The sequence below is a fragment of the Kribbella sp. NPDC004875 genome (genome assembly GCF_042873375.1).
Classification (GTDB): Bacteria; Actinomycetota; Actinomycetes; order Propionibacteriales; family Kribbellaceae; genus Kribbella.
In genome coordinates this window covers 57,672-169,417 of the sequence record NZ_JBIALI010000006.1, presented here as the reverse complement: position 1 = coordinate 169,417, position 111,746 = coordinate 57,672, and the positions used below count along the sequence as shown (strand labels likewise).

110 protein-coding genes (2 of these 110 cut by a window edge) are annotated in these 111,746 nt (G+C 69.0%); 47 read left to right on the top strand and 63 right to left on the bottom strand.

Features of this window, described 5'->3' with window-relative positions; translation table 11 throughout:
- A protein-coding gene (locus tag ACFYRH_RS31295) for a CpaE family protein (protein WP_387782852.1) crosses the window boundary here: on the bottom strand, positions 1-812 show its 5' portion. Its footprint begins 463 nt before the window's first position; the window shows 812 of its 1,275 coding nt (coding positions 1-812); its start codon is at positions 810-812; its stop codon lies beyond the left edge, outside the window.
- Complete coding sequence (locus tag ACFYRH_RS31290) at positions 812-1,471, bottom strand: hypothetical protein (protein WP_387782850.1); 660 nt, start codon at positions 1,469-1,471, stop codon at positions 812-814. Before ACFYRH_RS31290 ends, ACFYRH_RS31295 begins: the two co-directional genes overlap by 1 nt.
- Positions 1,472-1,639: 168 nt before the next feature.
- On the opposite strand from ACFYRH_RS31290, the gene ACFYRH_RS31285 reads away from it, so the two are divergent.
- Entirely contained in the window at positions 1,640-1,888 is a 249-nt protein-coding gene (locus ACFYRH_RS31285; protein WP_387782848.1) for a helix-turn-helix domain-containing protein, read from the top strand.
- A gap of 612 nt (positions 1,889-2,500) precedes the next feature.
- Here the strand turns inward: ACFYRH_RS31285 and ACFYRH_RS31280 are convergent.
- On the bottom strand, positions 2,501-3,049 hold the full coding sequence (locus ACFYRH_RS31280) for a hypothetical protein (protein ID WP_387782847.1): 549 nt from the start codon (positions 3,047-3,049) through the stop codon (positions 2,501-2,503).
- Positions 3,050-3,218: 169 nt separating this feature from the next.
- Between ACFYRH_RS31280 and ACFYRH_RS31275 the strand changes: the two genes are divergently transcribed.
- From ACFYRH_RS31275 to ACFYRH_RS31220, 12 genes are all read left to right on the top strand, one after another.
- Positions 3,219-4,721, top strand: a complete 1,503-nt coding sequence (locus ACFYRH_RS31275) for a LysM peptidoglycan-binding domain-containing protein (protein WP_387782845.1) — start codon at positions 3,219-3,221, stop codon at positions 4,719-4,721.
- A 1-nt stretch (position 4,722) separates the two neighbouring features.
- On the top strand, positions 4,723-6,033 hold the full coding sequence (locus ACFYRH_RS31270; protein ID WP_387782843.1) for an Rv3235 family protein: 1,311 nt from the start codon (positions 4,723-4,725) through the stop codon (positions 6,031-6,033).
- A 215-nt stretch (positions 6,034-6,248) separates the two neighbouring features.
- Positions 6,249-7,226 (top strand): VanW family protein, encoded by a 978-nt coding sequence (locus ACFYRH_RS31265; RefSeq protein ID WP_387782841.1) that lies wholly within the window; start codon positions 6,249-6,251, stop codon positions 7,224-7,226.
- Positions 7,227-7,351: 125 nt separating this feature from the next.
- A complete protein-coding gene (locus ACFYRH_RS31260) occupies positions 7,352-8,359 on the top strand; it encodes a hypothetical protein (RefSeq protein ID WP_387782839.1) in 1,008 nt (335 codons plus the stop codon).
- A gap of 64 nt (positions 8,360-8,423) precedes the next feature.
- The gene (locus ACFYRH_RS31255) at positions 8,424-9,131 is read left to right on the top strand and encodes a helix-turn-helix domain-containing protein (RefSeq protein WP_387782837.1); all 708 of its coding nucleotides are present in this window, start codon (positions 8,424-8,426) and stop codon (positions 9,129-9,131) included.
- Positions 9,132-9,161: 30 nt separating this feature from the next.
- Positions 9,162-10,196: an aminoglycoside phosphotransferase gene (locus tag ACFYRH_RS31250; RefSeq protein ID WP_387782835.1), complete on the top strand. Its 1,035-nt coding sequence runs from the start codon at positions 9,162-9,164 to the stop codon at positions 10,194-10,196.
- A gap of 250 nt (positions 10,197-10,446) precedes the next feature.
- Positions 10,447-11,292: an endo alpha-1,4 polygalactosaminidase gene (locus tag ACFYRH_RS31245; RefSeq protein ID WP_387782833.1), complete on the top strand. Its 846-nt coding sequence runs from the start codon at positions 10,447-10,449 to the stop codon at positions 11,290-11,292.
- A gap of 32 nt (positions 11,293-11,324) precedes the next feature.
- Positions 11,325-12,623 (top strand): ABC transporter substrate-binding protein, encoded by a 1,299-nt coding sequence (locus ACFYRH_RS31240; protein WP_387782831.1) that lies wholly within the window; start codon positions 11,325-11,327, stop codon positions 12,621-12,623.
- Positions 12,593-13,546: a carbohydrate ABC transporter permease gene (locus tag ACFYRH_RS31235; RefSeq protein WP_387782829.1), complete on the top strand. Its 954-nt coding sequence runs from the start codon at positions 12,593-12,595 to the stop codon at positions 13,544-13,546. Before ACFYRH_RS31240 ends, ACFYRH_RS31235 begins: the two co-directional genes overlap by 31 nt.
- Positions 13,543-14,361 (top strand): carbohydrate ABC transporter permease, encoded by an 819-nt coding sequence (locus ACFYRH_RS31230; protein ID WP_387782827.1) that lies wholly within the window; start codon positions 13,543-13,545, stop codon positions 14,359-14,361. Before ACFYRH_RS31235 ends, ACFYRH_RS31230 begins: the two co-directional genes overlap by 4 nt.
- A gap of 2 nt (positions 14,362-14,363) precedes the next feature.
- The gene (locus tag ACFYRH_RS31225; RefSeq protein ID WP_387782825.1) at positions 14,364-15,290 is read left to right on the top strand and encodes a carbohydrate kinase family protein; all 927 of its coding nucleotides are present in this window, start codon (positions 14,364-14,366) and stop codon (positions 15,288-15,290) included.
- Positions 15,287-16,582 (top strand): alpha-glucosidase/alpha-galactosidase, encoded by a 1,296-nt coding sequence (locus ACFYRH_RS31220; protein WP_387782821.1) that lies wholly within the window; start codon positions 15,287-15,289, stop codon positions 16,580-16,582. Before ACFYRH_RS31225 ends, ACFYRH_RS31220 begins: the two co-directional genes overlap by 4 nt.
- On the opposite strand, the gene ACFYRH_RS31215 is transcribed toward ACFYRH_RS31220, so the two are convergent.
- The 3 genes from ACFYRH_RS31215 to ACFYRH_RS31205 all read right to left on the bottom strand — a co-directional run bounded on the left by ACFYRH_RS31215 (position 16,546) and on the right by ACFYRH_RS31205 (position 22,959).
- Complete coding sequence (locus ACFYRH_RS31215; RefSeq protein WP_387782819.1) at positions 16,546-17,502, bottom strand: NAD(P)H-dependent flavin oxidoreductase; 957 nt, start codon at positions 17,500-17,502, stop codon at positions 16,546-16,548. The genes ACFYRH_RS31220 and ACFYRH_RS31215 overlap by 37 nt on opposite strands.
- Positions 17,503-18,638: 1,136 nt before the next feature.
- Positions 18,639-21,626, bottom strand: coding sequence for a preprotein translocase subunit SecA (gene secA / locus ACFYRH_RS31210; protein WP_387782817.1), 2,988 nt, complete (start codon positions 21,624-21,626; stop codon positions 18,639-18,641).
- Positions 21,627-21,810: 184 nt separating this feature from the next.
- Positions 21,811-22,959 carry a winged helix-turn-helix domain-containing protein gene (locus ACFYRH_RS31205; RefSeq protein ID WP_387783950.1) on the bottom strand — a complete coding sequence of 383 codons (1,149 nt, stop codon included), beginning with the start codon at positions 22,957-22,959 and terminating at the stop codon, positions 21,811-21,813.
- Between the two features lie 288 nt (positions 22,960-23,247).
- Here ACFYRH_RS31205 and ACFYRH_RS31200 point away from each other — a divergent pair, with 288 nt between their 5' ends.
- The gene (locus ACFYRH_RS31200) at positions 23,248-24,060 is read left to right on the top strand and encodes a S1 family peptidase (RefSeq protein ID WP_387782815.1); all 813 of its coding nucleotides are present in this window, start codon (positions 23,248-23,250) and stop codon (positions 24,058-24,060) included.
- A gap of 64 nt (positions 24,061-24,124) precedes the next feature.
- Here ACFYRH_RS31200 and hpf read toward each other — a convergent pair whose 3' ends face one another.
- The 5 genes from hpf to mtrA all read right to left on the bottom strand — a co-directional run bounded on the left by hpf (position 24,125) and on the right by mtrA (position 29,989).
- Complete coding sequence (hpf, locus tag ACFYRH_RS31195; RefSeq protein WP_387782813.1) at positions 24,125-24,751, bottom strand: ribosome hibernation-promoting factor, HPF/YfiA family; 627 nt, start codon at positions 24,749-24,751, stop codon at positions 24,125-24,127.
- Between the two features lie 238 nt (positions 24,752-24,989).
- Entirely contained in the window at positions 24,990-25,571 is a 582-nt protein-coding gene (locus ACFYRH_RS31190) for a ComF family protein (RefSeq protein WP_387782811.1), read from the bottom strand.
- A 157-nt stretch (positions 25,572-25,728) separates the two neighbouring features.
- Positions 25,729-27,507 (bottom strand): LpqB family beta-propeller domain-containing protein, encoded by a 1,779-nt coding sequence (locus ACFYRH_RS31185; RefSeq protein ID WP_387782809.1) that lies wholly within the window; start codon positions 27,505-27,507, stop codon positions 25,729-25,731.
- On the bottom strand, positions 27,507-29,141 hold the full coding sequence (gene mtrB, locus ACFYRH_RS31180; RefSeq protein ID WP_387782807.1) for an MtrAB system histidine kinase MtrB: 1,635 nt from the start codon (positions 29,139-29,141) through the stop codon (positions 27,507-27,509). The genes ACFYRH_RS31185 and mtrB overlap by 1 nt, the downstream gene beginning before the upstream one ends.
- A gap of 170 nt (positions 29,142-29,311) precedes the next feature.
- Entirely contained in the window at positions 29,312-29,989 is a 678-nt protein-coding gene (gene mtrA, locus ACFYRH_RS31175; RefSeq protein ID WP_141859693.1) for an MtrAB system response regulator MtrA, read from the bottom strand.
- Positions 29,990-30,235: 246 nt separating this feature from the next.
- Between mtrA and ACFYRH_RS31170 the strand changes: the two genes are divergently transcribed.
- From ACFYRH_RS31170 to ACFYRH_RS31150, 5 genes are read left to right on the top strand one after another with little or no spacing between them, the layout of a single operon-like run.
- Complete coding sequence (locus tag ACFYRH_RS31170) at positions 30,236-31,255, top strand: hypothetical protein (protein ID WP_387782805.1); 1,020 nt, start codon at positions 30,236-30,238, stop codon at positions 31,253-31,255.
- A complete protein-coding gene (locus ACFYRH_RS31165) occupies positions 31,252-31,884 on the top strand; it encodes a DUF4129 domain-containing protein (protein WP_387782803.1) in 633 nt (210 codons plus the stop codon). Before ACFYRH_RS31170 ends, ACFYRH_RS31165 begins: the two co-directional genes overlap by 4 nt.
- On the top strand, positions 31,881-33,023 hold the full coding sequence (locus tag ACFYRH_RS31160; protein WP_387782801.1) for a DUF4350 domain-containing protein: 1,143 nt from the start codon (positions 31,881-31,883) through the stop codon (positions 33,021-33,023). Before ACFYRH_RS31165 ends, ACFYRH_RS31160 begins: the two co-directional genes overlap by 4 nt.
- Positions 33,020-33,991, top strand: coding sequence for an AAA family ATPase (locus ACFYRH_RS31155; RefSeq protein WP_387782799.1), 972 nt, complete (start codon positions 33,020-33,022; stop codon positions 33,989-33,991). Before ACFYRH_RS31160 ends, ACFYRH_RS31155 begins: the two co-directional genes overlap by 4 nt.
- On the top strand, positions 33,991-35,283 hold the full coding sequence (locus tag ACFYRH_RS31150; RefSeq protein WP_387782797.1) for a DUF58 domain-containing protein: 1,293 nt from the start codon (positions 33,991-33,993) through the stop codon (positions 35,281-35,283). The genes ACFYRH_RS31155 and ACFYRH_RS31150 overlap by 1 nt, the downstream gene beginning before the upstream one ends.
- A 185-nt stretch (positions 35,284-35,468) precedes the next feature.
- Here ACFYRH_RS31150 and ACFYRH_RS31145 read toward each other — a convergent pair whose 3' ends face one another.
- From ACFYRH_RS31145 to ACFYRH_RS31110, 8 genes are read right to left on the bottom strand one after another with little or no spacing between them, the layout of a single operon-like run.
- Positions 35,469-36,152, bottom strand: a complete 684-nt coding sequence (locus ACFYRH_RS31145; RefSeq protein ID WP_387782795.1) for a phosphotransferase — start codon at positions 36,150-36,152, stop codon at positions 35,469-35,471.
- Positions 36,149-36,946, bottom strand: coding sequence for a VOC family protein (locus tag ACFYRH_RS31140; RefSeq protein ID WP_387782793.1), 798 nt, complete (start codon positions 36,944-36,946; stop codon positions 36,149-36,151). The genes ACFYRH_RS31145 and ACFYRH_RS31140 overlap by 4 nt, the downstream gene beginning before the upstream one ends.
- On the bottom strand, positions 36,943-37,290 hold the full coding sequence (locus ACFYRH_RS31135) for an ArsR/SmtB family transcription factor (RefSeq protein WP_387782791.1): 348 nt from the start codon (positions 37,288-37,290) through the stop codon (positions 36,943-36,945). The genes ACFYRH_RS31140 and ACFYRH_RS31135 overlap by 4 nt, the downstream gene beginning before the upstream one ends.
- 22 nt (positions 37,291-37,312) lie before the next feature.
- Positions 37,313-38,278 (bottom strand): ABC transporter ATP-binding protein, encoded by a 966-nt coding sequence (locus tag ACFYRH_RS31130; RefSeq protein ID WP_387782789.1) that lies wholly within the window; start codon positions 38,276-38,278, stop codon positions 37,313-37,315.
- 2 nt (positions 38,279-38,280) lie between these two features.
- Entirely contained in the window at positions 38,281-39,204 is a 924-nt protein-coding gene (locus ACFYRH_RS31125) for an ABC transporter ATP-binding protein (protein WP_387782787.1), read from the bottom strand.
- A gap of 23 nt (positions 39,205-39,227) precedes the next feature.
- Positions 39,228-40,112 (bottom strand): ABC transporter permease, encoded by an 885-nt coding sequence (locus tag ACFYRH_RS31120; protein WP_387782785.1) that lies wholly within the window; start codon positions 40,110-40,112, stop codon positions 39,228-39,230.
- Positions 40,109-41,131, bottom strand: coding sequence for an ABC transporter permease (locus ACFYRH_RS31115; RefSeq protein WP_387782783.1), 1,023 nt, complete (start codon positions 41,129-41,131; stop codon positions 40,109-40,111). Before ACFYRH_RS31115 ends, ACFYRH_RS31120 begins: the two co-directional genes overlap by 4 nt.
- On the bottom strand, positions 41,128-42,924 hold the full coding sequence (locus ACFYRH_RS31110) for an ABC transporter substrate-binding protein (RefSeq protein WP_387782781.1): 1,797 nt from the start codon (positions 42,922-42,924) through the stop codon (positions 41,128-41,130). Before ACFYRH_RS31110 ends, ACFYRH_RS31115 begins: the two co-directional genes overlap by 4 nt.
- A 351-nt stretch (positions 42,925-43,275) precedes the next feature.
- Between ACFYRH_RS31110 and ACFYRH_RS31105 the strand changes: the two genes are divergently transcribed.
- The 3 genes from ACFYRH_RS31105 to ACFYRH_RS31095 are packed head-to-tail and all read left to right on the top strand — an operon-like array spanning position 43,276 to position 46,366.
- Positions 43,276-43,884 carry a TetR/AcrR family transcriptional regulator gene (locus ACFYRH_RS31105; protein WP_387782779.1) on the top strand — a complete coding sequence of 203 codons (609 nt, stop codon included), beginning with the start codon at positions 43,276-43,278 and terminating at the stop codon, positions 43,882-43,884.
- 2 nt (positions 43,885-43,886) lie between these two features.
- On the top strand, positions 43,887-44,783 hold the full coding sequence (locus tag ACFYRH_RS31100; protein ID WP_387782777.1) for an ATP-binding cassette domain-containing protein: 897 nt from the start codon (positions 43,887-43,889) through the stop codon (positions 44,781-44,783).
- A complete protein-coding gene (locus ACFYRH_RS31095) occupies positions 44,780-46,366 on the top strand; it encodes an ABC transporter permease (RefSeq protein WP_387782775.1) in 1,587 nt (528 codons plus the stop codon). Before ACFYRH_RS31100 ends, ACFYRH_RS31095 begins: the two co-directional genes overlap by 4 nt.
- A 5-nt stretch (positions 46,367-46,371) precedes the next feature.
- Here the strand turns inward: ACFYRH_RS31095 and ACFYRH_RS31090 are convergent, their stop codons facing one another.
- Together ACFYRH_RS31090 and ACFYRH_RS31085 are read right to left on the bottom strand one after the other, a co-directional pair.
- Positions 46,372-47,139, bottom strand: a complete 768-nt coding sequence (locus ACFYRH_RS31090) for a DUF1206 domain-containing protein (RefSeq protein ID WP_387782773.1) — start codon at positions 47,137-47,139, stop codon at positions 46,372-46,374.
- A gap of 29 nt (positions 47,140-47,168) precedes the next feature.
- On the bottom strand, positions 47,169-48,164 hold the full coding sequence (locus ACFYRH_RS31085; RefSeq protein ID WP_387782771.1) for a stage II sporulation protein M: 996 nt from the start codon (positions 48,162-48,164) through the stop codon (positions 47,169-47,171).
- 82 nt (positions 48,165-48,246) lie between these two features.
- On the opposite strand from ACFYRH_RS31085, the gene ACFYRH_RS31080 reads away from it, so the two are divergent.
- The gene (locus ACFYRH_RS31080) at positions 48,247-49,239 is read left to right on the top strand and encodes an RDD family protein (protein ID WP_387782769.1); all 993 of its coding nucleotides are present in this window, start codon (positions 48,247-48,249) and stop codon (positions 49,237-49,239) included.
- A gap of 92 nt (positions 49,240-49,331) precedes the next feature.
- On the opposite strand, the gene ahcY is transcribed toward ACFYRH_RS31080, so the two are convergent.
- Positions 49,332-50,765, bottom strand: a complete 1,434-nt coding sequence (gene ahcY, locus ACFYRH_RS31075) for an adenosylhomocysteinase (RefSeq protein WP_387782767.1) — start codon at positions 50,763-50,765, stop codon at positions 49,332-49,334.
- Between the two features lie 113 nt (positions 50,766-50,878).
- Here ahcY and ACFYRH_RS31070 point away from each other — a divergent pair, with 113 nt between their 5' ends.
- A complete protein-coding gene (locus tag ACFYRH_RS31070; protein WP_350848619.1) occupies positions 50,879-51,238 on the top strand; it encodes a MerR family transcriptional regulator in 360 nt (119 codons plus the stop codon).
- Positions 51,239-51,378: 140 nt separating this feature from the next.
- Here ACFYRH_RS31070 and ACFYRH_RS31065 read toward each other — a convergent pair whose 3' ends face one another.
- From ACFYRH_RS31065 to ACFYRH_RS31030, 8 genes are all read right to left on the bottom strand, one after another.
- A complete protein-coding gene (locus ACFYRH_RS31065; RefSeq protein WP_387782765.1) occupies positions 51,379-52,338 on the bottom strand; it encodes a cation diffusion facilitator family transporter in 960 nt (319 codons plus the stop codon).
- 38 nt (positions 52,339-52,376) lie between these two features.
- Positions 52,377-53,555, bottom strand: a complete 1,179-nt coding sequence (manA, locus tag ACFYRH_RS31060; RefSeq protein WP_387782763.1) for a mannose-6-phosphate isomerase, class I — start codon at positions 53,553-53,555, stop codon at positions 52,377-52,379.
- Positions 53,549-54,625, bottom strand: coding sequence for an SIS domain-containing protein (locus ACFYRH_RS31055; RefSeq protein ID WP_387782761.1), 1,077 nt, complete (start codon positions 54,623-54,625; stop codon positions 53,549-53,551). The genes manA and ACFYRH_RS31055 overlap by 7 nt, the downstream gene beginning before the upstream one ends.
- The gene (locus ACFYRH_RS31050; protein WP_387782759.1) at positions 54,625-54,828 is read right to left on the bottom strand and encodes a Trm112 family protein; all 204 of its coding nucleotides are present in this window, start codon (positions 54,826-54,828) and stop codon (positions 54,625-54,627) included. Before ACFYRH_RS31050 ends, ACFYRH_RS31055 begins: the two co-directional genes overlap by 1 nt.
- Positions 54,829-56,223, bottom strand: a complete 1,395-nt coding sequence (locus ACFYRH_RS31045) for a phosphomannomutase/phosphoglucomutase (RefSeq protein WP_387782757.1) — start codon at positions 56,221-56,223, stop codon at positions 54,829-54,831.
- A gap of 73 nt (positions 56,224-56,296) precedes the next feature.
- A complete protein-coding gene (locus ACFYRH_RS31040; protein ID WP_387782755.1) occupies positions 56,297-57,049 on the bottom strand; it encodes a ThuA domain-containing protein in 753 nt (250 codons plus the stop codon).
- Entirely contained in the window at positions 57,042-58,130 is a 1,089-nt protein-coding gene (locus ACFYRH_RS31035; RefSeq protein ID WP_387782753.1) for a Gfo/Idh/MocA family protein, read from the bottom strand. The genes ACFYRH_RS31040 and ACFYRH_RS31035 overlap by 8 nt, the downstream gene beginning before the upstream one ends.
- Positions 58,131-58,233: 103 nt before the next feature.
- On the bottom strand, positions 58,234-58,680 hold the full coding sequence (locus tag ACFYRH_RS31030; protein WP_387782751.1) for a metallopeptidase family protein: 447 nt from the start codon (positions 58,678-58,680) through the stop codon (positions 58,234-58,236).
- Positions 58,681-58,711: 31 nt separating this feature from the next.
- Here ACFYRH_RS31030 and ACFYRH_RS31025 point away from each other — a divergent pair, with 31 nt between their 5' ends.
- A complete protein-coding gene (locus ACFYRH_RS31025) occupies positions 58,712-59,095 on the top strand; it encodes a DUF3499 domain-containing protein (protein ID WP_387782749.1) in 384 nt (127 codons plus the stop codon).
- Position 59,096: 1 nt separating this feature from the next.
- On the opposite strand, the gene ACFYRH_RS31020 is transcribed toward ACFYRH_RS31025, so the two are convergent.
- The 4 genes from ACFYRH_RS31020 to ACFYRH_RS31005 form a co-directional block, all read right to left on the bottom strand.
- Complete coding sequence (locus ACFYRH_RS31020) at positions 59,097-60,575, bottom strand: DUF5719 family protein (protein WP_387782747.1); 1,479 nt, start codon at positions 60,573-60,575, stop codon at positions 59,097-59,099.
- The gene (locus tag ACFYRH_RS31015; protein WP_387782745.1) at positions 60,572-63,487 is read right to left on the bottom strand and encodes a glycosyltransferase; all 2,916 of its coding nucleotides are present in this window, start codon (positions 63,485-63,487) and stop codon (positions 60,572-60,574) included. Before ACFYRH_RS31015 ends, ACFYRH_RS31020 begins: the two co-directional genes overlap by 4 nt.
- Before the next feature lie 169 nt (positions 63,488-63,656).
- A complete protein-coding gene (locus tag ACFYRH_RS31010; RefSeq protein WP_020389877.1) occupies positions 63,657-63,908 on the bottom strand; it encodes a WhiB family transcriptional regulator in 252 nt (83 codons plus the stop codon).
- 322 nt (positions 63,909-64,230) lie between these two features.
- A complete protein-coding gene (locus ACFYRH_RS31005; protein ID WP_387782743.1) occupies positions 64,231-65,523 on the bottom strand; it encodes a hypothetical protein in 1,293 nt (430 codons plus the stop codon).
- Between the two features lie 115 nt (positions 65,524-65,638).
- Between ACFYRH_RS31005 and cofD the strand changes: the two genes are divergently transcribed.
- From cofD to ACFYRH_RS30990, 3 genes are all read left to right on the top strand, one after another.
- Positions 65,639-66,616, top strand: coding sequence for a 2-phospho-L-lactate transferase (cofD, locus tag ACFYRH_RS31000; RefSeq protein WP_387782741.1), 978 nt, complete (start codon positions 65,639-65,641; stop codon positions 66,614-66,616).
- A complete protein-coding gene (locus ACFYRH_RS30995) occupies positions 66,613-67,587 on the top strand; it encodes a coenzyme F420-0:L-glutamate ligase (protein WP_387782739.1) in 975 nt (324 codons plus the stop codon). The genes cofD and ACFYRH_RS30995 overlap by 4 nt, the downstream gene beginning before the upstream one ends.
- Positions 67,588-67,685: 98 nt before the next feature.
- The gene (locus tag ACFYRH_RS30990) at positions 67,686-68,402 is read left to right on the top strand and encodes a DUF3105 domain-containing protein (RefSeq protein WP_387782737.1); all 717 of its coding nucleotides are present in this window, start codon (positions 67,686-67,688) and stop codon (positions 68,400-68,402) included.
- Between the two features lie 207 nt (positions 68,403-68,609).
- Here ACFYRH_RS30990 and ACFYRH_RS30985 read toward each other — a convergent pair whose 3' ends face one another.
- The 6 genes from ACFYRH_RS30985 to ACFYRH_RS30960 all read right to left on the bottom strand — a co-directional run bounded on the left by ACFYRH_RS30985 (position 68,610) and on the right by ACFYRH_RS30960 (position 75,075).
- Positions 68,610-69,704, bottom strand: a complete 1,095-nt coding sequence (locus ACFYRH_RS30985) for a mannose-1-phosphate guanylyltransferase (RefSeq protein WP_387782735.1) — start codon at positions 69,702-69,704, stop codon at positions 68,610-68,612.
- 11 nt (positions 69,705-69,715) lie between these two features.
- Positions 69,716-70,786 (bottom strand): NAD(+)/NADH kinase, encoded by a 1,071-nt coding sequence (locus ACFYRH_RS30980; protein WP_387782733.1) that lies wholly within the window; start codon positions 70,784-70,786, stop codon positions 69,716-69,718.
- 99 nt (positions 70,787-70,885) lie between these two features.
- Positions 70,886-71,953, bottom strand: coding sequence for a hemolysin family protein (locus tag ACFYRH_RS30975; RefSeq protein ID WP_387782731.1), 1,068 nt, complete (start codon positions 71,951-71,953; stop codon positions 70,886-70,888).
- On the bottom strand, positions 71,950-73,287 hold the full coding sequence (locus tag ACFYRH_RS30970; RefSeq protein WP_387782729.1) for a hemolysin family protein: 1,338 nt from the start codon (positions 73,285-73,287) through the stop codon (positions 71,950-71,952). Before ACFYRH_RS30970 ends, ACFYRH_RS30975 begins: the two co-directional genes overlap by 4 nt.
- A gap of 9 nt (positions 73,288-73,296) precedes the next feature.
- Positions 73,297-74,106: a siderophore-interacting protein gene (locus ACFYRH_RS30965; RefSeq protein ID WP_387783948.1), complete on the bottom strand. Its 810-nt coding sequence runs from the start codon at positions 74,104-74,106 to the stop codon at positions 73,297-73,299.
- 120 nt (positions 74,107-74,226) lie between these two features.
- Complete coding sequence (locus ACFYRH_RS30960) at positions 74,227-75,075, bottom strand: SDR family NAD(P)-dependent oxidoreductase (protein WP_387782727.1); 849 nt, start codon at positions 75,073-75,075, stop codon at positions 74,227-74,229.
- 70 nt (positions 75,076-75,145) lie between these two features.
- On the opposite strand from ACFYRH_RS30960, the gene ACFYRH_RS30955 reads away from it, so the two are divergent.
- Positions 75,146-76,057: a LysR family transcriptional regulator gene (locus tag ACFYRH_RS30955; RefSeq protein ID WP_387782725.1), complete on the top strand. Its 912-nt coding sequence runs from the start codon at positions 75,146-75,148 to the stop codon at positions 76,055-76,057.
- Here the strand turns inward: ACFYRH_RS30955 and ACFYRH_RS30950 are convergent.
- A complete protein-coding gene (locus ACFYRH_RS30950; protein WP_387782723.1) occupies positions 76,016-76,348 on the bottom strand; it encodes a twin-arginine translocase TatA/TatE family subunit in 333 nt (110 codons plus the stop codon). The two genes, ACFYRH_RS30955 and ACFYRH_RS30950, sit on opposite strands and share 42 nt — an antisense overlap.
- 66 nt (positions 76,349-76,414) lie before the next feature.
- Here ACFYRH_RS30950 and ACFYRH_RS30945 point away from each other — a divergent pair, with 66 nt between their 5' ends.
- Together ACFYRH_RS30945 and ACFYRH_RS30940 are read left to right on the top strand one after the other, a co-directional pair.
- Complete coding sequence (locus tag ACFYRH_RS30945; protein ID WP_387782721.1) at positions 76,415-77,095, top strand: TIGR03089 family protein; 681 nt, start codon at positions 76,415-76,417, stop codon at positions 77,093-77,095.
- A gap of 1 nt (position 77,096) precedes the next feature.
- The gene (locus ACFYRH_RS30940) at positions 77,097-77,876 is read left to right on the top strand and encodes an SDR family NAD(P)-dependent oxidoreductase (protein WP_387782719.1); all 780 of its coding nucleotides are present in this window, start codon (positions 77,097-77,099) and stop codon (positions 77,874-77,876) included.
- Here the strand turns inward: ACFYRH_RS30940 and galE are convergent.
- The 4 genes from galE to ACFYRH_RS30920 all read right to left on the bottom strand — a co-directional run bounded on the left by galE (position 77,873) and on the right by ACFYRH_RS30920 (position 82,596).
- Positions 77,873-78,826 carry a UDP-glucose 4-epimerase GalE gene (galE, locus tag ACFYRH_RS30935; RefSeq protein ID WP_387782717.1) on the bottom strand — a complete coding sequence of 318 codons (954 nt, stop codon included), beginning with the start codon at positions 78,824-78,826 and terminating at the stop codon, positions 77,873-77,875. The genes ACFYRH_RS30940 and galE overlap by 4 nt on opposite strands.
- Positions 78,827-78,887: 61 nt before the next feature.
- The gene (locus ACFYRH_RS30930) at positions 78,888-79,520 is read right to left on the bottom strand and encodes a class I SAM-dependent methyltransferase (protein WP_387782715.1); all 633 of its coding nucleotides are present in this window, start codon (positions 79,518-79,520) and stop codon (positions 78,888-78,890) included.
- Complete coding sequence (locus tag ACFYRH_RS30925; protein WP_387782713.1) at positions 79,517-81,604, bottom strand: spermidine synthase; 2,088 nt, start codon at positions 81,602-81,604, stop codon at positions 79,517-79,519. The genes ACFYRH_RS30930 and ACFYRH_RS30925 overlap by 4 nt, the downstream gene beginning before the upstream one ends.
- A gap of 161 nt (positions 81,605-81,765) precedes the next feature.
- Complete coding sequence (locus tag ACFYRH_RS30920; RefSeq protein WP_387782712.1) at positions 81,766-82,596, bottom strand: serine protease; 831 nt, start codon at positions 82,594-82,596, stop codon at positions 81,766-81,768.
- A 122-nt stretch (positions 82,597-82,718) separates the two neighbouring features.
- Here ACFYRH_RS30920 and ACFYRH_RS30915 point away from each other — a divergent pair, with 122 nt between their 5' ends.
- Entirely contained in the window at positions 82,719-84,350 is a 1,632-nt protein-coding gene (locus ACFYRH_RS30915) for an LCP family protein (protein ID WP_387782710.1), read from the top strand.
- Positions 84,351-84,356: 6 nt separating this feature from the next.
- On the top strand, positions 84,357-85,361 hold the full coding sequence (locus tag ACFYRH_RS30910) for a glycosyltransferase family 2 protein (RefSeq protein WP_387782708.1): 1,005 nt from the start codon (positions 84,357-84,359) through the stop codon (positions 85,359-85,361).
- A gap of 12 nt (positions 85,362-85,373) precedes the next feature.
- On the opposite strand, the gene ACFYRH_RS30905 is transcribed toward ACFYRH_RS30910, so the two are convergent.
- From ACFYRH_RS30905 to ACFYRH_RS30880, 6 genes are all read right to left on the bottom strand, one after another.
- Entirely contained in the window at positions 85,374-86,138 is a 765-nt protein-coding gene (locus ACFYRH_RS30905) for an ABC transporter ATP-binding protein (protein WP_387782706.1), read from the bottom strand.
- Positions 86,131-87,030, bottom strand: coding sequence for an ABC transporter permease (locus ACFYRH_RS30900; RefSeq protein WP_387782704.1), 900 nt, complete (start codon positions 87,028-87,030; stop codon positions 86,131-86,133). Before ACFYRH_RS30900 ends, ACFYRH_RS30905 begins: the two co-directional genes overlap by 8 nt.
- Before the next feature lie 42 nt (positions 87,031-87,072).
- Positions 87,073-87,774 (bottom strand): tyrosine-protein phosphatase, encoded by a 702-nt coding sequence (locus ACFYRH_RS30895; RefSeq protein ID WP_387782703.1) that lies wholly within the window; start codon positions 87,772-87,774, stop codon positions 87,073-87,075.
- Positions 87,775-87,779: 5 nt separating this feature from the next.
- Entirely contained in the window at positions 87,780-88,448 is a 669-nt protein-coding gene (locus ACFYRH_RS30890) for a hypothetical protein (RefSeq protein ID WP_387782701.1), read from the bottom strand.
- A gap of 102 nt (positions 88,449-88,550) precedes the next feature.
- Positions 88,551-88,874, bottom strand: coding sequence for an AzlD domain-containing protein (locus ACFYRH_RS30885; RefSeq protein ID WP_387782699.1), 324 nt, complete (start codon positions 88,872-88,874; stop codon positions 88,551-88,553).
- Positions 88,871-89,560, bottom strand: a complete 690-nt coding sequence (locus ACFYRH_RS30880; RefSeq protein WP_387782697.1) for an AzlC family ABC transporter permease — start codon at positions 89,558-89,560, stop codon at positions 88,871-88,873. The genes ACFYRH_RS30885 and ACFYRH_RS30880 overlap by 4 nt, the downstream gene beginning before the upstream one ends.
- Before the next feature lie 70 nt (positions 89,561-89,630).
- Here ACFYRH_RS30880 and ACFYRH_RS30875 point away from each other — a divergent pair, with 70 nt between their 5' ends.
- Together ACFYRH_RS30875 and ACFYRH_RS30870 are read left to right on the top strand one after the other, a co-directional pair.
- Positions 89,631-90,188 carry a helix-turn-helix domain-containing protein gene (locus tag ACFYRH_RS30875; protein WP_387782695.1) on the top strand — a complete coding sequence of 186 codons (558 nt, stop codon included), beginning with the start codon at positions 89,631-89,633 and terminating at the stop codon, positions 90,186-90,188.
- A 107-nt stretch (positions 90,189-90,295) separates the two neighbouring features.
- Entirely contained in the window at positions 90,296-91,372 is a 1,077-nt protein-coding gene (locus ACFYRH_RS30870; RefSeq protein WP_387782693.1) for a ricin-type beta-trefoil lectin domain protein, read from the top strand.
- A gap of 72 nt (positions 91,373-91,444) precedes the next feature.
- Here the strand turns inward: ACFYRH_RS30870 and ACFYRH_RS30865 are convergent, their stop codons facing one another.
- Positions 91,445-92,275, bottom strand: coding sequence for an SAM-dependent methyltransferase (locus ACFYRH_RS30865; protein ID WP_387782691.1), 831 nt, complete (start codon positions 92,273-92,275; stop codon positions 91,445-91,447).
- 166 nt (positions 92,276-92,441) lie between these two features.
- Between ACFYRH_RS30865 and ACFYRH_RS30860 the strand changes: the two genes are divergently transcribed.
- Positions 92,442-93,320, top strand: a complete 879-nt coding sequence (locus ACFYRH_RS30860) for a helix-turn-helix domain-containing protein (RefSeq protein WP_387782689.1) — start codon at positions 92,442-92,444, stop codon at positions 93,318-93,320.
- A 3-nt stretch (positions 93,321-93,323) separates the two neighbouring features.
- Here ACFYRH_RS30860 and ACFYRH_RS30855 read toward each other — a convergent pair whose 3' ends face one another.
- The 8 genes from ACFYRH_RS30855 to ACFYRH_RS30820 form a co-directional block, all read right to left on the bottom strand.
- Positions 93,324-93,815 carry a winged helix-turn-helix transcriptional regulator gene (locus ACFYRH_RS30855; RefSeq protein WP_387782687.1) on the bottom strand — a complete coding sequence of 164 codons (492 nt, stop codon included), beginning with the start codon at positions 93,813-93,815 and terminating at the stop codon, positions 93,324-93,326.
- Between the two features lie 528 nt (positions 93,816-94,343).
- Positions 94,344-95,468 (bottom strand): epoxide hydrolase family protein, encoded by a 1,125-nt coding sequence (locus tag ACFYRH_RS30850; protein ID WP_387782685.1) that lies wholly within the window; start codon positions 95,466-95,468, stop codon positions 94,344-94,346.
- Positions 95,458-95,805: a VOC family protein gene (locus ACFYRH_RS30845; protein ID WP_387782684.1), complete on the bottom strand. Its 348-nt coding sequence runs from the start codon at positions 95,803-95,805 to the stop codon at positions 95,458-95,460. The genes ACFYRH_RS30850 and ACFYRH_RS30845 overlap by 11 nt, the downstream gene beginning before the upstream one ends.
- Positions 95,806-95,844: 39 nt before the next feature.
- Positions 95,845-96,039 (bottom strand): ferredoxin, encoded by a 195-nt coding sequence (locus ACFYRH_RS30840; RefSeq protein ID WP_387782682.1) that lies wholly within the window; start codon positions 96,037-96,039, stop codon positions 95,845-95,847.
- A gap of 11 nt (positions 96,040-96,050) precedes the next feature.
- Positions 96,051-97,250, bottom strand: a complete 1,200-nt coding sequence (locus tag ACFYRH_RS30835) for a cytochrome P450 (protein ID WP_387782680.1) — start codon at positions 97,248-97,250, stop codon at positions 96,051-96,053.
- A 30-nt stretch (positions 97,251-97,280) separates the two neighbouring features.
- On the bottom strand, positions 97,281-98,423 hold the full coding sequence (locus ACFYRH_RS30830) for an NAD(P)/FAD-dependent oxidoreductase (protein ID WP_387782678.1): 1,143 nt from the start codon (positions 98,421-98,423) through the stop codon (positions 97,281-97,283).
- Positions 98,420-99,073, bottom strand: coding sequence for a TetR/AcrR family transcriptional regulator (locus tag ACFYRH_RS30825; protein WP_387782677.1), 654 nt, complete (start codon positions 99,071-99,073; stop codon positions 98,420-98,422). Before ACFYRH_RS30825 ends, ACFYRH_RS30830 begins: the two co-directional genes overlap by 4 nt.
- Positions 99,073-100,275 (bottom strand): cytochrome P450, encoded by a 1,203-nt coding sequence (locus ACFYRH_RS30820; protein WP_387782675.1) that lies wholly within the window; start codon positions 100,273-100,275, stop codon positions 99,073-99,075. The genes ACFYRH_RS30825 and ACFYRH_RS30820 overlap by 1 nt, the downstream gene beginning before the upstream one ends.
- A gap of 143 nt (positions 100,276-100,418) precedes the next feature.
- On the opposite strand from ACFYRH_RS30820, the gene ACFYRH_RS30815 reads away from it, so the two are divergent.
- Positions 100,419-101,849, top strand: coding sequence for an MFS transporter (locus ACFYRH_RS30815; RefSeq protein WP_387782674.1), 1,431 nt, complete (start codon positions 100,419-100,421; stop codon positions 101,847-101,849).
- A gap of 63 nt (positions 101,850-101,912) precedes the next feature.
- Here ACFYRH_RS30815 and ACFYRH_RS30810 read toward each other — a convergent pair whose 3' ends face one another.
- Positions 101,913-102,482 carry a dienelactone hydrolase family protein gene (locus tag ACFYRH_RS30810; protein WP_387782672.1) on the bottom strand — a complete coding sequence of 190 codons (570 nt, stop codon included), beginning with the start codon at positions 102,480-102,482 and terminating at the stop codon, positions 101,913-101,915.
- A 59-nt stretch (positions 102,483-102,541) separates the two neighbouring features.
- On the opposite strand from ACFYRH_RS30810, the gene ACFYRH_RS30805 reads away from it, so the two are divergent.
- Positions 102,542-103,123: an ArsR/SmtB family transcription factor gene (locus ACFYRH_RS30805; protein WP_387782670.1), complete on the top strand. Its 582-nt coding sequence runs from the start codon at positions 102,542-102,544 to the stop codon at positions 103,121-103,123.
- Here the strand turns inward: ACFYRH_RS30805 and ACFYRH_RS30800 are convergent.
- Positions 103,087-103,956 (bottom strand): AraC family transcriptional regulator, encoded by an 870-nt coding sequence (locus ACFYRH_RS30800; RefSeq protein WP_387782668.1) that lies wholly within the window; start codon positions 103,954-103,956, stop codon positions 103,087-103,089. The two genes, ACFYRH_RS30805 and ACFYRH_RS30800, sit on opposite strands and share 37 nt — an antisense overlap.
- Before the next feature lie 70 nt (positions 103,957-104,026).
- On the opposite strand from ACFYRH_RS30800, the gene ACFYRH_RS30795 reads away from it, so the two are divergent.
- The gene (locus ACFYRH_RS30795) at positions 104,027-104,827 is read left to right on the top strand and encodes a phytanoyl-CoA dioxygenase family protein (RefSeq protein WP_387782666.1); all 801 of its coding nucleotides are present in this window, start codon (positions 104,027-104,029) and stop codon (positions 104,825-104,827) included.
- 121 nt (positions 104,828-104,948) lie between these two features.
- Positions 104,949-105,668: a hypothetical protein gene (locus tag ACFYRH_RS30790; RefSeq protein ID WP_387782664.1), complete on the top strand. Its 720-nt coding sequence runs from the start codon at positions 104,949-104,951 to the stop codon at positions 105,666-105,668.
- Here the strand turns inward: ACFYRH_RS30790 and ACFYRH_RS30785 are convergent.
- Entirely contained in the window at positions 105,654-106,274 is a 621-nt protein-coding gene (locus tag ACFYRH_RS30785; RefSeq protein WP_387782662.1) for a TetR/AcrR family transcriptional regulator C-terminal domain-containing protein, read from the bottom strand. The two genes, ACFYRH_RS30790 and ACFYRH_RS30785, sit on opposite strands and share 15 nt — an antisense overlap.
- Positions 106,275-106,368: 94 nt before the next feature.
- On the opposite strand from ACFYRH_RS30785, the gene ACFYRH_RS30780 reads away from it, so the two are divergent.
- From ACFYRH_RS30780 to ACFYRH_RS30750, 7 genes are all read left to right on the top strand, one after another.
- Positions 106,369-106,572, top strand: a complete 204-nt coding sequence (locus tag ACFYRH_RS30780) for a hypothetical protein (protein ID WP_387782660.1) — start codon at positions 106,369-106,371, stop codon at positions 106,570-106,572.
- Between the two features lie 82 nt (positions 106,573-106,654).
- Positions 106,655-107,278: a hypothetical protein gene (locus ACFYRH_RS30775; protein WP_387782658.1), complete on the top strand. Its 624-nt coding sequence runs from the start codon at positions 106,655-106,657 to the stop codon at positions 107,276-107,278.
- Between the two features lie 35 nt (positions 107,279-107,313).
- Positions 107,314-107,931 (top strand): chemotaxis protein CheB, encoded by a 618-nt coding sequence (locus ACFYRH_RS30770; protein ID WP_387782656.1) that lies wholly within the window; start codon positions 107,314-107,316, stop codon positions 107,929-107,931.
- Positions 107,931-109,802, top strand: coding sequence for a CheR family methyltransferase (locus tag ACFYRH_RS30765; RefSeq protein ID WP_387782655.1), 1,872 nt, complete (start codon positions 107,931-107,933; stop codon positions 109,800-109,802). The genes ACFYRH_RS30770 and ACFYRH_RS30765 overlap by 1 nt, the downstream gene beginning before the upstream one ends.
- A 10-nt stretch (positions 109,803-109,812) precedes the next feature.
- Positions 109,813-110,727, top strand: a complete 915-nt coding sequence (locus tag ACFYRH_RS30760) for a GAF domain-containing protein (protein ID WP_387782653.1) — start codon at positions 109,813-109,815, stop codon at positions 110,725-110,727.
- Between the two features lie 12 nt (positions 110,728-110,739).
- Positions 110,740-111,453, top strand: coding sequence for an ANTAR domain-containing protein (locus ACFYRH_RS30755; RefSeq protein ID WP_387782651.1), 714 nt, complete (start codon positions 110,740-110,742; stop codon positions 111,451-111,453).
- A 139-nt stretch (positions 111,454-111,592) separates the two neighbouring features.
- A protein-coding gene (locus ACFYRH_RS30750; RefSeq protein WP_387782650.1) for a hypothetical protein crosses the window boundary here: on the top strand, positions 111,593-111,746 show its 5' portion. 794 nt of this gene lie beyond the right edge of the window; the window shows 154 of its 948 coding nt (coding positions 1-154); the start codon lies at positions 111,593-111,595; its stop codon lies beyond the right edge, outside the window.

Below are 111,746 nucleotides of genomic sequence, written 5' to 3'. Positions count from 1 at the left end.
AGCGTGCGCGCGGTCGACCAGATCGACTCGATCGCGGCCGGTCGCAGCTCCGTCCAGCGGTCGGCGCGGCTGAGGCCGGTCAGCACGAGGAGATGCGGATCCACCTGGCGGGCGTGCTTGGCGAGCATCACCATGTCCAGCGAACCGTTCGACGCCGAGCGCGCCGCGGCGGCCAGCCCGGACGTCTCGTCGAGCATCCCGAGCATCTGCGCGACGGTCCCGCCGTACACATCGGCGTCGGCGAGCAGCGTCGGGATCTTCTTCAGCGCCAGCTCGTACGCGAGGTTGACGGCGACCGTCGTCCGCCCGGGCGCCCCGGTCGGCCCCCAGACCGCGATCAGCCGGCCGGTCCCCTGCGGGTACGGCGGCGGCTCCTGGTCGACTGTCTCCGGGGTGAGCGGCACGAACCCGCCCGCGAAGTGCGCCGTGGAGATCGGCGGGCCGGAATCGACCGCGTCGGTCACCGCGCGCCCGAGATCGCCTGGGCTCACGTCGGCCGGGAGGATCCGCTCGATCCCCATCCGGGCGAGCCGGTCCTCGGCGCCGAAGGGCGCGCCGTTCTCGGTCGGGTCGACCAGCGCGAGGACGGCGATGCCCCGGGCGTGCAGCGCGGCGACGGCGTCCGACGAGAGCCGGGGCAGGGCGTCGGCGAGCAGGACCGCACGGGCCTGGCCACTACCTGCCGCGGCCATCACGTCGGCGATGTCGACGCAGCGCCGTACCACTCTGATCCCAGGGGCGCGCTCGGTCCGGCGTACCACTTCTGCCTCCCAGGGCGCGCCGGTCACGGCCAGGAGGACGGGGATCGCCATCAGCTGCCCTTCCGGACCAGGGTCGGCTCGCCGGAGCTGATCGCGGTCAGCGCGGCCGGGATGCGGGGCAGGTCGGTGGAGGCGAGAGCGATCACGACCTGTCGCCGGGCGGTGCTGCCCGAGACGCCTTTCACCGAGTCGATCTGCAGAACGCGCACGCTGCTCCACAACGGCTTGGCCGACTGCCCCTCGTCCTTCGGCGTCACCCAGACGTCCACGATGTCGCCGATCGCGGTGTCGGACGGGAGGTGACCGGTCGCGACCGACAGCGGCATCTCGGTGCGATCCTGGTCGGACTTCGGGACGGCGGCGTCCTTCGGCAGGAACTCGCCCTCGCCGACCGTGCGGCCGACCACGAGGCCCTTCACATTGGCGTCCGCCGACAGGTACCGCCCGGAGTCGTTGCCGTTGGTGAAGCGGACCCGGACCGTGGTCAGGTCGTCCCCGGTGAGCGGGGCACCGACCCGGAGCTCGTGTTTGGCGGCCAGGATCGTGGTCGTGTCGTCGGCGGAGGACAGCAGCTTGGCGCCGGCCAGCGCGGTCACGGCGACCAGCAGCACGCCCAGGACCAGACGCCCGTCCTTCCAGCGGGCCTTCCGGTTCCGCTGGGCCGGGGCGGACGGCGCACCGAATCCACTGCGTACTGCTGTCTCGACCACGTCGTCTCCCCAGTCAATCGATCGTTCTCCGCGGACATTCTGCCCGTTCCCGGTTCCGGACGTGAACGGTCATCCACAGGCTGTCACGGCCTGGGGACAAACGCGGTCATCCATTCGCCAACCGTGGCAAACTGAAGGAACCAGCCACTATCCGAAGGAGTACGGACGATGCCGAGTCCCCGGTTCCTCCAGCTCGCCGACGTCGCCGAGGTGCTGAACATCTCCGCCAACCAGGTGTACGCCCTGGTCCGCCGCGGCGACATCCGAGCCGTCAAGATCGGCGGCCGCGGCCAGTGGCGGGTCGAGGCCACCGAACTCGAGAAGTACATCGAGCGCCTCTACACCGAGACCCAGCAGTTCATCGACAACCACCCCATGGGCGAAGAAGCCGAAACCACGGAGGACGCCCGCTTCTAACCCGTCCCCCGGCGAGCTGGCGCCGACCGGACCATCCCAAGAAGCCCCCACCCCACGACCGCCCCCGTTCTCCCGCGCACCACCCCCGCGCACCGCCGCGTTCTCGCGCACCGCCGGCCCTGCGCCGCCCCACGTTCTCGCCGCATCACCCCCGCGCCTCGCCCCGAGTTCTCTCGCATCGGCGCCGCGCTCCCCGCACCACCCAAGCTCCCGTGCACCGCCCCCGCGTCGTCGCGCCTCAGCCCGCGCCCGCCCGCGTTGTCGCGCACCGCGCCAGCCCGCCTTCTGCGCACGCCTCGCGGTTCCCGCGCGCAGCCCCCGCATCCTCGTGCCTCGCGCCGCCCACCGCGCTCGCCTGCGTTCCCGCGCCTCGCTCCCGGCGCACAGCCGGGCGTTCCCGCGCGCCGTCCCCGCGCGGCTCGCCCCGCGTTCTCGCGCATCGGCGCCGCGCTCCCCGCACCGCCCCGCGCACCGCGCCCGCCTGCGTTCTCGCGCACCCCCCCGCGCTTTCCGCACTGTCGCGCTCCCCGCACAGCGTCGCGTTCTCGGGCGCCGCGCTCGGGTTCACGTGGCGCCCGGGCGTGGCGTGGCGTCGTACTGCTGGGGAATGGGTCAGCGGCGGCGGAGGGCTCGGAGGGACTGGGTGGGGACCAGGCGGACGTTGTAGACCTCGGTCCGGCGGCGCGGCGCGTCCAAGGGGTGCTCGGCGAGTTCGAGGAAGTCGGCGCCGACGCGGTCGATCGTGCCGCTGACAGGACCACCGCCACCGCAGAACAGCGTGACCGGCGACCGGTCCCGCGCGATCCCCCGGAGCAGATGCGCAAGCCCGAGCTTGCCCTCCACGGCCCCGACCGCCGGCTCCGCCCAGGGCCCCAGCTGGTGTACGGCGACCAACGCGCCCACCGGGATCAGCCACTCCTCATAGCGCTCGGTCTCGAGCAGCAGACAGTCCTTCCCGACCCGGCTGAGCAGCCCGCGCACGGGCTCCGCGTCCAGCAACTCGACGCGTACGACGGTGTTCACCGCCCCGCGCAGCCGGTCCAGCACCGTGATCTTCCCGACCTCGGCGCGGATCCGGTCCGCGACCTCGCCGTACAGATCGGTCTCCTGGAGCGCCTCGAACTGCGACTCCAGGTCCGCGAACAACGCATCCCACCGCATGACCGTGAACCTACCGGTCCCGAGTGCCGCCGTACCGCTCGACGGTCACCCTCCGCACCGGAAACCGACGCTGCGTGCGTTAAGGACTTGCAAAGCTGACCTAGAACCGGTCTATAGTGGTCAAGCCAACGCAAACTAACGCAAACTCAAAGGTCGGGAGCGAAGCGGGATGAACGCGATGATCCGGGTGCTGAAAGGCACGTTCGCGGTGCTCGCACTGGTCGGCCTCGGCCTGGCGCTTCGGTGGATGACCGCCGGGTCGATCAGCGGCGTCCGCACGTACGACCTGGACTCGCTGACCGTGCTCGCGGTCGGGACGGTCGCCTGGATCGCCTACGGGTGGCTGGTGCTGGCCGTCCTGATGACGGTGCTGGAGCAGATCCCCGGCGTCATCGGCGCACTCGCCGGTGCCGTCGCGGGCCGCATCACCACCAAGACCGCGCGAGCGATCCTCCGCTCCGGCCTCGGCGTCGCCGCTGTCACGCCCCTCACCGTCGGCGTCGCCCACGCCTCCCCCAGCGACTCCGCCCACGTCCGCCAGTGGGACCAGAACGAGCCCAAGTCCGCGGTCAACCTAGGCAACGCCGACTACCGCGCCACCGAACCCCACTCCTCGGTCGAGATCGGCAAAACCGACACCAACTACCGCGCCACGGAGCCCCGCTCGACGGTCGGAATCGGCAACACCGACTCCAACTTCCGCGCGACCGAGCCCCGCTCAACCGTCGGCATCGGCAACACAGACACCAACTTCCGCGCGACCGAGCCCCGCTCAACCGTGGAGATCGGCAACACCGGCAGCAACCACCCCGCCGCCACCGCCGACAGCAACACCACCCGCTCCGCCGCCAACACCCAGTCGACGGCCAACACGCAGTCCTCGGCAAACACCCAGTCCTCGACCGGCGCGCGGTCGTCGGCCGGCACCGAGCAGCGCGGTACCGCCAACTTCCGCGCCACGGAGCCCCGCTCAACCGTCGAAATCGGCAACACCGACTCCAACTACCGCGCGACCGAACCTCGCTCGACCGTGGAGATCGGCGGCGCCGAGACCAACCGCCCCGGCACCTCCGCCGACCAGCCCACCTCCCGCTCCTCCGCCGGCTCGCAGTCGTCCACCAGCTCTGAGGTGCGGGGCAACGCCGACTACCGCGCGACCGAGCCTCGCTCGATCGTGGAGATCGGCGGTGCCGACGAGTCCGCCCATGGGCGACCGAGCACCAACCAGACGACCAGCGACCGGGCGGGCGGCAAGCCGACGATGCCCGGCAACGCGACTTCCGGTGGCAAGCCGACGACTCCCAGCAGCCCGCTGACGCCTGGTCGTCCGGCAGCGCCCGCTCAGCCGAGCTCGGACCGGCCGACGGATGTGCGGATGCGGGTGGGCGTACCGGACCGGCCGACCGACGGTGCGCCGACGCGGTACACGGAGCTGCGGCCGCGTGTTCCGGTACGGGTCGTCGTCCGCGAGGGCGATTCGCTCTGGAACATCGCCGCACGTGAACTCGGTCCGGGCGCCACGGACGCGGCGATCGCCGCCCGCTGGCCCGACTGGTACGCCGCGAACCGCCACGTGATCGGGGACGACCCCGACCTCCTCCTCCCCGGCCAGGTCCTCCGCATCCCGCCCACCCACGGCGACCACCTCCCGACCACCCACCAGGAGAAGTGACATGAGCCAGCCACAGAACCTCGGTGCGGACGACCTCCGGCACCCCACCCTCAAGTCCACCACGGCCCCGGCGCGCAGCGAGACCATTGCCTCCGCGCAGGACAAGTCCGCCGCCTCGGCGCAGGACGAGGCCACCACACCGCTGGCACAGCACACCTCCGCAACCACCTCAGCGCAGGACCGACGCACCACGAGCTCGGCGTACGGCGCGTCCGCTCCCACCTCGACGTACGGCGAGTCCGCGCAGGAGCGGGTCGTGCTTGCCGCCGTCACCGAAACGACATCAGCACTGGACTCCACGGAGGCTCCCATGGCCGTCACCAATGCCGCTGCGACCGACCAGCTGGGCACGAACGCGATCGCCGCCGTCATCGGTGCGGCCCGTGATGAGGTGCCGGGGATGTTCGCCGGCGGTGCGCGTCCCCGGCTGCAGGCTGTGGATGGCGGGACCGCCAAGAGCGCCGTACCTGCGACTGCTCGGTACGCCGGTGGGCTGACGGAAGGTGCACTCGCCCTGCGCCTGCAGGCGATCACGCGACTCGGCGTCGGCTCCTCCCCACGCCACCTCTCGAGCATCGCGGCCGACGCGCAGGCAACCCCCGCGCAGTCCGCGGACACGCAGGCGGCCGACGCGACGGCGGCTGACGCGGAGGCGGCCGACGCAGCGGGGGCGGGGAACGTGCGGTCGCTCGGCGTCGTGCCGGGTGCGGCGGCGGTGGGCGCGGCGCCTGGGCAACCTGACGGGGCCCGGGCGCCGCTTACGACAACCACCTCGCGCGCCGGCTCCGTCGACACTGCCACCTCGCGGGCCGGCTCCGTCGACACTGCCACGTCGCGGGGTGGCTCGGGCGACGCTGCTACTGCTCGGGCCAGTGGGCTTGCTGTTGCCGCCGCGAAGCCCGGCATCGCGTCCGTTGCTGCCGCCAAGCCCGCCGCTTCTGTTGCCGCTGGCAACGCGGTGGGTGTCGGGGTTGGGCTGCCGGAGGTGCGGGCTTGGGGTGGTCGGTTGGCTCAGGCGGTCTCTGAGGTGCTGGCTGGGGATCGGCCGATTTCGCAGCTGGTGCGGTTCACGGACGACAGCGTGTTCCTGGAGCTGAACCGGCGCGTACGGCTGCTCGGGCTGAACTCGACCGCGGTGAGCCGTGGGGCGCGCGAGAAGAGCCAGGTGCGGTCGGTGCGGGTCTTCATGCCGGAGCCGCAGATCGCCGAGGTCGCCGCCCACGTGCGGCACGGCGACCGCTCCCGGGCACTCGCCTTCCGCCTCGAGATCCGCCGCAACCGCTGGGTCTGCACCGCCCTCGAAATCGGCTGAGCCGACAGCACAACACCCGAGCACGCCGCGAGCGCCGTTACGGCGGACTCGATTGGCCCCGGAAGTATTTGGCGGGTTTGGCGAACTCTCGGTGTGTATGCGGCGTCGTACGGAGCGCAATCCGATCGTGCTGCTGCTGTCATCTGGTTGGGGCCGCGGCGGCGTACGGTAACCGACGTCGGTCAACGGGCCGGCTGCTTGTTCGGGGGAACAGGATGTCTGAGACCACAACTGCCGCACCGCTGGACGAACGGACGGAGTCGACTGGGGTGTCGCCGGCCGGGACGTGGCGGGTCGAGGTGCAGGAACTGAGTGCGGCCGAGCGGGCGCGGGTGCTGCCTACGGTACGGCGCCGGCGGTGGACCGAGCGGGTGCCGCTGCTCTATCCACTGGCGGTGCGCTACCACCGCGCGGTGAAGCGACTCGAGTGGATGCGGTCCAGCACGCCGTACGCCGAGGTTCGGCAGGCGGACGACCTTCCGGTGCGGATCAAGCGCCACAAGTCGCTGCTGCTGCGGCAGCTCGGTGAGACCGAGATGTGGATGCAGCACAACAAGGTGAAGAACCTGACGCTCGCCTGCGCGCAGGTCGACGGTCTGCTGATCCGCCCCGGCGAGACGTTCTCGTTCAACAAGCTGGTCGGCAACGCGACGCGTCGCAAGGGGTACGCGAAGGGCATGCGGCTGTCGAACGGACAGGCCCGTCCGGGGATCGGCGGCGGCATCTGCCAGCTCGCGAACCTGCTGCACTGGATGGTGCTGCACTCACCGATGACGGTCACGCAACGGTCGACGCACAGCTTCGACCCGTTCCCGGACAACGGCCGCGTGCTGCCGTGGGGCGTCGGCTGCAGCATCGTCTACAACTACGTGGACCTCCAGTTCCGCAACGACACCGACCAGACCTTCCAGCTGCACGTCGGCGTCGGCGACCGCTATCTCGAGGGCGAGATCCTCGCCGACGTGCCCGCGCCGTCGTCGTACCGCGTGTTCTCCAGGGACGAGCGCTTCCTGCGCGTCGGAGCGGAGTACTTCCGCCGCAACGAGATCTGGCGGACCGTGATCGACCGCCGCACGGGTACGGCGCTCCGCGACGAACTCGTCAAGGAAAACGTTGCCCTGGTCAAATATGTCCCGGTCGACGTCCCGGTGCTCGACGTCGTGGTTCCCAAGCAGTACCCGCCACGAGTCTGACACCGACGCGCGCTAGATTCCTCGGTATGTCGTACGGACAGCAACCAGGAAGTTGGCAAGGGCAACAACAGTATCCGTACGGTGGTCCGCCCCAAGGTCCCCCGCCCCGCCGGAGCAACACGCTGTTGATCGCGGTCGGTGCCGGCGTGGCCGGTCTGGTGGTGCTCGTGCTGATCGCTGTCTTCCTGTTCGTCGGCCACCGCTCCGACACGAGTTCGGCGCCGGTGGGCCGGCCGAACCAGGCGGCCGTCGGCGGTGAGACGACCGGCCAGGCGAAGGACCTCACCGAGACGCTCACCGCCAAGGGCATGGAGTGCTCCGTCCGCTTCACCGTCGCGCAGGGCGGGTTGGCCGGCTGCTTCAGCTGGGCCGACCAGGGCCTGACGGCGAACGAGGTCGTGTTCCAGTACCAGTCGGACGGCACGGTCATCGGCATCAACGCCAAGTCCGTCGCCCGGGACGAGAAGCTCAACGTCCCGGCGGCGAAGCCGTTGATCGACGCGACCGGCGGGGCCGTCTTCACCGACGACCGGAGCAGGGTGAACGACGCGCTCGCCGGCATCGGCAGCACTCGCGAGACCACGGTCGACGGCGCCTGGGGCAAGTACAAGGTCCGTGATGGCGCGAGCGGTACGACGCTCGTCGCGGCCAAGACCGGCGCCGAACCGCTGATGATCCCGGCGATCGAGGCCACCACGTCCGAAGCGACCGCGGCCGAAGCTCTGAAACAGCAGGGTTTCAGCTGCGGCGCCGACGACGAGGACTGTTCGCGGGACTTCCGCGGCGGCAAGGGCAAGCTGACCGTGCGTACGACGAGCCTCGGCGCCGGCGGCATCACGTACCTGCTCGTCTCGGTCGCCGACACGTCGAAGGACGCCACCAAGGCAGCGAACACCGAGGCGTTCAGCAACCTGATCGGCACCAGTTTCGGCATCGTCCAGGGCAACGGGACGGACGCGGTGCGGAAATGGGTCACCGACCATCAGGACGGCCAGTCGCACACGGCGTACGTCGGGGGCTGGCGAGTGGAACTCCAGGTCAACTACGGAACGCCGTACGGCGCGCCGGAGGTGCCGAGCTACCTCCGGATGACGATGTGGGCGGACTCGCTGTGGACGACGCCTGACCAGTAGCCGATCGCTCCTTTCCACCTGAATGTCCACTGAAAGTGTCGGTGGGACGTAGCAGACTGGCTGTGTGACCGCAGCTGTCGAGCCGTACCGGGAGCGTCCCGCGCGCATCGCCGGCGCCGACCTGTGGACGCGCGAGGCCGAAGGCGGGGAGTACCGGATCCTCCCCGACGGCTGCATGGACCTGTTGCTGATGGACGACGACCTGATCGTCGCCGGTCCCGACAGTCACGCCTGGACGGGCACCGCCCCGCGCGGCACGCGGTACGCCGGGATTCGGTTCGCTCCCGGAGCGGCGCCGGCATTCCTCGGCGTACCGGCCCGCGAACTGCTGAACCAACGGGTCCCCCTGGCCGCTCTCTGGTCGCCGAACCGGAGCAGACGCCTGCTCGACCGGATCCGATCGGCCCCGGACTCGGCGGCCGCGCTCGACCTCGAGGTCGCCAAACTGGTCGAGGAACCGCTCGACCGGCTGATCCCGCACGTCCTACGCAGCGTCCGCGGCGGCCTCCTCCGCGGTACGTCGGGAGTCTCCCGCCTGGCCGGGACGGTCGGACTCAGCGAGCGGCAACTGCACCGCCGCTGCCTGGAAGCGTTCGGGTACGGCCCGAAGATGCTGGACCGCGTCCTCTGGATGAATGTCGCCCTCGACCACGCCCGCACCGGCCTGTCGCTCGCCGACGTCGCCGTACTCACCGGATACGCCGACCAGGCGCACTTCACCCGCGACGTGAAAGCCCTCACCGGCCTGCCACCGAAAATCCTGCTGGGCTGAGAAGCCCGGCGCGTGTCAGCATTGCTGCTCATGACCGGGCACCCGGAAGTCGGTACGGCGACGCTGCGGCACAACCCGCTGAACGCGGTGACAGCGACCGTCGAGCGGGTCACGTACGCGGACGGCCGGACCGCAGTTCGCAAGGAGCTTCGCCGGCCGACCGAGTCCGCCGGCCCGTGGGCAGCCTCCACCGACCCGCGGCACTGGAACTACTGGCGTCGCGAGCTCGACGTGTACCGCGACGACGAGCTCCGCGGCCGCCTCGCCGACGCCGGCCTCGTTCTCCCCGCGGCGCAGCTCGACGAGTGGCCGGACGGCGCGCTGCTCCTGATGGAAGACATCAGCGGCACGCCCGGCACCCAGTTCAGCCTGGCGGAACACGCCGCACTCGCGCGGGCCTGTGGTCGCTGGCAGGCGCGGCCGATCGACGACCGCCCGTGGACCTCGAGAGGTTTCCTCCGCGACTACTCGACCACGCGCGATGTCCCGTGGCAGCTGATGACCGACGACAGCGCCTGGCAGCAGCCGCTGATCCGTGAGACCTGGCCGACCGGATTACGCGAGGCGTGGACGCGGCTCCTGGTGCATCGGGATGCGCTGCTCGACCTGGTCGCGACTCTCCCCCGCGCCCACTGCCACCTGGACTTCTGGGTTTCGAACGTGATCCAGCGTCCGACCGGCGAGCTGGCTCTGTTCGACTGGTCGTTCTTCGGCGACGGCGCCCTTGGCGAGGACATCGGCAACTACATCCCGGACGCGGTGTTCGACCTGTTCTGGCCGGCCGAACGGATGCCCGAGCTCGCCGAGACCTGCATCACCAACTACCTCGACGGCCTCCACGAGGCCGGCTGGCACGGCGACCCGGACGAGGTGCGACTCGCCGTGATGGCCTCCGGCGTCAAGTACGCCTGGCTGTTGCCCGGCCTACTCGGGCGGGCGTCCGACGAGTCGCACAGCGCCTACCACCAGGAGACCGACAGCCGGCACCTGTTCCACCAGCGCGGCCAGGCCCTCGCCTTCGTCGCCGACTGGTGCGCGGAGGCGATCACCCGAGCCCGACGGTGAACCCACCCAGGCCACCCGATCCCCGGAGGCGAGTACTGCGCAGTACCGCTCTCTGCAACCGGATCCACGCACTCGTTTGCAGGTTTTGCTTGACGGCGCCGCGCGGCAGCGCTTGACTGGACCGGCAGTGACGCACCCAGCCGGTAGCGGACCAGGCCAGCACCACGCGGTCCGGAGCCCGGTTTTCAGGCGCCAGGGCTCAGGTGAGGCCCGAGGCGGGGTCGCGTCCCCGGGACCGATGGAGCAAATCGTGTCCAAGTCGCACCAACTCACCCACCGCCCGCTCACCCATAGGCTGACTCGCCGCCTCCTCGGAGCCGGCCTGGCCGCCGCGCTCGCCGTGACCGCGGCAGTCGCCGTCCGCACCCGCAATCCGGCCGACGCGGCCGTCACGGTACCGCCGGCGCACGCAACGTTCGACTACCAGATCGGCGGCGCCTACGCACCGCCCGCCGGCGTCCAGGTGGTGACCCGCGACCGCACCGCCGCCCCGGCGGCCGGGCTCTACAACATCTGCTACGTCAACGCCTTCCAGGTGCAGCCCGGCGAACAAGGCCAGTGGGATTCCGACCTGCTGCTCCGCGACGCAGGCGGCAACCTCGTCATCGACGAGGACTGGGGCGAGCCACTGCTCGACCTCCGTACGGCGGACCAGCGGAACCGGATCGCCGCCAAGGTCAACGGCTGGATCGATGGTTGCGCGGCCAAGGGATACCAGGCGATCGAGCCGGACAACTACGACAGCTACACCCGCTCGAAGAACCTGCTCACCGCCGCGCAGGCCAAGGCGTACCTGACGCTGCTGGCCGCCCATGCGCACAGCAAGAACCTGGCCATCGGCCAGAAGAACACCGTCGAACTGGCCGGTGCCCGGAAGACCGTCGGCCTGGACTTCGCCGTCGCCGAGGAATGCGGTCAGTACGACGAATGCGCCGACTACGTCAATGCCTTTGGCAACAACGTGATCGTGATCGAGTACACCGACAACGGCCGCCGGAAAGCGTGTTCGCAGTACGGCGGAACGCTCTCGATCGTGCAGCGCGACGTGGACGTCTCGACCCCGGGTGATTCCGGATACGTCCGCAAGACCTGCTGAAACCCTTTCCTGCGTCCTCTCTGGAGACCGCCATGTCCCAGCATGCTCGAACCCTGTCCCGCCGTGACATCCTGCGGGCCGCGGCCGCCACGGCGGCCGTCGGCGCACTCGGTGCCTGCGGCAAGAACGACGACGAGGGGGCCGACGCCGACGGCGTGGTCACGCTCGACCTCTGGCACGGCCAGGTCGACCTCGGCAAGGCCGCGATCGACAGCCTGATCACCGCGTTCAACAAGAGTCATCCGCAGATCAAGGTGGTCGGCGGCGGTGGCGGCGTGACCGCGGACAGCATGCTGCAGAAGGTCACGGCGGGTCTGGCAGCGGGGTCCTACCCGGACATCGCGTACATCTTCGGGTCGGACCTCGCCAGCCTGACCAAGAGCCCCAAGGTCGCCGACCTGACCGGCGCGCTCGCGATCGACGACTACTGGCCGGCCGCGAAGGACGCCGTCAGCGTGAAGGGCAAGGTCCGCGCCGCACCGGCCCTGCTCGACTCGCTCTGCGTGGTCTACAACAAGAAACTGTTCGCCGCGGCCGGCGTTCCCGCGCCGAAGGCCGGCTGGACCTGGGACGATTTCGTTGCCGCCGCCAAGCAATTGACCAACCCGGCCAAGGGCGTCTTCGGCACCGGCTGGCCGGGCGTGGGCGACGAGGACACGGTCTGGCGGATCTGGCCGATGATCTGGGACCTCGGCGGCGACGTGGTGAGCGGGGACGGAAAGAAGGTTGGCTTCGATTCCGTCGGCGAGCAGGCCCTCGGAACGCTCGACAAGCTCCGCACCGACAAGTCCCTGTACGTCGACCCGAAACCGGGCAGCGAACAGCTGTACCAGGTCTTCCTCGGCGGCCGGATGGGCATGGTCGCGACCGGACCCTGGCAACTCCCGGAACTCAAGGAAAACGGTGTCGAGTACGGCGTCGCGCCGCTCCCGTCGTACTCCGGGAAACCGGTGACGATCTCTGGTCCGGACACCTGGACGGTCTTCGACAACGGCAAGGCGAAGGTGCAGGCGGCCACCGAGTTCGTACGCTGGCTGGCCGAGCCGCAGCAGGATCTGCAGTGGGACATCAAGGGCGGCAGCCTGCCGATCACCAAGGCGACCGCGGACCTGCCGGCGTGGAAACAGCACTCCGGCGCGACCAACGGTCTGGACGTGTTCGTGAAGGCACTCGACACCGCGAAGGTGCGGCCGACGATTCCGGCGTACCCGCAGATCTCGCAGCATGTCGGTGAGGCGATCGCCGCCGTACTGCTGGGGAAGCAGAGCCCGAAGGACGCGATACAGCAGGCTGTCGACCAGTGCAACCAGGTACTGGCGGTGCCGAGCTGATGGCCAGCGTGGTCGGCACGTTCACCGTCGACCCGCGGAGCCGGGCAGCGGCGAAGCGGCGGGCGCGAAGCGAGGGCGCGACCGGGTGGGCGTTCGTCAGCCCGTCGGTGGTGATCATCCTCGGGCTGAGCGTCGTACCGGTGCTGTGGTCGTTGCTGTTGTCGTTCCAGGTCAATGATCTGGTGTCGCCGAGCGAGTGGGTCGGGCTGGCGAACTACCGAGCGTTGCTGAAGGATCCGGCTTTCGGATCGGCGGTCTCGCACACGCTGATCTACACGGTCCTCTACGTGCCGTTGAGCGTGGTCGCCGGGCTGGGGATCGCGATCGCCCTGGACCGCAAGATCGCATTCATCGGGCTGTACCGGACGCTGGTCTTCGTGCCGTTCGTGGTGTCGGCGGCGGCGCAGGGCGTGCTGTTCTCGTTCGTTCTCGATCCGGAATTCGGTGTCGCGAACTCGGTGCTGCACAAGCTCGGCCTGCCCGCGCAGGGGTTCTTCAGCGATCCCGGTCAGGCGCTGTACCTGCTCGTGGCGATCTCGTTGTGGAGCGGAACGGGTTTCTGCGTGATCGTCTATCTGGCCGGCCTGCAAGGCGTTTCGAGCGAACTCGTCGAAGCAGCCCGGATCGACGGCGCCGGCCGGTGGGGCGTACTACGGCACGTCACACTGCCCGCGCTGACACCGGTGACGATCTTCCTGCTGCTCTTCCAGACGATCAATGCGTTGCAGGTGTTCGACCTGGTCTTCGTGACCACGAAGGGCGGGCCGCTCGGGTCGACGACAGTGATCGTGTACTTCATCTGGGAGAAGGCATTCAAGACCTTCACCGCCGGGTACAGCGCGGCGGCGGCGTACACGCTTGCGGTCGCGTTGCTGGTCATCGGCGTGGCCTTGCAGATCTACCGGCGGAAGGTGGCTCGATGAAGCGTTTTCCGTTCAGTCCTTGGCACTTCGTGCTTGCGCCGCTGGCCCTGCTGTTCGCGTTGCCGTTGGTCTGGCTGCTGGTCAGCTCCGTGATGAGCAACGCGGAAATCAACCGTTTTCCGCCGGCCCTGGTTCCGCACGGGATCAAGCTGGACGGGTACCGGTACGTGCTCGGGAACGCCCTGTTTCCGCGGTGGTTCCTGAATTCCTTCATCGTTTCCGCGGTTTCCGTGACCGCGAACCTGGTGCTCGGGTCGCTCGGCGGGTACGCGTTCGCGCGGATCCGGTTCGCCGGCTCGAAGCTCGTGCTCGGGCTGATGCTGGCGACGATGGTGATCCCGTTCCAGCTGACGATGATTCCGACGTTCCTGGTGATGAAGCAGCTCGGGCTGATCGACACCCTCGGCGCCCTGATCGTTCCGTCCCTGGTGACGCCCCTGTCCGTTTTCCTGTTCCGGCAGTTCTTCGTCTCCCTGCCGCGAGAGCTCGAGGAGGCCGCCTGGATCGACGGGTGCGGCCGGTTGCGGATCCTCGTGTCGATCGTGCTGCCGCTCGCGCGGCCGGCGCTGAGCACCGTCGCCGTACTGACGTTCCTCGCGACCTGGAACGACCTGACCTGGCCGCTGATCGCGATCAACACCGACTCCACCTACACCCTTCAGCTCGGACTGACCACGTTCCAAGGGCAGCACCACACCCAGTGGTCCGCCGTGATGGCCGGAAACGTCATCACCGTGTTGCCGGTCCTGCTGGGGTTCCTCCTGGCCCAGAAGGCGTTCATCCGCTCCCTGGCCTCCACCGGACTCAAAGGCTGAGAATGACCTACGACCTCCTGGTGATCGGCGATGCGAACCCCGACGTGGTCGTCGGGCCCGTCGACCAGCCGATCCTGTTCGGCCAGGCCGAACGCCTCGTTCCCAGCGGTTCCCTCGTGCTCGGCGGCTCGGCATCGATCATGGCCTGCGGCGCCGCGCGTCTCGGTCTGCGCGTCACCTTCGCGGGCCGGGTGGGTGACGACGCGGCCGGCGACTTCGTCCGAACGTCGCTGGCCGACCGCGGCGTGAACGTCGACGCACTCGTCGTCGACGACGCACTGCCGACCCCGCTCACCACCATCCTCACCTCGGGCGACGACCGCGCGATCCTGACCTCTCCCGGCTGCCTCGCGGCCATCTCTGCCGACGACGTACCGAGAGACCTGCTCCGGTCGGTGCGCCATGTGCATGCCGCGTCGTTCTACCTCCTACCGTCGCTGGCGGCCGGACTGGCAGGCCTCTTCAAGGAGGCAAAGCGAGCCAAGGCCACCACCTCGCTGGATCCGAACGACGACCCCACGGCCCGCTGGGACCGTACGATCCTCGACCCGATCCTGCGGGTCACGGACTACTTCCTCCCCAACGCCGCCGAAGCCCTCGCGCTGACCGGTCACCCGTCGGTCGAAGAAGCCGCCGGCATCCTCGCCCGCCGCGGCCCCTTGGTCGTGGTGAAGAACGGGTCGGACGGCGCCCTCGCCCACAACGGGTCCAAGGTCTTCACGACACCGGCGCTGAAGGTCGACACGGTCGACGCCGTCGGAGCGGGCGACAGTTTCGACGCCGGCTGGGTGGCCGCCGTACTCGACGGGTCCCGCACCGAGCGTGCCCTGGCCATCGCCGCGGCCTGCGGTTCGCTGTCCACCCGCGCCGCCGGCGGTACGGCGGCCCAACCCGACTGGGATCAAGTGACAGAGAGCGTGACGCCATGACCAAGATCGCCTTCATCGGCGCGGGCAGCGTGGTCTTCACGCAAGGTCTGCTCGCCGACCTCTTCGGCCTCGACCTCGGGCCGCTGCACATCGCGCTGCACGACATCGATCCCGAACGCCTCGACACCGCCGCGGCCGCCGCGGCGTACATCGCCCGCGAACACCGGTCCACCCCGCGGATCACCGCCGACCTCGACCGGCGCGCCGCGCTCGCGGACGCCGACTTCGTGATCAACATCGTCCAGGTCGGGATGAACGCCGCCACCCGCCTGGACTTCGAGATCCCCGCCCGCTACGGGATCCGGCAGACGATCGGCGACACGCTCGGCGTCGGCGGGGTGTTCCGCGCCCTCCGCACATTCCCGGTGCTGCGCGGTCTCGCGCTGGACATCGCCGACGTCTGCCCGGAGGCGTGGTTGCTCAACTACACGAACCCGATGGTGATGAACATCTGGTACCTGAAGGCCCTCGGCGTCCGGAACGTCGTTGGCCTCTGCCACTCGGTCTACTGGACGATGCAGGGCCTGTCCGAGTTGGTCGGCGTACCGTACGACGACGTCACGTATCTGGCCGCCGGCGTCAACCACCAGTCCTGGGTACTGCGGTTCGAGCGCGCGGGCGAGAACCTGTACGACCGGTTGGACGCGGCGATCGCGGCGGACCCGGAGCTGCTGCGGCGGGTCCGCGTGGACATGTACCGCAGGCTCGGCTTCTACCCGACCGAGACGAGCGAGCATTCGTCGGAGTACGTGCCGTGGTACCTCCACCACCCGAGCGAGGTCGAGCGGCTCCGGTTACCGATCGGCGCGTACCTCGAGATCGTCGCGGACAACCTCGCGTCGTACGAGCGAACCCGTAGCGCGCTGAAGTCCGGCGAGCCCATGATGGTCGAACCAACGATGGAGTACGCCCCGCAGATCATCCACAGCATCGTCACCGGCACTCCGCGAACGGTCTACGGCAACGTGCCGAACAACGGTCTGATCAGCAACCTGCAGTCCGGCGCGGTCGTCGAAGTGCCTTGCCTGGTTGACGCTTCGGGCGTGCGACCCACAGCGATCGGCGCCCTCCCCGCACAATGCGCAGCGCTGAACCGCTCGTACCTGAACGTCGCCGAACTCGCCGTCCAGGCCGCCATCGACGAGGACCCGCGGGCCCTGCGGCAGGCCGTGATGGTCGATCCTGCGACCGCGGCCGCGCTCCCGGTCGAGCAGATCTGGGAGCTGTGCAACGACCTGGTGATTGCTCACCGCAACTACTTGGACCCGTCGTTGAGGGCAGCGCTCAGATAGCTCCGGTACGTCGCGAACTCGGACAGCACCTCGGCCGCGGTCCGCTCGCCCGTCAGCGCTCCGACGCCCTGGCCCGCGTAGATCGACGCGCGGGCCGGGTCACCGGCCGCCGAGCCATCGGCATAATCCGCGTGCCCGGCGTCGTCGGTTGCGAGTTCCTGCTCGCGGCCTTCCCAGTTGTCGAAGTACGCGTTCCGCAACGCGCGACCACCGAACTCGTCCGGCCACCCGGCGCGCGACGCGGCGTCGAACACCGTGCCGTAGACGGTGTCGGTCTCGTCGGCCTCAATGATCCGCTGCCGCACCGGTTCCTTCGTCAACGCCTCCACGCAGGTGAGGAACGCCGTACCGATCCAGCCGCCTGCTGCGCCCGCCGCGAGAACTGCCGCCAGCCCGCGCGGCCCCGAGATCCCGCCACCGGCGAGCACGGGCAGATCGGTGAGGTCCAGAATTGCCTGCAGCAACGGCAGTGTCGCGACCGCGTTCCGGCCGTGCCCGCCCGCTTCGGCACCGCGGGCGACGATCGCGTCCACGCCGGCATCCACAGCCTCACGCGCGTCCGCCACCGTCCCGGCCTGCGTCGCGACGACGATGCCCGCCTCCTGCAGCGGCGCGACGTACGGCTTGTAGTCGCCGAAGCTCAGCGAGACGAGCGCCGGCTTCAGCTCGAGGATCGCTTCCAGGTGTTCCGGATGCTCCCCGACCGACCAGGCCATCAGCCCGATCCCGTACGGCTTCCCGCCCGCGGCCGCGATCGCGCCCTCGGTACGAATCCAGTCGGCACTCACCGCCGACCCCGCACCCAGCATCCCCAGCCCACCCCCGGCCGAGATCGCCGCGGTCAGCCTCCCTCCACTGACATTGGCCATCGGAGCCCCGACCACCGGCACCGTCATCCCGAACCGCTCACTCAGCCACATACCCACAGCCCACCACACCCCCACCCCCAAACCAACCCCAACCCTCCACCACCCCTGCGCCACCCCTGCGCCCCCACGAAGTCCCCCGGACGTACCCGCCCGCCTCCCTCGCGTGCCCCTGCACCACGCCCGGAGGCTGTGAACCCCCACCGGTGCCTGAGCACAAGCAATTGCCTGTCCACAGCCCCCGCCGAGCGCGCAAACCCCCGACTGCCAGCGCACCCCCGCCACCCCAACCCCGCGCCACACACCAACCCCGCCCAACGCCGCACCCTCCGCGGCACCACACCACAACCGGGTCTGTAGACCCCCACCGGAGACCACGCACAGGCAATTGCCTATCCGCGGTCGCCGCCGGGTGTTCACACCCCGAGCGCCGGCCCACGCCGCCATCGCCGACCTCCGTCTGCCGTCTGCCGACCGCCGACCGGGCACGCCAACGCAACGCGCCAGGGCCACCAACCGGCCCCGCGCCACACCCGGTCCTCGGTTACCTGCCGGGACTGTGCACATTCGGTGGGAACTGCGCGGAGGTAATTGCCTCTGCACAGCCCCCGCCGGATGTTCACACCCCCGAGCGCCGGCGTACCGCAACAGGCGCGCCACGGAACGGGCGCCGTTCATGATGCGCGGAACCACGCGATGCGGTGCCGAGCAACCCGACAGCTCGGGTACGCCGCCCGCCGCGCAATGCCAATCGCAGCGCGCGGTGTCGCACCATCTTCGGGGCCTCGCACCCCCACCGGGGACTGTGCACAGGCAATTACCTATCCACGGTCCCCACCTGGTGTGCACACCCCCAAGTGCCCACGTACGCCGCACCGCGCGCCAGCCCGCGCCGCCACACCACGCCCGGGCCTGTGCCCCCACCGGGGACTGTGCACAGGCAATTACCTATCCACGGTCCCCACCTGGTGTGCACACCACCAAGCGCCCACGTACGCCGCACCGCACGCCAGCCCGCGCCGCCGCACCACGCCCGGGCCCGTGCCCCCACCGGCGACTGCGCACAGGCAATTGCCTGTCCACAGGCGCCGCCGAGTGTGCACAGACCCAAGTGCTGGCATGTGCCTCAGCCGGGGGAACGAGGAACGGCCGGCCTCGGGGGTCCGGGGCCGGCCGTTCGGGGGTTTGGGTTACTTGTAGACGTCCGACTGCGGGTCGCCGTGGCAGCGCTTGTACTTCTTGCCGGAGCCACAGGGGCAGGCCGCGTTGCGCGGTGTACCGGCGTACTCCAGCTGGCCGCCTTCGGCGCCCTCCTGGTGGGTGGCCACCTCGTCGTCACCGTCGATCGTCGGCGCCGAGTACGTCAGCCGCTGCGGACGGCTCTCGTTGCTCAGGCCCTTGGCGCGCAGGCGCGGCGTGTCGCGAGGCCGCGGGGTGTCCTGCGGGCGCTCCTCCTCGCTGTCCTCGGACCGGCCGGCGAACTCCGCGACCGGGGCACCCGGGGTGAGGATGTCCTGGATCCGGCGACCTTCGAGGCTGTCCTCGTCGGCCAGCGCGGCCTCGGAGGCGAGCTCCATCTCGGCGCGCATCGCCTCGATGTCGACCTCCACGTTGAAGATGAAGTTGATCGACTCTTCCTTGATCGACTCCATCATCGAGGCGAACATGTCGTAGCCCTCGCGCTGGTACTCGACCAGCGGGTCGCGCTGCGCCATCGCGCGCAGGCCGATGCCCTCGCGCAGGTAGTCCATCTCGTAGAGGTGCTCGCGCCACTTCCGGTCCAGCACGCTGAGTACGACGCGGCGCTCCAGCTCGCGCATCGCCTCCTCACCGAGCAGCTCCTCACGGCGCTCGTACGCCGCGTGCGCGTCCTCGAGGAACCGCTCGACCAGGAAGTCCTGGGTCAGACCGGCCTTCTCGCCGCCGGCCTCCTCGATCAGTTCCTCTTCGGTGAGCTCGGTCTGGTACAGCAGCTTCATCGCGGCGAACAGCGCGTCCAGGTCCCAGTCCTCGGCGAAGCCGTCCGCGGTCGCGCCCTGCACGTACCCGGTGACGGTCTCCTCGAGCATGTCCTGCACCTGGTCGCGCAGGTCGGCGCCCTCGAGCACGCGGCGACGCTCGTCGTACACCACGTGGCGCTGACGGTTCATCACGTCGTCGTACTTGAGGATGTTCTTCCGGGTCTCGAAGTTCTGCGCCTCGACCTGGCCCTGCGCGGACGCGATCGCCTTGGTGACGACCTTGTTCTCCAGCGGCTGGGAGTCGTCATTGTTCCGCGACATCGCCCAGTCGACCATCTCGCGCTTGAACAGCCGCATCAGGTCGTCCTCCAGCGACAGATAGAACCGGGACTTGCCCGGGTCGCCCTGGCGGCCGGCGCGACCACGCAGCTGGTTGTCGATCCGGCGGGACTCGTGCCGCTCGGTGCCGAGGACGTAGAGGCCGCCGAGTTCGCGGACCTCCTCCTGCTCCTCCTTGACCTGCTTCTCGAACTGCTCCAGCAGCGCCGGGTACTCCGCCTCGTACTGCTCGATGTCCTCGGCCGGGTCGATGCCGCGGGCACGGAGCTCCTTGTCGGCGAGGAACTCGGGGTTGCCGCCGAGGATGATGTCGGTACCACGACCGGCCATGTTGGTGGCCACCGTGACCGCGCCCTTGCGGCCGGCCTCGGCGACGATCGCCGCCTCGCGCTCGTGCTGCTTCGCGTTCAGCACCTCGTGCTTGATGTTCTCCTTGAGCAGCTGCCGGGAGAGCCGCTCGGACTTCTCGACCGACGTCGTGCCGACCAGGATCGGCTGCCCGGTGGCGTGCACCTCGACGATGTCCTTGACCACCGCGTCGAACTTGGCGTCCTCGGTGCGGTAGATCAGGTCCCGCTCCTCGACCCGGATCATCGGCTTGTTCGTCGGGATCGGCACCACGCCGAGCTTGTAGACCTTGGAGAACTCGTTCGCCTCGGTCATCGCCGTACCGGTCATGCCGGCCAGCTTGGTGTAGAGCCGGAAGTAGTTCTGCAGCGTGATCGTCGCGAGGGTCTGGTACTCCTCCTTGATCTCGACGCCTTCCTTGGCCTCGATCGCCTGGTGGAGTCCCTCGTTGTAGCGACGGCCGTGCAGCGTCCGGCCGGTGTGCTCGTCGACGATCAGGACCTCTTCCTGACCCGGGCCGCCGACCACGACGTAGTCCTTGTCCCGGTGGAACAGGTCCTTGGCCTTCAGCGCGTTGTTCAGGTAGCTGATCAGCGGGGTGTTGGCCGACTCGTACAGGTTGTCGATGCCGAGCCGGTCCTCGACCTTCTCGATACCGCGCTCGAGGATCGCGACCGTGCGCTTCTTCTCGTCGACGTCGTAGTCGGCGACCCGGCGCTTGGTCTCGTCGATCTCCAGGTCGGTGACGCGCGGGTTCTTCCGCTTCAGCTCCGCCTCGTCGGCCAGCGTCCAGGCCTTCAGCGCGTTCGCGATCCGGGCCATCTCGACGTACCAGCGCTGGGAGTCCTCGGCCGGGCCGGAGATGATCAGCGGGGTCCGGGCCTCGTCGACCAGGATCGAGTCCACCTCGTCCACGATCGCGTAGTTGTGCTCGCGCTGGACGCAGTCCTCGATGCTGCCCGCCATGTTGTCGCGCAGGTAGTCGAAGCCGAACTCGTTGTTGGTGCCGTAGGTGATGTCCTTGGCGTAGGCGATCCGGCGCTCGGCCGGCGACATCTCGGGCAGGATCACGCCGTAGTCGAGGCCGAGGAAGTGGTACACCCGGCCCATCCACTCGGCCTGGTACTTCGCCAGGTAGTCGTTCACCGTGACGACGTGCACGCCCTTGCCGGACAGCGCGTTCAGGTACGTCGGCAGTGTGCCGACCAGCGTCTTGCCCTCACCGGTCTTCATCTCGGCGATGTTGCCGAGGTGCAGCGCCGCGCCACCCATGATCTGGACGTCGTAGTGCCGCTGGTGCAGGGTCCGCTGGGCGGCCTCCCGGACCACCGCGAACGCTTCCGGCAGCAGCGCGTCGAGCGACTCCCCGTTCTCGTGCCGCTGCTTGAACTCCGCGGTCTGGCCGCGCAGCTCCTCGTCGGACATCGCTGTGAAGTCGTCCTCGATGGAGTTGACCATCTTGGCGATGCCCTGGAGCTGGCGGAGGATCTTGCCCTCGCCGATCCGCAGGACCTTGTCGACAACCTTCATGGTGGGGAGTTCTCTCCTTGCTGCTGAAGCCTGGAAGCGGGCGACGCCGCATGGCACGGCCGACCCCGGGGGAAGGCGTGCGTCCCCCATCGTACGGGGCCGAGTGTGCCAAGCCACGCCCGCAGCGTGCCTCGGGCCCTAACCGACCCACGCGCGAGGCGCCCGGAAAGTTCCCGGTGTCGTCTCAGAAACCGCGCAAGGCGTCACTCAGCGCAGGCGACAGATCACCTCCACCGGCCACCCGGACCTGGTCCAGCCCGAGCCAGCCGGCCAGCTGGACGAGCTCGGCGGCCAGCTCCTCGGGCGTCTCCACCGGAGCCTTCGGCTCGGCGTGCGCCGACTGGACGAGCAGTACGCCGCCGGTGCGGTCAGCCTTCAGGTCGACTCGGGCGACCAATTTGTCCCCGAGCAGGAAGGGCAGCACGTAGTACCCGAAGATGCGCTTGTCGGCCGGGACGTAGATCTCGATCCGGTACCGGAAGTCGAAAAGGACCTCGGTCCGGGTCCGTTCGAAGACCAGCGAGTCGAACGGGCTGACCAGGGCGCGGGTGTTGACCCGTCGCGGCAACCGCGCGTCGCGGTGCAGGTACGCCGGGCGCTTCCACCCGTCGATCCGGACCGGCAGCAGCTCGCCTTCCTCGACCAGCTCCGCGATCGCCTGCAGCGTCGGCTCCGGCGCAGTCCGGAAGTAGTCCCGCAGGCACTGCGCCGTCGCCACCCCGTGCGCCCGCGCCGCGATCGAGACCAGCCCGCGGTGCGCCTCGGCCGGCGACGGGGTCGGCGTGTCCACCACCGCGCGCGGCAGCACCCGCTCAGGTACGTCGTACATCCGCTCGAACTGCTGGTTGCGCCCCGCCACGGTGATCTCGCCCGCGAAGAACAGGTACTCGAGGGCCTGCTTCACGTCGGACCAGTTCCAGCCCCAGTTGTTCCGCTCGCGCTCGACGTCGTCGTCGATCTCCCGCGCGGTCAGCGGGCCGTGTGTCTGGACATCGGCGAGCACCTGCTTGACCAGGTCGGGACGCTTGCGTGCGATCGACCGCGGGCCGCCCCACGCCTCGGTCGTCGCCCGCGCCATCCGCCAGCGCATCAGCGGGTGCGTCTCGACCGGGATCAGCGACGCCTCGTGCGCCCAGTACTCCACCAGGCGACGTGGTGCCTTCCCGGAGGCGCGGTCGAGCAGGTCGCGCGGATACGGACCGAGGCGCGAGTAGAGCGGCAGGTACTGCGTGCGGCTCAGCACGTTCACCGAGTCGATCTGGATCAGCCCGATCCGCCCCAGCACCCGAGCCAGCGCCCGCGCATCGGGGACGCCCTTCGGCCGCGGATCCATGAACCCTTGCGCAGCCAGCGCGACCCGGCGCGCCTGAGCCGTCGACAGCACCTGTGTAGTCACGCGCCCGATTGTGCCGGGCCGCACCGACATTCCCACGTTCCTCTTTGGGTCCCCACCAACCGTCTTCACGCCCTCGAAACGGTTGGTGGGGACCCAAAGACGGCGGAGACGGGCTGGGCATAACTCGGAAGTTACCGAAAGTGGGAGGTGCGCTACGGATGGTGTTCGGGGGAACCTGCCAGCAGGCCGTCCGCCCGTGCGGCCCCTATCACCCTGGAGTGAGGCATGACAGGAACGAAGCATGTAATCCGTGCTGCCCTGGCGGCCGGTGTCCTGACCGCGGCGTCCCTCGGTGCGGTGGCCGTGGCCGGCTCCGCGTCGGCCGCGCAGAACCCCGGCGCCCCCACCAACCGCATCGTCGGCGGCACCATCGCCCACACCGCGGACGCCCCCTGGGCCGTGGCCCTCAACAACAGCGGTTCCCCCTCGCCGAGCGGCCAGTGGTGCGGCTCCACGCTGGTGAAGGCGAACAAGATCGTCACCGCCGCGCACTGCGCCCAGGAGGCCGCATCCACCTACACCGCGATCCAGGGTCGGGACGTGCTGACCCAGACCGGTGGCAAGACGTCGAAGATCAGCAGCATCTGGGTGGACCCGGAGTACGGCAAGTCCGCCGGTCACGACGTGGCGGTACTGACGCTGGCGACGCCGTTCGACGGTGTGGACACGCTCGCGCTGGAGACCGACAAGGCCGTCGACAAGGCCGGTGCTGCGTCCGTCGTCTACGGCTGGGGCTCCACGGAGGGCACCGGACCGGAGGACACCTTCCAGAAGGTCGACGTACCGGTGCTCGGTGACGACTACTGCTCGAAGGCGTACGCGAGCCAGGGCTACACCCCGGACGGCGAGATCTGCGCCGGCTACGAGCAGGGCGGCAAGGACTCCTGCCAGGGCGACTCCGGTGGCCCGCTGGTCCTGAACGGCCGCCTGTTCGGCGTCGTCTCCTGGGGCGTCGGCTGCGCGGACGCCGGTAACCCGGGTGTCTACGCCCAGGTCGCGACGTACGCGACCGAACTCCAGCAGCAGATCGACAGCTGACCCAGCAGCGACAGCGAAGGGGCCGGGCGATCGCCCGGCCCCTTCGTCGTGCTCCTCCCGCGGTCTAGACGGCCAGCCTGATCACGCCGTAGTCGTAGCCGCGGCGGCGGTAGACGACGCTGGGCTGGTTCTCGTCGGCGTCGACGAACAGGTAGAAGTCGTGCCCGACCAGTTCGAGCTCGTAGAGCGCCTGGTCCAGGGTCATCGGCTTGGCGGTATGCGTCTTCTCCCGCATCACCAGCGGTCCGTCGCCGGTGACCGTGAGAGATCCGTACTTGTGTGTCGCCACTTCTTCCTCGGCGACTGGTTCCTCCACTACCGGGGCGTTGTCGTTGAGCGGCTGCTTCGCGTTCACGTGTCGCAGGCCTTCCGGCGTGCGCTCACCGCGATGCACCCGGCGCCGGTCGGCCGCCTTGCGGACCTGGGACCGGAGCCGGTCCAGGCAGACGTCGAACGCCGCCTGCTTGGTCTCTCCGCACGCCTCCGCGCGGACCACCGGACCCTTGGTGTACATGGTGAGCTCGACACGCATCGCCCGATCGTGCTGTCGCGGGTTCTTCTCCTGGCTGACTTCCACCTCGCACCGCAGTACCCGATGATCGACTTTCTCGATTCGCTCGAGTTTTTCCTCGACGTACTGCCGGAAGCGGTCACTGACCTCGCAGTGATGACCCTTGACAACGACGTCCACGGAAACCTCCATCGATCGGCGACTTCTTGTTACGTCTCCGGGCCCCCGTCCTTCCTGTCCTCGCTGAGCTGATCGCGATTGGGGCGCCCGAAACGAGAACACCCGCGGTCGAGCCGGTCGGACCCCGTGGCCAGGAAGCCGGCTGATCCGGTCCTGCACCACTTCACTGCCCGACAAGCCCCTGCGGGTGTCATAGGCCAACGCTAGTCGGCTTCGGCGAAAACCGGTAGAGAAGTTCTCATGAACCAGACGCCGCGTGTCTCGCCGTCGCGGCCAGGACGGCGCAGCCGAGGACCCGGATTCCGCCGGTTTCCAAGGCGCGGCAGGCCTCGCTGAGCGTGGATCCGGTGGTGATCACGTCGTCGACCAGCAGGACCGGTTGATCGATCAGCGTTTCAGCCCAGCGCGAACGCAGCCCGAACGCCCCGTCCAGGTTGGCGGTACGGCGTTCCGCGGACAGCCCGGCCTGGTCGTCGGGGCGCCGGACGACCCGCAGCGCGTCGGCGACCCGGGCGTCGATTCCCTGTCTGCGCAGGGATCTGACGGCTGTCTTCGTAATCCGCCGGAGTGGGTCGTGCCCACGCTGCCGGACTGTTGCCGGGGGCGACGGCACCGGGCAGAGCCACGCCGCCCTCCGCCCCGCCAGGGCCGTCCGAACGACGGTCGCGAGCAGCTGACCGAGCGGTTCGGCGAGCGCGTACCGGGCCTGCTCCTTGTGCGCGAGGATCAGCCCGCGGAGCTCCCCGCCGTACGCCGCGGCGGCGGTCGGCGGCGCGAGCCCGGGTGGCGCCGGGTCCGGCCATGCACGGAACGGAGTCAACTCCGTCAGTAGCCCCCGGCAACCAGCACAGAGAGTCACTCCGGGCCGTTCGCAGCCGGCGCACCGCCCGCCCAGCACCAGATCCGCGAACCCGCCCCACACCCCACCACGATCGGTGAGTCGTCGCCGGCGAGCAACTCCCGCCTGTGGACAACTGTCAGCCGGGGTACGTCGGGGTGATCGGCGCGGAGCCGGCGTCGGAGTCCATGGTCATCCAGAGCAGGTCCTTGCTGAGCCAGTGGACGCGTCCGCTGTCGTCCTGGATCACCGGCAGCGTGTCCTTGTTCGGGTTCGAGGTGACGTGCTCCGCGGTGAAGTCGGGGGTCGATCCCGGCAGCAGCTGGAGGCTGGAGCCGTCGGTGTTCACCATCCAGGTCTGACGACGCGGGTTGTTGGCCGTCGCGCCGACGACCAGGATGCCCGCCTTGCTCCAGGCCGCGTCGGTGATGTTGGTCAGCCCGAGCTGCAGGTGCCGGAGCTCGGTGAGCACCAGCTGCTTCCCGCCGTCCCGGGTCTGGACGGTGCCGATCTGCACGGTGTTCTGGTCGCCGGCCTTCGGCTTCATCACCAGCAGTGCCCGGACACCGTCCGGGGCCATCCGGAGATCCTCCGGCAGGTCCCCCTTGAAGTCGACCGCCACCGGGGTGAGCTTGCCGTCGCGACCGCGGACCCGGAGTCTGGGGTGGTCGGTGTCGGCGCGGTCCAGGATCCAGAGGTTGTCCTGGTTGTCGAAGCTCGGCTGCAGGGTCTTCCCCTCGACCTTGATCGGCACCAGGTTGTCGTCCTTGTCCCCCGCCGGGTCCAGCCGCCCGTACATGACGACGTGGTCGCCGTTCTTGGTGGTGGTGATGATCGCGCCGAAGGTGCCGCTCAGGTTCACCGCGAACGACTCGGCGTCGTACGACGACAGCTTGCTGCTGCTCAGCGGCTGGGCGGCGATGTCCGAGGACCCGTCGAGCCCGACGATGCGCTGCGGCTTGTTCCGGCGCAGGCCGAACAGCTTGGTCAGCGCCGCCCCCGGGACCTGCGGGTCGAACTGGGTGAAGTTGGCGAACGGCAGCACGTCCGGCTCGTCCGGCAGCAGCGGGGCCCCACCGACGGTGATCTTGGCCCGCAGATTGATCTGGTTGAGCGTCCAGACGATCTGTGCGGCCAACAGGTGCCGATCCTGGTCGCGGAGCCCGCCGGCAGCGTCGTTCAGCGCGACGGTGGCCACGCCGAAGTCGACGGGAACGGACACCTGCACCTCCGTGCCCGGCGGCGCCACGGTGGTCACGCCGTTGCCCAGCCGGCTGGTCGGGCCCTTCAGCAGCTCCTGGATCAGCTGGGTCGCCGCCTGGCCCTGGGACAGGTTCAGCGGCAGATAGACCGGGTCGGCCACCAGCAGCTCACGGGCCGGGTTGAAGAAGTACAGGTCCCGGGAAGCGAGCTTCAGGTCCACCTGGTTGCTGCCTAGGTACGCACCGGGCGGGACCGAGTCGACGCGGAACTGGCCGTCGACCTTCTTCAGCTTGAACAAGAACGTGGTCTGGGCGTTCACCGGCGCCGGGTTCCACTCGCCACGGGCGCCGATGGTGGCGATCCGCGGGGCGCTCAGCTGGATGCCGTCGCCCTTCTTGGTGAGCGACTCCGGGCTCTGGTCGTAGACCACCGTCTGCAGCTCCGGCTTCCACGCCGCGGCCGCCTCCGGGGTCATGTACTGCCGAGCGACGTCGTACGCCTGGGAGTCCGACATGGCCTCCAGGAACCCGCTGACGATCGCCATCTCGTCCACGTTCGCCCGCGGCGGCTTGGCCTCGACGCCGACACCGCCGAGGTCCGGCGCCAGTCCCTGGCGCTCGCCACTGCGGATGGTGCCCTGGGTGGGTACGGTCGCGCAGCCGGCCAGCAGGGCGGCGGCCAACAGCGCGGGCAGAACCGCGCGCAGCTTCCGCATCACCGCTCGTCACCACCGTTCAGCTTCTGGTACGGCGCTCCGACGTCGACGAGCTCGGTGACGATCCGCAGCGCGTCCGCGGGGCGGGCAGGCAGCGGCGAGCCGGTGAGCGCCACGTCCGGCCGGCGCGGCAGCGTCAGCCGGAAGTACGCACCGTCGCCCGGTGAGCCCCAGGCGTCCAGCCGGCCGCCGTGCAGCCGGGCGTCCTCCAGCGCGATCGACAGACCGAGGCCGGTGCCACCCGTGGTCCGGGCCCGGGCCGGGTCGGCCCGCCAGAACCGGCTGAACACCATCTCCGCCTCCTCGGCCCGGAAGCCGACCCCGTGGTCGCGGACCGCGACCGCCGCCGCGTCCTCGTCGTACGCCGTGCTGATCCGGATCGGGAGGCCCTCGCTGTGCTCGATGGCGTTGCCGATCAGGTTGCGCAGAATCCGCTCGATCCGGCGCGAGTCCACCTTGGCCCGGCACGGCGCCTTCATGTCCAGCTCGACCGGGCAGCCCTTGGCCTTCAGCAGCGCCTCGTGGTTCTCCAGTACGCGGGTCACGATGTCGCGCAGGTCGACGTCCTCCAGGTCGAGCGCGGCCGCGCCGGCGTCGAACCTGCTGATCTCCAGCAGGTCGGCGAGCAGTTCCTCGAACCGGTTGAGCTCGTTCTGCAGCAGCTCCACCGAGCGGCGGCTCATCGGGTCGAACTGGTCGCGGCTCTCGTGCAGCAGGTCGGCTGCCATCCGGACCGTGGTCAGTGGCGTCCGCAGCTCGTGCGACACGTCCGACACGAACCGGCGCTGCAGCCGCGACAGCTCCTCCAGCCGGCGGATCTGCCGCTGCAGGTTGCTGGCCATCTTGTTGAACGACAACGCCAGCCGGGCCAGGTCGTCAGTGCCGCGGACCTGCATCCGCTCCTCGAGCTTGCCGGCCGCCAGTCGCTCAGCGATCCGCCGGGCCATCCGGACGGGCGTCACCACCTGCCGGGTGACCAGCCAGGCCACCGCACCGAGCAGAACGATCAGCAGCAGCCCTGCGGTCACCAGAGCGCGCTGGACGACGTCGAGCGTCTCCTGCTGCGCGGTGAGCGGGAAGAGGAAGTAGATCGCGTACCGGTCGCCGGTGGAGTTGATCCGGATCTGCGAACCGATCACCAGCCCCGGTGCGCCGGATCCATCCCGGTAGTTGATCTCCGTGTACGTGTCGTACAGCTTGGAGTCGTCGCTCATCACCGAGGACGCCAGCGCCTGCGGGATCGAGTCGCTGTCGACCAGGCCGGTATAGCGGATGGCGTTGGACGCCGCCTGGTCGGTCGGGACCAGCAGAACGTCGTACAGGCCGGGGCGGTTGGTGCCCAGCACCAGCTCGGACAGCTGCTGGTTGATGTCGCTGCGGTTGGCGGCGTCGATCGTGTTGGCCAGCTGCGCCAACTGCGCGCGCACCTCCGCCTGGGCACTGGTACGCCGTGATTCCAGCACACCGTCGGTGACCTGGCTCATCATCACCCAGCCGACCAGGATCAGGACCAGCGTCGACATCAGCAGGGTGCCGGTGACGATCCGGGCCTGAATGGAGCGGCGCCAGATGTCCGGCCAGTGCTTCGGGTGCGTCCGCCAGAGCGGCTGCGGCTGGGCAGACCAGTCCGCCACGGCGGCGGTGAGCTCCAGCTCCGTCCCGCGGGACTCGGCCCCCTCCAGCTCGGGTGGGGTCGGCTGCCCGTCCGACGGACCACCTGGCTGGCCGGTGTGGTCCTCGACGACCGGATCGGTCGCCGCCTCCGGGTGGGCCGTCTGCGACTCTGGGCCGCGTCCGTACTCGATCAGTCCGCACCAGCCTTGTATCCGACACCGCGGACCGTGACGACGATCTCGGGGTGCTCAGGGTCCTTCTCGATCTTGGAGCGCAGTCGCTGGACGTGCACGTTCACGAGCCGGGTGTCGGCCGCGTGCCGGTAGCCCCAGACCTGCTCCAGCAGCACCTCACGGGTGAACACCTGCCAGGGCTTCGACGCCAGGCAGACCAGCAGGTCGAACTCCAGCGGCGTCAGCTGGATCGTCTCGCCGGCCCGCTTCACGGAGTGCCCGGCGACGTCGATGGTCAGGTCGCCGATGGTCAGCGACTCCGGACCGGGCTCGTCCATCCGGCGCAGCCGGGCCCGGATCCGGGCCACCAGCTCCTTCGGCTTGAACGGCTTGACCACGTAGTCGTCGGCACCCGACTCCAGGCCGAGCACCACGTCCACGGTGTCGCTCTTGGCGGTCAGCATCACGATCGGTACGCCGGACTCGGCCCTGATCGCCCGGCAGACGTCGATACCGTCCATCCCGGGCAGCATCAGGTCGAGCAGCAGCAGATCGGGCTTGAACTCCCGGAACGCCGGTACCGCTTTGTCACCGGTCGCACACAGATAGGTGTCGTAACCCTCGTTGCGCAGCACGATGCTGAGCATCTCCGACAACGCGGTGTCGTCGTCGACGATGAGGATGCGGCCCCGCATCGTCCGGTTACCCTCTGCCACGCCCAGTCTCCTTGCCGTCCGAATGCCGTTCGAATCCCGACCGATCGGTGTGCGACCGGCGGGTGCCAGGCCGTACGCACTACGGATAGTGTCCCATTCCCCCGGTAGTGCACACGCCGGATCGCCGTGTGACCCCGAGTTGGGCTGTGATCATGGTGCACGGTTGGGGTCCACCACAACTCACGTGCCGACGGGTACAACGGTTCAGCTGGGAGGAGGAACGCAGTGGCCGACCGCGACATGCGCCTGCACGACGACGTGGCCACGGAGCCGCTGCGCCCCTGGCTGCCCGCCGACCTGCTCGACAACGCCGCCCGGACGATCTCCGACAACAAGACCATCATGCTCGGTCTTCCGGTCCTCGCGGGGATCGCATTGGTCGCGATTCAGGCGGTGCTGACCGAAGTCGCCGTACCAGGTGGGCTCGGTGGCTTCTTCGGGGCGGACGACCCGTTCTCGCAGGCCGGTGCGGCGCTGCTGCTCACGTACGGCGTCCAGGTGGTGCTGTTCTCGGTGGTGTCGAGCATGCTGGCCGGGATCATCGCTCTGGCGGCGGTGCGGAGTCAGCTGGCTCAGCGGCTCGGTCCGCGGGAGCTGATGCGGCTGATCAGGCCCGCACTGCCCGCACTTGCAGCTGTCGGTCTGGTGCAGTCGCTGTCGTTCATCCTGCTGATCGGCGGCTGGGGACTCTTGGTGTTCGGTGTCGGCGCCGGCGCCGACGCAGCGATCTCCTCCGATGTGGCCGGTGCGGTCGCCGTGGTGATGATGCTGGTAGGCGGCGTGCTGGTGCTGATCTTCGGCATCCGGCTGGTGCTGGCCGGGACCGTCGTGCTGATGGAGGGCCGGCACGCACCGGACATCGGCCTCTACATCCCCGCGCGGGTCGGTGTCTGGGGCGCACTGCGGCGCTCGTGGCAGCTGGTGCGCGGCAAGTTCTGGCGGGTGTTCGGGATCCTGCTGTTCGGCGGGTTGGTGGTGAACATCATCGGGTACGCCCTGCAGTTCGGGGTCAGCGCGCTGGTCATCACGGTCGGCTCGTGGGCCGACCTCAGCAACAGCAGCGGGGCCGTGATCGTGACGGTCGTGCTGGGTGTGGCCGCCGGTGTCGCGACCGTGCTCACCCTGATCGCCAGCCTCGCCTTCATGTCCGCCGTCCAGGCCCTGATCTACTTGGACCTCCGGGTACGCCGTGAAGGTCTCGACCTGTGGATGCGCCCGGCACTGCGGTCGGAGGGACCCGCGTGATCGCCTTCTGGCAGGAGCCACCTGTCGACATCGACCGGGATCAGGCTGCCCAAGAGGCGGCCAAGGAGCTGTCCAAGCCGGCGTACCGGGATTCTGGCGGCTCGCTGATCGGGAAGGCCGTCAACAAGGTGATGGAGTGGATCCGTGACCTGCTGGACAGCCTCACCGGTTCGTCACCCAACGGCCATGCCGGTCTGGTCATGCTGATCGTTCTGCTGGTCCTTGTCGTGCTCGTGGTGCTCTGGCGGGCCGGCGTACTGCGGACCAGTCGTAAAGCCACGTCACAAGCCGTCTTCGACACAGCGCGGCCGCAAAGCGCAGCGGAGTACCGAGCGCAGGCAGAGCGGGAGGCTGGTGCCGGCGACTTCGCACTGGCCATCCGCAGTCGCTTCCGGGCCTGCGTGGCCGAGCTGACCGAGCGGACCGTGCTCGACGAGCGGCCAGGACGTACGGCGTACGAGGTGGTGGCCGACGCGTCGCAAACGGCGCCTGTACTCCATGAACCGCTGCAGCCGGCCGCATTGGTGTTCACGGAGGTTGTCTACGGCAACCGTCCGGGCACACCGGAGCGGTACGCGGCTGTTGTGACCGCTGACAACGCCGCGCGGACCGCACGGGTGGCTGTATGAGCATGCCGGTCGGGCGGAGCGTCGGCGAGAGCTGGAGGGCGCTACGGCTGCCCCTGCTCATCACCGGTGTTGTGGTGCTCGCTGCGATCGTCATCCTGATCGCCACCTCCGCACAGACATCAGGCCAGTTCAGTCCGGACTCCACCGAGCCGACCGGGGCACGCGCGCTGGCAGCACTGCTGAAGAACCACAACGTCGACGTACACGGCACCGAGTCGCTGGACGACGCCGAAGAACCTGGTGACGGACAGACGCTGCTGATCGGGCCGGGAGGTTCGCTCGATCGCTATAACTGGCAGCGGATCGCCGACGCCAGGTGGAGTCATCTGGTGCTGATCAGGCCGAGTGGTCTGGCTCTGGACGTTCTCGCGCCCGGAGTGCATTCCACAGGCGACGTACTGGACCTGCTGAGTCGTAAGGCGGACTGCGACCTTCCGGCCGCGGCGAAGGCGGGGACGGCGACGGTCAGCGGGTACACGTACAGCGCACCCGAGAACGCCATCGCTTGTTACGGCGACGGCATCAACAACACCATCGTCCGGCTGGACCTCGGTGGCCGGACAGTCGACGTGATCGGTACGCCGACATCCTTCACCAACGCGCGACTCGCGGACGACGGGAACGCCGCGCTGGCGCTGAACCTGATCGGCACGCACCAGGACCTCACGTGGTACCTGCCGCAATGGGAGACCTCCGGCAGCGGTCCGGTCGACGAGGACGCGCCACCACTGATCCGACCGGACGTGCGGTACATCGCGTGGGCGCTGGCCTTCGCAGTCCTGGTGGTGGCGTTCTGGCGTGGCCGACGACTCGGGCCGGTCGTCGCGGAGCGACTGCCGGTCATCGTGCATGCTGCGGAAACCACTGAGGGCCGCGCGCGGCTGTACCGGCGTTCCCGCGCCCGGGACCGGGCCGCGTCGGCTCTGCGAGAGTCGGCACTGGGGAAGTTGCACAAAGCGCACGGCATCCCCCGACGGGCCGAACCGTCCGCAGTGGTCGCAACCGTTGCCGCCCGTACCGGTCGGGACCCGGCCATGCTGTACGAACTGCTCTACGGGCTGCCACCACAGTCCGACGCCGCTCTGATGTCCTTGTCCTTTGAGCTCGACGTACTGACGCAGGAGGTACGACACCCGTGACGACTACCGAGGTCACCGCGGACCAGGCCCGGCAGGCGCTGGTAGCGCTCCGGACCGAGATCGGTAAGGCCGTGGTCGGCCAGGACACCGCGGTGACCGCACTGGTGCTCGCACTCCTCTGCCGCGGCCACGTGCTGCTGGAGGGCGTCCCCGGTACGGCGAAGACGCTGATGGTGCGCGCACTGTCCACAGCGATGCGTCTGAACACCAAGCGGGTCCAGTTCACGCCGGACCTGATGCCGGGTGACGTGACCGGGTCACTGGTGTACGACGCGAAGACCAGTGAGTTCGAGTTCCGGCCGGGGCCCGTGTTCACCAATATCCTGCTGGCGGACGAGATCAACCGGACGCCACCGAAGACCCAGGCCGCGCTACTGGAAGCCATGGAGGAGCGGCAGGTCACCGTGGACGGCGAACCGCGCCGCCTGCCGGTGCCGTTCGTTGTCGCCGCCACGCAGAACCCGGTGGAGTACGAAGGCACCTATCCGTTGCCCGAGGCCCAGCTGGACCGGTTCCTGCTGAAGGTGACGCTGGACATCCCGCCGCGGGATGCCGAGATCGCCGTACTCGCCCGGCATGCGCGGGGCTTCGATCCGCGTGACCTGGCTGCAGCCGGGTTGCGTCCCGTGGCCGGTCCGGAGGATCTGGAGGCCGGACAGGCCGCCGTACGACGGGTTGCCGTCCGCGACGACGTACTGGCCTACGTCGTGGACCTGTGCCGCGCCACTCGCCAGTCGCCGTCGCTGCAGCTCGGTGTCTCGCCGCGTGGGGCCACAGCGCTCCTCGCTGTCTCTCGCGCATGGGCGTGGCTCTCCGGCCGCGACTACGTCATCCCGGACGACGTCAAGGCGATGGCCCGTCCCTGTCTCCGGCACCGCGTCCAGGTGCGCCCGGAGGCCGAGCTGGAAGGCGTCAACGCCGACGCGGTCCTCGAAAGCGTCCTGGCCACTGTCCCGGTCCCCCGCTGATGGTGGTGACGGGCCGGGCCGGGATCCTGGCGGCGGCTGGGGTGGTTTTCGTTGCCCTGGTGATGCCGTCGTGGTCCGGGATCGGTTTGGTCGTCGCCGTGGTGCTGTTCGTGTGTGTGGTGGACATGCTCCTGGCCGGTTCACCACGCCGGCTGCAGTTCAGTCGCGACGGAGACAGCGCCGTACGGCTGGGTGAGCAGGCTGTTGTGCATCTGCTGGTGACAAACCCGGGTCGGCGCGTGCGAGGGCTGCTGCGCGACGCCTGGCCGCCGTCGGCCGGCGTACTGGACTCACCGCACAAGCTGGACCTTCCGTCGGGTGAGCGTCGGCGGTTGGTGACGCACCTACTGCCGACGCGGCGAGGAGATCGCGAGGCGGCACGGGTGACGGTGCGGTCGATCGGTCCGCTGGGCTTTGCTGGTCGGCAGAGCTCTCACCAGGTGCCGTGGACGGTGCGGGCGTTGCCGCCGTTCAAGAGCCGCAAGCATCTGCCGTCCCGGTTGGCCCGGCTGCGCGAGCTGGACGGGCGTACTGCGTTGCTGGTGCGCGGTCAGGGCACTGAGTTCGATTCACTCCGGGACTACGTGCCCGGTGACGACGTACGCAGCATCGACTGGCGTGCGACGGCTCGGCGCGGGAGTGTCGTACTGCGGACCTGGCGCCCGGAGCGGGACCGTCAGGTCGCCATCGTGATCGACTCCGGCCGTCTGTCCGCGGGGCGGGTCGGCGACGCACCACGACTCGACCACGCCATGGACGCTGCACTCTTGCTGGCCGCACTGGCCACTCGCGCGGGTGACCGAGTCTCCTTGCTAGCCTGCGACTCCGCAGTGCGAGCCGACGTACGCCGTCCCGCGCCGGAAGACGTGCTGCCGTCATTCGTGAACGCTCTGGCGAACGTCGAGGCGGAGCTGGTGCAGACGGACTTCCGCGTCGTGGTGTCGCAGGTACTCGAGCGACTGGGTCAGCGTTCACTCGTCGTACTCCTCACCGGGCTCGACCCGGCTGTCATCGAGGAGTCACTGCTGCCCGTCGTCGGTCCGCTCCTGCGGCGTCACGTAGTAGTGCTCGCGTCTGTTGCCGATCCACGGCTGACCGAGCTCGAGTCCACCCGGAGCGACCTGCTCGAGGTGTACGGCGCGGCGTCTGCTGCCCGGACCCGTCTGGATCGAGAGCGCGTCACAGCGACTCTGACGCGGGCAGGCGTCACCGTGGTGGACGAGAACCCGGACCAGATCGCTCCCGCGCTGGCAGACACCTATCTGTCGCTCAAGAAGGCCGGTCGCCTGTAGTACCCCCGAGCCATAGCTCCCCGCGCCAGCGCCACCGCCCGCCACCCCCGCCACCGCGGCCGAATCGCCGAATCGCCGAATCGCCGAATCGTGGCGTTTGGCTCGCCATCTGTTCGCCGAGTCGTGAGTATCGGCTCGATTTCACGACCATTCCCCACGACTCGACGGAACAGCAGACCAGCGCATCAGGTGAGGGCTCTCTCGAAGAGCAGTCGGTTGGCTTGGACGAAGCCGTGTTCGCGGTACGACCAGGCGATGCGTTCGGCCGACTCGTCACACGGCCTGTCGACCCAGAACTGCACGTTGTCGAGCTGGCGTTGCAGCACGGCACCGATCAGCGGTGCGTCGACCGGCAGGCCATAGGCGTTCGCCAGGACGCTCACCTGGTGCGCCTGTCTGGCAGGGTCGTTGTGTTTGGAAGCGATGCACCAGGTCCAGGCGGCGTACCCGAGGTCGTCGATCGGGTCACCCGGGGCTGAGAGGTCGAAGTCGATCAGGGCGGCCGGCAGATCGTCGGTGAAGACGAAGTTCGTGGGGCCGGGATCGTGGTGACACACGACCGGGTGATCGGCAGCCAGGCGGGTGTTGCGGGTGGCGTCGTGGAATCTGCGGAGCAACGCGCCGGCAGCGGCAACCTGTTGGTCGGTCCACCGTTGGTACCGAGACGGCACCCAGCCGTGCAGGTAGCTGAAGACGTCGCGACCTCTCTCGTCCTGGCCCAGGTATGCGGGCGTGAAGCCCTTGTCCTCAAGGAGTTTCAAGAGTTCGGCGACGAAGTGGGAGCGAGGCGATGCGGGCCGGCGTACCGTGTCGCCGACCCGCACCACCCCTGGTGTGAGGCGGCCGCCTGTCAGGGGTTCTTCGATCACGGCATCGTCGGACGGGCCTGGAGGAACGTCCAGCGGCGACCTTCCAGGTCCTCGGCCTCGTAGCAGCGGTATCCGTGTTCGTGGATCTCCTGCAGGATCTTGGCGCCGTTGTCCCGTGCGTGGGCGAAGTGCGCGTCGAGGTCGTCGACGTACACCCAGATGTTGTGATCGGTGGTGCTCGGGCGCGGCTCGGTGCGTTCGAAGAGCAGTACGGCGGCGGATCCGACGTGCAGCTCGATCCACATCGCCTTCTCGCCCTCGGCCGGCAGCGTGTCCCACGAGGTGAGCCCGAACACCTCGTGCAGCCAGCGCGCCGCGGCGCCCGGATCGTCGTAGTACAAGGCGATCGAGAGTCGGCCGATCTCGCGTGGCGCCCCGGCCGCGCTCGCCCGGCGCTCGACCCAATCAGGCAGCCAACGGATGACGCGCGGCCAGAAGTAGAACGCCTTGCCGTCCTCGGTGATCAGCGACTGTACGACGGTCACTCGCGTCCCACCGTCGATCGCCTCGAAGTCGACCCGGGTCTCGGTGTCGTCCACCGAGCTGCGATACCCGAGCCGTGAGCCGGGCTCCCAGTCGGTGACGACCGCGAGCTCGAGGGCATCGTCGGCGTACACCTCGAGCACCCGCCCGCCGACACCGGGCTCGATCCGCATCGCGATCACCCGGCTGGAGTCGAAGAAGTTGATCGGGTTCCGCAGCCACCACTGGTCGATCTCCGCGGTGAACGCCTCGAACGCGGTCGGAGGATCGACCGCGACCTCGACGGACGCGGTGGCAGACAGTTCGGTCATGACGACTCCTTCTGCTCGACATGCTGCTCGACGTGGCGCTTGAACGAGCCCAACTGGTTGCGCCAGTGCGCCTGGACCTGGTCGAGCCAGGCCTGCACCGCGACAACGGGCTCCGGATTGAGGCGGAACAGCCGGACCCGGGCGTCGCCGGCCACCCGCTCGTCCTCGACCAGGCCGGCCGCCAGGAGGAGCTTGAGGTGGCGACTCATCGCGGGCGAGGACGCCCCGGTCGCCGCGGCCAACTCGCCCGCGCGGCGCGGACCTTCGCCGAGCAGCTGGACAACCTGACGCCGCGTCGGGTCCGCCAGCACCTCGAAGATGCGGTCAACCTGCACTTCCGCCATACCGCAATAGTTCTACTTGTTGTTAACTATTGTCAACCGTTGAAACTAGTTCCGAAGCCGTCGCCAGGTGGCAGGCGACCTGCGGCGTCGGGGTGGCGGGGAGGATCTCGAGCGGCTTCGTGCCGCAGGCCTCGATACCGTTGCCCGCGGCCACCAGCTGGCAGCGGGGGTGGAAGCGGCAGCCGGCCGGGATGTGGGTGGGGTCCGGGGGCTCGCCGGTGAGCACGATGCGCCGCGGGGATTCGGGGAGGACCGACAGCAGCGCGCGCGTGTAGGGGTGCTGCGGGTCGGTGAGGACGGCTTCGGTGGGGCCGGATTCGACGATACGGCCGAGATACATGACGGCCACCCGGTCGGCGATGTTCCAGGCCAGGCCGAGGTCGTGGGTGACGACGAGAGCGGACAGCCCGAGGTCGTCGCGGAGCCGGAGCAGGAGCGAGAGGATCTCGCCGCGCACCGAGGCGTCGAGGGAGGCGACGGGCTCGTCGGCGATCAGCACCTTCGGGTCCAGAGCGAGCGCACCGGCGATCACCACCCGCTGCCGCTGGCCGCCCGAGAGCTCGTGCGGAAAACGCTGGAAGAAGCGTTCCGGCGGACGCAGGCCGGCCCGGGAAAGCGCCGAGGAAACAATGTCCTCCTCGTCGGACAGTCCATGGATGCGCGGGCCTTCGGCGACCGCCTCGTAGACGGTATGGCGGGGATTCAGCGACCCCATGGGATCTTGGAGAACCAGCTGCACCTCGCGGCGGAACGCGCGCAGGGACCGGCTGGAGTAGCTCAGCGGCGTGCCGTCGTACGTGATCCGGCCCGACGTCGGGCGTTCCAGGCCGAGCAGGGTGCGGGCGAGCGTGGTCTTGCCGCAGCCGGACTCGCCGACCAGGGCGACGATCTCGCCGGAACCGATCGAGAGGTTGACGCCGTCGACGGCGCGGGCCCGGCGGCCGCCGCGACCGGAGAACTCGACGGCGAGGTCTGTTGCTTCGAGCATCGTCATTCCCCCACTCGGACGCAGGCAGCGGTTCGATCGGCACCGGCCGGCCGGAGATCGACATCGACGGTCGAGCAGATGTCGAGCGCGACCGGACAGCGCGGGTGGAAGCTGCACCCGTCGGGCAGTTTCTGCGGATCTGGCGGATCGCCCGCCAAGCCGCGGGGCGCGAGCCGGGAGGACGGGTCGCCGACGGTCGGGAACGCCGCGGCGAGCGCTTTGCTGTACGGGTGCTCGAAGGACCCCGACGAGGGACCGAGCTCGACGAGGCGACCGGCGTACATGACGGCGAGGCGGTCGCAGACGTCGGCGAGGACCGACAGGTCGTGGGAGATCATCAGCAGCGAGATGCCGTGGTCGGCGATCAGCTGACGGATGAGCGTGAGGACCTGCGCCTGGACCATCAGGTCGAGGGCGGTGGTCGGTTCGTCGGCGATGATCAGTTGCGGTGCGCAGGCCAGGGCCATCGCGATCATGACTCGTTGCCGTTGGCCACCACTGAGCTCGTGGGGATAGCTGCGGGCTCGCCAGGCCGGCAGACCGACCTGTTCGAGGAGTTCGCGGACCCTGGCATCCGCGGCCGTTCCGGAGGCCATCCGGTGGACGAGCAGCGGTTCGGCGATCTGATCGCCGATTCGGCGGACCGGGTTGAGTCCGTGCTGAGCACCCTGGAAAACGATGGATGCCGACGACCAGCGGACGGCGCGCAGCCGGCCCCACTTCATCGTCAGCACGTCTTCGCCGTCGAGCATGATCTGTCCACCCACGACGGCCGTGCGCGGCAGCAGCCGGAGCAACGCGAGCGCGACGGAAGACTTTCCCGACCCCGACTCTCCGGCCAGCCCGACCGCCTCGCCGGCGGCCAGCGACAGCGAGACGCCACGGACCGCGGGTACCTCGCCGCCGGAGCCGATGCGGTAGGTCACCGACAACTCTTCGAGACTGAGCATCACACCGCCCGGGTTCGCAGTCGGGGATTGAGCACGGACTCCAGCGCCCGTCCGCACAGGGTGAACGCCATCACCACGATGACGATGCACAGACCCGGCACGAGGATGTACCACCACGCGCCGGCGGTCGCCGCGCCCCAGTCGTAGGAGCCGCGCAGCATCGTTCCCCACGAGGTCTTGTTGGCACTCACGCCGAGGAACGCCAGTGTCGACTCCGTCACGATCGCGCTCGCCACCTCCAGCGTCGTACTTGCCAATAGCAACGGTGCGACGTTCGGCAGCACGTGCCGGGTGGTGATATGCCAGTGCCCGGCACCGAGTGCGAGTGAGCGTTCGATGTACGGGCGGGCTTCGACGGCCAGCGTCTGCGCACGGATCAGCCGGGCCGTCGACGGCCAGGACGTCACGCCGATCGCGATGATGATCGTCGCCGTCGAGCCACCGAGGATCGCCGCCAGGACAAGCGCGGTGACCAGCGACGGCAGCACCAGGAACCAGTCGGTCACCCGCAGGATCACGGCACCGATCCAGCCGCGGAAATGGCCGGCCGCGATTCCGAGCACGGTTCCGATCACCATGCTCAGCAAGGCCGCCAGGAATCCGATCAGCAGCGAGGTCCGCGCGCCCCACCAGATCATCAACAGCACGGAACGTCCGGACTCGTCGGTTCCGAGCGGATCGCGCAGGCTCGGCGGCGCGAGTTTCGCGCCGGTCCCGCTGACCACGTTCGTGACGCCGGAATCGATGAAAAGCGGCGCGATCAGCGCCAGGACGACGGCGAGCGCCAGCACGACCAATCCGGCAACGCCTGCTCGATGCTTCCGGAAATCCGCCCAGAATCGAGCGGCAGCGCGCCGGCGGCGTACCCAGGTGACGCTGCTCATGCCGACCTCACTCGCGGGTCCAGGAAGTGGTAGACCACGTCCGCCAACGTGTTCATCACGATCACCGACACGGTGATCAGCAGGAACGTTCCTTGCATCAAGGTGAAGTCCGGGACCCGGATCGCCTCGTAGAACAGCTGCCCGAGGCCCGGCCAACTGAAGATCGCCTCCACCGTCACGGCACCACCGACGACGAATCCGATCCGCATGAATACCAACGTCACAGTCGGCAGCAACGCATTGGGTACGGCGTGCTTCCGGCGTATCTCGTCATCGCGGAGCCCCTTCGCGCGGGCCGTCGTGATGTAGTCCTGACCGACCTCGTCCAGCACCGACGACCGCATCACCAGCAGGTACTGCGCATAGACGACGGCAACCAAGGTGAGACACGGCAACACCATGTGCTGCGCGACGTCCAGAACGCCGGCGAACCCGTCCGGCTTGTCGACGCTCGAACTCCCGCGGGTCGGAAAGATGCCCGGAATCGGTCCGATTCCGGCGGCGAACACCATCAGCAGCAACAGGCCGAGCCAGAAAGTCGGCACCGACCACAGCACCAGCGAGACCGCGGTGGACAGCTTGTCGAACCGGCTGCCCGGCTTCCACCCGGCGCGGGCGCCCTGCCAGAGACCGAGGCTCACCGCCAGCACCAGCGCCGTCCCGGTGAGCAGCAGGGTGGACCCGATGCGCTCCCCGATCAGGTCGACGACCGGCCGCTTGTACTCGTAGGAAACGCCGAGGTCGAACTGCAAGGTCTGCTTGACGAAATGCACGAACTGCTCAGGGATCGGCTTGTCCAGTCCGAGCCGCGCACGCTCGAGGTCCAGCTGCTCTGGCGTCATGTTCCGGCCCTGCGCGAGGGCCCGGACCGGATCGCCCGGCAGCAACCGGAACAGGAAGAACGTCGCGACGATCACCATCGCGATACTGAGCAGCGCCCCGCCCGCCTTGGTCGCCGCGTACCGCAGCAAACCGTGGCGGGCCGGGACCTGCTCGACCCCTTCGATCGTCGTCGTCATTCGCGCTCGTCGGCCGCACCACGCCGGCGACGCAGCACGAAGAAGCCCACGACGGCGAGGACAGCGACACCGCCGGCGACTCCGGCGATCACGCCGCTGCTCGTTCCGCCGGCGCTTTCCGCGTTTGCGTCCTTCGACACCGCCTCGACGGTGTAGAACGGCCAGTACCCGGAACCGCCGTACAGCAGGCCCTTGTCCTCCGGAATCGGCGTGATGCTCGCGATCCGGTCCTTGCGGTAGCCCTCGAGGTCGTTCGGGTAGTACAGCGCGATCACCGGAGCGTCGGTGTAGAGCCGTTCCTCCATTTTCTTGATGATTTCCGCACGCTTTCCGCGGTCGAGTTCCTTCTGCTGCTGCAGGTACAGGCTCTCGTACTGCGGATCGCAGTAGAACGACTCGGTTCCGCCACCCTCACCGGTCGCGGTCGGACGCCGGCTGCACAGGTGCGTACCGAGCACTTCCTCCGGGTCCGGGTTCACCGACCAGCCGCTGATCGCGATGTCGAAGAGCGCCGTCGTACCGGTCTCCTCGGTGAACTTGCTCGAGTCCAGCCGCTTGGTGGTCAGCTGGATGCCGATCTCCTTGAACCAGCCCGTCAGGTACTCCGCGAGCTTGTCCTCGATCGGGGTATCGGTGTGGATGCTGAACCGGAACTGGAGTTTCCGCGATCCGTCCGGCATCGTCCGGACCCCGTCCGGGCCCTTCTTGTAGCCGGCGTCGTCGAGGATCTTGTTCGCCTTCGCCAGGTCGAACGAGATCTTCTCGTCGCCGCTCGCCTCCCAGAAATAGTCCTTGTACAGCGGCGGGATGATCGATCCGTCGGCCGCTTTCGCGAGCCCGCCCTGGACCTCGTCGACCAGCTTCTGCTTGTCGATCGCGTAGTGCAGCGCCGTTCGCACCTTCGGGTCCTTCAACGCCGGGTGCCCGTCGCCGATCGGCTTGTTGTCGCTCGTCGTCGCCCCGTGGTTGATCTGCAGGTACGCCGCCCGCCGGCCCTGCGTGTTCCACTGGACGATGTTGTCGTCGCCCTTCAGCGACTCGAAGTCCGGCGGGTTCAGCCGGCCGATCAGGTCGATGTCACCCTTCTTCAGCCCGACGATCGACGCCGCCGGGTTGTCGTAGAAGATCACCTGCAGCTCGTCGACCTTCGGCCGCCCGCGCCAGTAGTCCGGGTTCGCCTCCAACCGGACGTACTGGTCCTTCTTGTGCTCGACCGCGATGTACGGGCCGCTGCCGACGGTCGGGTACGTCTCACCGTCGTACTTCGAGATGTCCTTGACCTTCTCCCAGATGTGCTTCGGCATGATCGGCACCGGGTTGTCGAGCATCGACGCCTGCGGCGTCTTCAGCTTGATGGTCAGCTCCTGGCCGTTCGCCGAGACGCTCTGGAAGTTCGCCACCGCCGGGCCGTTGCCGGTCTTCGCGCCGTCGTCGGTGATCATCTTGTTGAACGTCCAGGCCGCGTCGTCGGCGGTGATCGGCTGACCGTCCGACCACTTCGCCTGGCGGATCTTGAACGTCCAGGTCAGCCCGTCCGGCGACGTCGTCCAGGACTCCGCGAGGTCCGGGCTGGGCTGCAGGGTCTTCGAGTCCGGCACCGTCAGGAAGCCGTAGATCAGCCGCTGGATCGACCCCGTCACCAGCCGCACGGCGAGGAACGGGTTCATCGAGTCCACCGACTGGGTGACCCCGATCTTGATCACCTTCTTCGGCGCCGGATCAGCGGCCGCCGCCGTCCCCGGAACCATCGCCAGCAGACACAACGCCGCCAGCACCGCCAACAGCTTCCTCATGGGCCGCCCCACCTTCCCCAGCCGGTGTTGGTGTTTGAGGAAGAACCCACACCAGCGAGCCCACGGGTGTCAACGAGATACGGAACTTTGTCACATTGAAGTAACCAACTTACGAGCCACACCGGCGCGTCACCGAGTCGTGGCGAGCGGCCTGAGCCCCGGCACCGAGTCGTGGATCTGACGGCGTCTCCCAACCGATCCCCACGACTCGGCGGAAGTCGGCGACGGGCGACGGGGGGCGGCGCTGGGCGGGGGTGGGGAGCGCGCGGGCTGATCGGGGTACGTGGGCAGTTGGGGTTGACTACACGATCGTGTAGTAGTTTGCTTTTGCGTGTAGGAGAGGAGTGGGTGATGGATCGAGCGGTGGATGATCTGACGGCTCGGGCGCGGATTCGGGATGCGGCGATCAGGCTGTTCGGGGAGCGTGGGATCGAGGGTGCGTCGATCCGGGACATCGCGGCCGAGGCAGGGGTGTCGTCAGGTCTGGTGCGGCACCACTTCGGCTCGAAGGAGTCGCTTCGCGAGGCCTGTGACCGGTACGCGAAGGAGCGGATGCTCCAGATCGGCGCGGAGCTGACCCAGGACAACGACCTCACCGGGCTCGATCCGCTGGCGCTGCATCCGGTCGCGTTCCCGCTGCAGCTGTACATCGTCCGTTCGATGATGGACGGCTCGGAAACCGCGACGGCGCTGTTCCTCGAAGGGGTCGACGCGGTCGAGGACTGGACGAAGAGCTTCGGCATCGAGCCGAGGGACCGGCGCGGGTACGCCGCCGCGCTGGCCGCGATCAAGCTCAGCGTGTTCGTGTTCCGCGATCAGGTCTCGAAGGCGCTCGGCGAGGACATCACCACCCCGGCGGGCTACAACCGGATCGGCCAGGCGCTGATGGAGGTCTTCACGATCCCGCTGCTCACGCCCGATCACATCGAGAAGTTCCAGCAACGCTCTGAGGAGAAGTGATCATGCCGGCTGCGATCAGCACGGAAGGTCTGGTCAAACGGTTCGGGCGCACCCACGCCCTGGACGGTCTCGACCTCACGGTGCGAACCGGTGAGGTGCACGGGTTCCTCGGCCCGAACGGTGCCGGGAAGACCACCACCATCCGCATCCTGCTCGGGATGACGCGGGCCGACGCGGGTGTCGCGCGGGTGCTCGACGGCGACCCGTGGTCGGACGCGACGGAGCTGCATCGCCGGCTCGCGTACGTCCCGGGCGACGTGACGTTGTGGCCGAATCTTTCCGGCGGCGAGGCGATCGACCTGCTCGGGCGGATGCGCGGCGGGGTGGACAAGAAGCGCAAGGCCGAGCTGCTCGAACGTTTCGACCTCGACCCGCGGAAGAAGGCCCGCGCGTACTCGAAGGGCAATCGGCAGAAGGTCGCGCTGGTCGCCGCGTTCGCGTCCGATGTCGAGCTGCTGCTGCTCGACGAGCCGACCAGCGGCCTGGACCCGTTGATGGAGGAGGTCTTCCGCGAGGTCGTCCAGGAGGTCAGCGACCGCGAGGGCCGGACGGTGCTGCTGTCCAGCCACATCCTGTCCGAGGTCGAGGCGCTCTGCGACCGGGTGACGATCATCCGGGCCGGCAAGGCCGTCGAGACTGGCACTCTCACCGAGCTCAGGCACTTGACCCGGACCTCGATCCAGGCGGAGCTCGTCGGCCCGATGGACGGTCTCGCGCAGCTGAACGGCGTACACGATCTGCAGGTGGACAACGGCCGGGTGCGGTTCGACGTGGACACCGACGAGATCAACCCGGTACTGCGGCGGTTGACCGAGATCGGCGTACGGAGTCTGGTGAGTCAGCCACCGTCGCTCGAGGAGCTGTTCCTGCGGTTGTACGAACCCGAGGCCGCGCGATGAAAGGCCTCGCGGGGACCGGCGGACTGATCCGGCTGATCCTGCGCCGGGACCGGATCGTGCTGCCGCTGTGGATCGTGCTGCTGGTCGCGATCTCGGCCAGCTACGTGCGCGAGTACGGCGACCTGTTCCCGACGCCGGAGTCCCGGGTCAAGTACGCGAGCAACGCCGGCTTCATCACCTTGTACGGCGAGCTGTCCGGCCCGAGCCTCGGTGAGTTCGTCACCTGGCGGCTCGGCTTCGTCCCGGTGATGGTCGGGCTGATCAGCCTGCTGACCGTGATCCGGCACACCCGGGTCGAGGAGGAGACCGGGCGTCGGGAGTTGCTCGGAGCAACGGTCATCGGGCGGCACGCCCAGCTGGCCGCGGCATTGATCGTGACGCTCGGCGCGAACCTCGTCCTCGGGATCCTGCTCGCGTTCGCGATGCACGGCCAGGATCTGCCGCTGGCAGGATCCGTCGCGATCGGCGTCGTGTACGCCGGTACAGGGTGGTTCTTCGCCGCGGTCGGCGCGGTCGCGGCGCAGTTGTCCGCGAGCGCGGGTACGGCGCGCGGGATCGCGATCGGCGTACTCGGTGGCGCCTACGTACTGCGGGCCGCGGGCGACACCAGCGCGCACACCGACGGGCCGCTCGCCTGGCTGTCGTACCTGTCGCCGATCTCCTGGGCGCAACGGATCCACCCGTATGCCCAGAACCGTTGGTGGCTGGGCATCTTGGTGCTGGCGGCAACGATCCTGCTGGTGGCACTCGCGGCGTGGCTGTCCACGCGCAGGGACATCGGCGGTGGACTGCTGGCCGACCGGCTCGGTCCCGCGGACGGCACGATCGGCTCGCCGCTCGGGCTGGCCTGGCGGCTGCACCGTGGATTGCTCGCGGCGTGGACGGTCGGATTCGCCCTGCTGGGCTTGCTGTTCGGCGGGGTCGCCAAGGGTGTCGGGGACATGATGCGGGACGATCCGAGCATCCAGGAGATGTTCCGGCGAATGGGCGGGGCGGCCGGGTTGATCGACTCGTTCCTGGCCGGTGTGATGACGCTGGTCGGGCTGATCGCTTCGGCGTATGCGGTCCAGGCAACTCTGCGACTGCGGGTCGAGGAAAGCAGCGGGCGGGCCGAGCCGGTGCTGGCAACGGCCACGAGTCGCTGGCAGTGGGCCGCGAGTCATCTCGTCTTCAGCCTGCTGGGTCCGGCGGCCGCGTTGCTCGCGGCAGGCGTCGCGGAGGGGCTTGCGTACGGCATGGCGATCGGCGACGTCGGTGGCCAGGTGCCCCGGTTGGTCGGTGCGGCGCTGGTCCAACTGCCGGCGGTGTGGGTCCTGGCGGCGGTCGCACTCGCGATCTTCGGGTTCTTCCCGCAGGCGTCGATGGCGTCGTGGGCAGGCCCCGCGATCTGCATCCTGATCGGGTTGGTGAGCGCCGGCGTCGCGACAGCCGGCTGGATCCGCAACATCTCGCCGTTCACCCACCTCCCCTCACTCCCAGGAGGCTCCGTCTCAGCAGATCCGCTCATCGTCCTGCTCGCCATCACTGCGGTCGTCGGCTCCGCAGGCCTCCTCGGCCTCCGCCGGCGAGACCTCCCGGCCTGAGCAGGTCAGCGGCGGGCGTTCCGGGACCAGATGAAGCAGTAGCCGCCGAAGGCCGCGATGCCGGCTGCCAGGACGGTCAGGAGGATGGAGCCGAAGGGTTGGTCCTTGATGGTGTGGAGAGCGGTGTCGAGGCCGCCGGCCTTCTGTGGGTCGTAGGCGATGGCGGCCCAGCCGAACAACGCTCCGACGACGAGGAACGCGACGCCCTTCGCGGCGTACCCGATCCGGCCGAGCCCGATCGTCAGGTCGGACACACCACCGGCCAGGTCCTCGGTGAACTTCTTGGTGATCGCCTTGTGCAGTTGGCGTACGCCGATCCCGATGACGACCAGGCCGATCACGACAACGACGACTCGGCCGGCGCCGTGCGCCATCAGACGGCCCGACAGCGTCTGCTGCTGGCTCGTGCTGGAGTTGCCGGAGCCGACGGCGACCCTGATCGCGCTGATGCCGAGGAACAGGTACACCACAGCGCGCCCGATCGACGAGACCTTCTTCTCGGTCTCCAGGTGCCCGTAGACGAGTTCCACCACCCGCCACACCACCAGCGCCAGGAGACCGACAGCACAGACCCAGAGCAGTACGCCGCCCAGCGGCTGGCCCGCGAGCTCACGGAGCGCACCCTGTTGGGACGCTTCCTGTGACGACTTGCCCCACGCGAGTTGCAGTGCGATCCACGCGATCAATAGGTGGACGAGACCGTACGCCATCAACCCGACGGTGATCGCGACGTCGTACGAACGGCTGTGCCTTACTTGCTGGGCGGTGCTCACAATCGATCCGGTGCCCACCACGGAAACGCTCAGGCGGAGACGGGGGCGCTCGCTTCGCGGTCCGCTGCGTCGACGTCGCCGTACTCGCCGTGACGGTGGGCGCGGCGGCCGAGGGTCCAGACGTAGGTGAAGAAGGCCAGTTCGGCGAGGATGCCGATCGTGACGCGGACCGGCGCCGGCAGGAACGGAGTCACGAACGCTTCGATCAGTCCGGTGACGAGCAGGACCGCGGCGAGACCGATGGCCATCCCAACGGTTGCGCGACCGGTCTGGGCGACTGCCTGCATCCGGGTGCGCGGTCCTGGCACGATCCACGACCAGCCCAGGCGCAGTCCGGCCGCAGTCGCGATGAAGACCGCGGTCAGCTCGAGCAGGCCGTGCGGAGTGATCAGACTGAAGAACAGGCCGCCTTTGTCGTTGCTGATCATCAGACCGGCGCTCAGACCCAGGTTGACCGCGTTGTCCCAGAGGATGAAGACGGACGGGATCAAGAGGATACCCAGCGCCAGTACGGCGGCACTAATAGTCGCGTTGTTGATCCAGACGCGGAGCGCGAAGTCCTGCGCCGGGTTCTCCGAGTAGTAGGACTCGAAGTCGTGGTTCACGAGCTGTTTGATCTGGTCCGGTGTGGCGATCGAGTCCAACGTCTCCGGATGCGCCAGCACGCGCCACGCGGTCCACGCGGTGACCAGATAGAACAGCAGCCCGATAGTGACCCACCAGCGCCTGGACGCGTACAGCGCCGCCGGGAACGTCACCAGGAAGTACTTCGAGATGTCGCGCCAGACAGGAGCCTGCGCACCCGTGACCGCACCACGGGCGTCCGCAATCAGACCGGACAGCCGACCGATCGACACCGGGTCCGCACCGGCGGCTCGGAGCGCGGCCAGGTGGGTGCCGACGCGTTGGTAGAGCGTGACGAGCTCCTCCGCCTCCGCGCCGGACAGGCGGCGCTGGCGCCGGGTCAGGTAGGCCAGGCGGTCCCACTGCGGCTGGTGAACCGAGACGTATGCTTCGACGTCCACCGCGGCACCTCCTCCACCCGGATGACTTCCTGCGCTGGCAGACTAGCCGGACCGGGTGTCTACGGAGGAGGGGGGCGACGACATGTCTCAGCTGGTCACCGGTGAGGCGGTCGTCCTCCAGGTGCGGATCGCGCGGATGCCGACGCGGGCGCTGGCCTGTGCGATCGACATCGCGCTGCAGGGCGTCGTACTGGTGGTGCTGATCTCGCTGCTCGCCGGGTTTCTGCTCGGGAGCGAGTCCAGTGAGGCGCTGGCGGTCGCGTTGATCTTCATCGTCGTACTGCTCGTCGTTGTCGGCTACCGCGTGGTGATGGAGACGCTGACCCGCGGGCGCACGGTCGGCAAGATGGTGCTCGGGTTGAAGGTGGTGCGCGACGACGGCAGCTCGATCCGGTTCCGGCACGCGCTGGTCCGGACGCTGATGTGGTTCTTCGTCGACTTCGCCCCGTGGTTCGCAGCCTGCCCGGGGATCGTGGCGAGCCTGATGAACAAGCAGGGCAAGCGGATCGGGGACATGGTCGCCGGTACGGTCGTCATTCGCGAACGGCACCAGCCGATGGCGTCACCGCCGCTGTTCGTCCCTGCCCACCTGGTGCAGTGGGCGCAGTCGCTCGAGCTGTCCCGGCTGTCCGACGAGCTGGCGAACGCGGCCCGCGACTACCTGGCTCGTTACACCGAGCTGCTCCCCGGCGCCCAGATCGCCATCGGCGAGGCGCTCGCGACCCGCGTCGCCGCCGTCACCGCGCCGCCCCCACCGGCCCAGATCATCGCCCCGGCCTTCCTCTCCGCCGTCCTGGCCGAACGCCGCCGCCGCGAACTCCACCGGCTCTCGACGCAACGTCCCCTCCACACCGGTCCCTTCGCTCCAGCGTTCACGCCGTCGGCCCCGTCGCTCGCGCCGTCGTACGCGATCCCCGCTGGGCCCTTCGCCCCACCGAGCCCGTACGGCGTCCTCCCGCCGGCCCCACCCGCGCCGGGCCCGTTCGCCCCGCCCCCGCAGCCGAACTCGCGCCCAGCCATCGTCAACGCACAAGGCTGGGCCGCCCCCGGCAGCAACACCACCCAGTGGTTCTGAAGTAGTTCCAGAGTTCTGACGCAGTTCTTGAGTGGTTCTGACACACGGAACGCCCCGCAGGAATCCTACGGGGCGTTCGCGCTGTGGGGGGCTCAGTAGCGGTAGTGCTCCGCCTTGTACGGGCCCTCGACCGGTACGCCGAGGTACGCCGCCTGCTCCTTGGACAGCTCGGTCAGCTTCACGCCGAGCGCGTCCAGGTGCAGCCGCGCGACCATCTCGTCCAGGTGCTTCGGCAGCACGTAGACGTCGGTCGGGTACTCCGCGGTTTTCACGAACAGCTCGATCTGCGCGAGAACCTGGTTGGTGAAGGAGTTCGACATCACGAACGACGGGTGCCCGGTGGCGTTGCCCAGGTTCAGCAGCCGGCCCTCGGACAGCACGATGATCGTGTGGCCGTCCGGGAACCGGAACTCGTCGACCTGCGGCTTGATGTTGACCCGCTCGATGCCCGGCACCTTGTACAGCCCGGCCATGTCGATCTCGTTGTCGAAGTGGCCGATGTTGCCGACGATCGCCTGGTGCTTCATCGCCGCCATGTGGTCGGCGGTGATGACGTCCTTGTTGCCGGTGGTGGTGACGAAGATGTCGGCGATCCCGACCACGTCGTCGACGGTCGAGACCTGGTAGCCGTCCATCGCCGCCTGCAGCGCGCAGATCGGGTCGATCTCGGTGACGATCACCCGGGCGCCCTGGCCGCGCAGCGACTCCGCACAGCCCTTGCCGACGTCGCCGTACCCGCAGACGACCGCGACCTTGCCGCCGATCAGTACGTCGGTGGCGCGGTTGATGCCGTCGATCAGCGAGTGCCGGCAGCCGTACTTGTTGTCGAACTTCGACTTGGTCACCGAGTCGTTCACGTTGATCGCCGGGAACAGCAGCGCGCCGGCCTTGTGCATCTCGTACAGCCGGTGCACGCCGGTGGTGGTCTCCTCGGTGACACCCTTGATGCCCTGGCCGATCGTCGTCCACTTGTCCTTGGACTCCGACAGCGAGCGGGTCAGCAGCTTGAGGACGACGCCGTACTCCTCGGAGTCCGCGGTCGACGGGTCCGGGACGGCGCCGGCCTTCTCGAACTCGGTGCCCTTGTGGACGAGCATCGTCGCGTCGCCACCGTCGTCGAGGATCATGTTGGGGCCTTCACCGCCCGGCCAGGTGAGCGCCTGCTCGGTGCACCACCAGTACTCCTCCAGGGTCTCGCCCTTCCAGGCGAAGACCGGGACACCGGCGGGAGCGTCGGCCGTCCCCGAGCCGACAACGACCGCGGCGGCCGCGTGGTCCTGGGTGGAGAAGATGTTGCAGGACACCCAGCGCACCTCGGCCCCGAGCGCCACCAGGGTCTCGATCAGCACCGCGGTCTGGATGGTCATGTGCAGCGAGCCCATGATCCGCGCACCGGACAGCGGCTTGCTGTCGCCGTACTGCGCGCGCATCGCCATCAGGCCGGGCATCTCGTGTTCGGCCAGCCGGATCTCCTTGCGCCCGAACTCGGCCAGGCCGAGATCCGCCACCTTGTAGTCGAAGGTCATGCCGCTCCCCTGCTGAAGACTGTGGTTACTACCTGCCCGAGCCTAGAGGGCCGAGCCACGCGGTTTGATCGCTCCAGGCGCGAAATTGACACCGGAATGTCAGGATTGATGCTATGCGCATCACCGAGGCCGCTCGTCAGTTGGGTACCACTCCGCGCATGCTGCGCTACCGGGAGGCACTCGGGCTGCTGCCGCGGTCCCGCTCGGAGCACACCGCGCAACGCCAGTACGACGACCGCGACCTGGCCGCCGTACAACTCGCACTCGACCTCGAACGCCGGTACGACGTGACGCCGGCCGCGCTCGCCTTCGCGCTGCGGGCGCTGGCCGAACCGTCGGTGGCGGCCGACATCAGGAACCTCGGCTACCGCACGGGCCGCCTGACCGCACCCCCCACCCAAGCCCAGATCGACCGCGACCGCGCGCTCCGCTGGCTTGGCCGCTCCGGCGTACTCCCCCCAAAACCTCGCTGACTCCCCCGCCCCCGCCATTTGAGTGGTTAACCGTCGGCGTTGCCCGTTCACCCGCTGCATGCGAGGCACCAACGGCCGACTTGCGGGGTTCACCACTCAAATGTCCCGAGCCGCGGTGGGGCAGCCAGTGCCGCGGTGGGTTAGTGGGACGGGGCTTCAGGTACGGCGGGGCGGTCTTCGCGGACGTAGTTCTCGACGTAGATGTCGGGCTCGAGGTAGATGTGCTGGCTCATCGGCTCCGCCTCGCGGATCGCGTGCTCGGCGGCGTTGATGGTCTGGGCGACCACGGCGGCGTCCGAGGTGGGCTCGACGGCCAGCTTGGCGGCGACCAGCACCTCCTCGGGGCCGAGGTGCAGCGTGCGGATGTGGATCAGCCGCTGCACACCGGGGGTGTTCTCGATCGCGGCGACGATCCGCTGCTGGGACTCCCGGGTCGCGGACTCGCCGAGCAGCAGCGACTTCATCTCGATCGCCAGGAAGATCGCCACGCAGACCAGCAGCGCGCCGATCGCCATCGAGCCCAGGCCGTCGAACACACCGTTGCCAGTGGCAAGCGTGAGGACGACGCCGAGCAGCGCCAGCACCAGGCCGGTGAGCGCCGCGAAGTCCTCGAGCAGGATCACCGGCAGCTCCGGCGCCCGCGCGTTCCGCACGAAGCGCACCCAGGACACGGTCCCGCGCACCTTGTTCGCCTCGACGATCGCCGTCCGGAACGAGAAGCCCTCCATCAGGATCGCGATCAGCAGCACCGCGACCGGGACCCACTTCCAGCTGTCGATCCCGTGCGGGTCGTGCACCTTGTGGTAGCCCTCGTACAGCGCGAACAGACCACCCACGCTGAACAGCACGATCGACACGATGAACGAGTAGACATACCGCTCCCGGCCGAACCCGAACTGGTGCAGCTCGTCGGCCTCGCGCTTGGCGCGCTGCCCACCGACCAGCAACAGCACCTGGTTGCCGGCGTCGGCGAGTGAGTGGATCGCCTCCGCGAGCATCGACGCCGACTGGGTCAGAGCCCAGGCGGCGAACTTCGTGATCGCGATCCCGGTGTTCGCCAGCAAAGCCGCGACAACGGCCTTGTTCCCGCCACCAGCCATGGTTGTTCAGGTCCTCCGGAAGAAATGGTGCCGTGGAATCAGCGTGCGGACACGACGAACGCCGTGCCGGAACCACGCAAGATACAGGGTCCGTCGGGTCCCGCGGCGAACGCGGACTGCCCTGCGGACAACTTCACGGCAGATTCTTTGCCGACGGCATCGACAGACCCGTCGACACAACAGACGATCCGCGGCCCGACGCCCTCGACAGTGCGCTCGTCAGGGCGCTCGCCGTCCACCAGATCGACACGGTGAATCGCGAAGTACTCACACCCCGTGTCGTACGTCGACACGCCGTCGCCGGCCGCGGTCGCGGTCAGTACCGGGTCGGCGAGCGGCTCGAAGTCGACCACCGACACCAGCTCCGGTACGTCGACGTACTTGCTCGTCAGTCCACCACGCAGCACGTTGTCCGAGTTCGCCATCACCTCGAACCCGAGCCCGCGGATGTACGCGTGCACGTTCCCGGCCGGCAGGTACACCGCGTCGAACCGCTGCAGGCGGACCCGGTTCAGCAACAGGGCCGCGAGGACGCCTGGGTCGTCCGGGAAGTCCGCGCACAGCTTCGACAGCGTCTCCCGCTCCAGCTCGAACGCCTCTCCGGCGTACTGCGCCAGGGCCTCGCCGAGCGCGCCGACCAGCGGACGGATGGTGTCCCGGTCGGTGCTCATGAAGCCGGTGAACGCCTCCTGGAGCTTGCCGTCCCGGAGCTGGTTCGTGAGCTCGTCGAAGCCCACCGGAGCGAGCGCCTCGAGCAGCGCGACGGTCGCCTCGAGCGGACGGAACCCGACCAGCGCGTCGAACGGCTCGAGCGCGATCAGGATCTCCGGCTTCGGCCAGGCGTCCTTGTAGTTCCGGTCCGCGGCGTCGCGGGGAATCCCGGCCGCCTCGTCCCGCGCGTACCCGTCGATCGCCTGCTCCCGGGAAGGGTGCGCCTGGATCGACAACGGCTGCGCGGCTGCCAGCAGCTTCGCGAGGAACGGGAACCGGCCCTCGAAGCGCTCGGTCGTCTCCTCCCCCAGCACCGCGGCCGGGTCGGCGGACACTGCGTCGTACAGGGTGTCGCCGTTCGGCAGCACCGACGGGGCGGACTCGTGCGCACCCATCCACATCTCGGCCTGCGGCTTGCCGTCCGGCTCGACGCCGAGCAACTCGGGCAGCGCCGTCGGCGAACCCCAGGCGTAGTCACGGATGGTGTTCTGCAGCGGAACTACCACGCGATGTCCTCCGACGGATTCCTCGACTCGACCGGATCGTCCACGGTCGGCATCCCGTGCCGGCCGAGGCCGATCCCGAGGTACGCCGCGGCGTACCGGCCCTGCTGGGTCAGAGCGGCGTACCGCGCGACGTCCGTGCCGTCGGCCTGCCTGATCGTGTGCACGCGGACGTCGTGCGCCTCCGCCTTGGACTCCAGTTTGCGGCGGTGCTCGGCGACACCGGCCTCTTCGATCCCGTCGTCCAGGATGATCAGCGCCGGCCTCAGCTCCGCCGGCTTGTCGAACGGGTCCGCGAACAGATCCCGTGGCGGCTGGTTGAGCACTGGAAGCAGGTGGCCCGCATCAGCGGCCAGCGCCGGCCGGCCACTGGCCAGCCGCAGTGCCTCGACCACGCGGCGAGCCGCGCGCGCGGCCAGCACCGAGCCACCCCAGACGAGCGGCAACGCGTCCGCCAGCACCAGCGCGAGCTCCTTCGCCGGGTTGGACGACACGTCGTTGTTGGGCGAGCACTCGATCGCGACGTCGTCCAGCAACGACGCCACAGCCTTGTGGTCCACCTCGGGGCCAAGCTCCATCTGGTGCAGCGCCTGCAGCACGGCGACGGCGGCGGCCAGCTGGTCGTCGGACTGGGACGGCAGCCGGATCGCATGCCGCAGACCGGCCGACGCGATCGCCACCGCGGAGTCCTCCGGCGCCGCCACCATCAAGCCGCAACCCCGGCGTACCGCTTCGCCCGCGGCCGAGACCGCGTCCGTGTCCTCGGCGGCACCACCGAGGACGATCACCAGGTCCAGCGGCCCGGCCCAGCCGGGCAGGCCTGGACCGGGCCAAGCCAGGAACGGCACCGGGCAGACCGGCTCCAGGACGGCCCGGACGAGCCGGGCGTCCCGTCCGGCCGCGACCACGGCCCGCGGCCGGAAGCCGTCGGACTCCAGCGCGGACAGCACGTCCGCGGATGCTTCCAGCTCTGCCCGGATCCGGGCACCGGCCATGGCCAGCCGGCGCAGCAGGCCGTCTGCCACCTCGAGGGCGGCCGGGTCGTCCAGCCGGGTGTCGTCGAAGAAGGTCATCAGGAGTCCGTCGAGGCCGGTTCCCTGGTGTCCCGGGCCTCGTCGATCAGCAGCACCGGGATCTCGTCACGCACCGGGTACGCCAGCGCGCAGCCGGCGTTGGTGCAGATCAGCTCGTTCGCCTCGTCGTCCACGCGGAACTCCGAGCGGCACTTCGGGCAGACCAGGATGCTCAGCAGGTCCGGGTCCAGATTGACTGCCATTCAGTTCTCCTCCACCGATGCGCCGTTGATCAGGGCCAGTACTTCGTCACGGACGCGCTCCATCGTGGCCAGGTCGGCCGCTTCGACGTTCAGCCGGAGCAGCGGTTCCGTGTTCGACGCACGGACGTTGAACCACCACTGTCCCGCCGACACTGTCAACCCGTCCAGATGGTCGACGGTCACGCCGCCGTCCGCACCGCCGCCAGAATACGTATCCTCGATCGCCGCGACGGTCGCCGCCTGGTCGTCGACGGTGCTGTTGATCTCGCCGGACGCGACGTACCGCTCGAACTCCGCGAACAGCTCGCTGGCCGGCCGGTCCTGACCGCCGAGCGCGGCCAGCACGTGCAGCGCGGCGAGCATGCCGGTGTCGGCGCGCCAGAAGTCGCGGAAGTAGTAGTGGGCCGAGTGCTCGCCGCCGAACACCGCGTCGGTCTCGGCCATCTTCTGCTTGATGTACGAGTGCCCGACGCGCGAGCGGACCGGCGTACCGCCGTGCTCGGTGATCAGCTCGGGGACGGCCTTCGAGGTGATCAGGTTGTGGATCACGGCCGAGCCCGGGTGCTTGGCGAGCTCGCGGACCGCGACCGCACCGGTGATCGCGCTCGGCGAGATCGGGTCACCCTTCTCGTCCACCACGAAGCAGCGGTCGGCGTCGCCGTCGAAGGCCAGGCCGAGATCGGCGCCGGTCTCGCGGACCTTCGCCTGCAGGTCGACGAGGTTCTTCGGGTCCAGCGGGTTGGCCTCGTGGTTCGGGAAGTTGCCGTCCAGTTCGAAGTACATCGGGATGATCGTCACCGGGCCGTCGGCGAAGACCGCCGGGACGGTGTGACCGCCCATGCCGTTGCCGGCGTCGACGACGACGGTCAGCGGGCGGATGCCGGACAGGTCGACCAGGTCGTGCAGGTGGTCCGCGTACGCCGTCAGCAGGTCCTTGTGAGTGACATGCCCGCGGGCGGGACCACTCTCCGCGTTCTCGGCCAGGGCCTTGGCGACCAGGTCGGCGATGTCCCGCAGACCCGAGTCGGAGCCGACCGGCGCGGCGCCGGCGCGGCAGAGCTTGATGCCGTTGTACTTCGCCGGGTTGTGGCTCGCGGTGAACATCGCTCCCGGGAGATCGAGCCGGCCGGACGCGAAGTACAGCTGGTCGGTGGAGGCCAGGCCGATGTCGATCACGTCGGCGCCGGTGCTGGTCACCCCCTCGGCGAACGCTGCCGCCAGCGCCGGGCTGGACGGCCGCATGTCGTACCCGACCACGACCGCACCGGGTCCACCGAGCACGTCCAGCACCTCGACGAGCGCGGCCCCGGTCGCCCGGGCCACCGACTCGTCCAGCTGGTCAGGCACGACCCCCCGCACGTCGTACGCCTTGAAGATCGCCGCAACGTCAACCATGCGTGGACCCTATCCGGCCCACCCCACAACACCCACTCAACCCCGGTGAATGTCGTGGCGTGGGCCGCCGGGTTCAGGCCTTCTCGAACCAGCCGATGTCCTTGCGGTGGTGCACCGTGGGGAGCTGGCGGGGGCTGCTGGGAGCGGCCCACTTGGTGGCGTTGGCCAGGATCTGCTGGATCTCTGGCTGGTGGTACGTCGGGTACTCCTGGTCACCGGGGCGGAAGTAGAAGACCCGGCCCTGGCCGCGGCGGTAGCAGCAGCCGGAGCGGAACACCTCGCCGCCGGTGAACGAGCTGACGAACACCAGCTCGTCGGGCTGCGGGATGTCGAACAGCTCGCCGTACATCTCCTCGCGCTCGATCACCAGCGGGTGCGGGATGCCCTGCGCGATCGGGTGCCCGGCGGCGACCGTCCAGATCAGCTCGCGGTCGTTCTCTGCCCGCCAGTCCAGCGAACACGTCGTACCCATCAGCCGGATGAAGATCTTGCTGAAGTGCGCCGAGTGCAGCGCGATCAGACCCATCCCGGACAGTACGTGCTGCTGGACCCGGTCGACGATCGCGTCGTCGACGTCGCCGTGCGCCGCGTGACCCCACCAGGTGAGTACGTCGGTGTCGGCGAGCACCTCCTCGGTCAGACCGTGCTCGTCCTGCTGCAGCCACGCCGTCCGGACGACGACGTCCTGACCGAGCTTCTCGCGCAGCGCCGCCGCGATCGTCTCGTGCATGGTGTCCGGGTAGACCTTGCGCACCGACTCGTCGCGGCCCTCGTGGACGTTCTCGCCCCAGACGGTGACGCGGATCGGACCGTTCGACTCAGCCATGGAGTACCACCTCTCGGCCCGCCTTCGCGGAGGCGTAGCACGCGTCGATGACTTCGGTCCGCAGCAGTGCCTCGGACCCGTTCTGGCCTTCCCACTCGCCACTGCGGACGATCCGGACGAACTCCCGGACCACCGCGCGGTGGCCGAGCCCGGCGCCGGTCGCCGGCTTCACCTCGGCCGGGATGCCCGCCACGTCGGTGAAGATCCGCAGCGTGTCCACGGTGGTGTAGTTCTGCACCTCGATCTTGGCGCCGCCCTCGGTCCCGAACAGCTCGATCCCGAAGTTGTCGCCCGGCGCCCGGTACGTCGCCCAGCTGGTCTCCAGCTGCAGCGCGCCGCCACCCTTCAGCCGCAGGTACGCCGTCGCCAGGTCCTCGACCTCGAACTTCGAGCCGAGCGTGTCGACGGTCGGACGGTCCGGGCTGCTCGAGCTGCCCTTGCCCTGCGGACCGAGCTCGGCGAAGGTGTCGGCGGACACCGTGCTGACCTGCGGCTCGCCCAGCAGGTGCAGCGCCAGGTCGAGGATGTGGACGCCGAGGTCGATCAGCGGACCGCCACCGGACAGCTCCCGGTTGGTGAACCAGCCACCCATGCCCGGGATGCCGTTGCGGCGCATCCAGTGCGCCTTCGCGTAGTAGATCCGGCCGAGCTGGCCCTCGTCGATCTGGTGCTTGAGCGCCGCGACGTCGCCGCGCTCGCGGTGATTGAAGACGACCTTCAGCACCCGGCCGGCCTTCTTCGAGGCCTCGACCATCGCGGTGCCCTCGGCGACCGTCCGGGCCAGCGGCTTCTCGGACAGGACGTGCAGACCCTTCTCGAGCGCCTTCAGCGCGATCGGGGCGTGCAGCTGCGTCGGCGTACCGATGCTGACTGCCTCCAGTCCCGGCGTCTCGAGCAGGTCTTCCCACTTCTCGTACAGATGCGGTACGCCGTGCTTCTCGCCGAGGCTGGTCAGCGTGTCCTTCTCCAGGCCCGCCAGCGCGATCACCTCGACGTCCGGCAGCTCGGAGAACGCCTCCAGCGCCGTCCGACCGGCGAATCCCAGGCCGACCACACCGACCCGCAGTTTTTGATCGTTCACAGACACGATCCTCTCCCGATGACAACGAAGGTCACAAACCTGAATCCACACTACGGAACACGTTCCAACAGGCGCGAGAGGGATGGGCCTGTCGTGGGGAGAGTCACTCCTCGTCGGTGTCGAACTCCGGGTCGATCTGCTCGGGTGACAACGCGAGGACGTCGGCCAGTTCGAGCACCAGTGCGGAGCGGACCAGCCAGGCCAGGCTCGTCCCGGACCGCTCGGCGCGGAGCTCGATCGGCCGCCGGAAGACGACGATCCGGTACGGCTCGTGGGAGGTGCCGCCGGTCGCGTGGGTGAGCGGGATCTCGGTCGCGTCGAGGTCCAGGTTCGGCACGTCCTCGATCGCGAACTCGACCCGCGCCACCACCTGCGGGAGCCGCTTCTCGAGCCGGGTCACCTCGATCGCGACCACCTCGTCGAACTGCGCCGCGAGCGATCTCTGCAGCGGCAGACCCCGCGGCGCGAACTTGCTCGGCCGGCTGATCGGGCCGAGCATGCCGCGGCCGTGGCGGTCGATGTGCCTGCGATGACGGCGAGCCTCGGTCACGCGCTCAGCCTAGTGGGGGTAACGTCTGCCCGTGAGCATCGCCAGGATTTGTTCGCGCGCCGGATGTCAGAAGACGGCGGTGTCGACGCTCACCTACGTCTATGCCGACTCAACCTGTGTCCTCGGCCCATTGGCGACATACGCCGAACCGCACTGCTACGACCTGTGCGCGGACCACGCCGACCGGTTGACCGCTCCGAACGGCTGGGAGGTCATCCGGCTCGCTCCGGACCCGGCAGCCGCCGGTCCGTCCTCGGACGACCTGGAGGCCCTGGCGAACGCGGTCCGCGAGGCTGCACGTCCGCTGCCGCCGCGTGAGCCCCGCTCCGGCGCCCCGGGCGCGCCGGTCGAGATAGCGCGCCGAGGCCACCTCCGGATGCTGCAGGACCCCGGCGCCAACTCCTCCGAAGGCTGAGCTACCGCAGCGCCGCGCTGACGTCCGGCTGCGCACCCAACTGCGCCCGGAACACCAGCGACGTCGACAACGGCCACGCAGCCACCTGAGGTACGTCGTCATCCGCAGGCTTCGCCGCCGGCATCAGCGTGACGCCCGCAACGACCGTCCCGCGTGTCTGCTGCACCATCAGGTACGTCGCTCGCGGCTGTGCCGGGAACGGGAACGGTGTGGTCGCCCCGGCCACCACGTCCAGCGCCCGCGTCATCAGGACCCGCCCGCGCGCGTCCCGCAGCTCGAACTTCACACTGCCCGTCTTGCCCGGCGCCGTCACCTGCAGCACGGCAGGCTGCTGGTGCGCCGGCAACACGAGGTACGCCGGTCCGGTCAGCGCTTCCGCCGACCCGATGGACGCGAACTCCTTGCGACTCGCGTCGGTCACCCGCATCGACGCGGTGACGGGCTGGTCCGACGTGAGCGTGACCCCACTGGCGTCACCGTGCAGCACTGGGTCGAGCATGAACGTCTTCACCGAGCCGGCCGCGATCTGGACGGTCTCCAAACCGGCGGGCTTGAACGGCCCGTTCGGCCCGTTCACCGTGAGGCTGGCGGTCGCCTGCAGGTCCGACGGGTTCGCCACCGACAGAATCCGCAGACCGCCACCGGCCGCCACCGCTGGCACGAACACCTTGGTCGCGGGCGCAGCTGACGCGTTCAGCCAGTCCACACCGCTCGGCTGATTGCCGGTCGACGCGTTGGAGCGGACGGCGGCCGCTACGCGACCACCTGTCGACTCGACGTGCAGAGCGATGTCGCGGAGGTTCGGAGCGACCTCCTTGAGGTACAACGCGAAAGTGCCGTGCGCCGGGACCACGATGCCGCGAGCAGCGGGCAGGTCCTGCGCACCGGAGCGCGCGAACACACCGACGTTCACCTCGGCGTTGACGCTGTCCAGGTTGGTCAGCACCAGTACATCGCGCCGGTCACTCGCACCGGACGCACCGACGAACCAGAAGTCCGAACCGGGCGCCTGGCAGGCCACGCTGGCCATCCCGCTGTTCACGCCGTCCTGCGCGGTCGTCGTACTCGTGCCGACCGTACCGGCGGCCAGCGGACCGGTGCCCTGGATGGACAGCGGCTCCGGCTTCACGACCACAGCGCTCGAAGCGATGGTTCCGCGGGTCAGCAGGGAGCCGACCGGGTTGGAGGTGGCGGGCAGCGGCGCGATCGTCAACGGCTGGGCGTCGCCGGACGCGGTCGGCGTGCCTTCGGGCAGCGTCGGGGACACCGCGTTCACCACGCTGGCCATCTTGCCGCCGGGCGACAGCACCGGGCAGGACAACGCCGTACGGTTCACGACTGCGCGAGACGGCTCGGTCACGGCCGCCTCCGGGCGCGTGTCCGCGGACTTGGGATGAGTGACCACCCCGAGCGCGGCCAGCACGGCCATGGCGGCGACGACGGCCCCGATCCGCAGCCGCGGGTCGGACAGCAACCTCACCGGGGGTCCCTCCTCGCGTGTGTGCCTTGCGGTACGGCGACAGTGCGGCGGACCGTCGGCAGACAGAACACCAGTGCGATGATCCAGCCGATCAGACCGAGGATGCGCCACATCGTGTGGGTCTGGTCGACCAGCGGGGTCTTGCCCTCGATCTTCGACCGGTCCACCAGCCAGGACGCGTCACCGTCGTTCGCACTGGCTCTGGTCAGACCGGGCAGCGAGTCGAGCGTTGCCTGGAGCGTCGTGTCCACCGGACCGGGCAGGTACACGTAGTCGATCGCCAGACCGGCCAGCTGCCGCCCCTCCTCACCACTACCGCCGCCACCGAGGGTCGCCAGTACGTCGGTGATCGGCTTGGTCTGCGCCGCGCTCGGAGCCGCCTCGATCGACCCCATCCGCGGTCCGCCGTCCTTCACCAGCGAGAACCGCATCTGGCCGCCCGGTGCCTTGCGCACCACCAGGATCGAGTTGTTGTCCGGAGGATCCTGCGAGGCCACGAGGTACGCCGGGAGGTCCTGCGCAGGCCCCCGCCAGAGCGGACCGTCGCTCCCTCGCACCAGCCAGAACCCGGCGGTCACGACAGTCGTCAGCAGTACGACGCCGAGCACGCCCTGCACGATGATCTCGGTGGACTTGCCGACCGAGTCCCACGCGACCGTCACGGCGATCACCCAGCCGGCGGTCATCAGGAACATCAGCGGCCCGCTGCCACCACCCAGCCGGCTGGCCACCAGCGTCCCGGCCAGACCGGCCAGTGCGGCGAACCACCCGAGCAACTCGTACCGCTGCCGCGACTGACGCAGCAGACACACCAGAGCCACCACGATGAGCGGTACGGCGAGCCACCAAGGCGTCGGCCCGCCGATCGGCGTGCCGGTGAGCAGATGCGGGAGGCTGTCGCCCGGACCGACCGCGGCGGTCGGCGGACCGCCCGCCTCCTGGCCCAGCTTCGACGGGTGCCGCACCAGGTCGATCGTCCACGGCAGAACCAGCACGAGACCCAGCACGACGGAGAAGACGAGCTGACGGCCCTGTCGCCGCCAGCCCAGCCCGAACACCGCACCGAGAACGAGCAGGACACCGATCAGCAGCCCCAGCGCCGGCGTGAACGCGAACAGCACGGCCAGACAGATCCCGGCGAACCACGCGGCCCGCCAGCTGCCCTGGATCACGACACGCCGCCGTCGCGCCACGGTGTGCACGGCGGCCCCGAGCAGCGGCAGCACGATCGCCGCCACACACGTTCCGAGCCGTCCCTGCGTGATCGCGCCGTTCGTGAACACCGCCAGCCCGTACGCCGCTGCGCCCCAGGCGCGCGCCACACGGTCGACGACGAACGATCGCAGCAACGCCCAGGCCGCCAGACCCGCCAGCGGCACCGCACCGAGCAACAGCAGGTTCGTCGCACCGGTCGGGCCGAACATCACCGTCGAGAAAGCCCACATCTGCGCCAACCACGCAGGTGGTGTCACGCCCGGCGGAGCGGAAGCGGCGGCATGCCACAGGGCCGCGAGGTTCTCCTGGGCCGGAAGCAGGAGGTTGGAGCGGAGGACGCCGCCGCCGATCAGGTCGCGCGCGGAGATCAGCGCTCCGATCGCCAGCACGACCCAGGCGACCAGGAACGGCCGCCGGATCAGCTGACGCCGCCAGCGCGGCTGGTCGGCCGCTACCCGGGCTGTCGACTTGGCCCGGCGAGCAGTGGTGACGACCTGCTCTTCCGGCTCATCCGCCCAGGCTTCACGGATCCGCTCGGAGATCGTGCTGGTGGTTTCCTCCAGGTTGTGCCGCAATGCGTGCACGGACCGGGAGAACAGGCCCTTGATCTGGTCGTACGGGACCTGGTCGAGGTTTCTTCGGTTCTTGCGGGCTGTTGTCCAGCCACCGGCCAGGAGCGTGCCGAGCAAAGCGGTCCACTCGTCGACGGCACCTGACGGGGTCTTGCCGAGCAGAAACCAGATCGACCGCATCACGGTGCCGAGCAGGAACCGCAGGATCAGCAGGGGCAGTAGTTTGCCCGGTGCGTTCGCGAGGACCGTGTAATACGCATGTGCGCGGTCCAGTTGGTAGGCGTGGCGACGAGTTCCGGCCAGCGCCCGCTCACCGGTCGCCGCGGCTTGCGCGTGGTAGACGACCGCGTCCGGCGCGACGCCGACCTGATAGCCCGCGCGGCTCGCGCGCCAGCCGAAGTCGATGTCGTCGCGGAACATCGGCAACCGCGGGTCGAACCCGTGCAGCGCTTCCCAGACGTCGCGGCGTACCAGCATGCCGGCCGAGCTGACCGCGAGCACGTTCCGGGCCTGGTCGTGCTGGCCCTGGTCGAGCTCGCCGTTCTCGATCCCGGTGTCGCGGCGACCGCCGAGCGAGGTGGTGACGCCGACCTCGAGCAGTTCGCGGTCCCGCGGCCAGAGCCGCAGCTTCGGCCCCCAGACGCCGGTGTTCGGCGACATTGTGGCCTGGAGCAACAACTTCTCCAGCGCCTTCGGTGCCGGTGCGCAGTCGTCGTGCAGCAGCCACAGCCACTCCACCACGGGCATGTGCCCGTCGTCGCCGTACGGGCCGACGGCGCTCGGGATCGGCGCGAAACCGTGCGTCTCCAGGCCGCGGGCGACCGCGAGGCCGAAGCCGGTGCGTGCCGAGAGGCTCACCACCGGTTCGACGCCGGGCATCGCGGCGAGCAGTTCGGCGGTCTCGTCGGTGGAGCCGGTGTCGACCGCGATCAGCCGGTCCGGACGCGGGTTGAGCGCCCACAACGCCTCGGACAGCCGCGGCAGCCAGGCCGCGCCTTCGTGGCCGACCACCACCGCGGTGACGACATGGCGAACTCGCGGACGACCCATCGGGTCGTCGATGTGATCGGTCGGGAAGTCGACGGAGTCGAAGAATTCCCAGCCGGCCGGAGCTTGTTGTTCCATGCGGAGCTGTGACACCTCGATGCTTGCGGACGGTCACCGCGACCGCAGTCCCGGCGAGGAATCACCATACAGCCGCCGCCGGAATAGCCCGAAAGCCGCGGGCCCCGGGGATGATCACCCCGGGGCCTCGCGGAAGTCCATCGTGAAGTTGTCTGCTGCGTTCGGACCGTCAGACGGCCTTTTTCTTCAGCTTGCGGCGTTCCCGCTCCGACAGGCCGCCCCAGATCCCGAAGCGCTCGTCGTTCTGCAGCGCGTACTCGAGGCACTCGCCCCGGACGTCGCAGCCGAGGCACACCTTCTTGGCCTCGCGCGTGGATCCGCCCTTCTCCGGGAAGAACGCTTCTGGGTCGGTCTGGGCGCACAACGCCCTTTCCTGCCAGTTCGGCTCCTCCTCGATCGCCTCACCGTCGACAATCGCCATCAGGCTCTCTGTCACGGTCCGACCTCCTCGACCCTGTTCGTTCCCCTGTACATGTGGGTTTGCGGTCCACATGCCTGACCTCGTCCGTCCTGCGCTCTGCAACGGTCCCCGATACCGAGTGTCCAACGAACGACACGGTTGAAATTACATTCCTGCAATCCACGAAAGTCAAGCCGTGCTCTGCTATTGGGATCATCCGCAACATGGCCGCAAAAGAACGAGAGGCCTGTAGATACAGGCCTCTCGCGCTGTGTACCCAAGATTCAAACCCGATCCCGGCGGATTTTTCCCACCCACGCAGGAGAAGGCTTTCCCTTCCTGATCAGGAAGGCTGCGACCACCAGCCCTGCTGGCCCTGCTGCGGGTTCTGGTCGTTCTTGTCCGGGTCGACCCGCGGGTCGACCCGGGTCTCGTCACCGGCCTCGGTCTGCGCGGGCTCCGTGGCGCTCGGCTGCTGCTCCGCTGCCGGCGTGTCCTCGGCCTGCCAGGCCTGCTCCTGCTGCCAGGCCTGCTGCGCCTGCTGAGCTTCGCTCGGCTGCTCGTGCGAGCCCTCTTCGACGACCGCGGCACCCTGGGCGCCCTGGTCCTGCTGGCCCCACTCCTGCTGACCGTGCTGCTCGTGCTGACCGGCCTGCTCGTGCTGACCGTGCTGCTCCGGCTGGCCGTACTCCTGACCGGACCACTGCTGCTGGGCGGCGTCGCCGGCACCCCAATGCTGCTGCTGCTCCTGCGGCCACTGCTGGCCCTGGCCCTCGTCGTGGCCACGCCACTGCTGCTGGCCTTCGGCGCTCCACGCCTGCGTAGGCTCAGCGGCCTGCTGGCCTTCGGCGGACCAGGCCTGCTCGCCCTGGCCGGAGTGCTGCGCGGAGTGCTGACCGTGCTGAGCCTCGGCCTGACCGGCCGACCAGTTCTGCTGCTCGCCCTGGTTCCAGCCCTGCTCCTGCGGCCACTGCTGCTGGTCGCCCTGACCCGCCGCGTAACCACCGGCAGCGCCGGCCGCCGCGTAACCGCCGTACTGAGCCTGGTCGTGTCCCTGGTCGTACTGGCCGCCGTACTGACCCTGCTGGCCCTGCTGGAAGCCCTGCTGACCCTGCTGGTAGCCCTGCTGGCCGTACGGCGCGGTCTGGCCGTACTGCTGGCCCTGCTGCGGGAACTGGCCGGGCTTCGGCGCCCGCGCCGGCGCCGGCATTGCCTGGAACGTCTTCAGGATGTAGAAACCGGCCGCGCCGTACAGGGCGAGCGCCCCGAGCGCGGTCAGGAAGTTCGTGATGTTGACCCCGGCGGACGCGCCGCTGTTGAAGGTCGCGAACCCGGCGAGCAGCACGACCAGAGCCAGCACACCCGTGATCACGAGCGCGACCAGCGCGACCAGCCGCGCGTTCGGGGTCCGCTCACCCTCGTTCACCAGCCAGACCGCGCCGACCAGCGCGATCAGCAGCGCCAGCCCGGAGGTCTGGAACGGGCCGACATCCCGGAACGCACCGGCCGAACCAGCGACGAAACCGGAGCCGGTGACGAACAGCTGGAGCAGCGCCGAGAGCGCGAACAGGGCAGCGAAAGCGAGCAGAATATACGCGACCGGCTCTTTGAGCTTCTTGGTTGCGTCGGTGACCACGAGGGCTCCTCGGATGTTGGGGGGCCGTACAACTGAGCTGTGCGGATGCATCTGACCCCCCGCAGCATAGTCGTGCGGTGGTCCGACGCATTGACGACTCGTGCAGACTCTTCCCATGCGATTGACAGTGCTGGCCGGTGGCATCGGCGGTTCCACCTTCCTGCGCGGGCTGCTGAAGGCCCGCCCGGACGCCGAGATCACCGTCGTGGGGAACACCGCCGACGACATCACCCTGTTCGGGCTGCGGGTCTGCCCCGACCTCGACACCGTGATGTACACGCTCGGCGGCGGGATCTCCGAGGAACGCAAATGGGGCCGTGAGGACGAGACCTGGGTGATCAAGGAGGAGCTCGCGGCGTACGGCGTGGAGCCCACCTGGTTCGGGCTCGGCGACCGCGACGTCGCGACCCACCTGGTGCGCACCCAGATGCTCGACGCCGGCTACAGCCTCACCGCGGTCACCGAAGCCCTGTGCAGCCGCTGGAAACTGCCGGTCCGGCTGCTGCCGATGAGTGACGACCGGATCGAGACCCACGTCGTGGTGGACGACCCGGAGAACCCGGGGCGCCGCAAGGCGATCCATTTCCAGGAGTACTGGGTCCGCTACCAGGCCGAGATCCCCGCGCACCAGATCATCGCGGTCGGTCAGGACAAGGCCAAGCCCGCGCCGGGTGTCCTGGAGGCGATCGCGGACTGCGACGTACTGATCGTCCCGCCGTCCAATCCCGTGGTGTCGGTCGGCACGATCCTCGGCGTACCAGGAGTCCGGGACGCGGTCCGCGAGACGGCCGCGCCGGTCATCGGGCTGTCGCCGATCATCGGCACCGGTCCGGTCCGTGGAATGGCGGACAAGGTGCTGGCCACCGTCGGTGTCGCGTCGACCGCCTCGGCCGTCGCGCGGTACTACGGTTCGCGGTCGTCCGGCGGCGTACTGGACGGCTGGCTGATCGACAGCTCGGACGCGATCCAGGCGGACTCGATCGCCGGAGCCGGAATCAATGTGCAGGCCGTCCCGTTGTGGATGACGGACGAGACCACGACCGCCGCGATGGCTCACGCGGCCCTGAACCTCGCGGAGGCCGTACGGCGATGAGGAAGCACCTGGAAATCTTCCCGGTGACCGGACTGCCCGAGGTGGCGGCCGGGGACGACCTGGCCGCGCTGATCGCCGACGGCACCGATCTGCGCGACGGCGACGTCGTCTCGGTGACGTCGAAGATCGTCAGCAAGGCGGAGGGCCGGCTGACGTACGGCACCCGGCAGGAGGCGGTCGACGCCGAGCTCGTGCGGGTCGTCGCGCAGCGTGGTGAGACCAGGATCGTGCAGACCCGCCACGGCCTGGTGATGGCCGCCGCGGGCACCGACACGTCCAACACCGCTCCCGGCACGGTCCTGCTGCTCCCCGTCGACCCCGACGCGTCGGCACGCGCGCTGCGCACCGCGCTGAAGGAGCGGTACGACGTGAACGTCGGCATCGTGGTGACGGACACCCTCGGCCGCCCGTGGCGCAACGGTCAGACCGACCTCGCGATCGGAGCCGCCGGAGTCCGGGTGGTCGAGGACCTGCGCGGTACGACGGACAGTCACGGCAACGTCCTCGCGGTCACCGAGCCGGCGCTGGCCGACGAGATCGCGAGCGCGAGTGAGCTGGTGAAGGGCAAGGCGGACGGCGTTCCGGTCGCCGTACTGCGGGGGCTCGACGACGCCGTGCTGCCGGTCGGTGAGCACGGACCCGGGGCGCGGGCGCTGGTACGGGACGCGGAGTTCGACATGTTCAGCCTGGGTACGCGGGAGGCCGCGCGGGCCGCCGTACTCGAACGGAAGGCACCTGCTGGGCCGCGGGAGGTCGACCCCGCTGTCTGGTCGGGGTTGCTGGCCGAGGTGGACGACGTACGGCTGGAGGTGGGTGACAACGCTGTCACGGTGTTCGGCGAGGAGCCGGTCACCGTCGGGGTGGTGGCCGAGCGGCTCGCCGTCCTGCTGCACGCCGAGGGGTACGGCGTCGCGGTCCGGCCCGGGCCCGGCAGCGAGGCGACGGTCACGTTCGGCTCACGGTCTGCCTAGATCGGCAGTAGTTTTCTAGGCAACTTCTTAGGGTCACCTCGTACACTGCCATCGCACGGCGGCGCGGTGGCCGCCCTAATCCCGGGAAGACCAACACTGTGGGTAAAGCGTCGTCGCAGAAACAGTCGCGCCGCGAGATGATCGAGAAGATGCAGCGCGAGCAGGCCCGCTCGGACCGCCGCCGCACGATCATCATCGTGGTGTGCTCCATCGTGGTCGGCCTGGCCATCATCGCCTACCCGGCGGTCAAGCTGATCCAGGACTCCCGGACCAAGAACCAGGCACTCACCGACTTCGGCGTCGCCGCCTCCGCCGCGTCCTGCGACCCGGCCACCAACGACGAGGCCGGCGGCACCCAGGACCACCGCCCCGACGGCGAGAAGATCATGTACTCGGTGTCGCCGCCGTCGTCCGGCCCGCACTACGCCGTCTGGGCGCCGTTCGACAAGAAGTTCTACTCGACCGGCGACCGTCCCCCGGTGGAGAACCTGGTCCACAACCTCGAGCACGGCTACACGATCCTCTGGTACCGCGACACGCTGCCGAAGGACCAGATCGACCAGATCGAGAAGATGGCCAAGTCCCAGCTCCCCGACAGCGCGAACGGCAAGTTCATCGCCGCGCCCTTCAAGGAGTCCGACGGCAAGGCCTGGCCGGCCGGCAAGAACCTCGCCTTCGCCCACTGGAGCGGCCCCGACGCCTCCCAGAAGTCCTTCGGCCACCGGCAGTTCTGCGGCTCGGTCAGCGGCGACGCCCTGAAACAGTTCATGGAGAAATACCCCGCCGCCGACGCCCAAGAACCCAACGGCGGCTGACCTCCCCCAGCACCCGTCGAACGCCCCGAGGCCATCCCTCGGGGGCGTTCGCACGTCGTCCCGGCATCCTGCGCCGTTTGAGGGGCCGGCCCCTCACCTGATGGGGTGCGGACCCGAAAGGCCAGGGGCCACCCCACTGTTTGAGGGGCCGGCCCCTCAAACAGCATGCGGCGGGTTCGTCATGCGCTGGGCGGCGCCGCGTCGGAGCTAGATGTAGTTGGCGTGGTCGGATTGGACCTGGGCTACCAGGTCCTTCACGCGTTCGCCGTCCGACAGTGGGCAGACCATCGTGACGTCCTGGGTGTGGACGATGATGTGGCTGCGGAGGCCGACCGCGGCGACCAAGTGGTCGGGATCGTCGGTGACGATGATGTTGTCGTGGGAGTCGAGGAGGCAGCTCAGGGTGATGCTGTCGGTGCGGTTGCCGTTCGCGTCGGCGTCGTACGTGTCGGCCAACGCGGCCCACGAGCCGACGTCCAGCCAGTGCACCGGCATCGGTACGACGACCACGTCGGCGTCGACCTTGCCTTGGGAGGCGGGTTCCATCACGGCGTAGTCGACGCTGATCTTGCGCAGGTTCGGGTAGATCTCGGCCAGCGTCGCCTCGCGCTCGTCGGTGTCCCACACCGCGGCGACCTGACGCAACCGGGTCGCGGACTCCGGCAGTAGCGAGTCGAGGACGTTGAGCACGGTCGAGGCCTGCCAGACGAACATGCCGGAGTTCCACCAGAAACGCCCGGTCGCCAGATACTCCTCGGCGGTCGCCCGGTCGGGCTTCTCGCGGAAGCGGTCGACGACGAAGGCGTGCGTACCGTCGATCGCGGCGCCACGCTCGATGTACCCGAGCCCGGTGTGTGGATGCGTCGGTTCGATCCCGAACGTCACCAGCGACCGCGGCCGCGCCTCGACCACCTCGAACCCGTGCTCGATCGCGGCCCGGAACTCCTGCTCGGGGCTGATCAGGTGGTCGGACCCGACGAACGCGACGACCGCGTCCGGATCGTTCCGGGCCACTACCGCGGACGCGAGCCCGACGGCGTTCGCGGTGTCCCGGCGGGCGGGCTCACCGATGATGTTGTGTTCGCCGAGTTCGGGGAGTTCCTTGCGTACGACGTCGGTGATCGCACCGACCGTGCACACATAGATGTTCTCCGGCGCGACCAGTCCACGCAGGCGGTTGTACGCCACCCGCAGCAACGACTGCCCGGCCGCCAACGGCAGCACCTGCTTCGGCCTGTCGTCTCTGGACATCGGCCACAGCCTGGTCCCCGAACCGCCTGCCAGGATCACCACGTTCCGCATGGGGACAGACCCTACCGGTCGTCACCAGGCGGTGGCGGAATCCGCAGGTGCTGAAGGTCGGGCGGTACTGGCGAGTCCGCCGGCTGCCAGAACAGCTCGGACTGCCCGTCGAGCGCCGTCGCGGGCGCGTCGGTGAGCTGGAAGCGGTCCCGCAACCGCCCGTAGAAGTCGGTCGGACGCAGCCGCACGAGCCGCAGTCGCTGCGGCGATCCGTACACCCCGATCCAGTCCCCCGGGTCGAGTACGCCGCGCAGCTGCCCGTCGATGCTGACCGCCGCTTGCCCCGAGTGCGGCAGCACCCGCAGCGCGATCGGCTCGTCCGGCGCCGCGACGACCGTCCGGTTGAAGGTCATGTGCGGTGCGACCGGAGTGAACACGATCGCTTCGGTGTTCGGCGACAGGATCGGTCCGCCCGCGGCGAAGCTGTACGCCGTCGAGCCGGTCGGCGTCGCAACGATCACCGCGTCCGCGGAGTACGACGCCAGCAACCGCCCCGACAAGTACACGCCCAACGCCACCTGGTGGTCCCGCGCCAGTTTCTCGACGACCACGTCGTTCAGCGCGGTCACGTCCAGGGCCATCCCCCAGCCGTCCCCCTCGGCCATCTCGTGCCGCACCGGTGGGGGCGGCAGCGCCGGCCCGTGCCCGTACCGCAGCAGCGACTCGATCCCGGTCGGGATCTCCAACGGCCGCGACGCCCGCATGGTGAGCGTCATCCGTTCCTCGTACGTCGCTCCGCCGTGGTGTACCGCCTCCAGCGCGGCCTCGACGTCGCGGCACGCCACCTCGGTCAGGAATCCGACCTTTCCGAGGTCGACGCCGAGCACCGCCGCGTTGTTCTTCGCCGCGATCCGCGCGCCGCGCAGGAACGTCCCGTCGCCGCCGAGGGTGACCACGAGGTCCGGATCACCGGCGTGGTGCAGCTCGTCGGTGCCACTGCGGCGTTCCTGATGGTCCTTCCAGACGTCGATGTCGGTGCAGCCGATCCCATGGTCGGCCGCCCACTTGCGCACGGTCCCGGCGGTCTCCACCGCCACCGCCCGCCCCTGGTGCACCACCAGTCCGATCCGCTCGATCGCCACTAGCCCTCCTCCGCCCTCGCAACCACCGTATCCGGCGACTTCGTGCACCCACCGCCGGTCTGGAGCGCCCCGAAACGCGCGGTGGGTGCACAAAGTGTGTCAGTCGGGGGCTTCGGTGCGGGCGGCGGTGACGATCGGGTCGGTTTCGTCGTCGAACTCGCCGATGACCTCCTCGAGGAGATCTTCCAGGGCGACCACACCGATCGCCTGCTCGCCACCGCAGACGACCGCGAGCTGTGACCGTTCGTCACGCATCGTCCGGATCGCCTTGGCCACGGGCGTGTTCTCGCCGAGTTCGAGCGCCGGCATCATCAGGTCCGCGGCGCGGCTGCCGGTGTCGCCGGCGGTCGTCGCGCGGGCGGCGTCGCGGACGTGCACGATGCCGCAGATCGACGTACCGGAGCTGACGACCGCGAGGCGGGAGTGGCCTTCGCGGCGGCTGATCAGCTCGACCTCGCGGGCCGACGCGGACGCGGACACCGTGGAGAGCTGGGCGATCGGCGTCATCACCTGGCCGACCGTGGTGTTCTGCAACGCGAGCATCGCGGTGAGCAGGTCGTGCTCGGGCTCCTCGAGGGTCCCGTGCTCGCGGGAGGACTCGATCAGCAGCCGTAGCTCGTCCGGCCCGTGGGCGTTGGCGATCTCGTTCTGCGGCGTGACTCCGACCAACCGGACGCACAGGTTGGCGATCCAGTTCAGGACGCTGAGCAGCGGCCGGAAGACGTACGTGAAGCCGCGGAACGGCAACGCGAGCACGAGCGCGGAGCGCTCCGGATCGCTGATCGCCCACGACTTCGGTGCCATCTCGCCGAGCAGGACATGCAGCAGACCGATGCCGCCGACCGCGATGATCAGCGCGATCACGTGCCCGACGCCCTCCGGCACGTGCGCGAGCTCGAACAGCGGGTGCAGCAGGTGCGCGATCGCCGGCTCGCTCAGCGAGCCGAGGCCCAGCGTGCACAACGTGATCCCGAGCTGCGCGCCCGCCAGCATCAACGACAACTCGCTGACACCCGCGATCGCGGCCCGGGCCGAACGGCTGCCCGACGCGGCCAGCTCCTCGAGCCGATGCCGCTTCGACGCGACCAGGGCGAACTCGGCGGCCACGAAGAACCCGTTCAACGCCAGCAGTACGGCGGAGATGATCAGCGCCCACGTCGTACTCATCCGACCCGCTCCATCATCACGATGCCGGGCACCCGGCGCTCGATCGTCTGCACCGTCAACCGCACGGACTCGGTCGGGATCGGTTTGCCCTCGTGGTCGATGCGCTGCGGCAGCTCCACGACGAGGTCGTCGCCGACGACCGGGATCCTCCCGAGCCGGGCCATCACCAGCCCGGACACGGTCTCGTAGTCGTCACTGTCCGGCAGCTGTACGCCGGTGGCCTCCGCGACCTCGTCGAGCCGCCACCTGGCCGGGACCACCCACGACCCGTCCCCGCCCTGGACCAGTCCGGTCTCAGGCAGGTCGTCCTCGTCGCGGATCTCCCCGACGAGTTCCTCGGCGATGTCCTCCAGCGAGACGATGCCCGCGAAACCGCCGTACTCGTCGACGACGATCGCGAGCTGCCGGCGGGCGACCCGGAGCCGCTCGAGGACTCCCGGCAGCGGCAGTGTCGTCGGTACGGCGACCGGTGGCGACGCCAGCGAACCGACGGCGATCGTCCCGCGATCGGCCGGTTCCAGCTCGACCACGTCGCCGATCCCGACCACGCCGATCACCTCGTCGACCGATTCGCCGATCACCGGGAACCTGCTGTGCCCGGTGTCCTGCAGCTCGACCACCCGGGTGAGCGGTTCGTCGCGATGCATGGTGACCACGTCGACCCGCGGGACCATCGCCTCACCGGCGGTCCGGCCGCGGAAGTCCAGGCCGCGGTCCAGCAGCCGCATGGTGTCCTGGTCCAGCAGCCCCTGCTCGTACGACGTCTCGATGATCCGGTCCAGCTCCTGGGGCGTCGCGCCCTGTGGCAGTTCCTCGACCGGTTCGATGCCGACGCGGCGCAGGATCCGGTTCGACGCCGAGTCGAACAGGTGGATCACCGGGCCGGCGACGGTCAGGTAGAGCAGCGTCGACCGCGCCAGCCGGAGCGCGATCGCCTCGGCCTTCGCGATCGCCAGGTTCTTCGGGGCCAGTTCACCGAGCACCATCTGGATGATCGTTGCCAGCAGCAACGCCAGGATCACCGAGACGGACATACTCACGGCCTGCGGAACCCCGGCCGCGCCGAGCAGGTGCTCGAGCCCCTCGCCGAGGTAGGGCTCGGCGAAGTAACCGGCCAGCAGCGCGGTGATGGTGATACCGACCTGCGCGCCGGACAGCACGAACGACAGCCGGGCGGTGACCTTCAGCGCCCGGGCGGCCGCCGCGTCACCGCCTTCGGCCAGTGTCCGCAGCCGGCTGCGGTCGACGGCGACGTACGCGAATTCCTGGGACACGAAGTAGCCGGTGGCAACGGTCAGCACCAGGATCAGGCCCAGGCCGGCCAGGATCAGCATGACAAAACCTTAGGAGAACTCCAGCGACTGCAGTACTGCGGGGTCGGTGACGTCGAGCCCTTCCTCGGCGGCCTTGTTGTACGCACGCATCCGGACCGCGTCCCCACCCTCGGCGGTCTCACCGGCGATCCAGTAGGCAACCGTGTGCAGATCGTCGCGGCCGACCCCGAGTTCGTCGACGAGGTACGGCCGGATCGAACGGACCACGCCCGCCTCGGCCGCACACCACGCCTGCAACCGCCCGGCCGGTCGGCGAAACCCGCGGACCGCCTGCTCCAGCACGCTGCCCGGCCCGGCGAGCGGCGGCGAATGGATCCACCGCACGTCCCCCTTCACCAGCGACCTGTCGGCCGGCGTCTCCGCCTGCAGGAACACGGTCGCCGGTACGTCGAGACTCTCGACGATGCTCGCGATCGCGGGCAACGACGTGGAGTCGCCGATCAACAGGTGATGATCGACATCCCCGGCGTGGAACTCACGCCGCATCCCGGCCAGGACCGCGGTGTCGCCGGGCCGGGTGTTCGCCAGCCAGGTGATCGCCGTGCCGTCGCCGTGCAGCGCGACGTCGAAGGCGAGTCGCCGGGTGTCCGGGTCGAAGGTGCGGACCGTGAAACCGCGGGTCAGCGGGGTCGGGCGGTCCTGCGGCCAGACCGGCGCGCCGGCCGGGCTGATCCTCGGCATCCGGACGCTGCCGGTCCCGTCCGGCGGGATCACCAGTGTGAACGCGTCCGCCGGCCGGATCGTCCGGTACGCCGCGAGCCCGTCCCCCTGCACCGTCACCCGACTGAACCCTGGGGTCAGCGCTTCGATGGTCTGCACCCGGACCGGGCAGATCACCCGGGAGTCACCGGAACGGGTCAGCCGCCTGATCTCACCGCGTATCGTCGATCCCCTCACAGAAAGTTAGGTTAACCTCACTGCGAGGGGTGGACGAGGGCCTTACCGAGGGGTGGACGGCTTCCACGGGACGACCTCGCCGTCGCGGACGAGTTCGCCGTACTGAGCGGGGTCGACGTGATCCGCGAGGATGAGGTCGGCGATCGGCTGGACGGCGTCGGCGGGCGACTTCGCCTGGCTGAAGTCCTCGAACCACGGGCGCGAGGCGCGGGTGTCGACGAGCCCCGGGCAGACGGACGCGACCAGGGTGTCCGTGGCGAGGTCCGCCGCGCGCCGGTCGGCGGCGACCGCGCGGACGGCGGCGACCTGGGCGACCTTCGACGGGAGGTTGATCCACTCCGGCCAGCCCTGCGCGGTCGCCGTACCGTCGTGGACCGCGGTCCGCCACTCCTCGACGGCTTTCTCGATGTCCTCGAGCGAGGCTCCGTCGAAGGTGGACCACAGGTGCTCCGGCAGGTGCTCCAGCGTGCCGAGCGAGCTGGCGACCACGATCAGCCGGCCGCCGGGCCTGAGGATCGGCCCGAAGGAGCGCAGGATGTACTGCGCTCCGAGGTTCGCGACGTCGACGAACTCGTCGACCTGCTCGACGGGTGTCTTGCCCGGCTCCAGCGGACCGACGGCGTTGGACACCACGATGTCCACACTCGCGAGCGTTGCCGCCAGCTGAGCTACGGCCTTCCCGTCGGTCACGTCGAGGACGCGGCCTTCGACCCTGGCCTGGAGGCCGCTGCCACGGTTGAGTTCGTCGACGGCCGCGGTGACACGTTCGGGGTTCCTGCCGGTGAGCAGGACCAGGTCCTCCGGGTTCATCCGGTGCGCGAGTTCCTGGACCAGTGCGTAGCCGATGCCTTGGTTGGCGCCGGTGACGAGGGCGACGCGTTGTGCTGTCATGTCGCCAACGTAGATCCGTCGCGCATATGACTCCAACGAAAGTTCGGCACCTGTGGGATGCGTAAACGTCATGGACTTCACCGACGTCTCGCTGGTCGCGTTGCGGGTGTTCCGGGAGGTCGCGGAGCGCGGTACGTTCACGGCTGCCGCGACGGCCCTCGGGTACACGCAGTCCGCGGTGTCGCGGCAGATCGCGACGCTCGAGCGGGCCGCCGGCGGGCAGCTTCTGGAGCGTCGTCGCGAAGGTGCCGCGTTGACGGCTGCCGGTCAGGTGGTACTGCGGAACGCGGCCGCCGTCCTGGATCAGATCGACGCCACCGCGCGCGAACTCGCCGGGCTTCCGTTCGCGGGCGGGACCGTTCGGCTCGGATGGTTCCCGAGCGCGGGCGCGGTGTTGTTGCCGCGGGCAATCAGCGCGGTACGGCGTACGCACCCGGCGGTGAGTGTGACGACGCGGGAGGGATCCACGCCCGCGCTGGTACGGGCGTTGCGGGCCGGGACGATCGATCTCGCGGTGATCGCGTCCGCACCGCCGTTCCGGCCGCCGGATGCCGAGTCGCCGGCGTTGAAGCTGGAGACGCTGGCCGAACGGAGCCTGCGGCTGGCGGTGCCGACGGGACATCCGCTGGCGGCGTACGACTCGGTGGAGGTTGGTGAGCTGCGGGGTCAGCGGTGGATCGCGGGACCCGCGTCGAGCAGCGAGCTGTGGATGGGGGTCTGGCCGGGGCTGGACGAGCGGCCGGTGATCGCGCACACGGTGCGTGACTGGTTCGCGAAGTTGCAGTTGGTCGCGGCCGGCGCCGGGCTGACCACGATCTCCGCGTCGATGGCGTCGGCGGTGCCCGCGGGTGTCCGCGTGGTCACCGTCCGAGGCGGCCCCCAGGAACTACGCCGTACCATCCTCGCCCGCCTCCCCGGCCGCATGCCGGAACCAGTAGCCCTATTGGCCGCGGCCCTCCGAGCCGCCGCCACCGAGCCCTGACCCCTCACCAGGCGCCTGCGGCGCCGGATCGGAGGTAGGAGCAGGCGGAGTTGCGGCCGGTGGGGCCGCCGGTGTTTGAGCTGCCTGTGGCTGCTGTGCGGTGGCCGCCTGTGGCTGGGTGATCTGGGGGGTTTCTTCGTCTTCGCCGTGGCGGGCCTTGTCGAACTCCTTCATCGCGCGGGCTGCGTTGCGGGTCAGCTCGGGGAGCTTCTTCGCGCCGAACAGCAGGACGACGATCACCAGGATGACGATCCATTCGCCGCCCTCGGGCAACGCCAGCATTGGCATCATGACAAGCCTCTTTCCACGGTTCTCCCCACCAAAGTACGTCGGCCGGCGAACCGTAGGGTGGGCCATATGTCACGAGTCCTGCCCGAGCTGTTCGCGGCCGCGGTCCGCCGGGACGGCGCCGCCCCGTTCCTCACCTACTACGACGACTCCTCCGGAGAGCGCATCGAGCTGAGCGCGGTCACCACCGCGAACTGGGTCGCGAAGACCGCCAACCTGCTGGTCGACGAGTACGACCTGGAGTCCGGCGAGACCGTCGCGATCGGCCTCCCGCCGCACTGGCTGGGCGTGGTCTGGGCGCTGTCCACCTGGTCGGCCGGCGCGTCCCTGACCTCCGGGACCGGCGCCCTGGCGATCACCGGCCCGGACTTCGCGATCCGCGGCGACCGGGAGACCGTCGCGTCCGCGCTGCTGCCGCTCGGCGGCCGCTTCCGCGAACCGCTGCCGGACGGCATCCAGGACTACGGCGCCGAGGTCTACAACCACGCGGATGTCTTCGTCCCGTTCGACCCGCCGACGCCCGCGTCACCGGCGTACGACGACCTCACGCACGACGACCTGATCCGTACGGCGGAACCGATCGCCGACCGGATCCTGGTCACCCGGACGCTGACGGACCGCGACGGGCTGGGACTGCTCGTCGGCGTGATCTCCGGAGGTGGTTCGATCGTCCTCTGCCGCAACCCGGACGCCGCGAAGCTGGAGCGCCGGGTCGCGGACGAGAAGGTCGACCGGATCGTGGAGGGGTAGCGTGCGCAGGTTCGAAGGGAAGGTCGCGTTGGTCACGGCGGCCGCACAAGGCATCGGGTCCGCGGTCGCGCGGCGGCTGGCGGACGAGGGCGCGTCGGTGGTGGTGACCGACCTGCAGACCGGCAAGGTCGGTGAGGTCGCGGCGAGCATCGGCGAGCAGGCGCTGCCGCTGCAGGTCGATGTCACCAACCGCGACGACGTGGACGCCGCCGTCGCGGCCGCGGTCGAGCGGTTCGGCCGGCTGGACGTCGTGGTCAACAACGCCGGCGGCTGCATCGTGCGTTCGGCGCCGGAGGACGCGACCGCCGAGGAGTTCCACGCCCAGCTGGACCTCACGCTGGTCGGCGCCTCGCGCTGTATCCAGGCCGCGCTCCCGCAGTTGGTGAAGAACCGCGGCAACGTGGTGACGATCAGCTCGGTGAACGGCCTCGCCGCCTTCGGCAACATCGAGTACGCCGCCGCGAAGGCCGGCCAGATCGCGATGAGCGTCAACTACGCGGCGCGGTACGGCGAACTCGGCGTCCGCTTCAACGTCGTTGCCCCCGGCACCATCCGGACGCCGAACTGGGACAACCAGCCGGACACCCTGGAGCGCTTCAGCAAGATGTACCCGCTCGGCCGCGTCGGCGAGCCCGAGGACATCGCCGCCGCGGTCGCCTTCCTCGCCAGCGACGACGCCTCCTGGATCACCGGCCACACCCTCCCGGTCGAAGGCGGCGTCCTCACCGGCCCGGGAGGCCTGAACCTCGGCCCCTCGGGCTTCTACAAGAAGGAGTACTAGCTCTTGGGCCAGGCTTCCCAGGAGGTCGCGAACATCTGGTCGACGGTGTAGGTGTTCGCCCAGCCGAGGTCGCGGGCGGCGAGGTCGCCGTTCGCGACCACCCGGGACGGGTCACCCGGCCGGCGCGGGCCCTCGGACGGAGTGAAGTCGATCCCGGTGACGCGGCGCGCGGCGTCCATGATCTCGCGGACCGACGTACCGGTGCCGCTGCCCAGGTTGTAGACGCGCTCGAGGGTCTTGCCGGACTCGAGCGCCCGGGCGGCCGCGACATGCGCGCGGGCCAGGTCGGCGACGTGCACGTAGTCCTTGACCGACGTGCCGTCCGGGGTCGGGTGGTCGGTGCCGTAGATCTGCGGCACCTTCCCCTGGGTGAGCAGGTTGCAGACGATCGGGAACAGGTTGTACGGGCTGGCGTCGTACACCGCCGGATCGCCGGACCCGACGACGTTGAAGTACCGCAGCGAGGTGTGCTGCAGGTCCGTCGCGGCCGCCTGGTCGCGCAGCAGCCACTCGCCGATCAGCTTGGATTCCCCGTACGGCGACTGCGGGTCCGGCGCCGTGTCCTCGGTGACGACCTCGTCGCGCGGCGTCCCGTAGACGCCCGCGCTGGACGAGAACACGATGTTGCGCACGGACTTCTCGGCCATCGCCTCGAGCAGTGACACCATCGCGGTCACGTTCTGCGTGTAGGTGTGCAGCGGCCGGTCGACCGACACCCCGGCGTACTTGAACCCGGCCAGATGCACCACACCTTCGACGCCGTCCAGCGCCGTGCGTACCGCTGCTCCGTCGAGCAGGTTCGCCTGCACGAACGGCACGCCGTCCGGTACGAACTCCGCCTTCCCACTCGACAGGTCGTCGATCACGACCACGTCGATCCCGTCGTTGCGGAAGGCGCGCACCACATGCGCCCCGATGTATCCGGCACCACCAGTCACGAGCCACGTCATGTCTCAGATCCTGCCACCACGACCCGGCCGGGCCCCCGCAAACGGGCCGATTCCGTACCAACTAGCAGACGGTTGCCAGCCAGAAGTAAGCCAGCTCGGTCCACTCGACCTCGCGCGGCGCGACATCGGCGGTGAACTGTTCCCGGGTCGGGAAGTTCTTCAGTACCTCGAACGCCCGCCCGTCCGCCAGTTGCCGGTTCTGGTAGGTGTCACCGGTGGCCGCCGTCCGGGTGATCGGGTAGTTGCTGCCCTCGACGTACCGGTTGTCGGCGAGGATCACCACACCGCCCGGCTCGACCCGGTTCAGCAGCCCGTCCGCGAACCGCCGTACGTCGGCGCGCAGCACGTGCGACCAGAAGAACCCGGCGAAGATCGCGTCGAACCGGCCCTCGACCGCACCGAGGTCGTACGCATCGGCGGTCTGGAACCGCACCTCGGCCGGACCGTACGTACGGGTCCGCGCCACGGCCAGCGTCTCGTCGTTCAGGTCGGTCGCCACCACCGACCGGGCGGTGGTGGCGAGCGCCTTCGTCCAGTAACCGGTGCCTGCGGCAACTTCCAGCACGGACCGGCCGCTGACCAGCGGCGGCAGGAGGGCCCGCAGACGCGCCAGGTCCTCCTGCCGTTCCGGCTTCTCGTAGACCGCGTCGTACTCACCGGCCCGCTTGCGGTAGTAGTCACCGAGATCGCTCATCGGAGTGCTGTTCTGACCTTCGGCGTGAGGAGGAACGCTCCGGCGTACAGGAGCGCCGCGATGATCAGCAGGCCGTGGAAGCCGATGATCAGGGCCGCGTACTCGAGGCAGCCGCCGAGCATCGCGCCGAGCAGGTTCGCCCCGAAGGACGCCGTACCGTCGGCGGTGTCGGTGAACCGCTTCGCGAAGATCACGTTCGCGGCGAAGATCGGCAGGAACGCGATCAGCACCGCCACGATCGCGCGCAGGCCGACCGGCATCCCGAGCAGCCAGCTGTCGGGGAACACCCACGACAGCGCCAGCCCGCCGAACAGCACCGCGAACATCACCTTGATCGGTGGTGTCTTGAACCGCCTCGTCACTTCGACCGCGGCCAGCACCGCCACCAGCACGCCCGCGAACACGATCGCGTTGACCACCCACGTCGTACCGAAGAGCAGCGCGAACCCGGTGATGCTCTTGGTCTCGAGCAACATGAAGCCGGCGCCGAGCAGGAACAGGTCGGCGTACGGGCGCATCCGCTTGTACGACGCTCCACCGCCGGCGATCGCGACGCCGACGAGACCCGCGACCAGGACCAGCCCGAGCGTGATCAGGTACAGACTCGGGATCCGGTCGGTGAACAGGTAGAGGAACGGCCGGTTGTCGGTGGCGGGCGGCGGCGTGATCGCGGACGGGCCCGGCCACTCGGCCGCACAGGTCTGGTCCTGCTCGGTCAGGCCGACGGTCACCACCGCCTGCTGCAGGCCGTCACCGATCTTGTCCACACACGGCTTGTGCCCGAAGGCCGCCTGCGCCGTCGAGGCGAGCCGGTCGATCAGCCAGGTCTCGCGGTAGTAGTTGTACATCGCGAAGGCGCCACCCGGGTTCAGGTGGTCGCGTGCGGACTCGAACGCCTGCTGGGTGAACAGGTAGCTCTCCAGCCGCAGCGAGCTCGCGCCGTTCACCAGCGTCAGCGAGTCCGGCAGCGCGAGCAGGATCATGTCGTACTTCTTGTTCGTCCGGGACAGGAACGCCCGGCCGTCGTCGATGTGCGACGTCACCCGCGGGTCCTGGTACGGACGGTCCGGGTGCAGCTGCTTGCCGAGGTCCCGGATCCGCGGGTCGATCTCGACCGCGTCCACATGCGTCGCGCCCTTCTTCAGCGCGATCGCGACATCCGATCCCGATCCGGCGCCGATGATCAGCACGTTCTTCGGGGTCTTGCCGGTGTTCGCCCGCTCGTACGGCAGGCCGTACTGCGGCTCCCACTGCAGCCGCGCGTCGGCCGGGATCGCCTGCTGGTGCGGTACGCCGTTGACCGTGATGGTCAGCAGCGGCACACCTTCCCAGGTGTACTGCTTCGTCTGCACCTTGTAGTACGGCGACCAGCTGTTCTGCGGCCGCGTCGATTCGTGGAACAACACGCCGAGCATGACGATCAGCGGTGACAGCACGAGCGCGGAACTCACGCCGAGGGCGACCAGACGCCGACCGGGCGCCGTCGCGGTCCGTGGGATCAGCAGTGCCGCGAAGACCACGGTGACGATCAGGCCCCACCAGATCGGCGGCGCCCCCAGGAACGACAGCCCGGTGAAGGCCGCGATCCCGATCAGGCTCCCGACCAGGTCGAAGCGGTACGCCGTGAGTCGGGGCAGCTCGGAGAAACAGCGGCCGACGAGTTCGGCCGGACCGGCCAGCACCACCGCCGCGGCGATGAAGATGATCGGCAGGATCACCCAGACCGGCGGGCCGGTGGTGTTCAGGCTGGTGAAGTAGATGACGCTCGACGAACTGCCGCGGTTGACCGTCACCGGCTTCCAGGCGATCACCAGGACCAGCAGGCCCAGCATGATCGGCGAGTAGTACGGCAACCGTTTCGCCCGGCCGGACCGGAGTACTCCGATCCCGATGCCGAGGAACGAGCCGAGCAGTACGAAGTTCGAGAAGTAGCTCAGGTGGACCACGTTAGAGCCGGTCCAGCGAATCAGCGCGAGCTCGGTGAACAGCATCAGCGCACTGGACGCGATCAACCGCGTCCGTACTCCGAACGGGCTCGGCCAACTGGTTGTCGGGACGTGGTCAGTTGCGGAGTCGACTGCCATGCGGGGGGACGTTACCGGACGCGCGTGCTCCACGTCACACCACACAACCCCCTCCCCGCCGTTTGAGGGGTTAACCACCAGGCGTGCCGGTTTCCCTGGCCTCATGCGGAGGGCGAACGGACGACCTGGGCGGTTAACCCCTCAAATGGGGCGGGGAGGTGTCAGTGCCGGCGGGCCGGTTTCGGGAGCTCACAGCCGGACTGGTTCAGGTCGATGGTGCGGTTCGCGGTCAGGCAGGTGTAGAGCCACCAGGTCTGCTGTCCGTACGCCGCACCCTTCTCGACCGTGACGTTGCCGTCGGCGTCCACCTCGCACGGGTTGTTCACCGTGCACTGCTCGCCGTCTTCGTTGCCGGTGTTGTTGATCCCGATCACCTCACCGGTGGACGTGCTGACGACGGGCGAACCCGACGTACCGCCGATCGTCTCGCAGCCGGGCTGCTGGTACTTGATCGAGTTCTGCCAGGTCCAGTCGCCCTCGCGGAGCTGCGGGATCGTGGCCTGTACCGAGCAGGTGTAGATGCGCTGCCAGTAACCGGACACGACCGCCAGGCCGGTGCCGTCCGCCGGCGCCTGCTTGGCCAGCGTCAGCGGGGTGACGTTCAGGCGGCTCTTGATCGACGCGTAGGTCTCGTTCACCTCGTAGACGATCATGTCGGTCTTGGTCATCGTGCCGAACAGGATCTTGTCGGCGCGGACCGTGCCGGCCCGGCTCGCATCCGGCTTGAGCAACGTGATCGAGCGCGTCGACGCCTTGTTCACGAGTACCTGGCCGGGCTGCAGGAACCCGCCCTCGTAGCAATGCCCGTTGGTGAGTACCAGAGCCTTGTCGGTGTCCACCGATTCGGCGTACCGGACGAGGGAGGCGGAACAGTTGCTGAGGGCGGCGATGCCGGTGAAGTCGGCGCCGGGGGCCGCATGGGCGGACGTGACGCCGAGCAGGGTGGTGGCTGCGACCGTGGAGGCAGCCAGGAGCGTACGCAGGAGTTTCATGGCGGCGGTTTCCTCACTGTTTGTGCTTGCAGGACTTCGTAACGCATCCGTTGGCCGGTCTCCATCACAACTGTGTGAATCCGGCTGTCCACAGGGGCATTGCACGGGTTTTCCTGCGCTGCGTGAGGAGGCTGCTACTCTTCGTCTCCGGATCCGCCCGGTCCCGAACCATCGCCTACCCCGGCACGTCGTACCAGTCGATGAGGAACGACAAGGTACGGTCGGCAGCAGCCGCCCCGGATGGATTACGGAAGGACGTCATGCCGCAGGAGAAGCCAGACCTGCGCAATCTCCGCGAGCCGGTCCGGTTCAAGCGGGCGCTGACCCTTTTGCTGATGACGCTGTTCCTGCCGGGCTCGGCGCAGATCGTCGCGGGCAGCCGCAAGGCCGGCCGCTGGGTCTGGCGGGTGGTCGCCGGCTTGATCGCGATCATCATCTTCTTCGTGCTGCTCGGCCTGATCTGGCGGTCCGGCACGATCAACATCCTGGTCCGGCCGGGAACGCTGCGGATCGTCCAGGTGCTGCTGATCCTGCTCGCGATCGGCTGGGCAGCGCTGTTCGTCGACGCCTACCGGCTCGGCCAGCCGCTGATGCTGGAGCGCAACCACCGGCTGACCACCAGCATCCTGGACGGCGTGATGATCTTCGTGGTCGTCGGCGCCCTGATCTACGCCAGTGTGATCGTGAACACCCAGCGCGACTTCGTCGCCAGCGTGTTCGGCAGCGGGAAGACCTCGAAGGCCGAGAAGGGCCGCTACAACGTGCTGCTGATGGGTGGTGACTCCGGCGCGGACCGGATCGGCACCCGCCCGGACAGCATGACGGTGGCCAGCATCGATGCCGACACCGGCCGCACGGTCCTGATCGGCCTGCCGCGGAACCTGGCCAAGGTCCCGTTCCCGGCCGGTACGGCGATGGCGAAGCAGTTCCCGGACGGCTTCAAGTGGAAGAACTGCGGCGCCGAGTGCCTGCTGAACGCGGTCTACACCTACGCCGCGAACCACAAGAACCTGTTCCCGGGCGACCCGAACCCGGGTGAGACCGCGACCACCCAGGCCATCGAGGCGGTCACCGGGCTGAAGATCAACTACTACGTGCTGATCGACCTGGCGGGCTTTCGCGACCTGCTGAACGCGGTCGGCGGGATCACCCTGGACATCGGCAAGCGGGTCCCGATCGGTGGCGGCAGTTCGCCGATCAAGGGCTACATCGAGGCCGGCAAGAACCAGCACCTGGACGGGTACCACGCGCTGTGGTTCGCCCGATCCCGGGCCGAGTCCTCGGACTACGAGCGGATGGCCCGGCAGAAGTGCGTGATGTCCGCGATGCTGAACCAGCTGTCCCCGTCGACCGTGCTGACCAAGTTCCAGGGCATCGCCTCGGCCAGCAAGGAAGTGGTCAAGACCAGCATTCCGGCCAGTGAGCTGGGCACCTTCACCGACCTCGCGCTGGACGCGAAGAAGCTGCCGGTGTCAAGCTTCTCCGCGGTCCCGCCGTTGATCCACACCGGCGATCCGGACTTCGCGCTGATCCGCACCAAGGTCGCGGAAGCGATCGCGAAGTCCGAACAACTGGACAAGGGCGGCTCGGGAGGAGACGGTAAGACCTCGAACACTCCGAGTAGTACCGCCACGAAGCACCCGAGCAGTTCCACCACGAAGAAGCCGAGTACCGGCAGTACCAAGAAGCCGACCACCTCACCGACCACACCCGCCACCGGCGTCGACGACGTCGCATCGATCTGTAAGGCCTGACCTGATATGCCGCTGTCCCACTGGCCACCCGTGTCCGTCGTGATGCCCGTGCTGAACGAGGAACGCCACCTCGAGGAGGCGGTCGGGCGCGTCCTCGACCAGGACTACCCGGGTGAGCTCGAAGTCGTGCTGGCGATCGGGCCGGGCAAGGACCGGACCGAGGAGATCGCGGACAAGCTGGCCGAGAAGGACCACCGGATCAGCATCGTCCCGAACCCGACCGGCAAGACCCCGGCCGCGCTGAACGTAGGGATCGCGCACGCCAAGCACGACATCCTGGTCCGGGTTGACGGACACGGCGCACTCACCGACGGGTACATCACCCGCGCGGTCGAGGTGCTGGAGGAGAGCGGTGCGGACAACGTCGGCGGCGTGATGGCCGCCGAGGGACGGACGCCGACCGAGATGGCGGTCGCGTGCGCGTACCGCTCCCGGCTCGGGCTGGGCGCGTCGACGTTCCACCAGGGTGGCAAGGCCGGACCGGCCGACACCGTGTACCTCGGAGTGTTCCGGCGGGCCGCGCTGGAGCGGGTCGGCGGATTCGACGAGACCATGCACCGGGCCCAGGACTGGGAGCTGAACTACCGGATCCGCAAGACCGGCGGCCTGATCTGGTTCAGCCCGGACCTCTCGGTCACCTACCGGCCGCGCTCGTCGCTGTCCGCGGTGGCCAAGCAGTTCTTCCACACCGGTCAGTGGCGCCGCGAGGTGATTCGCCGGCACCCGGAGACCGCCAGCAAGCGGTACCTGGCGCCCCCGGTCGCGGTGATCGCGCTGGCCGTCGGCACGATCCTCGGCATCGTCGGCCTGGCCACCGGCATCAGCTGGCTCGACATCGGCTTCCTGGCGCCGCTCGGCTATGCCGTGCTGCTGATCTTCGGCTCGGCGATGGAGGGCCGCTACCTGCCCTGGAAGGCGCTTGCCTGGCTCCCGCTGGTCTGCGCGACCATGCATGTCTCGTGGGGTCTCGGCTTCCTGATCGGCCTCCGCGAAAAGCCGAAGGCCGTCTAGGCCCGACCTGGGCTAGCCGGCCCGGGTCGCCTTGATGTACGCCGCGACGACCTCGTCGACCGGCCCGTCGAGCTTCAGCACGCCGCTGTCCAGCCACAGCGCGCGGTTGCAGGTCTCCTGCACCACGTCCAGGCTGTGGCTGACCAGGAACACCGTCCCGGCCTGGTCCCGGAGCTCCTTGATCTTCCGCTCCGACCGGACCCGGAACTCGGCGTCACCGGTGGCCAGCGCCTCGTCCACGAGCAGGATGTCGTGCGTCTTCGCCGAGGCGATCGCGAACTTCAGCCGCGCCGCCATCCCGGACGAGTACGTCGACATCGGCAGGTCGATGAAGTCCCCGATCCCGGAGAACTCGACGATCTCGTCGTACCGGCGGTCGATCTCGGCCGGGGACATGCCCATCGCGAGACAGCCGAGCACCACGTTCCGGTCGCCGGTCAGGTCGTTCATCATCGCGGCGTTGACGCCGAGCAGCGACGGGCGCCCACCGGTGTAGACCGCGCCGGCGGCCGGTGGCAGCAGGCCGGCGATGGCCCGCAGCATCGTCGACTTGCCGGAACCGTTGCGCCCGATCACGCCGATCGCGTCGCCCTTGTACGCCGTGAACGTGACGTTCTTGACCGCGTGCACCTCACGGATCGTCGGCCGGTCCTGGCGTTTCACGATCCGCCGCAGCGCGGTCGCCGCCGTACCCTTGCCGCCCTGGCCGGCGATCACCTTGTAGATGATGTCCAGGCGGTCGGCGATGACCGTCGGTTCGGCCCCGAGATCAGCCACGGCCATAACGGTCCTCCGCCCGCCAGAAGTACCAGAAGCCGCCGACCAGCATCACGACCGACCAGACGATCGCGATCGTCCAGGCGTGCGGCAGCTCGTTCGCCTTGTGTTCCTGCAGCAGCGACCGCCGGACGATGTCGATGTACGCCGAGATCGGGTTGAACGCGAGCACCTGGGTCACCCAGGGCGGCGCGTCGAGCTGGGTCAGCTTGGCCGGCAGCGAGAAGAAGATGCCGGACGCGTACAGCCAGGTCCGGGTGACGAACGGCAACAGCTGGGTGATGTCGGAGACGAACGTCCCGATCCGCGCGAACACCAACGTGATCCCGATGTTGAACATCACCTGCAGCAGCATCGCCGGTACGACGAGGAACCAGCGCCAGGCCGGTCCGTCGGTGAACCCCACGACCACGAACAGGATCGCGAGCGAGACCAGCATCTGGTTCAGCTCGTTCAGCACGTAGGCGAGCGGCAGCGTCGCCCGCGGGAAGTGCAGGGTGCGGATCAGGGACATGTTCAGCGCCAGCGAGCGGGACCCCTCGGTCATGCAGCGCTGGGTGAAGGTGAACACGAAGATCCCGCTGAGCAGGAACGCGACGTAGTTGTCGATCCCGTTCTTGGTCCCGAGCAGGACGCCGAAGGCGAGGTAGTAGACCGCCGCGTTCAGCAGCGGTGTCAGTACCTGCCAGATCGAGCCCAGGCGGGCTCCGGCGTACATGGCGTAGGTGCGCGCGGTGGCATAGCTGACGACGAACTGGCGACGGCTCCACAGCTCGCGAAGGTACGAGCCGAGCGGCGGGCGGATCGAGCTCTTGGAGAGTCCGTAGCGTTCGGCCAGCCCTGCAAGCTCCGTGGGATCTGTCGTCCCGGTCTGCTCTGCGGCGGTCGGCATTGCGTTAATGTACTGCGCTCCGTGACGCCCGGGTGACGCAGGTCAGGCCACTAAGCGGGCTCTCAGCTTGCTGAGATCGGTGTCGTTCAGACCACCGTGCCGCAGGTATGCCTCCGGTCCGCCGTACTTCGTGTCCAGGTGCCGCAGGATCGCGACGATCGACTCCGCCCGCGTCTCGCGGAACTCGAGCAGCTCCGGATGCTTCGACGTGTCCGGCTCGTCGGCCAACTGCTCCGCCAGCCAGGCCGCCAGCCGCGACTGCGTGCGGAAGTAGTCGGCGACGATCTCCTGCTCCGGTACGCCGGCCACACTCAACGCCAGCGCCACGACCATGCCGGTCCGGTCCTTGCCGCCGTGACAGTGCACGACGACCGCACCGTCGGGCTCGTCCGCGATCGCCTTCACCGCGGCCGCGAACAACTCGGGCCGCCGGTCCAGCATCCAGGTGCACGCCGCCACGATCGTCGGCTGCCCGTGGTCCGGGTCGGCCGGGTCCTGCAGCGTCTGCCGCACCGCCAGCGGCGTACCGGTGAACGGTGTCGGGAACTGCGCGACCTCGGCGTCGCCGCGCAGGTCGAGGATGCGCGTCACGCCGGAGCGGCGGACCGCTGCGATGCCGTCGTCGTTCAGGTAGCCCAGGCTGTCGGCGCGGATCAGCACCCCCGAGCGGATCGCCCGTCCGTCCGCGGTCGGCAGTCCGCCGACGTCCCGGACGTTGCGGCAGCCCGGCCAGTCGAGGTCCATCCCGGTCACCGGTCCTGCGGCCGGTCCGGATTCGGCCCCGGGTTGTACGGCGGCGGCGCCGGGAAGGTGTGGTTCGACGGCGGCTGCTGCGGCGGATGACCGGGCTGGGGGTAGTTGCCTGGGGCACCCGGTTGGGTCGGGAAGGTTTGGCTCGGGCGGTTGCGACGGTTCTTCCGGACCGCGCCGACGATCAGCAACGTCGCGCCGAGTCCGATGAAGATCAGCAGCGAGAAGACCGCGCCGAGGATCGACAGCACGAAGCTCACGACCGACGACTTCGGCCCGGCGGCGTACGTCGCGCTCGTCTCGTCGTCGGTGCACGAGATGCTGTAGGTCCCGGCCGGTACGGTCTGCTCCGACCGCGCGACGACGTACCAGGTGTCGCCGTTGATCGTGATGGTCTCCGACCCGCCCGGCCGCTTCAGCGGTACGTCGTTACCGTTCGCATCCTGCGCCTTGCACGGCGGGGCGAGCACCGGGACCGACGCGTAGATCGTCAGTCCTTCCTCTTTCAGCTCGACCTGTCCGGACTCGATCGGCTGCGGCCTGTGCGGCGCCGTGTCGACGATCCGCCAGACGAAGAAACCGGTCACGATCGCACCGACGACGAAGCAGGCGATGGCGATCTTGGGCAGGATCGACTTCGTAGGCGCCGGTCCAGGCTGCATGCTCATACCCGCACGCTATCCGTTGCGGGGACGACCAACTCGCTCTCGCTGCCGGGTTATGTTACCGCTGACGTACTACAACCCGTCATCGGCCCAACAGCCCGCCAGCTACGGTACGCCGAGCAGGCGCAGGACGGCTGCGGTGGCCGCAGCGGCCACGACCACCAGCACGAATGGCGCTTTCCGCCAGGCCAGCACGCCCCCGACCAGTACGCCGGCCGGTCGTGCGATCCCCGCCGGGCCGTGTCCGTCGGTCAGCGCGGACGTGGCGACCAGCGCGGTGAGCAGGACGATCGCAGCCGCGGCAAGTAGTCGCTGGGCCCGTTCCGGCACCTCGAAGCGACTCCGCAGCGCGGGCCCGGCGAAGCGCAACGAAAAGGTCCCCACGGCAAGCACTCCAATGCCGACCAGCATCAGCGGCGTGTTGTTCATCGGGCCACCTCCTCGAGGGCGGGCTTACCGGCTCGGTAGAACAGCAGACCGGCCAAGGCGAGCAGAACAGGCAGGCCGGCCGGCAGGAGAGGCGTTGCAGCCAAGGCGATCACGACACCGACGAGCGCCGCCGTACGCGTCGATTTGTCGCGGAGGGACGGCAGGACCAGCGCCAGCAGGACCGCCGGGAACGCGGCGTCCAGACCGAACACGTCGGTGTCGGTGATGACCGAGCCGGCCAGTCCGCCGATCACGACGCCGATGTTCCAGCAGACGAAGATGCCGATCCCGCCGGCCCAGTACGCCGCCCGCTTCTGCCGGAGGTCGTCCTGTCCCATCGCGAACGCCACGTTCTCGTCGGTCATCACGTGGCTGCCGGCCCAGCGCCGCCAGCCACCACCGATCACGTCGCTGACCGCCAGGCCGAACGGGACGTGCCGGGTGTTCACCAGCAGACCCGCGATCATCGCCGCGATCGGGCTCCCGCCGGCCGCCACGATCCCGACGAACAGGAACTGCGAGGCGCCGGCGAAAACCACGATCGACAACAGGATCGGCACCCACAGCGGCAGCCCGCCGCCGACGCTGATCGCGCCGTACGAGAGCCCCACGACACCGTCGGCCAGGCAGACCAGACCGATGTCGCGGGCGAGTCCCCGACCGAGTGTTCGCCAGATCGAACGCATGGGCACTATGATGAACAGCGCACTGCTTGTTCGTCAAGCCGAACAACCAGACCGATGGAGCGAACAGCCTGTGGACAGCAACCGAGCACCACTCGACGTGATCGCGGCGTCCCTGCGCAGGCACCGGGCACGCGCCGGACTGTCGTTGACCGAGGTCGCGAAGCGAGCGGGTGTCGCGAAGTCCACGCTGTCGCAGCTCGAGTCCGGCACCGGCAACCCGAGCGTCGAAACGCTGTGGGCGTTGGCCGTTGCACTCGACACCCCGTTCGCGGCGCTGCTCGATCCGCCGCGGCCCAAAGTCCAGGTCATCCGGGCCGGCGAGGGGCCGGCGATCTACTCCGACCAGGCGGAGTACAGCGCCACCCTGGTCGCCTCGAGCCCACCGAACGCCCGCCGCGACATCTACCGGATCGTCGCCTCTCCCGGCCCCGGCCGGAAGTCCGAGCCGCACATGCCGGGCGTCGTCGAACACGTCGTCCTCGGCTCCGGCCGCGCCTTGGTCGGCCCGGCCGACGAGCCCGTCGAACTGCGGCCGGGTGACTACATCGCCTACCCGGGCGACCTCCCGCACATCTTCCAGGCGCTCGAGGAAGGCACAGCGGCGACGCTCGTTTCCGAGCATGTGTAACGTTAACCGCTCACCTCTGGACATCTACGCGCAGCTCTGCGCATCATCGTCGATGAGAGCTCTCGAAGTCGAAGTACCGCCCGCTTCGCTTGGAGGTAGCACCCCCGATGAGACTCAAGTCCTTAGTGCTCTGTGCCCTGCTCGGCCTCGCCGCCGCGCTGATCCCCGGCAGCGCGTCCGCGACCGGCGTCACGCCCGGCACCTACGTGAACTACACGTTCGACACCGCCTCGCTCACCCAGGCCGAGTTCCGGATGACGATCAACAACGCCCCCGGTCGCGCGAACGTCTACTGGTCCAACCAGTTCAGCTTCACCGGCGGCGACGTCGGCGGGTACACCGGCATGCAGACCCACCGCGACGGCGGCGGAATGTTCCTGTACTCGCTGTGGAACTCCACCGCCTGGAAGGCCGGCGATGCCGGAACCTACTGCATCCAGTTCCAGGAGGACGGCACCGGAGGTAGTTGCCGCCTCGACCAGGCCCCCACCCCCGGCCACGCCTACGCGTTCGCCGTCGCCAGTGAAGGCAGCGGCTGGTACGGCGTGACCGTCCGCGACCTCACCGCCGGTACGTCGTTCAAACTCGGCAGCCTGCAGACCGGCGCCGGGAACACGATCAGTACGTCGGGCATGGTCAGCTGGACCGAGTACTTCGACTGGAACAACGACAAGGCGACCTGCGACGACGAGCCGTACTCGAAGCTGACGATGAACGCACCGACGAGCGGTAGCCTCACCGCGCACTTCACCGGCAGCTCGGTCAGCACGGGCTGCGCCGCGGACAGCAAGGTCACGCTGAACGGATCGACGGCCGTCCAGGAGAACGGCATCGGCAACTCCGCGTCCGGTGACATCCGGGGCAGCGGCGGTTGCCTCGACGTCTCCGGAACCGACGGTACGACGGTCCTGCTCTACAGCTGCACCGGCGGCGACAACCAGAACTGGGTGCACGCCGAGAACACCACGTTCCACGCGCAGTTCGGTTGTCTGGACGCGAGCGCCACGCAGGCCGGCGCCGTCATCCTGTACAGCTGCCACGGCGGCACCAACCAGCAGTGGAGCCTGCCCGGTGACGGCACCGTCCGGTCCGGCGGTCGCTGCCTGACCGCACCCGCTGCCCTGGGAAATCCGGTAACCGTTGCCACCTGCAACAACTCGGCCGGACAGCGCTGGACGTTCTGAAAGCACGGACGTTCCTGAAAACACAGCGGGCGCCCGGGACGGATCCCGGGCGCCCGCTGAGCGAGTGAGCGGTCAGAGCTTGCGGCCGACCGCGCCGACGATGCACTCCTCGACCTGGTTGAGCGGCTTGAGCCGCGGGCCGTCCGGCCACCAGTCGTCGCAGAGCACCAGGCCCGGGGCGACGAGCTCCTGACCGGGGAAGAACTCCATCAGTTCCGCGCGGGTGCGGAACCTGCCGCTACCCATCGGGCTGTGGATGAACTTCTCCTCCATCCTCTGGGCGACCTTGGTGTGCTCCGGAGTCTCCGGGTCGTAGAAGTGCGAAATCGCCGTGTACGACCCGGGCACCACCGCGTCGACGTACTTCTGCATGATCTGCGCGCCCTCGGTGCCGATGTAGTGGTGCAGCGTGCCGGCCTGCATCACGGCGATCGGCTGGCTGAAGTCGAGGAAGTCACGCACCTCGGGCTTGCTCAGCACCTCGTCCGGATCGAAGATGTCGGCGCTGACGAACAGCGTGTTCTCGTTCTCCTCGAGCAACGCGCGGCCGTGCGCGAGCACCACCGGGTCGTTGTCGATGTAGAGCACCTTGGCCTCGGGCTGGATCCGCTGCACGACCTGGTGGGTGTTCTCGGCGGTGGGCAGACCGGACCCACAGTCGAGGTACTGCGTGATACCCGCCTGGCCGGCCAGGAATCGGCAGGCGCGAATCAGGAAGTTCCGGTTCGACCAGGCGAGGTCCTGGGCCTGCGGCGCGGCGGCCTGGACCCCACGCAGTACCTCGCGGTCGACCTCGAAGTTGTCCTTGCCGCCCAGGAAGGCGTCGTACACCCGGGCGATACTGGCCCGGCTGGTGTCGACGCCGACCGGGATCGAACTGGGTGCATTGGCAGCATCGACCATCGGTGAACCTCGCAGAGAGTGATCGGGAAGTCTGTGCGACCGACTCTACCGAGAGTACGGCGCACTGAACACATCGTGTCGGTGGGTGCGGTATGGACACGTTCACGGTCCGTTATGGAATGATCAACTGCTGCACACCGAACCACTGCTGCTGGGAGGCGAAGAGGTGACCGAGCCGGGGGCGTACGGCGGCCCGACCGCCCTGCGCATCATGCTCGGCGTACACCTGCGCCGCCTCCGCGAGGCCGCGGGCGTGTCCCGCACGGACGCGGGCTGGGCGATCCGTGGTTCGGAGTCGAAGATCAGCCGGCTCGAGCTCGGCCGGGTCGGCTTCAAGGTGCGCGACGTCGACGACCTGCTGACGCTGTACAAACTCGACGACACCGAAGAGCGCGACCGCCTGCTGAACCTGGCCCGCGAGGCGAACAACCCGGGCTGGTGGCAGCGGTACGACGACCTCACGCCGCAGTGGTTCCACTCCTATCTCGGCCTGGAGATGGCGGCCGACCTGATCCGTACGTTCGAGTTGCAGTTCGTCCCCGGCTTGCTGCAGACCCCGGAGTACGCGCGGGCCGTCGTCAAGCTCGGACAGCAGGACGCACCGTTGTCCAGCGAAGAGATCAACCGTTTGGTCTCGCTGCGGATGAGCCGCCAGGAGGTGCTCACCCGGCAGCGGCCGGCGCGCCTGTGGGCGGTCGTCGACGAGGCGGTACTGCGACGTCCGATCGGCAGCCCCGCGATCCTGAAAGCCCAACTGGAGTTCCTGATCGAGGCCTCCCGGCGGCACAACGTGACGCTGCAGATCATCCCGTTCGACAAGGGCGGTTACACCGCGACCGGCGGCGCGTTCACGCTGCTGCGTTTCAACGACGGCGACCTTCCCGACATCGTCTACATCGAGCACCTGACCAGCGCCGTCTATCTGGACAAGCGCGAGGAACTCGACACCTACGTCGTCACGATGGACGCCGTCTCGATCACCGCGGCCCAGCCCCGCGAGACCGAATCCCTGCTCCGTAAGGCGATCGCGAACCTCGAGGCCTGAGGCCTACCGCAGCTGGGCGCCCGGCCCGGGACGGAAGGCGACCTCGCGCGGCGCCGGTTCGTGCCCGCCCTCGCACTGCAGGACGACGGTGACACGTTCGCCGCAGTCACCGCGATGCCGCGGTTCGATCGGCGGTCCGGAATCGAGCGGCAAGTACTGGTCGGCCCACTGGATCATCGCCACCAGCACCGGGTAGAGGTCCATACCAGCCTCGGTCAGCCGGTACTCCGAACGTTCGCGCTGGCCTGGCAGCCGGTACGGATGGCGGCGGATCAGGCCGCGCTCGATCAGCGCGGCGAGCCGCTCGGTGAGCATCTGGCGCGGGATGCCGGCGCGGGCCCGGATGTCCTCGAAGCGGCGGACACCCACGAAGACCTCGCGGAGGACGTGAAAGGTCCACTTGTCACCGAGGATCTCCATCGTCCGGGAGATCGTGCAGTTCTCCGTGGACCACCGCATCGCCTCGGGCACCTGCTCGTTCACTGCCGTACTCATGAGATCAGGATAAGTCCGCTTGACAGACTCAGCCAAGCAGGCAACGCTGAATCCGTGAACCAGACTCAGGCGAGACCGCCGCTCGTCCGCCGTGCCGGTGAACCCGACGCGGACGAGCTGGCCTGCATGCTGACCGGGCTGACGGACCTCAGCCGCTACTTCCGGTTCCAGACCGCGATCGGGAATCCGCCCCGGCCGGCACTGCTGCTGCGGATGCTGTGCCCGAGCGGCGCGGCCTTCGTCGCGACCCGCGACGAGCGCATCGTGGGGCACTCGATGTGGGCCTGGGCGCCGGGCGCGTCGACGGCTGAGCTGGCCGCTGTGATCGGCGAGGCCGACCAGCGCCGCGGACTCGGGATCCGGATGCTGTCGATCGCCGCCGCGGATGCGATCGCTGCCGGCGCGACACATTTCCTGTTCGTCGTCAGTGCCGCCAACGAACGTTCGCTCCGGATGGTCCGCCGCCGCTGGCCGGACGCGACCGTCGAACGCGACGGCACGCTGCTCACGTTCGTCGCGCCCGCCCGGTTACCGGACCAGCCGGAAGAACGCGCGGATGTCGCCGACGAGCAGGTCGGGAGCCTCCAGTGCGGCGAAGTGACCACCGCGCCCGAACTCCGACCAGTGGACGATGCGGTGCCGGCGTTCTAGCACCCGACGGATCGCCGGATCCGTCGGAAACACCGCGACACCGGTCGGTACGCCCGGCCGAATACGGTCGGCGACGCCGCGGTTCTCGTAGTACAGGTTCGCCGACGTCGCGCTGGTGTTGGTGAACCAGTAGATCGAGACGTCGGTCAGCAAGTGGTCGAGGACGACGGCATCCTCGGGAAGTTCGCGGTCCGGATCGGTCCACTCCCAGAACTTCTCCAGGATCCACGCGAGCTGACCGGCCGGTGAGTCACTCAACCCGTACGAGACCGTCTGCGGGCGGGTGCCTTGCAGGTCGGCGTACCCCGTCCCGACCGCGCGCAGCCGCTCGGCCACGGCGAGACGCTCCCGCTCCACCTCGTCGAGCTGGTCGACGTCACCCGGCTGAAGCTCCGGGTACGCCAGTCCGCCGTTGATGTGCACGCCGACCACGTGATCCGGATCGAACTGTCCGACCAGCGGCGACACCACCGATCCCGTGTCACCACCTTGCGCGCCGTACCGCTCATAGCCGAGACGATGCATCAGCTCGACCCAGGCGCGGGCGATCCGCTCGTGGTCCCAGCCGGCCGTCAACGGCACCGAGAACCCGTGCCCTGGCACCGACGGCGCCACCACGTGAAACGCGTCGCGCGGGTTGCCGCCGTACGCCGCGGGGTCGGTCAACGGCCCGAGTACGTCGAGGAACTCCGCCACCGAACCAGGCCAGCCGTGCGTCAGGACCAACGGCAACGCATCCGGTTCCGGCGACCGAACGTGCAGGAAATGCACGGTCTGCCCGTCGATGTCGGTGGTGAACTGCGGAAACGCGTTCAACCGCGTTTCCCACACCCGCCAGTCGTAGTCGTGCCACCGCTCGGCGGCACCGCGCAGGTAGCCGACCGGCACCCCGCGGTCCCAGCCGGCACCAGGTAATTGGCGAGGCCAACGAGTCCGCCGGAGCCGCGTACGGAGGTCCTCGAGTTCCGCGGCCGGGACCGCGATCCGGAACTCAGAGATCATGTGCCCGCTCGTGCAGCGGTTCGTACAGCCCGACCTCGCCACCACCCGGCAACCTGAACGCGGTCAGTACACCCCACCGCTGCCGCTGCACCGGCCGCACGAACTCCACGCCGCGCGCGGTGAGGTCCGTCATCGTCTGCTCGAGGTCGTCGCACATCAGCAACAACTCGTGCGAGCCGCTCTCCGCCGGATGCACCGCGACCTCGGCCGGCGGCAGCTTGAAGATCAGCCAGCCGTGGCCGGCATCCACCGACGGATACTCCAGCACGTCGGAGAAGAACGCGCGATCCGCCTCGGCGTCGGTGCTGTAGATGATCACATGCGCTCCGTTGATCATCTACAGCACTCTACTGTCCGCTACTGTCCTGAGCCGAGCTCAGTCCTCGACGACGATGGCCAGCGCGGGGCAGACCGCGGCGGCCTGGTGGATGTCGGCGGCCAACTCCTCCGGCGGGTCGTCGGTGAGGAGCACGACGACGCCGTCCTCGTCACGCTGGTCGAACACGTCGGCGGCCGCCGTGACGCACTGGCCGGAGGCGACGCACTTGTCCTGGTCGACGGTGATCTTCATGGCTTGTCCTTTCACCAGGTGACGGGAAGCGAGTAGACGCCGTACACCGCGCCGTCGTGCTTGAACGGGATCTCCTCCAGCGGTACGGCGCGCCGTAGCGTCGGGATGCGGCGGTACAGCGTGTTGTAAACGACCTGCAGTTCCATCCGCGCCAACGGTTGCCCGAGGCACTGGTGGACGCCGAACCCGAACGCCACGTGCCGGCGCGCGTCCCGGCGTACGTCGAGGGTGTCCGGATCCTCGAACACCGACGGATCGCGGTTGCCGATGTCGTTCGGGAAGATCACGCCCTCACCGGCCTTGATCACCTGCCCGTGCAGTTCGATGTCCTCGAGCACTGCGCGACGGCGGCCGGTGTGGGTGATGTTCAGGTACCGGAGCAGTTCCTCGACGGCACCCGCCACCACCTTCGGGTCCTCGGTCTCCCGCAGCACGGCGAGCTGTTCGGGATGCTCCAACAGCGCGAGAGTGCCGAGGGCGATCATGTTCGCGGTGGTCTCGTGCCCGGCGATCAGCAGCAGTACGCCGATGCCCGCCGCGTCCCGGCGGGTCAGTTCACCGGCCTTGATCCGCTCCGCCAGCCCGGACAGCAGATCGTCCTTCGGGTTCTCCAGCTTCTCGCCCATCAGGTCGTTCAGGTACCGGCCGATATTGTTGCGGGCTTCGGTCCGGTCCTCGACCGAGGCGCTGGTGCGGATCAGGATGCGGCTGTTCTGCTGGAAGAAGTCGTGGTCGTCGTACGGGACGCCGAGCAGCCGGCAGATCACCAGGGACGGCACGGGCAGCGCGAACGCCTCGACCAGGTCGACCGGCTTCGGTCCGGCGAGCAGGTCGTCGATCAGACCGTCGACGATCTCCTGTACCTGTGGCCGCATCGCCTCGACCCGCTTGATCATGAACGGCGCGGTGACCATCCGCCGCAGCCGTGCGTGCTCCGGGTCGTCCATCAGGATGAACCCGATCCCCGCGTCCTCACCGGTCGGCAGGGCGCGTGCGACCGTGTTCGGGTAGCCCGGTTTGTCGACGTCGGAACTCACCCGCGGATCGGCGAGCAGCTTGCGCTGATCGTCGTACCGGGTCACCAGCCACGCGGTGCTGTCGAAGACCTGCACCTTCACCAGCGGCGCTTCGGCCTGCAGTTCACGCAACTGCGGCGGCGGATCGAACGGACAGCCCGTGGCCCGGGCCATCGGATACACCGGAGTAGTCATCCGAATTCCTTCCCCAGAGAGGTATTCGAGTTACGCGCGCACCAGGTGCTCCCGGTGCAGGCGGGTCTGTTTCGGCATGTTCCAGCCGAGTACCGCGGTGACGCGGTCGTCGCGGCGGTAGTGCGCGACGAACCGCCGGTGAGTGATGTTGCCTTCGACAACGATCACCTCGGCGTCCGCCGACGGGCGGCCGTGCAGCTGCAGCTTCACCGCGAACTGGTCGGTCCAGAAGTACGGGATCGGGCGGTACGGCTGCGGCTCGCCGAGGATGTTGGCCGCGACGCAGATCGCCTGTTCGGTCGCGTTGGTCCGATTCTCCAACCGGATCAGGGAGTCGCCGTACTGCCAGAGCGCGACATCGCCGGCCGCGTAGATTCCGTCCGCCGCGCGGCAGAACTCGTCGCACACCACACCGTTGCCGAGGCGGAGCCCGCTTCCCTCCAACCACTCGGTTGCGGGTACAGCACCCAACGCCACGACCACGACGTCCGCAGGCAGCACCTCACCATCAGCCAGCCGTACGCCGCTCACTCGGCCGTCCACGTCCGTCAGCCCGGACACCGCCGTACCGAGCCGGAGGTCAACGCCTTCGCTCACATGCAACTCGGCGAGCAAGCCACCGACCACCGGACCGAGTTGGCTCTCCAACGGCACCGCCTGCGGACCTGCCATCGTGACGGTCAGACCGAGCTTGCGGACTGTCGCGGCGATCTCGGCGCCGAGCACACCGTCTCCGACCACGACCACTCGCGCGCCTGCCACCAGGTCCGCGCGCAGCGCAGCGGCGTCGTCGAGCGTCCGCACCACATGCACGCCCTCGAGGCCGGGCCCAGGAAGCCTGCGCGGTGTCAGCCCGGTCGCGATCACCACCGCATCGGCCGACAGCGAACGGCCCGCCGCGGTCTGTACCGACTTGCGCTCGACGTCGAGCGCGACGGCGGAGTCACCGAGGACGAACTCGGCCTCCAGCGCCGACAACATCGCCTCCGGACGCAGCTGCGTCCGCCCGGCATCCCAGTCACCACAGAGAAACTGCTTGGACAGCGGCGGCCGGTCGTACGGCGGGTGCCACTCCGCGCCGAGCACCGTGATCGGCTCCCGGAACCCCTTGCGGCGCAAGGCTTCGACGGTCGTCAATCCGGCCGCGGACGCGCCCACCACGAGGACGCTCATGCAGTCACCGGCGCGGTCAGCAGCCCGACGATCCCGTCGATCAACCCGTCGGCCATCTCCTGCCAGGTCGCCCGGGCGGTCGGCGTACCGTCCGCGATCGCCCGCTCGAACTCGGCGGTCATCTGGATGATCAGGTGCCGGGCCATGTCGCCACGCTCCATCCGGACTGCCGGCGGCAGCTCCGCGAGATGCTCGCCGAGACCGTCGACGACCTGCCGCAGCGTCGGCGAGTTCATCGACTCCCGCAGCTGGATCTCGCGCAGCGACGGGTCGTACATCAGTTGCGCACTGAACCGCGCGAGCCAGCTCGGCGGACCGAGGCTGCTCATGTGGTCGGTCGCCGACCGGACCAGGACCGTCACGTAGTCCCGCACGTCGGGCTCGGCGCCGAGCTCGGCGAGCAGCTCGCGGCGCCGCTCCTCGACCGGCACCGCGTGCTTGCGGACGATCTCCCGGACCAGGTCGGTCTTGGTCCCGAAGTGGTACCCGACCGCGGTGTTGTTCCCCTGACCGGCGGCCTCGCTGATCTGCCGGTTCGACACCTCGTGCACACCGCGCTCGGCGAACATCCGCTCCGCCGTCTCCATGATCAGGTCCCGGGTGGCATTCACCCGCGCCGACCTGCCTGAGTTCACCGTCTTCGCCATCATCACCAGATCACCCTTACCTCCCGCAGCCCACCGACGAGCAGCCCTTCGACGAGCGGCAGCTCGGCCGCCGGCACTGCCAGCGCCAACGTCGGCAATCGACGCAGCAAGACTTCCAGAACGACCCGCAGTTCGGTCCGCGCCAGCGACTGGCCGATGCAGGAGTGCGGCCCGGCGCCGAACGCCAGGTGCACGTTCGGGCTGCGACTCAGGTCCATCGCGCCGGCGTCGTCGAAGATCCGCTCGTCACGGTTCGCCGAGGCCATGCTGCAGATCGCGGTCGTCCCCGCGGGCAGGATGCCGTCGGTGAGCTCGAGTTCCTCGGTGACGTACCGCATCATTCCGAAACCCGCGTTGGCGTCGTACCGCAAGGTCTCCTCGACGGCGGTGCGGACCAGGGCCGGGTCGGCGAGCAGCTGCTCCCAGCGGTCGCGGTCGGCGAGCAGCATCGCCATCATCTTGCCGATCATGTTCGTGGTGGTCTCGTGGCCGGCGATCAGCAGGCCCATGCCGGTCGACACCAGCGCCTCGTCGCTCAGCCGCTCACCTGCCGAGTCGGTGCCGGTGATCAGGTCGCTCAGCAGATCGGTCCCGGGGTTCGCGCGCTTGGCCTCGACATGACCACTCATGTACGCCGTGAAGTCGGCCTGCGCGGCTTCCATGTCGGCCGCCGAGTAGCGATTCAGGTTCAGGAACGTGTCGGACCAGTAGGAGAACCGCTCCCGATCCGAGGCCGGTACGCCGAGCAGCTCGCAGATCACCCAGACGGGCAGTGGGAAACCGAGGCTCGCCTTCAGATCGGCGGGATGCCCGTGCTCGACCATCTCGTCGACGAGTTGGTCCGCCATCGCCTCGATCGACGGCCGCAACGCCGCCATCCGCTTGGCCGTGAACCACTTGGTGATCATCCGCCGCCACCGCTGGTGCCCGTCCCCCGACTGCGGTACGCCGGGGCGCCGCCGGTCGAAGACGCCCGCGCCTTCCGCCGAGACCCGTGCCGCTCCCTCCGCGGTCCGGGCGAACCTCGCGTCGGACAGCACCTGGCGGACATCGTCGTACCGGGTCAGCAAGGCGGCCTGGTCGCCGCTGGGCAACCGGACGTGGGCCACCGGGCACTGCCGGCGGAGCTCTTCCCACTCAGGGGGCGGTTCGATCGCATCGACGGGCGGGAGCGGGTAGTCGACGATCTGATCACTATCGGTCACAGGCCATCACCTCCGTGTGGTTTCTTCTCCAGCTTCCCTCGTCCACTTGTTTAAGTCAACTGCCTGACTTAACGTATGGTTGCAGAAACCAACTATCTATCGCGGGGGTGTCCACGACACCCCCTATGCCTCGGAGGCTGCTGATGTCCGCTGCTCCATCCGTGCGTACCGGGACCGTCGTCCCGGTGCTGGCCTCGGCCGGTATCACGGTCGCGCTGATGCAGACCCTGGTGATCCCGCTGGTCCCCGAGCTTCCGCGCTTGCTGCACGGCTCGGCCGCCGGGACCGCCTGGGCGATCACCGCGACGCTGCTCGCGGCCGCGGTCGCGACCCCGATCATGGGCCGCCTCGGCGACATGTACGGCAAGCGCCGGATGCTGCTGATCAGCATCGGCATGCTGGTCGCCGGCTCGGTCGTCGCCGCACTGAGCAGCTCACTCGTGCCGATGATCGCCGGCCGCGCGCTCCAGGGCCTGGCCTCCGGCGTGATCCCGCTCGGGATCAGCATCATGCGCGACGAACTCCCGTCCGAGAAGGTCGGTACGGCGGTCGCGCAGATGAGCGCCTCGCTCGGCGTCGGCGGCGCGCTCGGCCTGCCCGCGGCCGCGTTGCTGGCCGAGAACTTCGACTGGCACACACTGTTCTGGGTGTCGGCCGGGCTCGGCGCGATCGTCTTCGTGCTGGTCGTGCGGTGCGTCCCGGAGTCCGCGATGCGGTCCGGCGGGCGGTTCGACGTACCCGGCGGTGCCGGGCTGTCGGTCGGCCTGATTTCGTTGCTGCTGGCAATCTCTCAGGGCGCGAGCTGGGGCTGGGGCAGCGGTCGCACACTGGCGCTGTTCGCGCTCGCGGTCGTCGCGCTGCTGGCGTGGGGCTGGTGGGAGACGCGGACCACGGAGCCGCTGGTCGACCTGCGCACCACGGCCCGCCCGCAGGTGCTGCTGACCAACCTGGCGTCGATGGTCTTCGGGTTCGCGATGTTCGCGATGTCGCTGGTCCTGCCGCAGCTGCTGCAGATGCCGAAGGCAACTGGTTTCGGACTCGGCCAGTCGATGCTGGCGTCCGGTCTGGTGATGGGCCCGTCGGGTCTGATCATGCTGGTCGCCGCGCCGTTCTCGGCGAAGATCTCCGCGACCCGCGGCCCGAAGGTCACCCTGATGCTCGGCGCCCTCGTCGTCGCAGCCGGGTACGGCGTCGGCAGCGTGCTGATGAGCCACGTCTGGCAGCTCGTCCTGGTCTCGCTGCTGATCGGCGCGGGCATCGGCCTGGCCTACGGCGCGATGCCCGCGCTGATCATGTCCGCCGTACCCGTCACGGAGACCGCGGCGGCGAACAGCTTCAACACCCTGATGCGATCGATCGGCACCTCGGTGTCCAGCGCGGTCGCCGGCGTGATCCTGGCGAACCTGACGATCAGCCTGGGCGGCTACACCCTGCCTTCGCAGAGTGGCTTCCGGGTCGTCCTGCTGATCGGCGCCGGCGCCGCGCTGACCGCGCTGGTGGTGGCCTCGTTCATCCCCACCCGCCGCACGACCGCCGAGGCGCCGGCGGTCGAGGCGGAGGCAGTCGCCGGATGACGGGTTCTTTGGCGAATGGCGGGTTGTAGCGCGGCACCCGCGAAACAACCCGCCATCGGCCGCCTAGCCGAGGAAGTCCAGGGTGCGCTGGAGGAGGAGCTTGGCGGCGGCTTCGTCGTAGCCCGGGAGGGAGGAGTCGGCGAAGAGGTGCTCCTTACCGGGGTAGAGGAACAGCTCCACGGAACTGTTGGCTGCGACCAAGGCGCGAGCGGCGTCGATGTCGCCGCCCTCCTCCGCGAAGTACGGGTCCTCCTCCATCGCGTGCACCTGCGCCGGCACGCCCTCGGGCCACGCCCCGAACTCCTCGGCCGGCAGGCACGAGTAGTAGAACAGGCCGGCCACAGCGCCGGGGCGGGTCTGCGTGAGCTGCTGGGCGGGGACGACGCCGAGCGAGAAGCCGGCGTACACGACGTTCGCCGGCAGGTCCTGCGCCGCCTGGACGCCGCGCTCCGCGATCTTCCCGAAGCCCGTCGCCCGCGCGTAGTCCATGCCCTCGTCGAGGGTCGCGTAGGTGTTGCCCTCGTACAGGTCCGGTGTGTGGACGGTGTGGCCCGCCTGCCGCAGCTCCTCCGCGAACGCCTTCACCCCGTCGGTCAGCCCCTGCGAGTGGTGGTACAGCACAACCTCGGCCATCATCAGCTCCCAATGATCCAAATACTTCGAACAATCGGTGATGCTAGTCTATTCGAACCATGTCGATCAACAGCCGGGTACCGGATTACGAGCTAGCGGACACGATCGAGCTGACGACCGTCGAGCAGGTGCGGGCGATCAGCGACCCGTTGCGGACGACGATTCTCGGGCTGCTGCACGAGCGGGCGGCGACCGTGACCGAGCTGGCCACTGCCGTCGGGCGGCCGAAGAGCACGGTCGCCCATCACGTGAAGGTGCTGGCCGACGCGGGCATCCTGCAGGTGGTGCGGACGCGGCGGGTGCGGGCGATCGAGGAGCGGTTCTACGGACGCGCCGCGCGGATGTTCTTCATCGGGCTCGGCCGGCAGGGCGCGGAGGGTCGGCTACCGCAGGACTTCAACGACTTCGAGGTCGCGGCCGAGGAGTCCAAACCGGCGTACGACGCGGGCCAGATGCGGTCGTTCATCCGGCACGCGCGGATCCCGGAGGAGCGGGCGGCGGAGTTCTGGCAGCAGGTCGACCGGTTGATCCACTCGTTCGACCAGCTGCCACGGTCCGGCGATACGACGTACGGCTTCACCGTCGGCCTCTATCCGATGTTCGACTATCCGACGTTGCCGCCCGCCGAGGGTGAGGACTGAGCTGAGGACTGGGACCGGAAAGCCGTCGGCGTCGTGCCGGTGAACTGCCGGAACACCCGGGCGAAGTGCTGGCTGGAGCTGAAGCCGAGACTCAACGCCAGCCCGGTGATCGTGATGTCGCTGGTCTCGAGCAACTGACGAGCACGCTCGATCCGGCGCTCACTGAGATAGCGATGCGGCGGCTGACCGAGCTCGCCGGCGAACAACTCAGCCAGGTACGCCGGTGCGAGGCCGGCGCGATCCGCCAGCTCGCGAAGGGTCCACCGCTCGTGGAACTCCTGGTCCAGCAGGCGTTTCACCGCCCGTACGGCGGGATGCATGGCCAACTGCGGTACGGCGACCGGCGCGAGCGACCGTGATACCGCGAGAACGAGATGATCCACCGCCAACGCCAGCCCGGTCTCGGCGTACTCGTAACGTGTCGCCAGCTCACGCACCAGTTGCGCGAACGCATGCGCGAGTTCACCCGCCTCCCGGTGGACGACCGTCTTCGGCCACGGCCGGGCGAGCGCGGGTTGACGCCGACCGACCGCGTCGAGATCGACCGCGGCGAAGTAGAAGTGATGGTTGCCGGATCGCCCCGCGAGATGATGCGTGACGCCAGGCGGTACGGCGAAGAGGTGCCCGGGATGCAGCACGTAGCTCTCACCGCCGGCCATCCAGTGCGTGGTGCCGTGCTGCTGCAGATAGATCTCCCAGACCGAGTGCTGATGCGGCTCGATCAGGAACTGCTGCGGCGCCCACTGCTCCCCCGCGTGCCGCAGACCGCTCGCGGGATCGAAACCCTCGGCATGGAAGCCGGCGCGGAGCCCGCTGGGGCGGTACAAGGACACCTGAAGATTGTGTCCAGGCGGCTGAACATCGGCAACGCCCCCGCGCGCCGTGATTCCTAGGTTGGTCGGCATGGAGCTACCAGGAGCTGATGACATCGCCTTCTACCAGGAGCACGGTTACTGGATCTCGCCGGTGATCGTGCCGTCCGACGTACTGGACGCGGCCGAGCGTGGGATGGAGCGGTTCTACGCCGACGACCACGACCACGCGTTGCCCGACCTGCCGTCGACCCGCGGATGGCGGCCGGCCGACGGCGACGTACTGCGGAAGAACGACTACTCGTCACTGCGGGTGGACGAGCTGGCCGCCCTCGTGCACCACCCCGCGATCGGGGCGACGGCGGCCACGTTGTCCGGCGCGGACGGGATCCGGCTGTGGCACGACCAACTGCTGTTCAAGCCGCCGGGCGGGTCGGCGGCGCGAGTCGGGTGGCACACCGACCGGCAGTACTGGCAGTCCTGTACGTCGGACGAGATGCTCACTGCGTGGGTCGGATTCCACGACGTCGACGAGACGAACGGCGCGGTGGGGTTCCTGCCCGGTAGCCATCGCTGGTCGGTGACCGGGCTGGACTTCTTCTCCCAGGACGTCGAGGGCCTGGAGGCGTCGATCGTCGCGCAAGGGTTCGACCCGACTCCCGTCGTACCGCGGATGAAGCGCGGGCAGGTGAGCTTCCACCACTGCCGGACGGTGCACGGGAGCTCGGCGAATCGCAGTACGGCGCCGCGCCGGTCGATCGCCATCCACCTGCAGCCCACCGACAACCGCTGGCGCCCCGGCGCGAACCACCCGAACGACGAGCTCGTCCGCCACAACCCCACGCCCGACTACACCGACCCCGCGATCCAGCCCCAGCTCTGGCCTGTCTGAGGCCGGGCAAGTGACTCGCGGTTTTCGCGTCATGGTTGGTGGGGTGGAGCGTCTCTGGACGTACGGGTTGCCTGCCTGCCAGGTGGGCGACCACGGGCGGTAGTCAACACGGGGACTTGCGATGACGATCGACAAGCTGGAATCGGTGCCGCTGCGCGGGCGGCACCGGCTGAACCGGCCGGGACACGAAGCGGTGTTCCGGCCGTTGCTGCACGCACTCGCCGGCGGGGCCGATCCGGTCCCGCAGGCCGCGGCGGCCGGGCGGCGATTGGCCGAGCGGGAGGTGCCGCTGGTCACGGCTCTCGACGTACTGCGGACGACGTACCGGACTGTCGGTTCGGAGCCGTCGTTCGAGGCGATCCAGGCGCTGTGTCAGAGCTGGACCGAGTGCACGCTCACCTATCTGCACGCCTCGTCGTGCGAGGACCCCGGGACCGGTCTCGCCACCACGCCGCACCTACGGACCCGGTTGACCGAGCTCTACCGAGCTGCCGAGCGCCACGGCTGGTATCTCCCGGACACGCACACGCTGGTGGTCACCGAACCGGTCACCGCGCAGCCGTGCGACGCCCAGCTCGCCAACCTGGCCGGGGCGCTGCGGACCGTGTTCCGCGAGCCGGAGGTGATCGCCCGGCTCGGTGCGACGCGAGTGGCGTCGCTCGTGCCGCTCGACGACCACTTCAGCGAGCACCTCGGCACATTGCGCTCGATGATCGGCTACTGGCCCGAGTACGGCGAGCCGGGTACGGCGGGCACGCCGCGCACCAAGATCTGGTCCGAACGACTGCCCACACTGTCGGACTGGTCGGACAGCTTCGTCAACGACCTAGCCATGAGCTGACGGGTCGAGTCCCCGCACCAGCGCGGCGAGACCGGTCGCGAACTCGTGATCGGGGCCTAGCGCAACGACCTGGCCGGCGATGTCGAGCAGGTGCGCGGCGGCCGGCGACGCGGTCGGGGGAAAGGCGATGTCGTTTCCGTCCCGAGCCGTCTGCTGCTCGAGGGTCGCACCGATCGTGTACCGCGAGACTGCGACGTACGCCAGAATCGCGCCCGTACCGGTGAACCCGTGCCGCTCGAGGAACGACACCTGCGCGATCGCGTTCGCCAGCTCCGGAGCGCGCGGTCCGGCCAGCGCCAGCAGTCGGGCGCCGTCGCGGACCGCGAGCATCGCGCGGCGCAGGCTGTGCGCGTTGCGGGTCAGGAACGCCTGCCAGTCCTCGTCCGGCCGCGGCAGCCGCTCGGTGTGCCAGCGGTCCAGCACCTCGGCGGCGACCGCGGCGAGGACCTCGTCCTTGTTGCGGAAGTGGTGATACAGCGCCGGTTGCCGAACGCCGAGCCGGGCCGCGACGGCGTGCAGCGACAGCTTGTCGAGACCGCGCTCGTCGAGCACCTCGATCGATGCGGCGACGATCGCGGTGCGGTCGGTCCGTCGCTGCTGGGGCACCAGCGAACCGTACCCACCGGCGCCGGGCCGGGGCCATGCTTATCGGTGATAAGCTTCGATCCGACCACTCAGCGTGACCGAACGGAGTGCCACCGTGGCGAACGAGGACAGCTGGAGCGGGGTCGTGGTGAAGAAGTCCCGCGCCCTGTACGACGGGTCGAACCTCTACCGCAAGCTCGAGGTCCAGCTCGACGGCGGCGAGGTCCAGGACCTGAAGGTGCCGCGCGACCTGTGGAAGCAGCTCGAGGTCGGCGACCGCGTGGTCAAGGAGGCCGGCGCCGACCCACGCCGCGGCTGATCGCGGGCGCGAGCCGTTCGGCACCGCGGTCCAGGTCTTCAGACCCTGGTGCCGTCGAGCATCACCACTCGACGCTGAAGGCATGTTGATCGACACCCAGATGCCCGAGTGGGAACAGCGGATGACGCGAGCAGCGCCGGTCGATGCCGACGTACGGCGGACGTATCAGGCGATCCGGGAGGTCGATCTCTTCCGATCGCCCCTGCTGTCCGACCCCGGTCCGCAGGGTGCGCTGCCCGGCGCGCTCCTGCGCTGGGCCGACGGGTCGCCCCGCGGGGCCCGGAGGGCGTCGACGGGTTTCGACCAGTTGCTGACCCGGGGCTTCCAGGTGGTGGCCGACGACGGCGCGACCGAACTCGTGCTCGGCTTCATCGGCCGGTGGTGGCGAGACGATTACGGCCAGGCCCGTTGGAGTCCCGGGGAGCTGCCGACCTTCGACCTGCCGGGCTACGGCGTCGGGGTGTGGAGCCTGACGGTTCTCGGCTACGGCGAGCAGACCTCGGTCCTGGTCGCGGAGGTCCGGCTGCGCTGCACCGACGCCGCCGCCCGGGACGCGCTCGGCGCATACTTCGCACTCACGTCGCCGCTGATCACGGCCATGGGCCAGCCGATGCTGCGGCTGATCCGGCGCGCGGCGGAGCGCGGTGTCACCCCGGTCGCGTTCGATGGTGACGGATCGTCGTCACGGTGGCGCCAAGTTCGCTAGGCTCAGTGGGTGTTCACCGGCCACACCTCCAGATCATGAGCGAACCTGAGCCACGTTCCCTCGGTGCCGAGCAGGTGGATCGGTTCGACATCGTCGCGATCGCGTCCTCTGCCGGTGGCATTCGTGCGCTCGCGCAGGTCCTCGGTGGGCTGCCGTCGGGCTTCTCGGTCCCGGTACTGGTCGTGCAGCACCTCGACCCACGGCACCAGACGGTGATCGCCGATGTGCTCGGTCGCCGGTCCCCGTTGCGGGTCAAACTGGCCGCCGACGGCGAGCAGGCCAAGCCGGGGACGGCGTACGTCGCGCCACCGAACCGGCATCTGCTGGTCGGTGCCGGCGGCGAGCTGTCGCTGTCGAGCAGCGAGCTGGTGCACTTCGTCCGGCCGTCGGCGGATCTGCTCTTCGAGTCCGCCGCGGGGGCGTACGGCGCGCGGGCGATCGCGTGTGTGCTGACCGGATCGGGCCGCGACGGCGCGATGGGCGTCAGCGCGGTCAAGTCGCGCGGTGGCACGGTGATCGCCGAGGACCCGAAATCCGCCGAATTCAAGGGAATGCCGGAGGCCGCGGTGGAGACCGGGTCAGTCGATTTCGTCCTGCCGCTGGGCGAGATCGCGGACGTCATCGCGGCACTGGTCGAATCGAGGAGCGAGTAATGGCGGACAAGGTCGTCACCGAGACGGACCCGGAGCTGGAGCAGCTGCTCGGCTTCATCCGGGACTCCCGCGGCTTCGATTTCACCGGGTACAAGCGGTCCTCGCTGGCCCGCCGGGTGCGCAAGCGGATGACCGACGTCGGCATCGCGGACTACCTGGACTACCGGGACCTCCTGGAGACCAGCGCCGACGAGTTCGAGTTCCTCTTCAACACCATCCTGATCAACGTCACCAGCTTCTTCCGGGACACGGACAGCTGGACCTACCTGCAGCGCGAGATCCTGCCCGACCTGCTGGCCGGCCTCGAGTCCGAGGAGGAGATCCGGGTCTGGAGCGCCGGCTGTTCCAGCGGCGAGGAGGCGTACTCGCTGGCGATCATGTTCGCCGAGGCGCTGGGGATCGAGGAATGCGCTCGGCGGGTCAAGATCTACGGCACCGACGTCGACGAGGAGGCCCTGCGCGATGCCCGCACCGGCGCGTACCCGGCCAAGTCGCTCGAGTCGATGCCGGACGACATGCGCAGCAGGTACTTCGAGCAGAGCGGCTCCCGTTTCACGTTCCGGTCCGACCTGCGTCGCCGGGTGATCTTCGGCCGCCACGACATCACCAGGGACGCGCCGATCTCCCGGTTGCACCTGCTGGTGTGCCGCAACACGCTCATGTACTTCAACGTCGAGGCGCAGTCGCAAATCGTCGACCGATTCCACTTCGCCCTCCGGGAGAGCGGCTACCTGTTCCTCGGCAAGGCCGAGATGCTGCTGTCCGACGGCGAACGGTTCGACGTGGTCAGCATGCGGCAGCGGATCTTCAAGCGGAAGTTCGGCGACGCAGGCCCGCCGCATCAGCCGAGCCCACTGCAGCTGGCCCCGACCACCGGGCTGGAACTGCGCGACGCCGCCCGCAAGCGGCAGCTGCGCGACCTGGTCCTGGAGACCGCGCCGAACGCGATGATCTCGGTCGACCTGGACGGCACCATCACCCAGCTGAACAGCCAGGCCCGGGCGCAGTTCGGGCTCACGTCCCACGACATCGGCCGGCCGTTCCGGGACCTCGAGGTCTCCTACCGGCCCACCGAACTCCGGTCGCTGATCGAACAGGCGCACTCCGAGCGCCGGGCGGTCCGCGTCAACGCGGTCGAGCGCCGACTGTCCGCCGAGGACGTGCAGTACCTCGACATCGTCGTCCAACCGCTGACCGCCTCGGACGGCATCCTGGTGGGATCGTCCGTGGTCTTCACCGACACCACCGCCCTGACCCGGCTGCAGCTGGAGGTGAAGCGCAACCGGGAGGATCTGGAGACCGCGTACGAGGAACTGCAGTCCACCAACGAGGAACTCGAGACCACCAACGAGGAACTCCAGTCCAGCATCGAGGAACTCGAGACCACCAACGAAGAGCTCCAGTCCACCAACGAAGAACTCGAGACCACCAACGAGGAACTCCAGTCCGGCAACGAAGAGCTCGAGACGATGAACGAGGAGATCCGCATCCGCAGTACCGAGCTCGACGAGGCCCGGACCTTCCTCGAGGGCGTGCTGGCCAGCGTCGCCGCCGGCGTCGTGGTGCTCGACGGCGAACTGCGGGTCCGCAGCTGGAACCGGGGCGCCGAGGAGCTCTGGGGGCTGCGTAGCGACGAGGTCCAGCGGCAGCCGTTCTTCCAGCTCGATTTCGGCCTGCCGACCGACGCGCTCGTCGAGGTGGTGCACCGCAGCCTGGATTCCGGTCACCGGACCGGGCCGATCGAGCTGGCCGCGGTGAACCGCAAAGGCCGGGCGATCAAGTGCGCGGTGACCTGTTCGCCGCTGGACAGCCAGGGAGAAGGTGTGGTCCTGCTGATGGAAGACCTGCACGGAACCGGCGAAGAGGCATAGGCTGAGTCTCGTGGGAGCTGGGCTTTCGGCCTGGATCAGGCCGGTTCGTGAGCGTGCCGATCTCGAGCTTGCCCGTGCGAGTCGGGCTGGCGCGATCGCCCGCCGCCACGAACGCCTGATGATGTCGGCCCCCGACTCGGCCCGCCCACTCCACGAGCGGATGGCCCGGCTGCATCGCAAGAACGAAGAGCGACACCTGACCGCCGCCCGGCTGCACGACGCACACATCCGTCGGCTCAGACGATGGTTCGACCTGGAAGCCGCGGCCGCCAGCCGCCGGCCACTGCTGATCTCGACTGTCGCCGAGATGCTCGGTGCCCGCAGCGCCGGCATCACGCTGCTCAGTTCCCGCTCGGCAGCGGCCGCCTCGATGACCGCCTCCGACCCGCTGGCCGCTGCCGCCCAGGAGCTCGAATTCACCCTCGGTGAAGGTCCGGTCCACGACAGCGCCGCCTCCGGCCGACTGGTGGTCGTGGCCGAGGACTCACTCGCGGATCGCTGGCGGCTCTACTCGCCGGCCGTGGCGGCTCTCGGAGTGCGCTCGGTCGCGGCCGCACCGCTCGGGCTTCCGGACAACTGCCTGGGCGCACTCGCGGTCTTCGACCCGCCGCCGGACCGGCCGGCCGGACCCACCGTCGAGGAGATCGCCGACGCTCTGACCCACACCATCCTGCTGACGGACGAATACGTCGCGCAGCTCATCGAGGAAGGCTCGGTGGGCGACAAGCCGGCAGGGAGCCTGGTGGACGGCCCCGGAGACACCGCCGTCATCCATCAGGCCGCCGGGATGGTCGCCGCGCAGTGCGGTTGCAGCGTCGGGGACGCGCTCGCCCTTGTCACTGCCCGCGCCTTCGCGGACAACGAACTCGTCACCAGCACAGCCCGCCGGATCGTACAGAGACGGCTTCGACTGGACACCCCTTAGGGAGAACCACCTATGAACCGCCCCGATCACCCGGGATGGGTCACCGTGCCGGATCTCGTCGCCAGATTCGTAGCAGACCCGGATCTGAACAGCACGTTGGACTGGCTCACGGAGCACTGCGCCGAGGTGCCGGACACTCGTGCATCGGCGCTCCTGCTGGCCGACGGGCACGGTGCGCTCGACGTCGCCGCCGCCTCGTCCGACCTCGCCCGGTGGCTGCCCGAGCTCGAGTCGCAGAGCCACGAAGGACCGGCGCGGGACAGCTACACCACCTGCCACCGGATCGACGGCCTCGACCTGTCCGAAGCCGACACCCGGTGGCCCCGGTACGCCGCGTGCGCCCGCCGGGCCGGTATCCGGTCCGTCCACGCGTTCCCGCTGGCGCTGCCGGGCCGAACGATCGGCGCGCTGACGATGTACTTCGGCGCACCCGGCGGCCTGCCCGAGGACGACCTCGAGCAGGGGCAGGCTCTCGCGAGCACGGCCGCCCTCGGGGTGGCCAGCTGCCAGGCCACGCAGGACAAGGCCCGCGCCGACCAGTTGCAGGGCGCGCTGGACAGCCGGGTGCTCATCGAGCAGGCGAAAGGACTGCTCGCCGAGCGGCTTGGCATCACGCCGGGCGAGGCTTTCGGCGTACTGCGCCGGCATGCCCGCAACCACCAGGTCCGCCTCGACGAGGTCTGCGCGGCCGTACTCGACGGGAGTCTCTCACTGAGCGGTCGCTGATCCGCTTCCGGAGCAGGTAAATCTCGATCTGATCACGTCCCGTGATCGATGTAACGCCAGGTAGGTACGCCGCGATGTCACGGTGAGCCACCTGATTCTCGGGACTTCGACCGAGGAACCTGCATTTGGAAGAGGAAACATGAGACTGCCCCGTCTTGCCGTCGCGATGGCGAGCATCGGCCTGGTCGCCGCCTCCGTCGCGGCCGTTCCGGCCAACGCCGGAAAGACCGACCTGAAGCCGTGGTCGGACCGGACCCACCAGCAGAACACCGCGAAGGCGGCGTCCGCGGCCT

What these genes read in the sequence shown, in the direction of transcription:
- ACFYRH_RS30795 (WP_387782666.1), top strand. Translation starts at nt 104,027, where the DNA reads ATGGAGCTACCAGGAGCTGATGACATCGCCTTCTACCAGGAGCACGGT.
- ACFYRH_RS30775 (WP_387782658.1), top strand. Translation starts at nt 106,655, where the DNA reads ATGTTGATCGACACCCAGATGCCCGAGTGGGAACAGCGGATGACGCGA.
- ACFYRH_RS31200 (WP_387782815.1), top strand. Translation starts at nt 23,248, where the DNA reads ATGACAGGAACGAAGCATGTAATCCGTGCTGCCCTGGCGGCCGGTGTC.
- ACFYRH_RS30950 (WP_387782723.1), bottom strand. Translation starts at nt 76,348, where the DNA reads ATGATGCCAATGCTGGCGTTGCCCGAGGGCGGCGAATGGATCGTCATC.
- ACFYRH_RS31205 (WP_387783950.1), bottom strand. Translation starts at nt 22,959, where the DNA reads ATGGATCCGCGGCCGAAGGGCGTCCCCGATGCGCGGGCGCTGGCTCGG.
- ACFYRH_RS30970 (WP_387782729.1), bottom strand. Translation starts at nt 73,287, where the DNA reads ATGCTGATCCTGGCCGGCCTGGGCCTGATCCTGGTGCTGACCGTTGCC.
- ACFYRH_RS30870 (WP_387782693.1), top strand. Translation starts at nt 90,296, where the DNA reads ATGAGACTCAAGTCCTTAGTGCTCTGTGCCCTGCTCGGCCTCGCCGCC.
- ACFYRH_RS31045 (WP_387782757.1), bottom strand. Translation starts at nt 56,223, where the DNA reads ATGGTTGACGTTGCGGCGATCTTCAAGGCGTACGACGTGCGGGGGGTC.
- ACFYRH_RS31120 (WP_387782785.1), bottom strand. Translation starts at nt 40,112, where the DNA reads ATGAGCAGCGTCACCTGGGTACGCCGCCGGCGCGCTGCCGCTCGATTC.
- ACFYRH_RS30910 (WP_387782708.1), top strand. Translation starts at nt 84,357, where the DNA reads ATGCCGCTGTCCCACTGGCCACCCGTGTCCGTCGTGATGCCCGTGCTG.
- ACFYRH_RS31160 (WP_387782801.1), top strand. Translation starts at nt 31,881, where the DNA reads ATGAGCATGCCGGTCGGGCGGAGCGTCGGCGAGAGCTGGAGGGCGCTA.
- ACFYRH_RS31010 (WP_020389877.1), bottom strand. Translation starts at nt 63,908, where the DNA reads ATGGCGATTGTCGACGGTGAGGCGATCGAGGAGGAGCCGAACTGGCAG.
- ahcY (WP_387782767.1), bottom strand. Translation starts at nt 50,765, where the DNA reads ATGACCTTCGACTACAAGGTGGCGGATCTCGGCCTGGCCGAGTTCGGG.
- ACFYRH_RS31065 (WP_387782765.1), bottom strand. Translation starts at nt 52,338, where the DNA reads ATGGCTGGTGGCGGGAACAAGGCCGTTGTCGCGGCTTTGCTGGCGAAC.
- ACFYRH_RS31265 (WP_387782841.1), top strand. Translation starts at nt 6,249, where the DNA reads ATGTCTGAGACCACAACTGCCGCACCGCTGGACGAACGGACGGAGTCG.
- ACFYRH_RS31270 (WP_387782843.1), top strand. Translation starts at nt 4,723, where the DNA reads ATGAGCCAGCCACAGAACCTCGGTGCGGACGACCTCCGGCACCCCACC.
- ACFYRH_RS30930 (WP_387782715.1), bottom strand. Translation starts at nt 79,520, where the DNA reads ATGAGCGATCTCGGTGACTACTACCGCAAGCGGGCCGGTGAGTACGAC.
- ACFYRH_RS30945 (WP_387782721.1), top strand. Translation starts at nt 76,415, where the DNA reads ATGTCACGAGTCCTGCCCGAGCTGTTCGCGGCCGCGGTCCGCCGGGAC.
- ACFYRH_RS30855 (WP_387782687.1), bottom strand. Translation starts at nt 93,815, where the DNA reads ATGAGTACGGCAGTGAACGAGCAGGTGCCCGAGGCGATGCGGTGGTCC.
- ACFYRH_RS30885 (WP_387782699.1), bottom strand. Translation starts at nt 88,874, where the DNA reads ATGAACAACACGCCGCTGATGCTGGTCGGCATTGGAGTGCTTGCCGTG.
- ACFYRH_RS31055 (WP_387782761.1), bottom strand. Translation starts at nt 54,625, where the DNA reads ATGACCTTCTTCGACGACACCCGGCTGGACGACCCGGCCGCCCTCGAG.
- ACFYRH_RS30805 (WP_387782670.1), top strand. Translation starts at nt 102,542, where the DNA reads ATGTCGATCAACAGCCGGGTACCGGATTACGAGCTAGCGGACACGATC.
- ACFYRH_RS31130 (WP_387782789.1), bottom strand. Translation starts at nt 38,278, where the DNA reads ATGCTCGAAGCAACAGACCTCGCCGTCGAGTTCTCCGGTCGCGGCGGC.
- mtrA (WP_141859693.1), bottom strand. Translation starts at nt 29,989, where the DNA reads ATGCGGGGCCGCATCCTCATCGTCGACGACGACACCGCGTTGTCGGAG.
- ACFYRH_RS30890 (WP_387782701.1), bottom strand. Translation starts at nt 88,448, where the DNA reads ATGAGCATGCAGCCTGGACCGGCGCCTACGAAGTCGATCCTGCCCAAG.
- ACFYRH_RS31070 (WP_350848619.1), top strand. Translation starts at nt 50,879, where the DNA reads ATGCGCATCACCGAGGCCGCTCGTCAGTTGGGTACCACTCCGCGCATG.
- ACFYRH_RS31015 (WP_387782745.1), bottom strand. Translation starts at nt 63,487, where the DNA reads ATGGAACAACAAGCTCCGGCCGGCTGGGAATTCTTCGACTCCGTCGAC.
- ACFYRH_RS30770 (WP_387782656.1), top strand. Translation starts at nt 107,314, where the DNA reads ATGAGCGAACCTGAGCCACGTTCCCTCGGTGCCGAGCAGGTGGATCGG.
- ACFYRH_RS31140 (WP_387782793.1), bottom strand. Translation starts at nt 36,946, where the DNA reads ATGACCGAACTGTCTGCCACCGCGTCCGTCGAGGTCGCGGTCGATCCT.
- ACFYRH_RS30925 (WP_387782713.1), bottom strand. Translation starts at nt 81,604, where the DNA reads ATGGCAGTCGACTCCGCAACTGACCACGTCCCGACAACCAGTTGGCCG.
- ACFYRH_RS30790 (WP_387782664.1), top strand. Translation starts at nt 104,949, where the DNA reads ATGACGATCGACAAGCTGGAATCGGTGCCGCTGCGCGGGCGGCACCGG.
- ACFYRH_RS30815 (WP_387782674.1), top strand. Translation starts at nt 100,419, where the DNA reads ATGTCCGCTGCTCCATCCGTGCGTACCGGGACCGTCGTCCCGGTGCTG.
- ACFYRH_RS31275 (WP_387782845.1), top strand. Translation starts at nt 3,219, where the DNA reads ATGAACGCGATGATCCGGGTGCTGAAAGGCACGTTCGCGGTGCTCGCA.
- ACFYRH_RS31215 (WP_387782819.1), bottom strand. Translation starts at nt 17,502, where the DNA reads ATGTGGCTGAGTGAGCGGTTCGGGATGACGGTGCCGGTGGTCGGGGCT.
- ACFYRH_RS30765 (WP_387782655.1), top strand. Translation starts at nt 107,931, where the DNA reads ATGGCGGACAAGGTCGTCACCGAGACGGACCCGGAGCTGGAGCAGCTG.
- ACFYRH_RS30955 (WP_387782725.1), top strand. Translation starts at nt 75,146, where the DNA reads ATGGACTTCACCGACGTCTCGCTGGTCGCGTTGCGGGTGTTCCGGGAG.
- ACFYRH_RS30845 (WP_387782684.1), bottom strand. Translation starts at nt 95,805, where the DNA reads ATGATCAACGGAGCGCATGTGATCATCTACAGCACCGACGCCGAGGCG.
- galE (WP_387782717.1), bottom strand. Translation starts at nt 78,826, where the DNA reads ATGACGTGGCTCGTGACTGGTGGTGCCGGATACATCGGGGCGCATGTG.
- ACFYRH_RS31135 (WP_387782791.1), bottom strand. Translation starts at nt 37,290, where the DNA reads ATGGCGGAAGTGCAGGTTGACCGCATCTTCGAGGTGCTGGCGGACCCG.
- ACFYRH_RS31050 (WP_387782759.1), bottom strand. Translation starts at nt 54,828, where the DNA reads ATGGCAGTCAATCTGGACCCGGACCTGCTGAGCATCCTGGTCTGCCCG.
- ACFYRH_RS30920 (WP_387782712.1), bottom strand. Translation starts at nt 82,596, where the DNA reads ATGAAACTCCTGCGTACGCTCCTGGCTGCCTCCACGGTCGCAGCCACC.
- ACFYRH_RS30975 (WP_387782731.1), bottom strand. Translation starts at nt 71,953, where the DNA reads ATGAGTACGACGTGGGCGCTGATCATCTCCGCCGTACTGCTGGCGTTG.
- ACFYRH_RS30995 (WP_387782739.1), top strand. Translation starts at nt 66,613, where the DNA reads ATGAGGAAGCACCTGGAAATCTTCCCGGTGACCGGACTGCCCGAGGTG.
- ACFYRH_RS30865 (WP_387782691.1), bottom strand. Translation starts at nt 92,275, where the DNA reads ATGGTCGATGCTGCCAATGCACCCAGTTCGATCCCGGTCGGCGTCGAC.
- secA (WP_387782817.1), bottom strand. Translation starts at nt 21,626, where the DNA reads ATGAAGGTTGTCGACAAGGTCCTGCGGATCGGCGAGGGCAAGATCCTC.
- ACFYRH_RS30755 (WP_387782651.1), top strand. Translation starts at nt 110,740, where the DNA reads ATGAACCGCCCCGATCACCCGGGATGGGTCACCGTGCCGGATCTCGTC.
- ACFYRH_RS30960 (WP_387782727.1), bottom strand. Translation starts at nt 75,075, where the DNA reads ATGACAGCACAACGCGTCGCCCTCGTCACCGGCGCCAACCAAGGCATC.
- ACFYRH_RS31240 (WP_387782831.1), top strand. Translation starts at nt 11,325, where the DNA reads ATGTCCCAGCATGCTCGAACCCTGTCCCGCCGTGACATCCTGCGGGCC.
- ACFYRH_RS30850 (WP_387782685.1), bottom strand. Translation starts at nt 95,468, where the DNA reads ATGATCTCTGAGTTCCGGATCGCGGTCCCGGCCGCGGAACTCGAGGAC.
- ACFYRH_RS31105 (WP_387782779.1), top strand. Translation starts at nt 43,276, where the DNA reads ATGGATCGAGCGGTGGATGATCTGACGGCTCGGGCGCGGATTCGGGAT.
- ACFYRH_RS30835 (WP_387782680.1), bottom strand. Translation starts at nt 97,250, where the DNA reads ATGACTACTCCGGTGTATCCGATGGCCCGGGCCACGGGCTGTCCGTTC.
- ACFYRH_RS31285 (WP_387782848.1), top strand. Translation starts at nt 1,640, where the DNA reads ATGCCGAGTCCCCGGTTCCTCCAGCTCGCCGACGTCGCCGAGGTGCTG.
- ACFYRH_RS31250 (WP_387782835.1), top strand. Translation starts at nt 9,162, where the DNA reads ATGACCGGGCACCCGGAAGTCGGTACGGCGACGCTGCGGCACAACCCG.
- ACFYRH_RS31230 (WP_387782827.1), top strand. Translation starts at nt 13,543, where the DNA reads ATGAAGCGTTTTCCGTTCAGTCCTTGGCACTTCGTGCTTGCGCCGCTG.
- ACFYRH_RS30985 (WP_387782735.1), bottom strand. Translation starts at nt 69,704, where the DNA reads ATGCGGAACGTGGTGATCCTGGCAGGCGGTTCGGGGACCAGGCTGTGG.
- ACFYRH_RS31185 (WP_387782809.1), bottom strand. Translation starts at nt 27,507, where the DNA reads ATGCGGAAGCTGCGCGCGGTTCTGCCCGCGCTGTTGGCCGCCGCCCTG.
- ACFYRH_RS31040 (WP_387782755.1), bottom strand. Translation starts at nt 57,049, where the DNA reads ATGGCTGAGTCGAACGGTCCGATCCGCGTCACCGTCTGGGGCGAGAAC.
- ACFYRH_RS31150 (WP_387782797.1), top strand. Translation starts at nt 33,991, where the DNA reads ATGGTGGTGACGGGCCGGGCCGGGATCCTGGCGGCGGCTGGGGTGGTT.
- ACFYRH_RS30880 (WP_387782697.1), bottom strand. Translation starts at nt 89,560, where the DNA reads ATGCGTTCGATCTGGCGAACACTCGGTCGGGGACTCGCCCGCGACATC.
- ACFYRH_RS31100 (WP_387782777.1), top strand. Translation starts at nt 43,887, where the DNA reads ATGCCGGCTGCGATCAGCACGGAAGGTCTGGTCAAACGGTTCGGGCGC.
- ACFYRH_RS30810 (WP_387782672.1), bottom strand. Translation starts at nt 102,482, where the DNA reads ATGGCCGAGGTTGTGCTGTACCACCACTCGCAGGGGCTGACCGACGGG.
- ACFYRH_RS31110 (WP_387782781.1), bottom strand. Translation starts at nt 42,924, where the DNA reads ATGAGGAAGCTGTTGGCGGTGCTGGCGGCGTTGTGTCTGCTGGCGATG.
- ACFYRH_RS30825 (WP_387782677.1), bottom strand. Translation starts at nt 99,073, where the DNA reads ATGATGGCGAAGACGGTGAACTCAGGCAGGTCGGCGCGGGTGAATGCC.
- ACFYRH_RS31080 (WP_387782769.1), top strand. Translation starts at nt 48,247, where the DNA reads ATGTCTCAGCTGGTCACCGGTGAGGCGGTCGTCCTCCAGGTGCGGATC.
- ACFYRH_RS31220 (WP_387782821.1), top strand. Translation starts at nt 15,287, where the DNA reads ATGACCAAGATCGCCTTCATCGGCGCGGGCAGCGTGGTCTTCACGCAA.
- ACFYRH_RS30830 (WP_387782678.1), bottom strand. Translation starts at nt 98,423, where the DNA reads ATGAGCGTCCTCGTGGTGGGCGCGTCCGCGGCCGGATTGACGACCGTC.
- ACFYRH_RS31115 (WP_387782783.1), bottom strand. Translation starts at nt 41,131, where the DNA reads ATGACGACGACGATCGAAGGGGTCGAGCAGGTCCCGGCCCGCCACGGT.
- ACFYRH_RS31095 (WP_387782775.1), top strand. Translation starts at nt 44,780, where the DNA reads ATGAAAGGCCTCGCGGGGACCGGCGGACTGATCCGGCTGATCCTGCGC.
- ACFYRH_RS30895 (WP_387782703.1), bottom strand. Translation starts at nt 87,774, where the DNA reads ATGGACCTCGACTGGCCGGGCTGCCGCAACGTCCGGGACGTCGGCGGA.
- ACFYRH_RS30900 (WP_387782704.1), bottom strand. Translation starts at nt 87,030, where the DNA reads ATGCCGACCGCCGCAGAGCAGACCGGGACGACAGATCCCACGGAGCTT.
- cofD (WP_387782741.1), top strand. Translation starts at nt 65,639, where the DNA reads ATGCGATTGACAGTGCTGGCCGGTGGCATCGGCGGTTCCACCTTCCTG.
- ACFYRH_RS31225 (WP_387782825.1), top strand. Translation starts at nt 14,364, where the DNA reads ATGACCTACGACCTCCTGGTGATCGGCGATGCGAACCCCGACGTGGTC.
- ACFYRH_RS31280 (WP_387782847.1), bottom strand. Translation starts at nt 3,049, where the DNA reads ATGCGGTGGGATGCGTTGTTCGCGGACCTGGAGTCGCAGTTCGAGGCG.
- ACFYRH_RS30840 (WP_387782682.1), bottom strand. Translation starts at nt 96,039, where the DNA reads ATGAAGATCACCGTCGACCAGGACAAGTGCGTCGCCTCCGGCCAGTGC.